Consider the following 115,048-nt stretch of genomic DNA (forward strand, 5'->3'; position numbering starts at 1 on the left):
CGTGGCCATAACCGGCAGGTCGTGTTTGCCGAGGACGCTGATTTCGAGCGTTACCTGGCCGACTTGCGCGAGTTGAAGGATGTCTTCGGGGTCAAGGTCTATGCGTATTGCCTGATGACCAACCATGGACAGGAAAAGGGGACAGATTTATTTTTCCTACTCTAATTTTTCATAAAGGGTAGGGCCGTCGGATTTAGAGAGCCGTAGAGGGAGCAGCCATGCCCAGGGTCGGGCGCGTCTTATTGCCAAATTATCCACATCACATTGTTCAGCGTGGCCATAACCGGCAGGTCGTGTTTGCCGAGGACGCTGATTTCGAGCGTTACCTGGCCGACTTGCGCGAGTTGAAGGATGTCTTCGGGGTCAAGGTCTATGCGTATTGCCTGATGACCAACCATGTGCACCTGCTGTTGGCCCCGGATGACTCGCTGGCAGGGCTCAGCCAATTGATGAAGACCTTGGCGGCCCGCGCAACGCGCTACCGCAATCGTTTGGAAGGCCGTTCCGGCACTCTGTGGGAAAGCCGCTTCAAGTCGAGCATCGTGCAGTCCGATGCCTACTTGCTGGCCTGCAGTCGTTACATCGAACTGAACCCGGTGCGGGCGTGCATGGTGGCGGAGACAGCAGATTATCCCTGGTCCAGTTATGCCCTGCGCGTTGGGAGCGCACCTGAGCAGAACTGGTTGGACGACGACCCGTGTTTCAAAGCGCTCGGCGCTACGGATGAAGAACGGCGCCGCCGGTATGCCGAGTTCGTCAGGCAAGCAGTGCCCGCCGAGGAACTGAACCTGATTCGAGAGGCCATTCAACGCGGCCAACTGACGGGGAACAACCGCTTCGTGGATGAGGTTGAGCGTATTGCGGGCGTACGGATTGAACGGCGCAAGCAGGGGCGACCGAAATTAGAGTAGGGAAAATAAATCTGTCCCCTTTTTCGTCCCTTCCTGCTCAAACTGTTCCATATTGAGGTCGTTATGAATTTGCAAAAAGGTTCTGGTGCAGAATTCATGCTTAGCTTGAACTCGCGAGAGTTAGAATTGGTTCTTTCATGTCTTCGGGAGTCTTTCGCTCTAATTGGCCGGCAAGAGTATTTGTTAAGGACAGGGGTCCCTATGGACGAGGCGTTGACGATAACGAAGGAGTTGACGGCGGTTATGGAGCGCGAGGGTTTAGGACTCTAAGGTGCAAAAGGAGTTGCGTCATTCGGTGAGATTAAGACCGTACTTGAGTCTGCTCAGGCTCCTTATAAAGGCAGTACTGTAATCGGTCACGCGCTGTCTAAGCATGCTGGTAGAAATCCAGATATTTGGGGTAAAACTACAGGCTCAATGAATACGTGGAACGATCAGGCGAGAGAAAAGGGGACAGATTTGAATGGCACTTACTTAGGGCTAACTGATTGATTAGAAAAAGGAAGGCTGCTCCTGGTCTACGGTGATAGTTGCGAACACACACCGAGCCCAAGGAGCAGCCCACATGAATCCTAGGTGCCAAACCATCGTTCATCAACAGCAGCGCATCCGCCGGCAAGCGTCAAATACCGATGCCTACGCCTTCTTCAATCTGCTGACCGGCCCCGAGTTGTTCGACTGCGTCGAGTCCTTGCTGCCGGATCATCGCGAGCGTCTGTTCCCGCCGACGGAGACGCTGTCGATGTTCATGGCGCAGGCCCTAAGCGCGGATCGCTCCTGCCAGAAGGCCGTCAATGACTTGGCCATCAAGCAACTGCTCGGTGGCTTGAAACCCTGCAGCACCCACACCGGTGGCTACTGTCGAGCGCGTCAGCGGCTTCCCATGGGGATGGTGTCCACTCTGGTCCGCACGACCGGCCGCCTGATCAGCACCTATGCGGCCCAGACCTGGCAATGGATGGGCCGGCCCGTGCGGCTTGTGGATGGGACAACAGTCGCGATGCCCGATACGGCCGCCAACCAGGCGGCCTATCCGCAATCGCGTGGGCAGAAAGCGGGACTGGGGTTTCCGATTTGTCGGCTGGTGGGCATTGTCTGCCTGTCCAGTGGTGCGGTGCTGGACGCGGCGCTGGGGCGTTTTCGAGGCAAGGGGGGCGATGAGCAGACCCTGCTGCGGTCGATGCTCGATACCTTGAATGCCGGCGATGTCCTGGTGGGCGATGCCTACTACGCAACCTATTTTCTGCTGTGCGAATTGCAACGCCGCGGTATCGATGGGGTGTTCGAGCAATATGACGCGCGCCGACGCAGTACCGACTTTCGACGGGGCAAGCGCCTGGGGACGCGGGATCACCTGATTGCCTTGGAAAAGCCCCGCAAACGTCCGGCGTGGATGAGCGTTGCGTATTACGAGCAAGTACCTGACCGGCTGGAAGTTCGGGAATTGAAAGCGGGGGACAAGATTCTGGTCACGACCCTGCGCTGCACCGGCCAAACTCCAAAGGCCGCCTTGAAGACCCTGTTCAGAAGCCGCTGGCACGTCGAGTTGGATCTGCGCAATCTCAAGGCCACGATGGGGCTCGAGATGCTGAGCTGCAAAACCCCGGCAATGGCCATCAAGGAGCTCTGGGTGTATCTGCTGGCACACAACCTGATCCGCTTGATCATGGCGCAATCGGCCTCCTTGGCCGACTGCCTGCCGCGCGAGCTGAGCTTCAAGCACAGCCTTCAGCTCTGGCTGGCGTGGAGGCCATTTGCTGAGGCGATGAGCCAATCCGAAAACCTGAATGGCCTCTTGCTCCTGGTCGCTCAGCAACGCGTCGGCAACCGTGCCGGACGGGTAGAACCACGCGCGCTCAAACGAAGGCCGAAACCCTATCCCTTACTGACCCGCACACGCCACTCGGCTCGCGCCGAAATACAACGAAGCGGTCATCCCAAAAGGGCTAAGTAAGTGCCATTCAAATCTGTCCCCTTTTTGAAAGAAAGGAAAGCAGTGGATTAGATAAAGAACTCATATAGAGCAGGTTGACTAATGTTCGATTTCATTAAGCTATCAATTTCCTTTCTGCATCTTTGTGTTTTGGATGTTGTCTGGGATGGCGATAGTTTGATTGTTTCCGGGCGGGATTGGAGGTTTGTCACCAGTAGTGCGTGGAGGGTTTCTAGAAATAATGATTTGCTATTTGCGTGCTGGGATGATGATGCGGATAAGCTTATAGGGGGGTTTTTGGGGCTTTCGATTGTTGGTTTATCATGGATTAATGACAAACAACCTATTGATCCGTCTATTCTATTTTCTGATGGAAGAAGGCTTGATGTCTTTTGTGCCTCGTCTATAGAGCCTTGGGTGCTAAATCTGCCAGATGGAAATATTTATATCGGGAACTCATAGAGGAAAAGCAGCAGAAAAGCAGAGAAAAGGGCAAGGAGAAAAGGGGGCGGAGAAAAGGGAGAAAAGGGGATAGATTTATTTTTCTCTAATTTGTTGGGATGAAGATGAAAATATTGCTTGTGGTTGGTTTTTTTTTGGTGTTTTTTTTAGTTACCGCATTTGCTGCGGCCCCTACAACAATGGGGGACGTCAGCATTGATGAGTATTATGAGAGGTCACAACGGTCAATGGAGGATGCCCTGGCTCTAGCCAATAAGGTCTTTGAGATGGAGAGGGGGCAAGAGGGGCAGGATGGCGATGCGTACAAGATGTATTTTGCAGATGTCCAGGCTTTGACTGAGAGTGTTCGCTATAACTTGAGAATGGCCGCTGAAGGTGGGCATCCGGTGGCGCCATACTTGCTGGCAAATATTTTAGTCGAGGAGAGGATCACAGATCCTGAAAAACGGAAAGCTAGGGATGGTGAGGTTTGTCGTCTGTATCAGGTTAGTGCAGATAGGAAATTACTGGCAGGCGCCCTGGCGCTCTTCAATAGGTGCAATGAATCGTTTCTACGATTTCAGGCTGAGGGTCCTGAAATTCAGAAAATGATTGAGGATCTGGAAAATTCCTTGGAAGTTAATGACCCAAGCAAGGACTATTATCCATTGCCTTCCAAACAATCTATTTGTTTTAGGGAGGACAAAATCCCTGATTTGGCAGCCCTGGACTCTTTTTCAAAAGTCATGGCGGCTGTAGCTCCTGCCATGCTGACGTACGAACAATTCAAAGCGGATGCTTATTATCTACTTGCAATGATGCCCGGCGGTAATAATAGATCCGATATCCTTGAAAAAATAGAAAGGGTGAATTTTGCAAAGTCCTTGGGTTGCAATGATGAATTCAAATTACAGCAGGCGTTTGAGAAAGATCTAAGCACGGCGCAATAGGGGAAAGCCCCGATTATTTAGAGGACGGAAAAGGGGATAAATTAATTTTTCCTACTCTAAATTTATAGCCGATCCGATCTGTCGAGAGGATCAATCTGATTCAAGACAATCCCGAGTGGTCAGGTAATGGTCTTCATGGAGGGAGCAGCCATGCCCAGGGTCGGGCGAACCTTATTGCCAAATTATCCACATTACATTGTTCAGCGTGGCCATAACCGGCAGGTCGTGTTTGCCGAAGACGCTAATTTCGAGCGCTACCTGGCCGACTTGCGCGAGTTGAAGGATGCCTTTGGAGTCAAGGTCTATGCGTACTGCCTGATGACCAACCATGTGCACCTGCTGTTGGCGCCGGATGATTCCCTGGGCGGACTCAGCCAGTTGATGAAGACCTTGGCGGCCCGCGCAACGCGCTACCGCAATCGACTGGAAGGCCGTTCCGGCACCCTGTGGGAAAGCCGTTTCAAGTCGAGCATCGTGCCGTCCGATGCCTGCTTGCTGGCCTGTAGTCGTTATATCGAACCGAACCCGGTGCGGGCGTGCAGGGTGAGGATAGCTTCGTCGGTGAACCATTCATCCAATTGCTGGCACTCCGGGTGGCCGAACCGGATCAATGCATTGTGGAGGCCGGCTTCGTTGATGGCGGCGATGGATTCTTCGCTGCCGGTGGCGTAGCAGCGGCGGATGCGGCGGGTTTCTGGGGTTTGAGGCGGCGCGGCAGGGCCAGCCGATGGTAGAGGCCGAGCAGGCGGGCGAAGTCGTAGGCGGAAAACCGGGGCTGGTTGTCGATCATCACCCCGCGCAGTGGGCGGTTGTGGCGATGGAATAAGGTGGGGATGTATGCGTCATGCATGGTGGTTCTCCGCTTGTGGGCTGGCTTTCCCTCCATCGTCGTCAAACCCGGTCGCGGGACTGACCGCGACCGGGGTACGTCAGGGCGCGGGGGGCGCGAATGTGCGGTATGTCCCATCCAGCGGTCCGGTGTTCGCCACACCCCCGTCGGGCAGTCGGCGGGCCGATTGTCCCTTCCTTTCAATAAGACGGCCGGATCGACGGCCAGAAGTGTGCTGGGAGACTGAGTGATGAACTTGCCATGTCTCGTCTGGGCGGACCTTCGTACCAACAAGGCGGCGCCCAGCCCGGTAGGGGAGCTGGACGCGCAATTCCAGATCTGGCGTGTGGTTGAACGGGCCGCCATTGCACAGAGCATCGATCAAGCCGCACCGCTGTTGTCGTGCTTCGAGTACGACTATCCCGACGTACCTTCCTTGCAGGCCCTGCGTGCCACCAAGCAGGCCTACCCGTCCCTGCCCATCCTGATGCTCACCCTCCAGCACTCGGAAGCCCTGGCCGTATGGGCATTTCGCACCCGCGTCTGGGACTTCCTGGTCAAGCCGGTGACGCCCGAGGAGCTTTGCTCGCGGATCACGACGCTCCTGGGCGTCCTGCCGCTGCAGCAGGCGCCTCGGGAGATTGCCATGCCAGCGCCTTATATCCCGCTGGAGAGCCGGGTCAGCGCGCCGGGCCATTCGTTCGGGGTGACGCAACTCGCCCTGAACTACATGGAACGGCACTATTCCGAGCCGATGAGGCTGCAGGACGTCGCGGGCTCCTGCCAGATGGGCATCTACGAGTTCAGCCGGACCTTCAAGCGTGCCTTCGGCCTGACCTTTCGCGATTACCTCTGCCGATACCGGCTCGAGCGCGCCCTGGAGCTGCTGATCAACCCGCGCGTCACGGTTACCGAGGTCGCTTGCGCCGTGGGCCTTCCGAATGTCTCGCACTTCACCCGGACCTTTCGTCGGCATGTGGGCATCACCCCCTCGCAGTTCCGCTGCACCACCGGTCCGCAACAGATGCACAACGCGTTGCAAGAGCTGCACAACGGCGATCCCGCTCGGCCAATAGAATGAACAATTGGTCTGCCGATGGCAGAACCAGGCTCCCGCCAACGGCGGAGACGACAGCAGCACAGACCGGGTGCTTTTCCGGCCGCGCCATCCAGAGAGAACGCACAAAGAATCCAAGCAGGTGTCTTTCGGCACGCATTGGGCGAGGGCCGCGGGCGGTTCGCGGCGACACTCAGGAAGAACGACTTCGCCCCTCTCCTTGATCCGGAGGCAAGCCATGTTCACTCAATGGTTAAAGGTCTACTCCGTTCCATTCGCCATCAGCATCGTCGGTGCAGGGCTCTACGCTACCCCGGCGCATGCCGGTGTCTGTGAGTTGGCCGACGCCGGCAGGGATACCGGCTGGTCGATCACCTTCGACGACACCCAGGTCAGCAATTGCGTATTCACCGGCAACCCCGGCGATGGGCGCAACAAGGGCACGCTGGACCTGACGTTGACCTTTGCCGACGCTAGGCCCATCGCCATTCAATTCGTCCAGGAGGCGGCGGCAGCCGTAGACAGTTTCGGCCTGCGCATCACGTGGAACCTGACCCTGAATAACCAGTTCGATTTGCTCAGGGGTATTCGGGGCCGGGCATTCGATGACAACCCGGTGTTGGATGACAAGGACAACGAGTTCGTCGCGGATATACACCCCGGCTTTGCGCACTTCCACCAGGATGGCACCTTCAATGCCGGGCCCTTCGTAGGGGCGCCGGACTGTGATTGCGAATCCGATCGTGACTTCAGGGTCAGGGGGCCGGAGCCAGGGGCCTTTGCCGCTGGCACGACCGGCACGGTATCCGGCCTAGGCGTCCACCAGATCGAGGAAACGGGGCAGCGGAGGAGCTTCACGGTCAATGTCGAGCCTTTGCGTGCAGTACCGGACCAGCCGCCGCAGCAACCGGCACAACAACCGCCGCAGCCGTAACCAGGCGGGTGATTGAAGCCCATCCCGTCCCGGAGCCGCTGACAGGAGCAGCCGCTCCGGCGTGGTCCCTGATCAGCGCCCTTGCCGGCCCGGCCGACAAGGGCGTTGTTCTTCAGGGATGCGGCTTCTGGCTCAGCCGGCGGGGCAGGGCGTCCGTTACATCAGGGGCTTACTGTTGCCCGAGCCGGGCCTGACCCCGACGCAATCCTTGGCCAGCCCGCTCGGCGCTTCCATCAACGCCACGTTGGTCACGCAGCGGAGCCAGATGCCCGCCAATTGCCCGGCCAGCGCCATCATCATTGGGTCTTGCCCATTCCGCCGCACACCGGAAAGACGGTTTATCCAGTCTTTTCAGCCAGGATTTGACGAACTTTTCAGATTTCCGCAGTCATATCCCTACTTTTCGAGCAACTCGACCGTTCAAGTTTTGACCGGGGCGGAGGTCTATGAATTTCGCTGCACGCAAGGCCGAGGATCGGCCATTCGATTGGGCCGGCCTGGGCTGGCTCTTCCTCTATTTCTGGTATTTCTCGGGTGTGACCCAGCTGCTGATCCAGGTCACCGGCACCAGCGGTTTCACCGGGTTTCGCCAGGCTTTCCTGCTCAGTGGCCTGTGGCTGATTCCGGTCCTGCTGTTCCCGCAGCGCAGCCGTGGCATCGCCGCCGTCGTCGGTGGGCTGCTCTGGCTGGCCTCGTTGCCGGCATTCGGCTACTTCCTGGTCTACGGCCAGGAGTTTTCCCAGAGCGTCATCTTCATCATGTTCGAGTCGAACGTGGCGGAGGGTTCGGAATACCTGGCGCAGTATTTTGCCTGGTGGATGGTGCCGGCCTTCCTCGGCTACGCCCTGGGCGCGGTGCTGCTCTGGACGCGCGTACGGCCGGTCCATCTGCCCCGGCGCCAGGCGCTGGTGGCGAGCCTGGCGCTGCTAGTGGCGCTGGTGGGTTATCCGGCGGTGAAGCAGGGCCTGGGCAACGACAGCTTCGAGGCCGCCCGCGACAGCTTCGAGAAGCGCATGGAACCGGCAGTGCCCTGGCAGTTGTTGGTGGGTTACCGGCAGTACCGTCAGCAGCTGACGGAAATGCACGAGCTGCTGGAGGGCAACGCCCGCATCGCGCCGCTGGCCAACCTCAAGGATGCCAACGCCGGGTTGCCGGCGACTCTGGTGCTGGTGATTGGCGAGTCCACCAACCGCCAGCGCATGAGCCTCTATGGCTACCCGCGCCAGACCACGCCCAACCTCGACCGCATCCGTGACCAGTTGGACGTCTTCGACAACGTCATCACCCCGCGCCCGTACACCATCGAGGCGCTGCAGCAGGTGCTGACATTCGCCGACGAGCAGAATCCCGATCTCTACCTGACCAAGCCCTCGCTGCTGAACATGATGAAGCAGGCCGGTTACAAGACCTACTGGATCACCAACCAGCAGACACTCACCAAGCGCAACACCATGCTCACCACCTTCTCCAAGCAGGCGGATGAGCAGTTCTACCTGAACAACAATCGCAACCAGAATGCCCGCCAGTACGACGATGACGTGCTGCCGCCCTTCGAGCGGGTGCTGGCCGACCCGGCGCCGCGCAAGTTCATCGTGGTGCACCTGCTGGGCACCCACATGAGTTACCAGTACCGCTACCCGCCGGCGTACGACCATTTCACCGATCGCCAGGGCGTGCCCGCCACTGTCACCGACGACCAGTTGTCCACCTACAACAGCTACGACAATGCCGTACTGTTCAATGACCATGTGGTGTCCAGCCTGATCGAGCGCTTCTCCGGCAGCGGCGCCAATGGTTTCCTGCTCTACCTGTCCGACCACGGTGAAGCGGTGTTCGACCCGGAGCACCCGCAGGTGCTGGGCCGTAACGAGGCGGCGCCCACCGCGCCGATGTACACCATCCCCTTCATGCTCTGGCGCTCGCCGCAATGGCGCGCCGGGCACCCGCTGGAACTCGGCGCCAGCCTGGGCCGGCCCTACAGCAGTGCCAGCTTCGTTCACACCTGGGCGGACCTGGCCGGAGTCAGCTTCGATGAATTCGATCCGAGCCGCAGCCTGGTCAATGCTGCCTTCCAGCCGCGCCCGCTGCTGATCGGCAACCCTTACAAGCCCAAGGCATTGATCGACTTCAGCCTGATCAAGCCCAAGGCCAGGAGCCGTGACATGGACGTGGTCAGCGGCGAGTCCGCGCCCGACAAGCGCCCGCAGGGCTGACCCGCGCCCGCCTGCGCCTGGGGATGCCCATGGCGCAGGTCCGGCTCTCCAATCCCTGCCGTCATCCCCGGTGTCCGTCGGTGGATTGGGATGCTGTACGAATTGTCCTTAGCGCGCCGCGCCTGGTTGAAGCCGCGACACGGTCATGCTGTGGTCCTCCCTTGATCGCCGCATGCCACCAATGGTTGCGGCCTGCCTCAACGCAGGAGGACTGCATGAAACTGGGAGAGATTCGCCGGACCATCCTCGAGCCGGCATTGGCCATGCTGCCTCCGGGCCTGGGGGGCGCCAGGGCCGAGGTGATGCTGCTGGCCATCGGCCTGCAGGAGAGTGGTTTCAAGCATCGACGGCCCGCCATCGGACCTGAGCGTGGCTACTGGCGCTTCGACCCCGATGACGACAATGTAGGCGCCGTGCTGCGGCACCCGGCTACCGCCGCCCTGGCGGTGGCGGTCTGCGATGAGCAGCAGGTGCCACCCATCGAGGAGCGGGTGTTCACCGCCCTGGAGCATGACGACCTGCTGTCAGCTGTCTTCGTCAGGCTGCGCCTGCACATCGAAGGCGAGCGGCTGCCGCCGGTGGGGGACGTGGGGGACGCCTGGAGCCTCTATTGTCGCGCCTGGCGGCCCGCGGAGCTGATCCGGCGGAAATGGGACCGCAGTTACGCACGGGCCATGGATGCTCTGAGCGCGCCGCCCTGATTCGGGGCTGGGCTGGGCCGTGGTGGTGATTTCGAGTTGACCGGCGGGGCGTTTTTGTCTGTAGTTCGCCTGCCCGAAAGCCCCCGATCCCCTCTGCAAGGACCCACCATGGCCGGAGCCAGCCTGCTGACCCTGATCGACGATATCGCCACCCTGCTCGATGACGTCTCGGTAATGACCAAAGTCGCCGCGAAGAAGACCGCGGGTGTGCTGGGTGACGACCTGGCGTTGAACGCCCAGCAGGTCAGCGGCGTGCGTGCCGAGCGCGAATTGCCGGTGGTCTGGGCGGTGGCCAAGGGCTCCCTGGTGAACAAGGCCATCCTGGTGCCCGCGGCCCTGCTGATCAGCGCCCTCGCGCCCTGGGCGGTGATCCCGCTGCTGATGCTGGGCGGCGCCTTCCTCTGCTTCGAAGGTTTCGAGAAGCTGGCGCACAAGTGGCTGCACAGCCACGAGGAAGACGAACAGGCCCATGCCGCCCTGGCCGATGCCGTGGCCAACCCGGACGTGGACCTGGTGGCCATGGAGAAGGACAAGATCAAGGGCGCCATCCGCACCGACTTCATCCTCTCCGCCGAGATCATCGTCATTACCCTCGGCACGGTTTCCGATGCCGCGTTCGGTAAGCAGGTGACCGTGCTCGTGGGCATCGCCCTGATCATGACGGTGGGCGTGTACGGCCTGGTGGCCGGCATCGTCAAGCTGGACGACCTGGGCTTCTACCTGGTGCGCCAGGCCAGTTCGGCGGCCCAGGCCGTAGGCCGCGCCATCCTCGCCGCCGCGCCCTGGATGATGAAGGGCCTGTCGGTGCTGGGCACCGCTGCCATGTTCCTGGTGGGCGGCAGCATCATCCTCCACGGCATCCCGGCGGCCCACCACCTGCTGGAGCCAGTGCTGGCCGCTTCCGGCGGTTTCTCCTGGCTGGTGCAGATACTGGTCGACGGCCTGGCGGGTATCCTCTCCGGCGCGCTGGTGCTGGCGGGGGTGAGCCTGGTGAAGAAGGTGATTTCCGCCGTCAGGGGCTGAGCCTGGAGGGCGATACCCATCGGTGCCTTGCGCGGCCTCGCTGGTGGATAGAAAAGCGCTATCCACCCTACATGGCTACGGGGCACGGGCGGGGCCGCCTGGCGCGAGGGTCGGCCGTAGGGTGCGCCGTGCGCACCAATTCAGGTGGTCAGGCGGAAACCTGACCCAGCCTTGGACCATGTCTGGTGCGCACAGCGCACCCTACCGTTTTGCACATCGCTCGACAGGGCTCAGCGGCTGATCGGCTTGAACGCGCAGTAGCCTGGGCGCGGGCCGATGCGCGGGTGATTGCGGCAGGTCTCCGGGCGCTTGTCGTAGACGGTGCACAGACGGCTCTTGCGGTCGAGGAAGTAGCAGTCGTTGTTGCCCATGCGGGTCAGGGTGAAGATCCCCGACTTCTGGTTGAAGCGCTCCACCACGCCATCTTTCATCAGTCGCTTGGCGATGTTCTTCGGCGGCTCGCCGCGCTCGAACTCGGCTACCAGCTCCAGGCGGATCAGGTCGCTCAGACGCACTTCGACCGGCATGGTGCAGCAACTGGAGACGCAGGCGTGGCACATGGTCTTTTCGTATTTGATCCAGGTGTCCGTCCGGTCGAGGTCGGCACCGACGATCATCATGGTCTTCATGGTCGGCGAGCAGGGTAGGGAATTGGGGCGGGCATCATAGCGATGTCGGTGAAAAAGTGAACAGTTTCCCGTCGGGGAGTGTGAAATTTCCCATCGTCCCGTCACATATTCTCGGATCTCGTGCTGAGCTGTAAGAAGTTTCTGTGTCTGTGGGCCAGCCGGCATTCGTCTCTATTGGGCCGGTACCTTGCTCCTGTAAATTCTGGCCGGCGCTCAATCATCCGGGATGACACTGCATGCAATGGATTTTCATGCTGGTTGGCCTGGCCTTCGGGGCCGCAATCGATGAAGGCGTCGTCGGGGCGTTGCTCGGCGGCCTGATGGGCCTGGGGCTGGGCCAGGCCATTCGCCTCCAGGCTCTGGCACGGGAGAACGCCGAGTTGCGCAAGGCGCTGGACGGTTTCGCCGCTCGTTTCGACAAGGGCACCCGGGCCATCCACGAGCGCCTGCTCAAGGTGGAGCAGGGCGGGGCGCAGCCGGCTGCTGAAGCGCCCCCGCCCCCACCTCCACCCGTTGCCGAGTCGGTGGCGCCGACGGCCGAACCCGAAGCCGTGCCGGAGAGCGATGCCGAGCTAGTCTGGGAGCTGCCGGCCGAGGTGGCGGAGGAGCCCATCGCCGCGGCCGAGGCGAAGCCCGCGCCGGCCGCTGCCGCCAGCGACGCTGCCTGGGGCCAGGAAGCCCGGCGCGAGGCACCCCGCCAGGCCCCGCCGAAGCCGCCGAGGCCCCGTGAACCCTCCCTGCTCGAACGTGGTTTCGCCGCAGCCCGCAACTGGCTGTTCGGTGGCAATACCGTGCTGCGCGTCGGCGTGGTGCTGCTGTTCCTCGGCCTGGCCTTCCTGCTGCGCTACGCCACCGAAGGCATGGTGGTGCCGATTGAGCTGCGCTACGCCGGGGTGGCCCTTGCCGCCATCGCATTGCTCGGCCTCGGCTGGTGGCTGCGCCGGCGCAACCCCGGCTACGGATTGATGCTCCAGGGCGCTGGCATCGCCGTGCTCTACCTGACAGTGTTCGCCGCCATGCGCCTGCACCCGCTGCTGGACCCGAAGATGGCCTTCGCCCTGTTGGTCGCGGTGACCTTGTTCTCCGCCATCCTCGCGGTGGCCCAGGACGCGCTGGGCCTGGCCGCCGCCGCTGCCCTGGGCGGTTTCGCCGCGCCCATCCTGACCTCCAGCGGCAGCGGCGACCATGTGGCGCTGTTCAGCTATTTCGCCCTGCTCAATACCGGCATCTTCGCCATCGCCTGGTTCAAGGCCTGGCGCCTGCTCAACCTGATCGGCTTCATCGGTACCTTCGGTATCGGCTTCGCCTGGGGCCTGCGTTCCTACCGGCCTGAACTGTTCGCCAGCACCGAGCCCTTCCTGGTGCTGTTCTTCCTGATGTATGTCGGCATCGGCCTGCTCTTCGCCCGCAGCAAGCTGGCCGAGGCGGGGGACGCGCCGCAAGAGCGTGACGAGCTGTTGCGCTGGTCGGCGCGCCAGGCCGACATGGTAGACGGCACCGTGCTGTTCGGTCCGCCCATCATCGGTTTCGGCCTGCAGGTGGCGCTGGTCCGCCATATCGAGTTCGGCGCCGCCTTCAGCGCCCTGGCCCTGGGGCTGTTCTACCTGCTGTTGGCCCGCACCCTGGCCGGACGTACCGCCGGTCGCGCGCTGTTGCTGGTGGAAACCTGCCTGGCCCTGGGAGTGGTGTTCGGCAGCCTGGCCATCCCGCTGGGGCTGGATGCGCGCTGGACCTCCGCCGCCTGGGCGGTGGAAGGCGCGGGCATCTACTGGCTCGGCCTGCGCCAGGGACGTCCGTTGGCGCGGGCATTCGCCCTGCTGCTGCAGTTCGGCGCGGCAGTGGCCTTTCTCGGCGGGCTGCGCACGGCAAGCGATACCTTGCTGGACGGTTCGTTCCTGGGCGCCCTGATGCTTGGCATGGCGCTGCTGTTCAGCTACTGGCAACTGCGCCGGGCCCCGGCCGATGCCGCCAGTGCGCTGGAACAGCGCGGAAAGCCGCTGCTGGCCGCTGGCGGCCTGGCCTTCCTCTACCTGATGGCGCCATTGCTTTTCGACGCCGAAGGTACGGCCATCACCTGGGCCGTGGCCGGCCTTGCGACCCTCTTCGTCGGGCTGCGCCTGCAGTCCCGCGCGTTCCTGTTCAGCGCCTTCGCGGTGCAACTGCTGGGCGGTGCGGTCTTCCTGCTCGACCTGGATGGCTCCGGCCTGGGCAGCGGCGCCGTACCGGGTTGGCGTGGCCTGTTGGTGGCCTCGCTGATCGGTCTGGCGTTGATCGCCGGGATGCTGCTGGCTGCCCGTGACCCGTTGGCGCGCAGCGACGCACGCCTGTTGCGCGGGCTGTCCTTCGTGCTGCTGGCGGGCCTGGCCTTCGTCAACCTGGCGGTACTCTTCGTGCTGCCCTGGCGTACCGCCGGCGCCGTCTGGGCCGGCAGCGGACTGCTGATCCTCTGGCTCAGCCTGCAGCTGCAGCAGCGGGCGGGCTTCTACTTCGGTCTGTTCCTGCAACTGCTGGCGGGCATGAGTTTCCTCGCGGTGAGCCCGCTGCTGCTGGGCGAGCCGAGTGGCGAAGGCCTGCGCCCGCTGGCCCATGCCGGTTTCTGGACCCCGGCGGTGCTGGCCCTGGCGGCCTTCGTCGGGGCCTGGCGTCTGCAACGGGTGGCGCGTGGCGAGGCGGCGATGGGCGGGCTCAGCCTCGTGCATCTGGCGCAACTGCTGCTGGCCTGGAGTGCGGGCTGGTGGGCCCTGGCCTGGCTGGCGGAAATCGGCCGCTTCGCGGCACCGGGGCAAGAGGTGCCCCTGGCCCTCTTGCTCGCCGCCGCCAGCGTCGCCTTCGCTACCTGGCTGGCCGGGCGCGAACAGTGGCGTGCCCTGGCGCTGCTTTGTCTGTCGCTGGCGCCGGCCGGCGTGCTGGCGCTGGCCGTTGCCTGGCAGCCGCGCTATCACCCGGCGGCGGATTTCGGCTGGGGTGGATGGGGCGCGCTGTTCGTCGTGCACCTGCTGGCCCTGCGGCGGCTCGATGGCCTGCTGCCGGCGGGGACGCGCAGCGCCGCCCATGTGCTGGGCTGCTGGTTGCTGCTCGGCGTGCTGGCCCTGGAACTGCGCTACCTGCTGATGCTGCTGTCCGAGCAGTACAACGCCTGGCGCTGGCTGGGCTGGGCGCTGCTGCCGAGCGCCTGGCTGTTGCTGGTGGCGCTGCGGCCGGGCCTGCCCTGGCCGGTGGCAGCCTACCCACGGGAATACCGTCTCTGGGCCTCCCTGCCGCTGGCGCTGCTGATGCTTGCCTGGTTCTGGATCGCCAACGCCTGGAGCGACGGCGCCGCCGAACCGCTGCCCTACCTGCCGTTGTTCAACCCCCTGGAGCTGGGCCTGCTGTTCGCCCTGCTCGGTGTCTGCCTCTGGCTGCGGGATTGCCTGCCGCAATTCGGCCTGGCCGTGCAGCCGGCCTGGTTGACCACGGCGGTGGCGGGCGTCTCGCTGTTCGCCCTGGCCACCGCTGCGGTGTTCCGTTGCGCCCACCACTGGGGCGGCGTGCCCTATCAGCTGGAGGCGCAGCTGGAGTCCATGCAGGTGCAGGCGGGGTTGTCCATCGTCTGGACCAGCATCGCCCTCGGCCTGATGGTCGGCGGCCACCTGCGCGCCCGTCGCGAACTCTGGCTGGTGGGGGCGGCGCTGATCGCGCTGGTGGTGGCCAAGCTGTTCTTCGTCGAGCTGGGCAACCGCGGCGGCCTGGAGCGCATCGTGTCTTTCATCGGCGTCGGCGTGCTGCTGCTGGTCGTCGGCTATTTCGCGCCACTGCCGCCCAGGCGCGCTGAACCTGAAGAGGAGCGGGTCAACGCATGATCGATCTGTCTTGTCTGCGCCGCCCCGGCCTGGCCCTGCTGGCGGGCCTGGGGCTGCTCTGCCAACCCCTGCTGGCCGCTGAGCAGCCGGAGGATTTCGCCACCCGGGTCGAACTGCGCCTGGAAGGCGAGGGGCCCTGGTACCGGCTGGAGCTGCCCATGGCCCTGCACTTCGCGGCGCGCCACGCCGACCTGCGCGACCTGCGAGTGTTCAACGCCGAAGGCGAAACCCTGGCCTACGCCCTGACCCGCAGCAGCAGCGGCGAACGCCGCGCCCGCCACGAGCATGTGCTGCGCGGCTTCCCGCTGCGTGGCCCGGCCCAGGACGCCGCCGGCGTACCCAGCGTGCGGGTGGAACGCAGCACCACCGGTACCGTGGTGCAGGTGGTGCCGAATAGCCCGGTTTCAGCCGGCGAGCAGTTGCGCGGCTGGCTGCTGGACGCCAGCGCCGTCGAGGCGCCGCTGGAAAAGCTGAGCCTGGAGTGGAATGGCGGAGACGGCTTCCAGCACTTCCGCATCGAGGCCAGCGACGACCTGCAGCACTGGGAGTCCTGGGGTGACGGGCAGGTGGCCCGGCTGTCCTACGCCGACCAGCGCATCGACCAGCGCGAGGTCAGCCTGCCGGGGCGCAAGGCGCGTTACCTGCGCCTGCTCTGGCAGAGCCCGCAACAGGCACCGGAACTGAGTGTGATCAAGGTGGAAAGCGCCAGTCGCGAGAGCCTGCCGGCGGCGATGGCCTGGTCGGCGCCGCTGGAGCCGGTCAACGCGAAGGACGGCCAGTACCTCTGGGAGCTGCCGCTGGGCCTGCCGATCGAACGCCTGCACATCGCCGTCGAGCGCCCGGGGAGCCTGCTGCCGGTGCAGGTGGAGGGGCGCCGGGATGGTGCGCCGCAGTGGCAGCCGCTGGCCACCGGCCTGCTCTATCGGCTGCCGCAGGACGGCAAGGAGGTGGCCCGGGAAGAGCTGGACCTGCCGGGCTGGATGGCGGTCAAGCAACTGCGCCTGAACGTGGATCAGCGCGCCGGCGGCTTCGGCCAGCAGGTGCCGCGCCTGGAGGTCGGCATGCACGCCACCCAGGTGGTCTTTCTCGCGCGTGGCAATCCGCCTTTCACCCTCGCCCTCGGCAATGCCTCGGCCAGTCGCGCGGAGCTGCCCCTGGCCACGCTGGTGCCCGGCTACGACAGCGCCCGCCTGGAGAAGATCGGCCGCGCCGAAGCGCTAGCGGTGCCGCCGCAGGTTGGCGTACAAGCGGTGCAGCGGGAGACTGCCGAACGGATTCTGTGGAAGCGTGTCGGGCTCTGGGCGGTGCTGCTGCTGGGCGTCGGCCTGCTGGGGGTGATGGCCTTCAGCCTGCTGCGCCGGCCGGCGACCCGTTCCTGAGGCCCAGGTCGTCGCTTCAAGGCGGCGGTGATGGCTTTTTGATGTATCTTTGGTCTTTCTTTTTTCGGGGGCCCGTACGGCCTCCGTTCAGGTCAGGACGGCCAGTGCCCAGCCCTCAGCAGTTCCTTGCAAGCCTGCCCAACTGTCTTCCCACGCTCCCCGGAGCGCGGCGATGAACGCCTGCCTGGCCAGCGGCTGGAGCCTGAACGCTCCGGTGGCCCTGACCCTGGTGGTCGGCCTGGGGGTGATCCTCATGGCGCGCTGGGTCAATCGCCAGCGCCACTTCCCCGGCCGCGAGAGCTTCATCGTCCTGCACATGGGCATCTTCTGGTGGCTGGCCGCCGCCGGCCTGGAGCTGGCGGCGCAGGCGCCGCAGTGCAAGGTGTTCTGGGCCGGCATGGCCTGGCCGGGGATCATCGCCGTGCCGACCCTGTGGGCGGTATTCCTCTGGCAGTACGTCAACAGCATCCGCTTACCCCTGAGCCTGCGCGGCTACCTGCTGCTCGGCATAGGCCCGCTGGTGGCCTCCGCCATGGCCCTGAGCAACCCCTGGCACCAGCTGTTCTACGGCCCCGGCACCCAGCCGGTGGACGACAGCCTGGGCGCTGCGATCCGCTACGACCACGGCCCGTTGTTCGACGCCGTGGCCATCTACGTCTACGTCTTCATGATCTTCTGCCTGGCCGTGGTGACCCGTGCGGCCCTGGCCAGCCACGGCGTGCATCGCCGGCATTACCTGGCTTTCGTGCTGGTCACCTGCGTGCCCTGGGGCGCCAACCTCAGCTACGTGGTCTACGGCTGGACGCTGTTCGGCTTCGACCCCACCCCCTTCAGCTTCGCCTTCACCCTGGTGGCCTTCGCCTGCCTGATCCTCGGCGTGCGCCTGTTCGACCTGCTGCCGGTGGCGCGCCACCTGTTGCTGGAGGAATTACCCGACCCGGTGCTGGTGGTCGATCCGCGGCGCCGGGTGATAGACGCCAACCCCGCCGCCCTGGCGCTGGCCGGGCAGTCCGGCGACTGGCAGGGCATGGCGCTGGCCAACTGGCCGGTGTGCGGGGCCGAACTGGAAGCGATGCTGGCCGCCGGCGAGCAGGAGATGTTGCTGATGCCGGCCAGCTCATCGCGTTATTTCGAGGTGCGCTCCCGCGAGATCGAGCGGGTCACCCGCGGCGGTACCGTCATCCTCGGGCAGATGTTCTATTTGCGTGACATCACCGCGCGCCATTGCAGCGAACTCAAGCTGGCCGAAGCCCTGGCGACCAGCGAAGAGCGCCTGCGCACCATCACCCGCCTGCACGAGCAGTTGCAGGAGCAGGCCCTGCGCGACCCGCTGACCGGCCTGTACAACCGCCGTCACCTGGGCGAGCTGTTCAGCCGCGAGATATTGCGCAGCCAGCGCGAGCGCACGCCCATTGCCCTGGCACTGATCGATCTCGATCACTTCAAGCGGCTCAACGACTGCCATGGCCATCTGGTTGGCGACGACGTACTGCGAGCCGTGGCCATCCACCTCACCGGCAACCTGCGTGGCAGCGACGCGGTCTTCCGCATCGGCGGCGAGGAGTTCCTGCTGCTGCTGCCGGGGGCGTCGGGCGACGAAGCCTATTCCCGGCTGCAGGCGCTGTGCCGCGACCTGGCCGCTCGGTCCTTGCCCACCCGTGAGGGGAGCCTGACGGTCACCCTCTCGGCCGGCCTGGCGGTATGGCCGGCCCAGGGGCAGACGCTGGAGGACCTGATGCAGGCTGCCGATGCCGCGCTCTACGAGGCCAAGCGCGGTGGCCGCAACCAGGTGCGGCGGATGCCGGCCTCCGCGGCGACCAATGGCTGAACCCCGGCTCGCCTGTGGCGTCAGATGATTTCGTAAGCCGCGTGGGAATCAGCGGCGAATTTCCTTGCCGCCTTCCATCCCACTGTGAGGCATTGCGAACTTACTCGCGCTAAACTGCGCGCATTTTTCCACCCCTCCGGAGCCATTCCATGTCCCGCGTTACCCTGAGTCGCTACCTGATCGAGCAGACCAGAAGCCACAACACTCCTGCCGATCTGCGCTTCCTCATCGAGGTTGTCGCACGTGCGTGCAAGGAGATCAGCCATGCGGTGTCCAAGGGCGCCCTGGGCGGCGTGCTCGGCAGCATGGGCACCGAGAACGTACAGGGCGAAGTGCAGAAGAAGCTGGACGTGATGTCCAACGAAATCCTGCTGGAAGCCAACGAGTGGGGCGGTCACCTGGCCGGCATGGCGTCGGAGGAGATGGACAACGCCTACCAGATCCCCGGCAAGTACCCCAAGGGTGCCTACCTGCTGGTATTCGACCCGCTGGACGGTTCCTCCAACATCGACGTCAACGTGTCGGTCGGTACCATCTTCTCGGTGCTGCGTTGCCCCGAGCAGTACCTGTCCCAGAACGACAGCCTCAATGAGGAGGCCTTCCTCCAGCCGGGCGCCAAGCAGGTGGCCGCCGGCTACGCCATCTACGGCCCGCAGACCATGCTGCTGCTGACCCTGGGCGACGGCGTGAAGGGCTTCACCCTGGACCGCGAGCTGGGCAGCTTCGTGCTCACCCACGACAACATCCGTGTACCGGAAACCACCGCCGAGTTCGCCATCAACATGTCCAACGAGCGTCACTGGGAGACCCCGGTGAAGCGCTATGTCGGCGAAATGCTGGCCGGCAAGACCGGCCCCCTGGGCAAGAACTACAACATGCGCTGGATCGCCTCCATGGTGGCGGACGTGCACCGTATCCTCACCCGCGGCGGTATCTTCATGTACCCCTGGGACGCCCGTGAGCCGGAGAAGCCCGGCAAGCTGCGCCTGATGTACGAGGCCAACCCGATGTCCTTCATCATCGAGCAGGCCGGCGGCGCCTCCACCGACGGCCGTCAGCGCATCCTCGACATCCAGCCGACTTCCCTGCACCAGCGCGTGCCGGTCTTCCTCGGTTCCAAGGAAGAAGTCGCCCGCGTTACCGGTTACCACCAGGAGTAACCCATGCAGTCCTGGCAGCCGCTGCTCGACTGGTGGTTCGGCCCCGAGGCCTCTGCCAGCCAGACCGCCGCGGCGCGCCAGAGACTGTGGTTCGGCAAGAAGGACAGCCAGGACGCCGAGGCCCGTGAGCGCTTCGGCGAACTGGTGGAGCAGGCCCTGGCCGGCGGGCTCGGCGACTGGGCTGGGCAGCCGGACGGCTGGCTGGCGCTGATCCTGCTCCTGGACCAGCTGCCGCGCATGATCTTCCGCAATTCCCCGCGCGCGTTTGCCGGCGACGCCCGCGCCCAGTCTCTGGTGGCCGAAGGCCTCGCCCGTGGCCTGGAGCGGGACCTTGCACCCATCCGCCAGGTATTCGTCTACCTGGTGCTGGAGCATGCCGAGGACCTGGCCTGCCAGGAGCGCGCGCTGTACCGCTATCGCCTGTTGCTGGATGGCGCCGCCGAAGCCGAGCGCGAGCTGTTCGAGAACTTCCTCGACTTTGGCGAACGCCACCGGGTGGTGATCGCCCGCTTCGGCCGCTTCCCTCATCGCAACGCCATTCTCGGCCGCCCCTCCAGCGCCGAGGAATCCGCCTTTCTGCTGCAGCCGGGTTCGCGCTTCTAGGACCAAAGGAAAAGTCGCCGGGTACTGGCACTTTTGCCGGGGCCGGCGCTCAAATGGGCATCCGTGCGACCGCTATGCCAAGCTTGTCGCGTCCCATCCGCCAAGGAGTGCTTCATGTCCCTGCGTACCCTCGCCCTCTTGTCCTGCTGCCTGGTGCTGGCCGCCTGCAACAAGCTCAACCAGGAGAACTATTCCAAGCTCAAGTCCGGCATGACCAAGGCCGAGGTGGAGATGCTGCTGGGCAACCCCACAGAGTGCGCCGGCGCCGTGGGCTTCACCAGCTGCACCTGGGGCGACGAGAAGACCTTCGTCAGCGTGCAGTACGCCGGCGACAAGGTGCTGATGTTCTCCGGCAAGGGACTCAAGTGATACGTCCAGCCGCGTTGCTGGCGGCCCTGCTGCTGGCTGGCTGCGCCAGTCACGGTGAGGGCCCGGTAGCGCCGCGCACAGTGGCGGCGGTGGACCTGGAACGCTATCAGGGCACCTGGTACGAGCTGGCGCGCATGCCGATGTCCTTCCAGCGTGGCTGCGCCCAGTCCGAGGCGCACTACAGCCTGCAGGGCGACGGTAGCCTCGGTGTGTTGAACCGCTGCCTTACGCTGGAGGGGCACTGGAAGGAAGTCCGGGGCAAGGCCGTCCCCCAGGTGCAAGGCCGTAACGACAAGCTCTGGCTGAGTTTCGACACCTGGTTTTCGCGGCTGCTGCCCGGTGTCGCCAGTGGAGAATACTGGGTGCTCTACCTGGACGAGGGCTACCGCACCGCGCTGGTCGGCAACCCCAATCGCAAGTACCTCTGGCTGCTGTCGCGCACGCCCGTGGTGTCGGAGAAGAGCCGCGAGCGGTTGCTGGAGGCGGCCGAAGGGCAGGGCTATGACACTGACTTGCTGATCTGGCGTACGCCGGACAGCGCCCTCACCCCCAGCCCCTCTCCCTGAAAAGGAGAGGGGTGACTCGCGCCTGAAGGAGCGTGTCCGGCCGGTAATTCGGAGTGGTGCCGGGCTCCAGATGAAGGCGTGGCACCGGCAAGCGCCCCTCGCCCTTCAGGGAGAGGGGAGCGGGGGTCACGCCAGTACCTTTCTCAGCACTCCCGCAAACTCCTTCGCCGTCGCCTCCTCGGCGGCATGCCGTCCATCCCGCACCACCCAATTGCCACCCACCATCACATCGCGCACCTGGCGGTCGCCGCCGGCGAACAGCCAGCGGTTGAGCAGGGCGTCACCTTCGGCGGTGGCGAGATAGGGGTCGTTGCCGTCCAGCACGATCCAGTCGGCGCGCTTGCCGACTTCCAGGGCGCCTACCGGCTGGCCGAGTGCCTGGGCGCCGCCGGCCAGGGCGGCGTCGAACAGGGTACGGCCCACCTGCGGCTGGTCGGCGCGGTAGAGGCGGTTGCGGCGCTGGTCGCGCAGGCGCTGGCCGTATTCCAGCCAGCGCAGCTCTTCCACCACGCTCACCGAGACATGGCTGTCGGAACCGATGCCCAGGCGGCCGCCCCGGGCGAGGAAGTCCACCGCCGGGAAGATGCCGTCGCCCAGATTGGCCTCGGTGGTCAGGCAGAGTCCGGCCACGGCGCGGCTTTCGGCCATGGCCGCCACTTCGTCGGGTTCGGCGTGGGTGGCATGGACCAGGCACCAGCGCTCATCCACCGGGGCGTTTTCGTAGAGCCATTGCAGCGGGCGGCGGCCGCTCCAGGCCAGGCAGTCATCCACTTCCTTCTGCTGCTCGGCGATATGGATATGGATGGGCCGGGCGCCCTGCTCGGCGCCGAGCACCGCGGACAATTGTTCGGGGGTGACCGCGCGCAGGGAGTGGAAGCACAGGCCCAGTTGTTGGTTGGGCTGGCGGGCGATCTCGCCGCGCAGGCGTTCCTGCAGGGCCAGGTAGCTGTCGGTGCTGTGGATGAAACGCCGTTGCCCGTCGTTGGGTGCCTGGCCGCCGAAGCCGGCGTGGCTGTAGAGCACCGGCAGCAAGGTCAGGCCGATGCCGGCATCGCGGGCGGCCTGGCTGACCCGCAGGGACAGCTCGGCCGGGTCGGCGTAGCGGCGGCCATCGGCGTCGTGGTGCACGTAGTGGAACTCGGCGACGCCGGTGTAACCGGCCTTGAGCATTTCGATATAGAGCTGGCGGGCGATGACTTCCACCTGCTCCGGATCGAGCCGGCCCACCAGGCGGTACATCAGGTCGCGCCAGGTCCAGAAGCTGTCGTTGGGGTTGCCCGCCACTTCCGCCAGACCCGCCATGGCGCGCTGGAAGGCGTGGGAGTGCAGGTTCGGCATACCCGCCAGCACCGGGCCCTGGAGGCGTTCGGCGCCGTCCGCGCCGGCATCGGCCCGGACCTCTTCGAGCAGGCCGTTGATTGATACTTCGAAGCGGACGTTGCGCGCCCAGCCTTGCGGCAGCAGGGCGCGTTCGGCGAAGAAAGCGGACATGGCGAGGGACCCCGGGATGGGTGGTTTTATTTGTATATACATATACAGACGTTTGCGTGTAACGTAAACTCACGTCAGTCGCGCACTTGTCTGGAATTGTCGAATCCGGTACATGCCGGGAGCGGGCACCCCGTTCCGGGCTTCGCCTGTCCAGCCCACGCCGACAAGGAGATACCCGTGTCCATTTCGCCCACAGCACCATCCTCGCTGGCCGCCCAGATGGGGGAAGCCCCCGCGCCGCTCTATGCCCGCGTCAAGCAGATGATCAGCCAGCAGATCCAGAGCGGGGCCTGGCCGCCGCATTACCGCGTGCCGTCGGAAAGCGAACTGGTCAACGAGCTGGGCTTCAGCCGCATGACCATCAACCGCGCCCTGCGCGAGCTGACCGCCGAGGGGCTGCTGGTGCGCATGCAGGGCGTGGGCACCTTCGTCGCCGAGCCCAAGGGCCAGTCGGCGCTATTCGAAGTGCACAACATTGCCGAGGAGATCGCCCAGCGCGGTCACCGCCATCATTGCGTGGTGGTCAGTCTGGTGGATGAAGTGGCCGGCCCCGAGCGCGCCATGGCGCTGGACCTGCGCGAAGGTCAGCGGGTCTTCCATTCGCGCATCGTGCATTTCGAGAACGATGTGCCGGTGCAGATCGAGGACCGCTTCGTGAACCCGGCCGTCGCCCCCGATTATCTGAAGCAGGATTTCACCCGCCAGACGCCTTACGCCTACCTGTCCCAGGTGGCGCCGCTGACCGAGGGCGAGCATGTGGTCGAAGCCATCCTGGCCGATGCCGAGGAATGCAAGCTGCTGCAGATCGAGCGCGGCGAGCCCTGCCTGTTGATCCGCCGGCGCACCTGGTCCGGGCGCAATACCGTGACCAGCGCGCGCCTCCTCTATCCCGGTTCCCGCTACCGCCTCGAAGGACGTTTCGGTTCATGACCCAATCCCGCCTGCTGCGTGCCGCCGACTACCCCCGCATGCCGTGGAAGAACGGCGCCGGTTCCACCCAGGAAATCGCCCGCGACGCCGGCGACGGCCTGGATGGCTTCGGCTGGCGCCTGTCCATCGCCGATGTCGGCCAATCAGGCGGCTTCTCCGCCTTCACCGGCTACCAGCGGGTGATTACCGTGCTGGAAGGCGCCGGCATGCGCCTGGAAGTGGACGGCCAGCGCTCGCGCGACCTCCGTGCCCTGGATGCCTTCGCCTTCGATGGCGGCAGTGCCGTGCACTGCGACCTGATCGACGGCGCGATCCGCGATTTCAACCTCATCTACTCACCGCAGCGCTACGCCGCGCGCCTGCAATGGCTGCGGGTCGACGGCGAGCTCAAGCTCTTCTCCGCCGCCAGCACCCTGCTGCTGTTCGCCGCCGAGGGCGGGGTGAGCCTAGGCTTCGATGGCCAGCGTTCCGACGTGCTGGGACGCCATGACTGCCTGCACCTGGAAATGCCCGGCACCCTCACCGAGGTGAAGCTGAGCGGGAGCGGTGCCGCCTGCTGCCTGATCGAGCTGACGCCGCGCTGATTGATGGTTGGGCTTGGCCTGGTGCAGCCCAGCCTGCGGCCCATGCGGGCCGTTTCTTTTGCAGGGGCGAATTCATTCGCCAAGGGCGGCGCAGCTGCCCCGGAAGGACCTGAAGGGCAAACCTTCGGTCTGCTTGGCGAATGAATTCGCCCCTACAGGTTTCAAGCCTACCAATGCTCCAGCAGGCACGATGGCGCCACAGGGTCTACACCTAACCCTGTCGCCCGCCACGCCTACCGGAGCCTTCCATGCCCCGCCACAGCGTCCTTGCCGCCATCGTCCTGTCCCTGTCCCTGTCCCTGTCCCTGCTCCTGCCCGCCTCGCTGGAAGCCGAAGCCGCCGAATGCCCTTATCCCAAGCCTGTGGTGCTGGCCGGGTTGAACTGGGAAAGCGGCATGTTCACCACTGAAGTGCTGCGTGTCCTGCTGGAGAAAGGCTACGGCTGCAAGACTGACGTGCTGCCGGGTAACACCCTGACCATGGAGAACGCCCTGCGGCAGAACGATATCCAGGTGATCGCCGAGCAGTGGGCCGGGCGCAGCGAGCTGTGGCGCAAGGCCGAGGCGGCTGGCGAAGTGTTCGCCGTCGGCGAGCCGGTGAAAGGCGCCACCGAAGGCTGGTGGGTGCCGGATTACCTGGTGAAGGGCGAGGGCGCGCCCGCCGCCGGTTTGCGTTCGGTCAGCGACCTGCCGCGCTTCAAGGCGCTGTTCAAGGACCCGGAATCGCCCGACAAGGGGCGCTTCTACAACTGCCCCACGGGCTGGACCTGCGAAGGGGTCAACAGCCAGAAGCTCAAGGCCTACGGTCTGGAAGACAGCTACGTGAACTTCCGCACCGGCACCGGGCCGGCGCTGGATGCGGCGATCAGCTCGGCGATCCGCCAGCGCCAGCCGATCCTCTTCTACTACTGGTCGCCCACACCGCTGATGGGCCGTTACCAACTGGTGCAGCTGGAGGAGCCCCCTTTCGACCAGAAGGCCTGGGAAACCCTGATCGATCCGAGCAACCCCAAGCCCATCGGCACCCGCTCGCTGCCGGCGAAGATCGCCATCGGCGTCTCCCGTGACCTGCGCGAGAAGGCTCCGCCGCTGGTGCAGGCCTTCGAGAAGCTGGAGATTCCCCTGCCGCTGTTCAACGGCATCCTCGCGCGCATGGCCGAGGAGCACGCCGAGGCCGCGCCCATGGCCGATGCCTTCTATCGCCAGCATCGGGATATCTGGGCGCAGTGGGTGCCGGCGGAGGTGGCCCTGCGCATCGATGCGTCACTGAAATGACTGTTACCTAAGGCCCCACTTCGAAGCGTGACTGCTTCGAAAATGGGCGTTTTCACCATGCGGTAACAGTTTTTCGGCGCCTGCCTGTCGTACTTGTCTATACATCTTCATTGGCTGCGGCCCTTGTGCCGCAAGGCTTCCAGCTGTCCCACGCGAATGCGGAAAGACATTTGGCCCCTTGCTTGCATATGCTTGTATGTACAAGCTTATATGTGTGTAGATGTGCACCGCCTTTCCCGCGCAGTCAGACAGTGACACTGCCCACCGCTACCACCCTATGAGGAGCCAGGCATGACCAAATTCCGTGACACCGAAATCCGCGCCCCGCGTGGCAACAAGCTGAACGCCAAGAGCTGGCTGACCGAAGCGCCGCTGCGCATGTTGATGAACAACCTCGACCCCGAGGTGGCGGAGAACCCGAAGGAACTGGTGGTGTACGGCGGCATCGGCCGTGCCGCGCGCAACTGGGAGTGCTACGACAAGCTCGTCGAGACCCTGAAGGACCTGAATGACGACGAAACCCTGCTGGTGCAGTCCGGCAAGCCGGTCGGCGTGTTCAAGACCCACGCCAACGCCCCGCGCGTGCTGATCGCCAACTCCAACCTGGTGCCGCACTGGGCCACCTGGGAGCACTTCAACGAACTGGACGCCAAGGGCCTGGCCATGTACGGCCAGATGACCGCCGGCAGCTGGATCTACATCGGCAGCCAGGGCATCGTCCAGGGCACCTATGAAACCTTCGTCGAAGCCGGTCGCCAGCACTACAACGGCAACCTCACCGGCCGCTGGGTGCTCACCGCCGGCCTCGGCGGCATGGGCGGCGCCCAGCCGCTGGCCGCCACCCTGGCCGGCGCCTGCTCGCTGAACATCGAGTGCCAGCAGACCAGCATCGACTTCCGCCTGCGCAGCCGCTACGTCGACGAGCAGGCCACCGACCTGGACGACGCCCTGGCGCGCATTGCCCAATACACCGCCGAGGGCAAGGCCATCTCCGTCGCCCTGCTCGGCAACGCCGCCGAGATCCTGCCGGAACTGGTGCGCCGTGGCGTGCGCCCGGACATGGTCACCGACCAGACCAGCGCCCACGACCCGCTGAACGGCTACCTGCCGATCGGCTGGACCTGGGAGCAGTACCGCGACCGCGCGCAGACCGAGCCGGCCGCCGTGGTGAAAGCCGCCAAGCAGTCCATGGCCGTGCACGTGCAGGCCATGCTGGACTTCCAGAAGATGGGCGTGCCGACCTTCGACTACGGCAACAACATCCGCCAGATGGCCAAGGAAGAGGGCGTGGCCAACGCCTTCGACTTCCCCGGCTTCGTCCCGGCCTACATCCGCCCGCTGTTCTGCCGCGGCATCGGTCCGTTCCGCTGGGCCGCGCTGTCCGGTGACCCGCAGGACATCTACAAGACCGACGCCAAGGTCAAGGAACTGATCCCGGACGACGCCCACCTGCACCGCTGGCTGGACATGGCCCGCGAGCGCATCAGCTTCCAGGGCCTGCCGGCGCGTATCTGCTGGGTCGGCCTGGGCCTGCGCGCCAAGCTCGGCCTGGCGTTCAACGAGATGGTCCGCTCCGGCGAGCTGTCCGCGCCGATCGTGATCGGCCGCGACCACCTGGACTCCGGCTCGGTGTCCAGCCCGAACCGCGAAACCGAGTCCATGCAGGATGGTTCCGACGCCGTCTCCGACTGGCCGCTGCTCAACGCCCTGCTGAACACCGCCAGCGGCGCCACCTGGGTCTCGCTGCACCACGGCGGCGGCGTGGGCATGGGCTTCTCCCAGCACTCCGGGATGGTGATCGTCTGCGACGGCACTGACGAAGCGGCGGCGCGTATCGCCCGCGTGCTGACCAACGACCCGGGCACTGGCGTCATGCGCCACGCCGATGCCGGTTACCAGATCGCCATCGACTGCGCCAAGGAACAAGGCCTGAACCTGCCGATGATCACCGGCAAGCGCTGAGTTCCGGGCCCATGCGCACGCGCTGTCTCAGTCCCCTGGGCGGTGCGTTGCGCACGGGCCTTGAGCCCGCGAGGGAGGCGCCACAAGGCGCCATGCAGGCACGACAGTTCTCGAATCTGCACCAGGACAACAACAAGAGCATCGTCACAACAGCCCTAGCGGAGAACCGTTGAATGACTCAGTCCCACGAGCCATCGGCCAAACCCCTGATCGAGCGTCGCTCGATCGACTACATTCCCGAGGCCGAGCGTCACGGCCGCCTCTATAGCCAGTTCACCCTCTGGATGGGGGCCAACCTGCAGATCACCGCCATCGTCACCGGTGCCCTGGCCGTGGTGCTGGGCGGTGACGTGTTCTGGTCGTTGATCGGCCTGTTCATCGGCCAACTGTTCGGCGGCGCGGTGATGGCCCTGCACGCGGCCCAGGGGCCGAAGCTCGGCCTGCCGCAGATGATTTCCAGCCGGGTGCAATTCGGCGTCTACGGCGCGGCCATCCCGATCGTCCTGGTGTGTCTGATGTACCTCGGCTTCACCGCCACCGGCACCGTGCTTTCCGGCCAGGCCATCGGCCAGCTGATCGGCGTCAGCGACAGCGTCGGTATCCTGATCTTCGCTGCGGTGATCGTCCTGTCCGCGGTGTCCGGCTACCGGGTGATCCACTACATCGGCCGCATCGCCAGCGTGCTCGGCATCATCGCCTTCATCTACCTGTTCAGCCGCGTGATGACCCTGGCCGACGTCGGCGAGCTGCTGCAGAACCGCCATTTCAGCTGGTCCAGCTTCCTGCTCGCGGTGTCCCTGGCCGCGTCCTGGCAGATCGCCTACGGGCCCTACGTGGCTGACTATTCGCGCTACCTGCCGAGCGGAACCTCGGCGGTGAAGACTTTCCTCGCCGCCGGCCTGGGCTCGGTGATCGGCGCCCAGGTCGCCATGGTGCTCGGGGTGTTCGTCGCGGCCATGGCCAACGGCCAGTTCGCCGGCCATGAAGTGGCCTACGTCGTCGGCCTGGGCAGCACTGGCGCCGTGGCCGCCCTGCTGTACTTCAGCATCGCCTTCGGCAAGGTGACCATCTCCACCCTGAACTCCTATGGCAGCTTCATGTGCATCGCCACCATCATCAGCGGCTTCCGTGGCCACATCGAGGTGTCGCGCACCCAGCGCCTGCTGTTCGTGCTGGGCATCGTCGGCGCCTCCACGCTGGTGGCGCTGCTCGGCCAGCATTCCTTCCTGGCCGCGTTCAAGTCCTTCATCCTGTTCCTGCTGACCTTCTTCACCCCCTGGAGCGCGGTGAACCTGGTGGACTACTACTTCGTCACCCGGGAGCGCTACGACGTGCCGGCGCTGTCCAATCCCGATGGCCGCTACGGCCGCTGGAACGTCCCGGGGATCACCGTCTACGCCATCGGCGTGCTGGTACAGCTGCCCTTCATTTCCACCAAGCTCTACACCGGCCCGCTGGTGGAGGCGCTCGGCGGTGTGGATATCTCGTGGATCATCGGCCTGGTGGTGCCCGGCGTCCTCTACTACGTAGTGGCGCGCCGCAGCAAGCGCCCGGTGCCGGAGCGCATGGTGCTGCCGGCGGATTCGATCAGCATTGACAAGGCCGCCAACGGCGTCTGAGTCCAGACTTTTACCAAGGGACGTGGCGCAAGGCGCCGCGTCCGACCTGCAACGAAGCCGCCAGTGGATGGCGGTGGACTAGGAGAAATTCGATGAACCTGCACCTCAAACCCGGCCACCTGACCCTGGCCGACCTGCGCAAGGCCTACCAGCAGCCCCTGCAACTGACTCTGGACGCCAGCGCCGGCAAGGCGATCGACGCCAGCGTCGCCTGCGTCGAAGGCATCATCGCCGAGGGCCGCACCGCCTACGGCATCAACACCGGCTTCGGCCTGCTGGCCTCGACCCGCATCGCCCCGGCCGACCTGGAAAAGCTGCAGCGCTCGCTGGTGCTGTCCCACGCCGCCGGTGTCGGCGAGGCGCTGGACGACGCCATGGTGCGCCTGATCATGCTGCTCAAGGTGAACAGCCTGGCCCGTGGTTTCTCCGGCATTCGTCGCAAGGTGATCGATGCGCTGATCACCCTGATCAACGCCGAGGTCTATCCGCACATTCCGCTGAAGGGCTCGGTGGGCGCCTCCGGCGACCTGGCGCCCCTGGCGCACATGTCCCTGCTGCTGCTCGGCGAGAGCAAGGCCCGTTACAAGGGTGAGTGGCTGCCCGCCACCGAGGCCCTGGCCGTCGCCGGCCTGGAGCCCCTGACCCTGGCCGCCAAGGAGGGCCTGGCCCTGCTCAACGGCACCCAGGTGTCCACCGCCTACGCCCTGCGCGGCCTGTTCGAGGCCGAAGACCTGTATGCCGCCGCCAGCGTCTGCGGTGCCCTCAGCGTCGAGGCCATGCTCGGTTCCCGCGCGCCCTTCGATGCGCGCATCCACGCCGCCCGTGGCCAGCGCGGCCAGATCGACGCCGCTGCCGCCTACCGTGACCTGCTCACCGCCAGCAGCGAGATCGCCCAGTCCCACGAGAAGTGCGACAAGGTGCAGGACCCGTACTCCCTGCGCTGCCAGCCCCAGGTCATGGGTGCCTGCCTGACCCAGCTGCGCCAGGCCGCAGAAGTGCTGGAAATCGAATCCAACGCCGTTTCCGACAACCCCCTGGTGTTCGCTGAGCAAGGCGATGTGATCTCCGGCGGCAACTTCCACGCCGAGCCGGTGGCCATGGCCGCCGACAACATCGCCCTGGCCATCGCCGAAATCGGCTCGCTGTCCGAGCGCCGCATCTCCCTGATGATGGACATGCACATGTCCCAGCTGCCGCCCTTCCTGGTAGAGAACGGTGGGGTCAACTCCGGCTTCATGATCGCCCAGGTCACCGCAGCCGCCCTGGCCAGCGACAACAAGGCCCTGGCCCACCCGGCCAGCGTCGACAGCCTGCCCACCTCGGCCAACCAGGAAGACCACGTGTCCATGGCGCCGAACGCCGGCAAGCGCCTCTGGGCCATGGCCGACAACGTGCGCGGCATCCTCGCCATCGAATGGCTGGGCGCCTGCCAGGGCCTGGATTTCCGCGAAGGCCTGAAGAGCTCGCCGAAGCTGGAAGAGGCCCGCGGTCTGCTGCGTGCCCAGGTGCCGTACTACCAGGAAGACCGCTTCTTCGCCCCGGACATCGAGACCGCCAGCGCCCTGCTGGCCAGCGGCTGCCTGAACGGCCTGGTGCCGGCGAAGCTGCTGCCAAGCCTTTGAGCCTGAAGTAGGGAGATGGGAGGCACGCGCACAACGCGTGCCCCGGGTCAGGATGACCGCAGTGCAACTGCATGAGGTCACCGGGACGATCACGAGTCGTGCCGGTCGTTCAAAACAACAATCGCCAGTTACTGGCACCGGGAGCCGGCACAACCGGCTTCTGCCGATTAACGAACTGCCTTAACCCTTACCAAGTTTCAGGAGCGTCGGAACATGCAATTCAAGAAGCGAGTGTTGGGCCTGATGTGTGCGGCGGGCCTGCTGGCTGGGGCGACTTCCGCCCAGGCGGCGGGCTGGTGTGAATCCGGCAAGGCGGTGAAGTTCGCCGGGCTCAACTGGGAAAGCGGCATGTTGATCACCGACCTGCTGCAGTTCGTGCTGAAGAATGGCTACGGTTGCGAAACCGACAGCTTGCCGGGCAACTCCATCACCATGGAGCAGGCCCTGGGCAACAACGACATCCAGATTTTCGCCGAGGAGTGGATCGGCCGCAGCGACGCCTGGAACAAGGCCGCCGCCGCCGGCAAGGTGGTGGGCGTGGGGGCGCCGATCGTCGGTGCCACCGAAGGTTGGTACGTGCCGCGCTACGTGATCGAGGGCGACGCCAAGCGCGGTATCGAGGCCAAGGCGCCGCAACTCAAGGCGATCGCCGACCTCGGCCAGTACGCCGAGCTGTTCCGCGACCCGGAGGAGCCGGGCAAGGGCCGTTTCTACAACTGCCCGGCCGGCTGGACCTGCGAGCTGGACAACAGCGAGATGCTCAAGAGCTACGGCCTGGAAGAGAAGTTCACCAACTTCCGTCCCGGCACCGGCCCGGCCCTGGATGCGGCCGTGCTGTCGAGCTATCGCCGTGGCGAGCCTATCCTTTTCTATTACTGGTCGCCGACGCCGCTGATGGGCCAGGCCGACCTGGTCAAGCTGGAGGAGAAGGCCGGCGTGGACAAGAGCGTGACCATCCAGGTTGGCCTGTCCAAGGCCTTCCATGACGAGGCCCCCGAGCTGGTGGCGGTGCTGACCAAGGTGAACGTGCCGATCGACCTGCTGAACCAGAACCTGGCGAAGATGGCCAAGGAGAAGATGGACTCGGCGGATCTCGCCAAGGTCTTCCTCAAGGAGCACCCGGATGTGTGGCACGCCTGGGTCAGCGAGGACGCGGCGAAGAAGATTCACGCCGCCCTCTGAGGTCGCGGGCCAACACTGATCCCGGCCTTCTCCCAGGGTGGAGAAGGCCCCCCACATGACCGGAGCGAGCTATGTTCCCCGAACGCTTCACCTTCTCCATCGCTGATTGGGTCAATGGCTGGGTCGACAGCCTGGTGACCAACTACGGCGATGTATTTCGCCACATCTCCGACACCCTGCTCTGGGCCATCGTCTACCTGGAAGGCATCCTCCGCGCCACGCCCTGGTGGCTGGTGCTGATCGTGGTCGCCGGGATTTCCTGGCACGCCACCCGCCGTATCCTGCCGACGGTGGTGATCACCGGCCTGCTGTTCCTGGTGGGCGCCGTGGGGCTCTGGGACAAGCTGATGCAGACCGTCGCGCTGATGCTGGTGGCCACCTTCATCTCGGTGCTGATCGGCATTCCCCTGGGCATCCTCGCCGCCCGCAGCGACCGCCTCCGGGCCGTGCTGATGCCGCTGCTGGACATCATGCAGACCATGCCCAGCTTCGTGTACCTGATCCCGGTGCTGATGCTGTTCGGCCTGGGCAAGGTGCCGGCCATCTTCGCCACCGTGATCTACGCCGCGCCGCCGCTGATCCGCCTGACCGACCTGGGGATTCGCCAGGTTGACGGTGAAGTCATGGAAGCGATCAACGCCTTCGGCGCCAACCGCTGGCAGCAGCTGTTCGGCGTGCAGTTGCCGCTGGCCCTGCCGAGCATCATGGCGGGGATCAACCAGACCACCATGATGGCCCTGTCGATGGTGGTGATCGCCTCCATGATCGGCGCCCGTGGCCTTGGCGAGGACGTACTGGTGGGCATCCAGACCCTCAACGTCGGCAAGGGCCTCGAAGCGGGCCTGGCCATCGTCATCCTGGCCGTGGTCTTCGACCGCATCACCCAGGCTTACGGCCGTTCGCGGCACGCAGCCAGCAAATGAGTGGCGAGAACATGAGCAAGATTGTCGTCAAGAATGTATTCAAGATCTTCGGCCAGCGCGCCGACGAGGCCCTGGCGCTGATCCAGCAGGGCAAGAGCAAGGCCGACGTGCTGTCCAACACCGGTTGCGTGGTCGGGGTCAACGACCTGTCGCTGTCCATCGGCGCAGGGGAGATCTTCGTGATCATGGGCCTTTCCGGTTCCGGCAAGTCCACCCTGGTGCGCCACTTCAACCGCCTGATCGACCCCACCAGCGGGCAAATACTGGTCGATGGCGAGGACATCCTGCAGTACGACCTGGAAGAGCTACGCCAATTCCGCCGCAAGAAGATCAGCATGGTGTTCCAGAGCTTCGGCCTGCTGCCGCACAAGAACGTGCTGGACAACGTCGCCTATGGCCTCAAGGTACGCGGCGAAACCAAGGATTACTGCCTGGAGCGCGCCCAGCACTGGATCACCACCGTGGGCCTGAAAGGCTACGAGAAGTCCTACCCGCACCAGCTTTCCGGCGGCATGCGCCAGCGGGTCGGTCTGGCCCGGGCGTTGGCCTCGGACACCGACATCATCCTCATGGACGAAGCCTTCAGCGCCCTCGACCCGCTGATCCGCGCCGATATGCAGGAACAATTGCTGGAACTGCAGAAGACTCTGCAGAAGACCATCGTCTTTATCACCCATGACCTGGACGAGGCGGTACGCATCGGCAACCGCATCGCCATCCTCAAGGACGGCCAGCTGATCCAGGTCGGCACGCCGAAGGAAATCCTCCACCAGCCGGCGGACGACTACGTCGACCGCTTCGTCCAGCGCCGCGTGGCCAACCTGTAAGGAAATAGCGGATGTCCGTACCCGAGAAAGTCCTGCTGGGCGATTCGCCGCTGACCTGGCGCCAGGTGGTGGCGGTGGCCCGTCACGGCGCCCGCCTGGAGTTGACCCCGGCGGCCTGGGCGCGCATCGACAACGCCCGTGGCATCGTCGAGCGCATCGTCGAGCGGGGCGAGCGCGCCTATGGCATCAGTACCGGCCTCGGTGCCCTGAGCGAAGTGGTGCTGGACGCCGAGCAGTTCGCTGCGCTGTCGCGCAACACTCTGCTCAGCCACGCCTGCGGCGTTGGCCCGGTGCTGGCCGATGAACAGACCCGCGCCATCATCTGCTGTGCCATCGCCAACTACAGCCATGGCCGCTCCGGCCTGCAGCGGCAGGTGGTGGAAGGACTGCTGGCGCTGCTGGAGCGCGGTATCACCCCTCGCGTGCCATCCCAGGGCTCGGTGGGCTACCTGACCCACATGGCCCATGTCGGCATCACCCTGCTCGGCGTCGGCGAGGTCAGCTATCGCGGCCGCGTGGTGCCCGCCGCCGAGGCCCTGGCAGCCGAAGGCCTGGAACCGGTGCGCCTGGGTGCCAAGGACGGGCTCTGCCTGGTCAACGGCCTGCCCTGCATGACGGGCCTGACCTGCCTCGCGTTGGACGACGCCGAGCGCCTGATGCGTTGGGCGGACGTGATCGGCGCCATGAGCTTCGAGGCCCTGGGTGGGCAGATCGCCGCCTTCGACCCGGCGATCATCGCCCTCAAGCCGCACCCCGGCATGCAGGTGGTGGGCGCCAACCTGCTGTCCCTGCTGGCCGGTAGCGAGGTGGTCGCCGCCAGCCGCGGCATCCGCACCCAGGATGCCCTGAGCATCCGCTCCATCCCGCAGGTTCACGGCGCCTGCCGCGACCAGCTGGCTCACGCCGCGCGTCAGGTCGATACCGAGCTGGCCTCGGCCAACGACAACCCGCTGCTGCTGGGCACCCCGGACGACTACAGGGTGGTGTCCCAGGCCAACCCCCATGGCGAGTCGGTGGCCATGGCCGCAGACCTGTTGGTCATCGCCGTCGCCGAACTGGGCGGCATCGCCGAACGGCGCCTGGATCGCCTGGTCAACCCGCTGGTAAGCCGCCTGCCGGCCTTCCTGGTGAGCCAGCCCGGGGTCAATTCGGGGATGATGATCGCCCAGTACGTCGCCGCTGCCCTGGTCGGCGAGAACCGCCAACTGGCGCAGCCGGCCGTGGTGGACAACTTCGTGACCTCCGGCCTGCAGGAGGACCACCTGAGCATGGGCACCAGCGCGGCCCTCAAGCTGGGGCGGGCGGTGGAGAACTGCCGCCGCATCCTTGCCATCGAATACCTGCTGGCCGCCCAGGCCTTCGAATTCCACAAGCCCAGGAGCTTTGGGGCGGGTACCGGGGCTGCCTGGGAAACCCTGCGCGAGCAGGTCCCGGCCTATGACCAGGATCGCTGGCTAGCTCCGGACATCACCCGCGCCGCCGAACTGCTGCGGGACCGTACTGCGCTGGAGGGGATTGCCGCGCGCATTGGAGGATTGCAATGAAACACCTCTGGCATAACTGCCATGCCGCCACCATGCAGGGTGGCAAGTACTCGATCATCGAAGACGCGGTGCTGGTCACCTATGCTGGCCGCATCGAGTGGATCGGCCCGCGCGAGGCGCTGCCGTCCATTCCCTATGACGTCGAGGTCGACCTCGAAGGCGCCTGGCTCACCCCGGGGCTGGTCGATTGCCATACCCACCTGGTGTTCGGCGGCGACCGCAGCCGCGAGTTCGAACAGCGCCTGGAGGGCGTCAGCTACGCCGAGATCGCCGCCCAGGGCGGTGGTATCGCCAGCACCGTGCGCGCCACCCGCGAGGCCAGTGAGGACGAATTGCTGGAGAGCGCCACCCGCCGCGCCCGCCAATTGCTGCGCGACGGCGTCACCACCCTGGAAGTGAAGTCCGGCTACGGTCTGGATCTCGCCAGCGAACGCAAGATGCTGCGGGTCGCCCGGCGCCTGGGCGAGACCCTGCCGATCACGGTGCGCGCCACCTGCCTGGCGGCCCACGCCCTGCCGCCGGAGTACGCCGGCCGCGCCGACGACTACATCGCGCTCATCTGTGACAGCATCCTGCCGGCCCTGGCCAGCGAGGGACTGGTGGACGCGGTGGATGCCTTCTGCGAGCACCTGGCCTTCTCCCCCGAGCAAGTGGAGCGGGTATTCAAGGTGGCGAGGGAGCTGGGCCTGCCGGTGAAGCTGCATGCCGAGCAGCTCTCCTCCCTGCATGGCTCCAGCCTGGCCGCGCGCTACCAGGCGCTGTCGGCAGACCATCTGGAATACATGACCGAGGACGACGCCATCGCCATGGCCGCCGCCGGCACGGTCGCCGTGCTGCTGCCGGGTGCCTTCTACCTGCTGCGCGAGACCCAGCTGCCGCCCATCGAGGCGCTGCGCAAGCATGGCGTGGCCATGGCGGTGTCCACCGACCTCAACCCCGGCACTTCGCCTGCGCTGTCGCTGCGCATGATGCTGAACATGGCCTGCACCTCCTTCCGCCTGACCCCGGAAGAGGCGCTGGCCGGTGCCACCCTGCACGCCGCCAAGGCCCTGGGCCTGGCCGACAGCCATGGCAGCCTGGAAGTGGGCAAGGTGGCCGACTTCGTCGCCTGGGACATCCAGCGCCCGGCGGAGCTTGCCTACTGGCTGGGCGGCGACCTGCCCAAACGGGTGATTCGACACGGACAGGAGATCGACTGTGGATAACGTTCTGAGCTTCAGCCGCGGCAAGCTGCCGCTGCTGATCAGCATGCCGCACCCCGGCACCCGCCTGACCCCGGCGGTGGAAGCGGGCATGGTGGAGGCCGGCTGGGACCTCACCGATACCGACTGGCACATCCCGCGCCTCTACGACTTCGCCACGGACCTCGGCGCAAGCACCTTGGCCGCGCAGTATTCGCGCTACGTCATCGACCTGAATCGCCCGGCCGATGACAAGCCGCTCTACGCCACCGCCACCACGGGCCTCTACCCGGCCACCCTGTTCGACGGCGAGCCGCTCTATCGCGAGGGCGAGGAGCCGCCGGCGGCGGAGCGGGCGCGTTACCTGGCGGACATCTGGACGCCCTATCACCGGACCATCAATAACGAGCTGGCGCGGATGAAGGAGGAATTCGGCTATGCGCTGCTGTTCGACGCCCATTCCATCCGCTCCTTCATTCCGCGCCTGTTCGACGGCCGCCTGCCGGATTTCAACCTCGGCACCAACGCCGGTGCCAGCTGCGATCCGAGCCTGGCCGAGGCCCTGGTAGCGGTCTGCGCCAAGTCGACGGACTACAGCCATGTGCTCAATGGCCGCTTCAAGGGTGGCCATATCACCCGCCACTACGGCCAGCCGGACCAGCATATCCATGCCGTGCAGCTGGAGCTGGCGCAGTGCACCTACATGGATGAGCAACTGCCATTCGACTACCGCGAAGACCTGGCCGTGCCGACCCAGGCGGTCCTGCGCCGCTTGTTGCAGGCGATGCTGGAGTGGGGGCGCCAGCGTTACGGCAAGTGACTCTCGCTGTGAGGCAGCGGGTGCGGTCGGAGGTCAGAGCCCGCGCAGGAACTCCACCAGCAGTGCATTGACCTCCGCTGCGCGCTCCTGCTGCACCCAGTGGCCGGCGCCATCGAGCAGGTGGCAGCCCCGCAGTTGCGGCACGGTGCGCGGGAGGGCCTCGACCAGTTGGGGGATGCTCGGGAAACCCAGTACCGAGTCGCGGCTGCCGGCGACGAACAGGGCAGGCTGCCGGATCCGGCAGTCGCGCCAGGGAGCCATCAGCTCGCAGGAGAGTTTGAAGGTGCGGTACCAGTTCAGTCCGCCGCGAAAGCCGGTGCGGGTGAATTCGTCCGTGTAGTAGGCGATGTCCGCCTCGGTAAGCCAGGAGGGCAGTGCCGCGGGTTCCTGCATCGTGCCCAGGAAGCCCAGGCCAGGCGTGATCCGGCCGAACGCCGGCTCGCCTTGCCAGTCGCCGGAGCCGCAATGGAGGATTTTCCGGATGGATGAGCCGACGTCCCGCTCCAGTTCCGCTTCCGCCACACCCGGCGTCTGGAAGTACTGAACGTAGAAGTCGTCGATGCCCCAGGCTTCCAGGGCGCTCAGGGCATCCGTCGGGTCGGGCGGCGAGAAGGGTACGCTCATGCCGACCACCGCCCGGAACAGGTCGGGCCGCACCAGGGCGGCGTTCCAGGCCACCACGGCGCCCCAGTCATGGCCGACGATCACCGCCTGACTTTCCCCCAGGGCGTGGACCAGTTCCACCATGTCGCCGATCAGGTGCAGCCGGGTATAGGCCTCCACCGCCTGGGGCGCATCCGTGCCGCCATAACCCCGCATATCCGGGGCCGCCACGCGAAAGCCCGCGTCTGCCAGCGCACCCAGTTGGTGCCGCCAGGAGTACCAGAGCTCCGGAAAGCCATGGCAGAGCAGCACCAGGGGGCCTTCGCCCTGGAGCGCCACCCGCATCTGCAGGCCATTCATGACCAGGGTGTTCAGCTGCAAGTCGCGCACGATGTCGGCCTGCCGTCAGGCGATCCCGGCCATCAGCGCCGGCAGGCGTTCCGCCGCCCGTTGCCTGGCGCTGGCCAGTTCCTTGAGCAGTGCCTGGCGCTCCGTATCTTCCGGGCGGAGGTCGCGGATCATGGTGGTCAGCAGGTACAGGCGGGACCGGCCCAGCCACTGGCTGAGCTCCACGTTGTCACGCCAGCGCCGCACGTTCGCCAGGTAGATCGCCCAGATCCTCAGCCAGTCCTCCGGGACCTTGGGTATGGGAACCGGACGGCAGTAACCGTTCTTCTCGTCGCCATCGTCCAGGTGGCACTCGAGAAAGGCGATCAGGGCCGCGGAAAACACCGGCTGGTTGTTGCTGATCAGGGTCAGGTTGATCCTGTTGCCGTCGAACGCCGGCATCGCCTGCCACCCGGCAAGGCCGTCGGCGCTGCAGTCCACGAATAGTGCGCCGGCTGGCACCTCGACACTTCCCTGGTCGAGCAGGACCTTCCCGGCTTCGATCGCCCGCACACGGCCCAGCCGGACCTTGTGGCCGATGTCGCGCAGGGCGTGGAGTTCGGCCCGGGTGACAGTGGCGCCGCGATAGGCCGTCGGGGTGATGGATGGATCGATGCGCAGCAATTGGCCCGATCCTTCGAGTCGCTCGAACAGCTCCGCAAGCGAGCGGGCGGCGGCGATGGCCGAGTACTGCGCCGTGAAGCCGCGGATGCTCTGCTCGAAAAACTCGAGGCCGGGCTGCAGGGTGGCGCGATCCAGCAGCCAGGGGTCATTGGGGATGATCCAGTGGATCGACGCCGGCGCCACGCCGTTCTGCAGCAGCCACAGGCAGGTATCGATGGCGGTCTTGCCGGCCCCCACCACGACATAGGCCGGCCGAGGCTGGCGATTTCGCGGCAGTTCGTTCGGCGGCAGGCAGGTCACCCCAGGGGCGACCTGGTATTTCGGAGGATGAGTGGACGGCACCTGGGTCTGGCCGTGGGTGCCATCCACCAGCTTGCGCTTCACCCGCACCTGCCGCTCTTCGCCGCTGAGCAGGGATACGAAGCGATGGTCGGACGCGCGGTCGCCGGTGTAGTCGCACATGGGGAAGTAGCGCACGCGAGCCGATGGCAGGAATCGCTGGTGCATCACCTGCTCGTAGTAACTGAGGATTTCCGCACCGGAGGCCAGCTCGTACAGACCTTCGCCCAGCGCGGAGCCGTCTTTCCTGCCGCTGCCCAGTTCGCGGGAGTTCACCCCGTAGCAGGCGGACGGCTGGTGAAGGCGCACGAAGGAATAGGCATCGTTCCAGTGGCCGCCGGGTTGCCCATGCCGATCCACCATCAGCACAGTGGCGGTGTCGGACTCGCTGAGCAGGGTGTCGACGAAGGCCATTGCCGAAGCGCCGGCGCCAATCACCAGATAGTCGGTTTCCAGCAGGTCTGGGTCCATGGCGACCGTCCTCGCGAAGCTGAAAGGCCCAACTCCACAAGGCTAGCGCCGCGGGCCCGGCGCACCAGAACAAGAACTTATTGCCTCGATAGCCAACGGCTCTATAGCCGGAACGCTTCAGGCCGCAAAGGCAAGGGGCGTCTACCGCTGCAACCCGAGATGGCGGATCACCACCACCTCGGCCGCCACCCGAGCCCAGACGTCATCCAGCAGTTCAGCCGGGTAGAAGGGCAGGGCGGCCAGTTCGTCGCGGCCGACCCAGGCCAGTTCGCGGATTTCGAACTCGTCCCCGCCCAGGCCGTTCAGGTTGGCCAGGCTGAGCTCGCCACGCCAGGCGTCGATCCGATAGAACAGCTCCATGTGGAAACGGCCCATGGCCGGCTCGGCGAACTCGCGGACGTAGACCAGGGGGCCGACCTCCACGTCCAGCCCGGTCTCTTCCATGAACTCGCGACGCACCGTGTCGCGGGTCGACTCGTCGCTCTGCGACTCGAAGCCGCCGCCCGGCGGAATCCAGTAGGTGTCGTCGCCCACCACATGCTTGACCAGCAGGATGCGCCCGTCCCGCACCAGGAGGCCGGCGGCGCGGATGCGGTGAATCAGCGGCGCGATCATTGCCAGTCCAGCCTTGCGAGCTTCCACTCGCCATCGTCCAGCCACCACTCCAGTTTCACGCCATAGTGGCGGGCGCTGTCGGGGATCAGGCCCTCGGCGCCGGCGAGGGCGACCTGGGCCTCGGTGTAGCCTTTCTCCCGGTAGGTCGGGTCCAGCCGGCTGGCCTTGGCCAGGGCGAGCACGCTGACGTTCTTGTGGCGCATGAACAGCAGGGTCATGGTGCGCCGCGCCCAGTCGCGGTCGTTCTGCCGCTGGGCGACGAACTGCGGATGCAACTGCTCCAGCACGGCGCTGGTCCGCTTCGCTTCGAGGTTGTCCTGCAATCGCTGCACCGCCGCATCCAGCTCCGCAGCCGGGTCGCTTCGGCCACAACCGGCTAGCATTGCCAGAACGCAGAGCGTCGGCAGCGCGAACTTCCCGAGTAGCATGCTGAACTCCTTTTTCCTCGTTATGATGCCCGGCAGATTAGAAGGCCGGGCTCGTCCAGGGGTCGACCTTTCGTACAGTTTAGGGAGCCCAGCATGCAGACTTTGTATCCGGAGATAAAACCCCATGCCCGGCATGAGCTGGCGGTGGACGCGCCGCACGTGCTCTACGTGGATGAAAGCGGCACGCCAGACGGCCTGCCGGTGGTGTTCATCCACGGCGGCCCAGGGGCCGGCTGCGATGCCATGAGTCGGCGCTTCTTCGACCCCAACCTGTACCGTATCGTCACCTTCGACCAGCGCGGCTGTGGCCGCTCCACACCCCACGCGAGCCTGGAAAAGAACACCACCTGGGACCTGGTGGCCGACCTCGAGCGCATCCGCGAGCACCTGGGGATCGAGAAGTGGGTGCTGTTCGGCGGCTCCTGGGGCTCCACCCTGTCCCTGGCTTACGCCCAGACCCATCCCGAGCGGGTGCTCGGCCTGATCCTCAGGGGCATCTTCCTGTGCCGTCCGCAAGACTTCCACTGGTTCTACCAGGAAGGCTGCAGCCGCATGTTCCCGGACTACTGGGCGGACTACCTGGCGCCCATCCCGGCGGAGGAGCACGGCAACCTGATGCAGGCCTACCACAAGCGCCTGACCGGGCCGGACCAGATCGCCCAGATGCACGCCGCCAAGGCCTGGTCCACCTGGGAAGGCCGCACCGCCACCCTGCGCCCCAGCGCGCCGGTGGTGGAGCGCTTCAGCGAGCCGATGCGTGCCTTGTCCATCGCCCGCATCGAGTGCCACTACTTCGTCAACAACGCCTTCCTCGAGCCCGACCAGTTGCTCCGCGACATGCCGCGCGTCGCCCACCTCCCGGGCGTCATCGTGCATGGCCGCTACGACGCCATCTGTCCGCTGGACAACGCCTGGGCGCTGCACAAGGCCTGGCCCAACAGCGAGTTGCAGATCGTCCGTGACGCCGGCCACGCCGCCTCCGAGGCCGGCATCACCGACGCCCTGGTCCGCGCGACCAACCAGATGGCCCGTCGTCTGCTGGACATGCCGCCGGAAGAGGACGCCTGATGAAGGCACTGCTGCAGCGGGTCAGCGCGGCCCGCGTCGAGGTGGACGGCGAAGTGGTCGGCGCCATCGACCAGGGCCTGCTGGTGCTGGTGGGGGTAGAGCCCCAGGACACCGAGGCCAGCGCCGACAAGCTGTTGCACAAGCTGGTCAACTACCGGGTCTTCGCCGATGCCGAGGGCAAGATGAACCTGTCCCTGGGCGCGGTCGGCGGTGGCCTGCTGCTGGTCTCCCAGTTCACCCTGGCTGCCGACACCAACAGCGGCCTGCGCCCGAGCTTCTCCACGGCGGCTCCGCCGGCCCGGGGCGAGGCGCTGTTCGACTACCTGGTACGCCAGGCCCGCCTCAAGCACCCGCAAGTGGCCACCGGCCGCTTCGGCGCCAACATGCAGGTGCACCTGGTCAACGACGGGCCGGTCACCTTCCTGCTCGAAAGCTGAACTGCCCGATATCTGCCTTTTTACGACTCGCCATCCAGGAAGATGACGGTTAGCATGCGCGCCATGCCCCGTCATCCGTGGGCTTGAAGAAGAACAACGAGCTGCCCCATTAGGAGAAAGAATGAAAAAGTTTCTCGCGTCACTGCTGTTCTCGGCCTGCGCCCTGACCGGGCTGGCCCACGCCGGTATGGTCGATGACGCCGTCAAGCGCGGCACCCTGCGCGTCGGCATGGACCCGACCTACATGCCCTTCGAGATGACCAACAAGCGCGGCGAGATCATCGGTTTCGAAGTGGACGTGCTGAAGGCCATGGCCAAGTCCATGGGCGTCAAGCTGGAACTGGTGTCCACCAGCTACGACGGCATCATCCCGGCGCTGCTGACCGACAAGTTCGACATGATCGGCTCCGGCATGACCCTGACCCAGGAGCGCAACCTGCGCATCAACTTCTCCGAGCCCTTCATCGTGGTCGGCCAGACCCTGCTGGTCCGCAAGGAGCTGCAAGGCGAGATCAAGTCCTACAAGGACCTGAACGATGCCAAGTACCGCATCACCTCGAAGATCGGCACCACCGGCGAAATGGTCGCCAAGAAGCTGATCGCCAAGGCCCAGTACCACGGCTTCGACAACGAGCAGGAAGCGGTGATGGACGTGGTCAACGGCAAGGCCGATGCCTTCATCTACGACGCACCCTACAACGTGGTGGCGGTGAACAAGGCCGGTGCCGGCAAGCTGGTGTTCCTGGAGCAGCCCTTCACCTACGAGCCCCTGGCCTTCGGCCTGAAGAAGGGCGACTACGACAGCCTCAACTGGATCAACAACTACCTGCACCAGATCAAGCAGGACGGCAGCTACGATCGCATCCACGCCAAGTGGTTCAAGAAGACCGACTGGCTGAAAGAGATGGAATAAGCCCGGCGGCCCCCAAGGCCCATGCTGGCTTCGACAGGCCCGGCCCACAAGGCCGGGCCTGCCTTTTGTCCCCCGCCATGAGCGAGATTTCCCGTGACTAGAAAACATCGCCGCACCTGGCCCTGGCACATCCTGACCGGTCTGATCCTGGTCATGATTGGCTGGGGCCTCTGGTACTCCACTTCGCTGATTTCCTATGAATGGCGCTGGAACCGTGTGCCCCAGTACTTCGCGTACCAGGCCGAGGAAGGCCAGCGCGCCGCCGACTACGGCACCGTCACCGCCATTGCCGATGCCGGCGACAGGGCCCGCGTGACGCTGACCGCCGAGGGCGGTGCGGAGCAAGTGCTGGAAGTGGCCCGTGACAGCCTCCAGGTGAGCCAGGGCGACGATGTTTCCGAGGGCGACCTGGTCGGTGTCACCCGCCACTGGACCGCCGGCCCGCTGCTCTGGGGCCTCTGGACGACCCTGTGGATATCCCTGGCGTCCGGCGCCGTGGGCCTGGTGATCGGCCTGTTCACCGGCCTCTGCCGCCTGTCGAGCAATTCCACCCTGCGCGACCTGTCCACCGTCTATGTCGAACTGGTGCGCGGCACGCCGTTGCTCGTGCAGATCTTCATCTTCTACTTCTTCATCGGCACGGTGCTGGACCTCTCCCGCGAGTTCGCCGGGGTGGCGGCGCTGGCGCTGTTCACCGGCGCCTACGTGGGCGAGATTGTCCGCGCCGGCGTGCAGTCCGTTGCCCGTGGCCAGAACGAGGCGGCGCGCTCCCTGGGCCTGACCGCCGGCCAGTCCATGCGCCACGTGATCCTGCCCCAGGCCTTCAAGCGCGTGCTGCCGCCGCTGGCCGGGCAGTTCATCAGCCTGGTCAAGGACACCTCGCTGGTCTCGGTGATCGCCATCACCGAACTGACCAAGAGCGGACGCGAAGCGATCACCACCTCCTTCTCCACCTTCGAGATCTGGTTCTGCGTCGCCGCGCTCTACCTCGTCATCAACCTGCCGCTGTCGCAAATCGCCAGCCGTCTGGAGCGGAGGCTCGGGAAAAGTGATTGAAGTCCGTAACCTGGTGAAAGTCTTCGAAGCCCGCGGCCATGAAGTGCGCGCCGTGGATAACGTCACGACTTCGGTCAAGCGTGGTGAAGTGGTGGTGGTGATCGGCCCGTCGGGCTCCGGCAAGTCCACCTTCCTGCGCTGCCTGAACGGCCTGGAGGAGCTGGATTCGGGCTCGGTGAGCATCGACGGCGTCGACCTCGCCGACCCGAAGACCGACGTGAACGCCTACCGCCGCGAGGTGGGCATGGTGTTCCAGCACTTCAACCTGTTCCCGCACATGACGGTGCTGGAGAACCTGTGCCTGGCGCAGAAGATCGTGCGCAAGCGCGGCAAGGCCGAGCGCGAGGCCAAGGCCCAGGCGCTGCTGGCCAAGGTCGGTATCGCGCAGAAGGCCAACGAGTACCCCTCGCGCCTCTCCGGTGGCCAGCAGCAGCGCGTGGCCATCGCCCGCGCCCTGTGCATGGAGCCCAAGGTGATGCTGTTCGACGAGCCCACTTCGGCGCTGGACCCGGAAATGGTGGGCGAGGTGCTGGATGTGATGAAGCAGCTGGCCCAGGAAGGCATGACCATGGTCTGCGTGACCCACGAGATGGGTTTTGCCCGCGAAGTGGCCGACCGGGTGCTGTTCTTCGACCACGGCAAGCTGCTGGAAGACGCGCCCCCCACGCAGTTCTTCGCCCAGCCCCAGGACCCGCGCGCGCAGAGCTTCCTGCGGCAGGTGCTCTGATCGGGATTCTTTGGGCCGCTTCGCGGCCCTTGGCGAATGAATTCGCCCCTACAGGTCGGAGGTGGGCTGGGAGTCACCCCTCTCCCTTCAGGGAGGTGGGCTGGGGGTGAGGGCGGTTGAGCGCCGGCTCGGACTATCCTGCCGGCCTTCTTTATGGGTATCGCTCCGCTCCACCCATCCTACGGGGTTTTTCACGGATGAATTTTCCGGTCAATGCAGCGGCCTGGCCTGCTGCAGTTCGTTCTCCTCCAGCCAGTCCTGGGCCAGCTCGCGCAGACGGGCGGCCTCGAAGGCGTGCCAGGCTTCCAGCAGCACGGGATATTCCATCAGCACATGGCGGAACGTACGCGCCGGTTTGCGCCCCGCCAGGGCCTGTTCCAGGGCAGCGTAGGCATGGGGATGGACCACTTCGACGAGGAATTCCTGCATCAGCGCAAGCTCATCGCCCTGGCCCAGGGGCTCCACCAGCAGGAAGCGCTCGGGCTCCTCGCGCAGCAGGGTCTCCAGTTCGGGGTCGGCGTCTTCTTCGGGGATCAGCAGCACCTTGCCGCTGAGCAGGTCCAGGTAGTGGTCGAGCCCTTCGGTATTGAGGGCGAAGGCGATCTGGTCGAGGTCGATGGTCAGCGGGCGCATGGGGAGTCTCGATGACTAAGGATGCTGCCAGCCTACGCCAGCCTTTCGCTTCAGAACAGCCGGGCGAGCAGGGCCGTGACCGCCGTTTCAACGCGCAGGATGCGTTCGCCCAGTTGCACCGGGTGCAGGCCGGCTTCCCGTAGCTTTTCCACTTCGTAAGGAATCCAGCCGCCTTCCGGGCCGATGGCCAGGGTGATCGGTTCAGCTACCGCGCGGGGGCAGGGCGGGTGATCGCCGGGGTGGCCCACCAGGCCCAGGGTGCCGGTGGCGATCTGCGGCAGGCGGTCCTCGACGAAGTGTTTGAAGCGCTTCTCGATGACCACCTCGGGCAGCACGGTGTCCCGTGCCTGTTCCAGGCCCAGGATCAACTGTTCGCGGATGGCCGCGTGCTCGAGGAAGGGGGTCTGCCAGAAGCTCTTTTCCACCCGGTAGCTGTTCAGCAGCACCAGGCGCGGCACGCCCATGGCGGCGACCGTCTGCAGCACGCGACGGAGCATTTTCGGTCGTGGCAGGGCGAGCAGCAGGGTGATGGGCAGCTTGGCCGGCGGCGGCTGGTCGAAACTGACCTCCAGCTCGGCGCTATCGGCTTCCAGGCTCAGCAGGCGGCCTTGTCCCATGAGCCCACCGAGGCGGCCGACCCGCAGGCTGTCGCCTGCCTTGGCGCGGTGGACTTCATGCAGGTGCTTCAGGCGCCGGCCTTCCAGGCGCGCCCGGTCCGCCGCGACGAAGTCGGCGTCTTCGAGAAGGAGCAGGTTCACGGGCGGGTGGCGGGCGGCTGGTCGCCGGGTTCGTCGGGATTGTCGTCCGGGTGCTCGCCACGCTTGCGGATCAGGCCGCCACAGAACACGCCGACCTCGAACAGCAGCCACATGGGCACGGCCAGCAGGGTCTGGGAGAAGATGTCCGGCGGGGTCAGGACCATGCCCACGACGAAGCAGCCGATGACCACGTAGGGGCGGATACGCTTGAGGTACTCGACGTCCACCACGCCTATCCAGATCAGCAGCACCACGGCCACGGGGATCTCGAAGGCTACGCCGAAGGCGAAGAACAGCGTCATCACGAAGTCGAGGTAGCTGCTGATGTCGGTCATCATCGCCACCCCTTCGGGGGTTACGCTGGCGAAGAAGTGGAAGATCAGCGGGAACACCAGGAAGTAGGCGAAGGCCATGCCGCCGTAGAACAGCACGATGCTCGACACCAGCAGCGGCAGGGCGATGCGCTTCTCGTGCTTGTACAGGCCGGGGGCGATGAAGCCCCAGACCTGGTGCAGGATCACCGGCATGGCGAGGAACAGCGCCACCACCATGGTCAGCTTGAACGGGGTGAGGAAGGGCGAGGCCACGTCGGTGGCGATCATGGTGGCGCCTTCCGGCAGGTACTGGCGCAGCGGCGCCGAGACCAGGGTGTAGATCTTCTGGGCGAAGTAGAACAGGCCGGCGAAGATCACGAAGATCGCCGCCACGCAGCGCAACAGGCGCGTACGCAGTTCGGTGAGGTGCGAGACCAGGGGCATTTCCTGGTCCTGTTCCGGTTTCTGGTCGCTCATGGGATGCGGGACGGCTGTTGCGGTTCGACGGGGGCCTGGGGCGACGCGGGGGCTGCCGGGTTGCTCGCCGCGGGGGCGGGCGACTGGGCCGCTGCGGGCTGCTGCCCGGGCTGGGTGGCCTGGCTGGGCGCATCGGTGGCCGGCGCGCTCGCAGCGGAGGCTGGTGCCACGGCGGGCGGCGCCATCGGCGCGCTTTCAGGCGCGGGCGCGGGCGTTTCGGCAGCCGGAGGCACGATGCTCTCCTTGATCTGCTTTTCCAGCGCCATGATGTGTTCGTTATGCAACTGGCGACGGATCTCGTCGGCGCCTATTTCGCGCTCGACCTCGGTCTTGATCGCATTGAAGCTGCGCTTGAGGCGGCCGATCCACAGGCCGGCGGTGCGCGCCGCGCCAGGCAGCCGCTCGGGCCCGAGCACCAGCAGTGCAATCAGGCCGATCAGCAGCAGTTCACCGAAGCTGATACCGAACATGGGGCATCAGTCCTTGCGGGTCACCGGGTCCTGCACTTTCTGCGCCTGGCCCTCGATGGTCTGGGTCTGGTTCAGGGGGGTGGCGCCGGGCTGCTGGGCGCTGTTCTGCTCGGGGGCCTTGTCGTTGCCTTCCTCGGTGTTCATGGCCTTGCGGAAGCCCTTGATGGCGTCGCCGACGTCGGAGCCGAGGGTTTTCAGGCGCTTGGTGCCGAAGACCAGCACGACGACGATGAGAATGACCAGCCAGTGTTTCCAGTCGAAGATGCCCATGGTGTGTTCCTCTTGATTGTCTTTGTCAGGCGGAGGGCTGGCGGGCGGCCTTCTCGGCGTGCCCGGACAGGCCGAAACGACGGTCCAGTTCATCGAGCACGGCCTGCGGGTGCTGGCCGAGCGCGGCGAGCATGACCAGGCTGTGGAACCAGAGGTCGGCGGTTTCGTAGATCAGGTCGCTGGCATCGCCGCTGGTGGCGGCGTCCTTGGCGGCAAGGATGGTTTCCACCGCCTCTTCGCCGACCTTCTCCAGGATCTTGTTCAGGCCCTTGTGGTACAGGCTGGCGACGTAGGAGCTGTCGGGCGCGGCATTCTTGCGCTCCTCCAGCACCTCGGCCAGGCGGGCGAGGGTATCACTCATGGCTGTGTCCTGCGGCATAAATGGCGTGCGGGTCCTTGAGCACGGGATCGACGGTCTTCCAGCCGCCGTCTTCGAAGACGCGGTAGAAGCAGCTTTCGCGTCCAGTATGGCAGGCGATGCCGCCCAACTGTTCGACCTGCAGGATGACGACGTCGGCGTCGCAGTCCAGGCGCAGTTCGTGGAGGCGCTGCACGTGGCCGGACTCCTCGCCCTTGCGCCACAGCTTGCCACGGGAGCGTGACCAGTAGATGGCGCGGTTCTCGGCGACGGTGAGGGCAAGGGCTTCGCGGTTCATCCAGGCCATCATCAGCACCCGGCCCGTCTTGTGGTCCTGGGCGATCGCCGGCACCAGGCCTTCGGCATTCCAGTTGATCTCTTCCAGCCAGTCTTTCATCGTCTCTTCCACAGCGGGGCTGGCAATTTACGGCCAGCGCTCAGATCGAAATAGTGTGCCAGCGAGACTCCAGGCTGGCTATCGGCGCAACACCAGATAGAGACCACCGGCCAGCATCAGCCAGCTCGGCCAGGTTTCGGCGGTGGGCGCCAGGCCCTGGGTGGCGGCACCGGCGACCAGCAGGGCGCCGAGCAGACGCGCAGGCCACTGGCTTTCGGCCCGTTGCTCGGCTTGCTGCGGGACGACGGCGGGTTGCGCCAGGCGTTCCAGGGTGTCGCGGGCTATCTGCGACAGATGCGGCACCTGCTCGGCCTGTTGCTGCAGGTTGCGCAGTAGTTGCAGGGGGCTGACGCGCTCGCGCATCCAGCGCTCGAGGAAGGGCTGGGCGGTGCTCCAGAGGTCCAGGTCGGGGTAGAGCTGGCGGCCGAGGCCTTCGATGTTCAGCAGGGTCTTCTGCAGCAGCACCAGTTGCGGCTGGACTTCCATGTTGAAGCGGCGTGCGGTCTGGAACAGGCGCAGCAGCAGCTGGCCGAAGGAAATGTCCTTCAGCGGCTTCTCGAAGATGGGCTCGCAGACGGTGCGGATGGCCGCTTCGAAGTCGTTGACCTTGGTTTCCGGCGGCACCCAGCCCGAATCGATGTGCAGCTGCGCCACGCGACGGTAGTCGCGCTTGAAGAAGGCGATCAGGTTGCGCGCCAGGTAGTCCTGGTCCTCGGGGGTGAGGCTGCCGATGATGCCGCAGTCGATGGCGATGTACTGCGGGTTCCAGGGCTGGCGGGTGGCGACGAAGATGTTGCCCGGGTGCATGTCGGCATGGAAGAAGCTGTCGCGGAACACCTGGGTGAAGAAGATCTCCACGCCGCGCTCGGCCAGCAGTTTCATGTCGGTGCGCTGGTCGGCGAGGGTGGTCAGGTCGGTCACCGGGATGCCGTAGATGCGCTCCATCACCAGCACCTTGGGGCGGCACCAGTCCCAGTAGACCTGGGGCACGTAGAGCAGCGGCGAACCGTCGAAATTGCGCTTGAGCTGGCTGGCGTTGGCCGCCTCGCGCAGCAGGTCGAGTTCGTCGTAGATGGTCTTCTCGTAGTCGTCCACCACCTCCACCGGGCGCAGGCGGCGGGCGTCGGCGGATACGCGCTCGGCCAGGCGGGCGAGGGTGAACAGCCAGGCCAGATCCTGGCGGATGATCGGCCGCAGGTTGGGGCGGATCACCTTGACCACCACTTCCTCGCCGGTCTTCAGCTGGGCGGCGTGCACCTGGGCCACCGAGGCCGAGGCGAGCGGTTCGACGTCGAAACGGGCGAAGACCTCGCTGACCTTGGCGCCGAGCTGTTCCTCGATGCGCGCCACGGCCTTCTCCGGGGCGAAGGGCGGTACCCGGTCCTGCAGGCGCGCGAGCTCGTCGGCGATGTCCGGCGGCATCAGGTCCCGACGGGTGGAGAGCAGTTGGCCGAACTTGATGAAGATCGGCCCCAGGTCGACCAGGGCCAGGCGCAGGCGCTCGCCGCGGGACAGGGTCAGTTCCCGGCGCGGCAGCCAGCGCCAGGGCAGTGCGTAGCTCAGCGCACGCAGCCACCAGGGCAGCGGCAGCTCGAGCAGCAGGTCATCGAGGCGGTAGCGGATGACGACCTGCTGGATGCGCAGCAGGCGGCGGGCGGCGAGCAGCTTCATGCGTTGGGCTTGATTCTCGGTTTCAGGCGCTCGACGCGGGCCTCGAGGCGATCGAGGGCGAGCTTGAGGCGGTCCAGTTCGGCGAAGCGCGCGTCGGCTTCACGGCGGCCCACCAGGGTGCGCGACTCTTCGGACAGGTAGTCGGCGAGGTTCTGCCGCAGGCTGTCCAGGCCTTGCCCGGCCCAGCCGGCACGGCTGCGCAGGTGGCCAGCGAGCAGGTGGGTGCCCACCGGGCCGAGCCAGCGCGACAGTTCGTACTCCCAGTCCAGCTCGAGGTCCTGGAGGATGGCGGCCAGCTCCAGCAACACGGCGCTGTCGCCTTCCAGGGTGACTTCCGGGCTGTGCAGCACGGCGGACTTCTCCCGCGTGGTGGCCAGTTTCAGCAGGCTGCTGGGCGGCGCGCTCAGGCGGCAGTCGGCGGTAGCGGACCAGTGGGCGGAAAGCTTCAGGCCATCTCCGCCGGGGAGCAGGAACAGGGTCAGCGCCGGGTTCTGGCAGTCGACTTCGATGACCCTGCCTTCCAGGGCCGCCATGCGCGGCAGCGCAGTGCTGTCCAGGGACAGCACCCGGTTGAGACCGAACTCGATGCCGGCGAGCAGCGCCTGGGTCAGCATCAGGGCTTGATGCCGCGGTGCAGGGCGACGATGCCGCCGGTCATGTTGTGGTAGGTGACGCGCTCGAATCCGGCCGCGGCCATCATCGCCTTGAGCGTCTCCTGGTCCGGGTGCATGCGGATCGACTCGGCCAGGTAGCGGTAGCTCTCGGAATCGTTGGTGATCAGTTTGCCCATCAGCGGCAGCAGGCTGAAGGAGTAGGCGTCATAGGCCTTGGACAGCAGGCCGCTGGTGGGTTTGGAGAACTCCAGCACCAGCAGGCGACCACCCGGCTTGAGCACACGCAGCATGGAGCGCAGGGCGTCTTCCTTGTGGGTGACGTTGCGCAGGCCGAAGGCGATGGTGACCACGTCGAAGTGGTTGTCGGGGAAGGGCAGCTTCTCGGCGTCGGCCTGAACGAAGCTGACGTTGCCGGCAACGCCGCTATCCAGCAGCTTGTCGCGACCGACCTTGAGCATGGAGGCGTTGATGTCCGCCAGCACCACTTCGCCGGTCACGCCCACCAGGCGCGAGAACTGGCGGGTGAGATCGCCGGTGCCGCCAGCGATATCCAGCACCCGGTTGCCCGGACGCACGCCGGACAGCTCGATGGTAAAGCGCTTCCACAAGCGGTGGACGCCGCCGGACATCAGGTCGTTCATCAGGTCGTACTTGGCCGCTACCGAGTGGAATACCTCGGCGACCTTGTCGGCCTTCTGGCTCTCGGGGACCTGCTGGTAACCGAAGTGGGTCGTGGGTTCGGCGTCGTTGCCTTTGCGCGGGTCGTTCATGTCGCTGCCACCGGAATTGAATGGCGGCCATTCTAATGCCGGCGCCCGGCTTTGTCTTGGCGGCGGAGGGCGCGGGGTGCGACCAGCGCCCGCGGGGGCTGGTATATTCGCGCGACCAAAGGTCGCAGCAGGAGCAGTCCATCCATGTCCCGTATCCATGTCGAACGTTCGCACGCCCTGAGCCACGAAGCTGTGCGTGAGAAGGCCGAGAAGCTGGCCGAGCGCCTGGCGCGCGAGTACGACGTGCGCTACCAGTGGCGCGGCGACACCCTGGAATTCAGGCGCAGCGGTGCCGATGGCCAGATCGAGGTGGGCGCCGACAAGGTGCGCGTGGAGGTCAAGCTGGGCCTGCTGCTGTCGGCCATGGGCGGCATGATCAAGCGCGAGATCGAGAAGGCACTGGACGAGTACCTGGTGTGATTCGGGGCCAGGCTCGCCGGGAATGATACCTGTGTAGGTTGGCGCTGAGCTTGCGAAGCCCAACATTTCCGATGCGCCTGCCCTTGTTGGGCCTCGCTGCGCTCGGCACCAACCTACGGTCCGAGCGTGACCGCCCCATCGCTAGTATGCCGTTTCTAATTTTCCTCGCTACCTTGCGCTTAAGCCCTGAAAAAGGGCGAGTCATTTACCCTTCCGCGTGAGGTGCATCATGGCCAAGGCAGTCGTCAAGAAGAAAGTCGAGAAAGTAGAAAGCAAGTCCACCGTCATCGCTGACGTCAAACTCTATGCCCGCAAGATCTGGCTGGCAGGCCTGGGCGCCTACGCCAAGGCCGGCGCCGAGGGCGTCGACTACTTCAAGGAGCTGGTGAAGGCTGGCGAAGGCGTCGAGAAGCAGGGCAAGAAGCTGGTGGATGAGCAGGTCGAGGCCGCCAACACCCAGTTCGACAGCGTGAAGAGCAGCGTCACTGGCGTGAAGGAAAAGGTCGAGCTGCAAATCGACAAGATCGAGAAGGCCTTCGACAACCGTGTGGCCAGCGCCCTGAACCGCATCGGTATTCCCTCCCGGCAGGATGTTGAGGCACTCTCTGCTAAGCTTGATGAGCTGAGCGCGTTGCTCGAGCACGTCGCGCGAACCAAATAAGGAGAGCAGGATGGCTGGCAAGAAGAAAACCGATAAAGACACCAACTCCTGGATCGGCGAGATCGAGAAATACTCGCGCCAGATCTGGCTGGCTGGCTTGGGGGCCTACTCGAAGATCAGCAACGACGGCTCCAAGCTGTTCGACACGCTGGTGAAGGATGGCGAGAAGGCCGAGAAGCAGGCCAAGACCGAAGTGGACAAGCAGGTCGAGGCGGTCAAGTCGCGAGTCGACTCCCGTGTCGGCTCGGCCAAGTCCAAGGTCGAAGAGGTCAAGGGCAAGGCGATCGGCAAGTGGGGCGAGCTGGAAGAGGCGTTCGACAAACGCCTGAACAGCGCCATTTCCCGTCTCGGCGTGCCCAGCCGCAGTGAAGTGAAGGACCTGCAAGGCAAGGTCGATTCCCTGACCAAGCAGATCGAGAAACTCACCGGTGTATCGGCCAAGTCGGTCAAGCCTGCGGCCAAGGCTGCCGCCAAACCGGCTGCCAAGGCCGCTGCGAAGCCAGCTGCGAAACCCGCCGCCAAGGTTGCGGCTGCCAAGCCGGCGGCCAAGGCTGCTGCTGCCAAGCCCGCCGCTGCGAAAGCGGCCGCGAAGCCGGCTGCCAAGCCCGCTGCGAAAGCTGCTGCGAAACCGGCTGCCAAGCCTCCCGCTGCTGCCAAGCCCGCTGCGAAGGCCGCCGCCAAACCGGCCGCCAAGCCCGCTGCAGCGAAGCCTGCTGCCGAAGCCAAACCGGCGGCTGCGAAACCCGCCGCTGCGAAGAAACCTGCAGCGAAAAAGCCCGCCGCACCCAAGGCCGCCAAGCCCGCTGCACCGGCTGCGAGCTCGGCTCCGGCAGCCACTCCGGCCGCCAGTGCCGCTCCGGCTCCGAGCGTTGCGCCGGCCGCACCGGCCGCTTCGGCCCCGGCTGCGACACCGGTTACGCCGCCGTCCAGCCAGTCCTGAGCTGTATCGGTATGACCCAGACGCCCGGCTTTGCCGGGCGTTTGCATTTCAGGCGTCCCGATAACGCCTGGCCAAACTCTCCGCAGCATGCCGGGAGCTGGGGCGCAGGTGCGGCGCGACCAGCATCATCACCTGATAGACGACCAGGCGGATTTCGCCGCCGCTGCCCAGCACCCGCTGGTAGTCGAGGGAGAACAGCAGGGTCAGGGTGATCTGCTCCACCAGTTGGCCGAGGGATTCGGTATCGCTGACCAGCTGGCGCTCGGTCTTGAGCCGGGCCAGCAGGGCGGCCAGGGTGCGCTTGAGGTGATTGAGCCATTGGCGTATGCCGCGGGCCAGCTTCGGCAGGCGCCCGGCGAGGTTCGACAGGTCCTGGAAGAGGAAGCGGTACTGGGCCAGGCGCTCGACGATCAGGTGCAGGAACAGCCAGTAGTCTTCGGCATCCAGTCGCGCCTCGGCCGGCGGGTCGAGCAGGGGTGCGAGTTCTTCCTGGAAGCGCTCGAACAGCACCATCACCAGCGGCTCCTTGCCGTGGAAGTGGTAGTAGAGATTGCCGGGGCTGATGCCCAGCTCAGTGGCGATCTCCAGCGTAGTGACGTTGGGTTCGCCATTGCGATTGAACAGCTCGAGGGCGCATTCGAGGATGCGGTCGCGGGTCTTCATCCAGGTGTCTTGTCAGGCATTGCGTAGCAGGTCGGAAAGCCGGTCGGGACCTTGCCCGACCGGCTCGTGGAGGTTTCAGCGCACGTGCACATAGGTTCCAGGCGCGGCTTCCATCGGCGGATAGTCCTGGTTGCCCAGGGCCATGATGGTTTCCCGCTGCTCGCCGGAACGCTCCTGGACCCAGCCCAGCCACTGCGACCACCAGCTGCCTTGCACATGCTTGGCATCGTAGTACCAGGCACGCGGGTCGGAACTGAGCTTGGCGTTCTCGTAGTAGTTGGCCTTGGGGTTGCCCGGCGGGTTGAGGATGCTCTGGATATGCCCGCTGTTGGACAGCACGAAGCGGCTGTCGCCACCCAGCAGCAGGGCGGAGCGGTAGACGGCGTCCCAGGGCGTGATGTGGTCGTTGATGCCGGCCACGCTGAAGCTGTCCACCGTGACCTTCTGCAGGTCGATGGGGGTGCCGCAGATTTCCAGGCCGCCGCTGCGGCTCAACGGGTTGTGCTTGAAGAAGTCCAGCATGTCGCCGTGCAGCGCGGCGGGCAGGCGGGTGTTGTCGTTGTTCCAGTAGAGGATGTCGAAGGCCGGGGGCTCGCGGCCGAGCAGGTAGTTGTTGACGAAGTAGTTCCACACCAGGTCGTTGGGGCGCATCCAGGCGAAGACCTTGGCCATGGCCTTGCCTTCCAGCACACCGGCCTGGTAGGAGCGGCGCTTGGCGGCCTCCAGGGTCTGCTCGTCGGCGAACAGCGCGGCGGGGCTGTCCACCTGGCTGTCGAGGAGGCTGACCAGGTAGGTGGCGCTGCTGACCTTGCGTAGCTGCCGGCGCGCCTGCAGGTGGCCCTGCAGTGCGGCGTTGGTGAGGCCCCCGGCGCAGGCGCCGACCAGGTTGACTTCCTTGCTGCCGGTGATGGCGCGGCAGACCTCGAAGGCTTCCTCCAGGGCCTGCACGTAGGTGGAGAGGCCCCACTCGCGGTGGCGCGCATCGGGGTTGCGCCAACTCACCATGAACACCTGCAGGCCGCCTTTCAGCGCGTACTGGACGAAGCTCTTGTCCTGGCTGAGGTCGAATATGTAGTACTTGTTGATCTGCGGCGGCACCACCAGCAGCGGGCGCAGGTACTGCTTCTCGCTCATCGGCTTGTACTGGATCAGCTCCAGCAGCTCGTTGCGGAAGACCACTGCACCGGGGGTGGTGGCCAGGTTGCGGCCGATCTCGAAGGCGTGCTTGCTGACCTGGCTGGGCATGCCGTCGTTGTGCAGCAGGTCGTCCACCAGGTGGCCGAGGCCCTTGATCAGGCTCAGCCCGCCGGTGTTGAACAGTTCCTTCACCGCCAGCGGGTTGAGCAGGCTGTTGGTGGGGGAGAGGGCGTCGCTCAGCTGGGCCAGGACGAAGCGCGCGCGGGCGCGGTCATCGTCGCTGAGGTCGCTCTCGTCGATCCAGGCACTGAGCTGCCGCTGCCAGGCGAGGTAGACCTGCAGGCCACGGCGATAGAAGGGGTTGTGTTGCCAGGAGGGGTCGGCGAAGCGGCTGTCCTGCGGGTTGGGCTGGTGCAGGGTATCGCCCAGCAGGACGCGGCCGACCTGCCCGCTGAAGGCGATCATGTGTCGCGCACTGTGCACGGGGTGCCGCAGTCCTTGCAGCGCCAGGTTGCGTACCGTGGACAACAGATCCTTGCCGCGCAATCCGACGATGGCGCTTTGCGCGTTCATGAAGGCCGCAGGTGTCGGCAAGGTGCCCGGGATTTGTTTTTCTCGCATGGGGGCAACGCTCCGTATTCGGTCCGTGGTTCAGGAGGTCTACAGCAAGGGTTGTACCATCAGGAGCCCGAAGTGCATTCCAGACTATCGCGGGCAAAATTCAAGTTGATGACAGCGCGCACCGGTCTGGTTCGGGCGCTATACCGTCGCCCCACATGGGAGCGGCCTCCGTTCAGCCACTGCGCAGCGGTACCGCCTGGGGGTGGATCACTGCGCGTTGGCGCTCCTCGGCGAGGAATTTCATGATGATCGGCGCCACGGTTTCGGCGCGGGTCACGAGAAACAGGTGACCGTCGTCGATCACATGAAGTTCCGCGTTTGGAATGCGCCAGGCCAACAGGCGCATGTTCACCAGTGGAATGATCGGGTCGTCGTCGCCGGCCAGCACCAGGGTTGGCTGGCGAATGCGGTGCAGCCAGTGGATGCTGGTCCAGCCGAGGCCGGCGAAGAGTTGCCAGTAATAGCCCAGTTTGCCGGAGGAGCGCACTTTGGCGGCGTGGGCCATGGCCAGGCTCGGGTCGCGACGGAAGGCGCCACCGTAGATGTCCGGGGCTATGTGGACACCGTAGGACGGCTGGATGTAGCGCCGCGGACTGGCCATGCGCCAGAGCACCTTGGGCTTGCCGGGCACCATGACGGCGCCGGCCGAGGTGGCGGCGAGGATCAGCTTCTTGCAGCGCTCGGGGTAATCGTGGGCGAACTGCTGGGCCAGGGCGCCGCCCCAGGACACGCCGATGGCGCTGACCTGGCCGTAGTCCAGATAGTCCAGCATGCGCGCCGCCATCTTGGCCAGGCTGCAGAAGCGGTAGGGCATGCTCGGGGTCGAGGAACCGCCGACGCCGGGCACATCGAAGGCGATCACCTCCAGGTCCGGGTCCAGCGCCTGGATGAAGGGGAACACCAGTTCGAGGTTGGCGCCGATGCCATTGAAGATCAGCAACGGCGTCATGTGTGACTGGCCGGGGCGGACGGCGGTACGGATGGTCTGGCCGTCCAGCTCGATGGTTCTGAACACGAATGGTAGCGGCATGCGCAGGGCCCTATTGATGATAAAGCCGGCGGAAGCCATCCACGGCTTCCACCGAATCCGCCAGGCTGTGCCTGGCCGCCGCCGGCAATCGCCGACGGCGCGCAGGGCACATCCCGGTGCCAGGGGCAGTGGTGCGCAGGGCGCAGTCTCTCATCGCTCGTGCACGTAAGTGCCGGGCGACGCTTCACCGGCCGGGAAGGCCTTGTTGCCCAGGGTGAAGCTGGCTTTCTTGGTCTTGCCGGAACGCTCGCCGATCCACTGCTGCCAGTGCAGCCACCAGGAGTCGGCGTGCTTGGTGGCGTTCTCCAGCCAGACCTTGGGGTCTGCCGGCATGTCGCTGCTGGTGGAGAAGCGCGCCTTGGGGTTGCCTGGCGGGTTGAGAATGCTCTGGATGTGGCCGCTGTTGGACAGCACGAACTCGCACTTGCCGCCGAGCAGCCGCGCCGAGCGGTAGCAGGCTTCCCAGGGGGTGATGTGGTCAGTGGTGCCAGCCACGCAGTAGAAGTCGGTGGTGACCTGCTTGAGGTCGATGGGCGTACCGCAGACTTCCAGTGCGTTGGGGCGGGTCAGCGGGTTGGTCTTGAACATCTCCACCAGTTCGCCGTGCAGCGCTGCGGGCAGGCGCGTGGTGTCGTTGTTCCAGTAGAGGATGTCGAAGGCCGGCGGCTCGTTGCCCAGCAGGTAGTTGTTGACCCAGTAGTTCCAGATGAGGTCGTTCGGGCGCATCCAGGCGAAGACCTTGGCCATGTCCTTGCCCTCCAGCACGCCGGCCTGGTAGGAGCGGCGCTTGGCGGCTTCCAGGGTCTGCTCGTCGGCAAACAGGGCGACCTGGGTATCGAGGTTGAAGTCGAGGACGCTGACCATCTGGGTGAAGGCGTTGACCTTGTGCTCGCCGATGGCCTGGTAGTGGCCGAGCAGGGCGACCGTGGTGATGCCGCCGGAGCAGGCGCCGAGGATGTTGAGGTCCTTGGCGCCGGTGATCTTCAGGATGACGTCGATGGCTTCCTTGAGGGCGTCGATGTAGGTGGAAAGGCCCCACTCGCGCTGCGCCTTGGTCGGGTTGCGCCAGCTGACGATGAAGGTCTGCAGGCTGTTGCGCAGGCAGAAGCGCGCCAGGCTCTTCTCCGGCGACAGGTCGAAGACATAGAACTTGTTGATCTGCGGCGGCACCACCAGCAGCGGGCGCTCGTGCACGCTCTCGGTAATGGGCTTGAACTGGATCAGCTCCAGCACGTCATTGCGGAACACCACCGCGCCTTCGGTGGTGGCGAGGTTCTTGCCGACCTCGAAGGCAGACGAGTTCACCTGACTGGGCATGCCGCCGTTGTTCACCAGGTCCTTGGCCAGGTGGGAGAGGCCATCCAGCAGGCTCTTGCCGCCGGTCTCGAAGAAGCGCTTGACCGCCGCCGGGTTGGCCATGGTGTTGGTGGGCGCCATGGCTTCGGTCATCAGGTTGACGACGAAGTGGCCGCGGCTGGTGTCCTGTTCCGAGAGGTTGCTCTCTTCGACCCACTTGTGCAGCTCCTTGCGCCAGGCCAGGTAGGTCTGCAGGTAGCGCTTGTACAGGGGGTTCTGGCTCCAGGCCGGGTCATTGAAGCGGCGGTCGTCGGATTCTGGCTGCAGAGCGGACTTGCCGAGCAGTACGTCCTTCAGTTCAAGGCTGAAATGAGCGACGTGCTTTGCACTGTGGAAAGGTTGCTTGATGGCTTGCAACAGCACCATCCGCGCTGAAGACAGCAGGTCCTTGCCGCGGATCCCTATCACCGGATTGAGGTTGAGGGTGTTGTCCGAAGCTTGGTACTGCAGGTCTTCATTGTTCTTGTTGCTCATCTACGACGCTCCATTGTCCTGAGTCGAACAGCGCCCTGGCACAACAGCGCGCTGACTCGCTCGGGTTACCGGGAAGGCGAAGCGAACTTCGCGTATTTCTCTGTATCTGGCGATGCCAAATGCATGGAACCTGCCAGAACTTGGTTACTCGAGTTTGTCAGTTTGCGCAAGTTGGTCGCAGAGAGTTCGCTGCAGCGGGAGTATGTCGCGAGGGTTTAGAAAAATCGCCCTAACCTTGGGCGGTGCGGGCCGGCATGGGGCGCGGCCCGCACTTTTTCAGAGCATCAGCTTGACCACCGATTCGTCGGGGTCGCGGGAGCGACCGGCGGTCGCCAGCTCCTGCAGATAGTCGTTCCACAGCTCTTCCTGACGTGTGGCGAGCTGATAGAGGTAGTCCCAGGTGAACAGGCCGCTGTCGTGGCCGTCATCGAAGGTCAATTTCAGGGCATAGTTGCCGGCGGGTTCGAGCTGGGTCAGGCCGACCCTGAGCTTGCCGTACTGGAGGATGGGCTTGCCATGGCCCTGCACCTCCGCGGAGGGGGAATGCACGCGCAGGAATTCGGCACTGAGGCTGTAGCGCTCATCCGGGCCGTATTCCAGCTCCAGGGTCCTGGAAGCCTTGTGCAGTTTGATGGCGGTGGGAATGCGCATGGGTAGCTCCAAGCCACAAGCCTCAAGCTACAAGTCGAAGCAGGAGTGCTTGCAGCTTGTAGCTTGCAGCTTAGGGCTGTTCTTAAAGGATATAGCGCGACAGGTCTTCGTCCTGTGCCAGCTCGCCGAGGTGGCCGTTGACGTAGGCGGCATCGATGCGGATCGGCGTCTCGTCATGCTGCGCGGCCAGGTCACCGGCGCTGAAGGAGACTTCCTCCAGCAGGCGCTCCAGCAGTGTGTGCAGGCGACGGGCACCGATGTTCTCGGTCTTCTCGTTGACCTGCCAGGCGATCTCGGCCAGGCGCTTGATGCCGTCCGGCGCGAACTCGATGTTCAGGCCCTCGACCTTCAGCAGCGCGGTGTACTGCTCGGTCAGCGAAGCGTGCGGCTCGGTGAGGATGCGCTCGAAATCCTCCGGGGAGAGGGCCTTGAGCTCGACGCGGATCGGCAGGCGGCCCTGCAGTTCCGGCACCAGGTCGCTGGGCTTGGACAGGTGGAAGGCGCCGGAAGCGATGAACAGGATGTGGTCGGTCTTCACCATGCCCAGCTTGGTGTTCACGGTGCAGCCTTCGATCAGCGGCAGCAGGTCGCGCTGCACGCCCTCGCGGGAGACATCGGCGCCACCGACGTTGCCGCGCTTGGCCACCTTGTCGATCTCGTCGATGAAGACGATGCCGTTCTGCTCCACCGCTTCCAGGGCGGCGGCTTTCAACTCTTCCTCGTTGACCAGGCGCGCGGCTTCCTCGTCGCGCACCAGTTTCATGGCTTCCTTGACCTTCAGCTTGCGGGCCTTGCGCTTGCCCTTGCCGAGATTGGAGAACAGGTTCTGCAGCTGGTTGGTCATCTCCTCCATGCCGGGCGGGGCCATGATTTCCACGCCGGCCGGGGATTCGGCCACTTCGATGTCGATTTCCTTGTCATCCAGCTGGCCCTCGCGCAGGCGCTTGCGGAACAGCTGGCGGGTGTTGGAGTCCTCGCGCGGCGGCTCGTCGCCGAAGCCGGTGCGGGCCGGGGGCAGCAGGGCGTCGAGGATGCGCTCTTCAGCGGCGTCCTCGGCGCGGTAGCGCACCTTGTGCATCTCCTGCTCGCGCATCATCTTCACGGCGGCGTCGGCCAGGTCGCGGATGATGGATTCGACGTCACGGCCGACATAGCCCACTTCGGTGAACTTGGTGGCTTCGACCTTGATGAAGGGCGCGTTGGCCAGCTTGGCCAGACGACGGGCGATCTCGGTCTTGCCGACGCCGGTCGGGCCGATCATCAGGATGTTCTTCGGCGTCACCTCGGCGCGCAGCTCGGCCGGCAGTTGCATGCGCCGCCAGCGGTTGCGCAGGGCGATGGCGACGGCGCGCTTGGCGTCGTCCTGGCCAACGATGTGGCGATTGAGTTCGTGGACGATTTCGCGGGGCGTCATGGACATGAAAATTGCTCCAATGCGGGACGGCGGCCTCACTCGGCGCTGTCCAGCTCCTCGATGGTCAGGTTCTGGTTGGTGAACACGCAGATGGAGCCGGCGATGTTCAGGGCGGTCTCGGCCACTTCACGGGCGGACAGCTCGGTGTGTTGCAGCAGCGCCATGGCCGCGGCCTGGGCAAAACCGCCGCCGGAGCCCATGGCGATCAGGCCGTGCTCGGGTTCGACCACGTCGCCGTTGCCGGTGATGATCAGCGAGGCGTCCTTGTTGGCCACCGCCAGCATGGCTTCCAGGCGGCTCAGGGAACGATCGGTACGCCAGTCCTTGGCCAGCTCGACGGCGGCGCGGACGAGATGGCCCTGGTGTTTTTCCAGCTGGCCTTCGAAACGTTCGAACAGGGTGAAGGCGTCTGCGGTGGCGCCGGCGAAACCGGCCAGGACCTGGCCGTGGTAAAGGCGGCGGACCTTGCGGGCGTTGCTCTTCATGACGGTATTGCCGAGGGAAACCTGGCCGTCGCCGCCCATGACGACTTTGCCATTGCGGCGGACTGAAACGATGGTGGTCAAGGGGAGAGTCTCCACGCAGCGGGGCGGAATGCCCGAATGAAGACTCAGATGGGGGGCCGTGCCCGGCTTTTCAACCGGGCACGGTGATTAGCAGCTCAACGGCTCTGCCGCTGCTGCAACAGCAGGTTGCTGAAGCCGCTGCCGGCCAGCTGCTTCTGCGCCGAGGCGAGTTGCTCGCGGTTGGCGAAGGGGCCGACCAGCACGCGATACCAGGTTTCTTCGCGGACGGTGCCGGATTCCACCTGGACGTTCTGTCCGAGCAGGATGATCTGCGCACGCACGCGGTCGGCGTCGTCGCGCTTGCGGAAGGAACCGGCCTGGAGGAAGAACTGGTTGGTGACCGGCGCCTTGGCCACCACCGGCGGCGGAGGCGGTGTCTCACCATTGAGGGCGGCTTGCGCCCGCGCGGCGTCGATCTTCGCGGCTTCCTCCGGGGTGACCGGCTTCTGCTGCGGGGGCGTGGGCGGGGGCGCCTTGGGCACCGCTTCGGGCGGCACTATGACTTCCGATTCCGGCAGCAGGGTGTAGAAGTCGTACTTCGGCTTCACCGGCTCCTGGGAGGGCGTTGTTGGCTTGGCCTGGGTCGGGGCCTTGCCTGCGCTGCCTGCCTCATTGCCGGCCTTGCCGCTGCCGGTGCCGCCGGCGGTGCCGGCCGCAGCCTGCTCGGGTTTGGCGCGGCGGACTTCGTCACGGCCGGGCTCGAGCTTGTTCAGGAACATCACGAAGCCACCGATGACCAGACCGATGGCCAGCCAGACCCAGCCGGGCACCGGTTTCTTGGCCGGCGCCTGGTAGCGGCTGGCCCCGCGCTTGGGTGCAGGTTTCTTTTTCGCCATAGTCCGTTACATGCGTTCCAGGGTTTGCAGGCCGAGCAGTTCCAGGCCTTGCTTGAGGGTGCGGCCGGTCAGCGCGGCGAGGCGCAGGCGGCTTTGTTGGGTCGCCGGGTCCTCGGCGGTGAGGATCGGGCAGTTCTCGTAGAAGCTGGAGAAAAGGCCGGCCAGGTCGTAGAGGTAGGCGCAGAGGATATGCGGCACGCCCTTTTCGGCGACGTTGCCCAGGGTGTCGGCGAATTGCGCCAGTTTGGCGGCCAGGGCCTGCTCCTGCTCGGCGGCGAGGATGATCTGGCCATCCACTTCGCTGTAGTCCTTGCCCAGTTTGCGGAACACGCTGGCCACGCGGGTGTAGGCGTAGAGCAGGTAGGGCGCGGTGTTGCCCTCGAAGCTCAGCATCAGTTCGAAGTTGAAGCTGTAGTCGCTGGTGCGGTGCTTGGACAGGTCGGCGTACTTCACCGCGCCGATGCCCACGGCGCGGGCGATCTGGCGCAGCTCGGCCTCGTCCAACTCGGGGTTCTTGGCCTTGACCAGATCAAAGGCACGCTGTTCGGCTTCGTCCAGCAGGTCGATCAGTTTCACGGTGCCGCCGTCGCGGGTCTTGAACGGGCGGCCGTCGGCGCCGTTCATGGTGCCAAAGCCCATGTGCTCCATCTCGAAGGTGGCGGGCACGAAGCCGGCCAGGCGGGCGCAGGCGAAGACCATCTGGAAGTGCAGGGCCTGGCGCTGGTCGACGAAGTAAAGCGCGCGATCGGCCTTGAGCACGCCGCTGCGGTAGCGGGTGGCGGCCAGGTCGGTGGTGGCGTAGAGGTAGCCGCCACCGGCCTTCTGCACGATCAGCGGCAGGGGGTTGCCTTCGGCATTCTTGAACTCGTCCATGAACACGCAGAGGGCGCCGTCGCTCTCGGTGAGCAGGCCCTTGGCGCGCAGGTCCGCGACCACCTGGGGCAGGTCGTCGTTGTAGGCGCTTTCGCCCTTCACATCGGCCATGGTCAGCTTCACGCCCAGACGGTCGTAGACGGCCTGGCAGTGGCTCAGGGAAATGTCGTTGAAGCGGGTCCACAGGCTCAGGCAGTCGGGATCGCCGGCTTGCAGCTTGACCACCAGCTCGCGGGCGCGGTCGGCGAATTCGCTGGATTCGTCGAAGCGCTTCTTCGCGGCGCGGTAGAAGGATTCCAGGTCGGACAGTTCGGCGTCGCTGCCCACCGGTCGCTCCTGCATGTAGGCCAGCAGCATGCCGAACTGGGTGCCCCAGTCGCCCACGTGGTTCTGGCGGATCACGGTGTCGCCGAGAAACTCGAGGACCCGCGCCACGCCGTCGCCGATGATGGTGGAGCGCAGGTGGCCGACGTGCATTTCCTTGGCCAGGTTCGGCGCCGACAGGTCGACGACCACGCGCTGCTGCGGGCCGTTCTTGCGCACGCCGAGGTGAGCGTCGGCCAGCGCGGCTTCCAGGCGCAGGGCCAGGGCCTGGGTGTTCTGGAAGAAGTTGAGGAAGCCGGGGCCGGCGATTTCCACCTTGGCGACCTGATCGTCCTGGGGCAGGGCTGCGATCAGTTTCTCGGCCAGGTCACGCGGCTTCATGCCGGCGGGTTTGGCCAGCATCATGGCGATGTTGCTGGCGAAATCGCCGTGGCTCTTGTCCTTGGTGTTTTCCACCTGGATAGCCGGGCTGAGGCCCTCGGGCAGCACGCCCTCGCTGGCGAGACGGGTCAGGGCTTGCTGGATCAGCTGGCGAATGGTGTCTTTCATCTTCTGCTCTTCCGGCCGCCCCCAAGAGGGCTGGCGCTGGTTGAAAACTGTGCATTATCGGCGGCCTGCGGCTGCAGCTTCAAGTTTTAAGCGGCGAGCTGCAAGGGCAAAGTTGGTGATATCGGCCGGGTGGTCCGCGCTAGAACAGGTCGATGGGGTCGACATCCAGCGACCAGCGCACCGCGCGGCCTCCGGGCAACTGCTCCAGGGCCTGGCTCCAGGGCGTCAGCAGGCGGTGCAGCGGAGCGCGGGCGCCGGCCTGCAGCAACAACTGCGCGCGGTAGCGGCCGGCGCGACGTTCCATGGGCGCGGGCACCGGACCCAGCAGCTCGACACCGTTGACGCCCATTTCGGCCAATTGCTGCTCGGCTTCGGCGCAGGCGCTGTCGAGGAAATCCTCCGCCTGGCCCGGCTTGTGGGCCTCGGCGCGCAGCAGGGCGAGGTGGGCGAAGGGCGGCAGGCCGGCGGCGCGGCGCTCGGAGAGGGCCTGTTCGGCGAAGGCGAAGTAGCCCTGTTCGGTGAGCTGCACCAGCAGCGGATGCTCGGCCAGGTGGGTCTGGATGATCACCCGGCCCGGTTCCTCGGCGCGCCCGGCCCGGCCGGCGACCTGGACGATCAGCTGGGCCATGCGCTCGCTGGCACGGAAGTCGGCGGAGAACAGGCCGCCGTCGGCATCGAGGATGGCCACCAGGGTGACCTTCGGGAAGTGGTGCCCTTTGGCGAGCATCTGGGTGCCCACCAGGATGCAGGGTTCGCCACGCTGGATGGTGGCGAACAGTTTGTCCATGGCGTCCTTGCGCGAGGTGCTGTCGCGGTCGATGCGCAGCACCGGGGTCTTTGGAAAGAGGATCGCCAGGCGCTCTTCGGCGCGCTCGGTGCCGGCGCCCACGGGACGCAGGTCGACCCGTCCGCAATCGGGGCAGCAGGCCGGCTGGCGCTGGGTGTGGCCGCAATGATGGCAGCGCAGTTCGTTGTAGCGCTGGTGCAGGGTCATGCGCGCGTCGCAGCGCGGGCACTGGCTGATCCAGCCGCAGTCGTGGCACAACAGGGTCGGTGCGAAACCGCGGCGGTTGAGGAATACCAGCACCTGCTGGCCGGCGGCCAGGGTCTGGGCGATGGCCTGCTGCAGCGGCATGGATATGCCGGAGTCCAGCGGCAGGCTTTTCACGTCCAGCCGCAGGAAGCGCGGTTGCCTGGCGCCGCCGGCCCGCTGGGTCAGGCGGAGCAGGCCATAGCGGCCGGCGTGGGCGTTCTGCAGGCTTTCCAGGGAGGGTGTGGCCGAACCCAGCAGGATCGGGATGTTCTCCTGGCGGGCGCGCACCAGGGCCAGGTCGCGGGCGTGGTAGCGCAGACCTTCCTGCTGCTTATAGGAAGCGTCGTGCTCCTCGTCGATGATGATCAGGCCGGGATTCTTCAGTGGGGTGAAGAGTGCCGAACGGGTGCCGATGACGATGTCCGCTTCGCCATCGCGTGCTGCCAACCAGGCGTCCAGGCGCTCGCGGTCATTGACCGCCGAGTGCAGCAGGGCGATCCGCGCATTGAAGCGGCGAGAGAAGCGCTCCAGGGTCTGTGGCCCGAGGTTGATCTCCGGGATCAGCACCAGGGCCTGCTTGCCGGCTTCCAGGGTCTGGCGGATCAGCTGCAGGTAGACCTCGGTCTTGCCGCTGCCAGTGACGCCGGCCAGGAGCAGGGCATTGAAACCGCCGAAGGACGCGTGCACCGCATCGAAGGCGGCGCGCTGTTCCGGGTTCAGCGGTAGCTCCGGCTGGGCCAGCAGCGGGCCGTGGCGATTGCTGGATACGTGGCGGCGCACTTCGACCCGGGCCAGGCCTTTCTCCAGGAGGATGTCGAGGCTGTCCTTGTTCAATTGCAACTGGCCGAGGAGCTGGTGGGGCACGCCATGGGGATGCTGCGCCAGGGTGGCCAGGGCCTGGCGCTGGCGCGGGGCGCGGGCCAGGCGCGGGTCGTCGAGGCTGGCGCCAGGAACGGCGTGCCAGAAACGCTCTTGCCGCGCTTCTGCCTGCTCGCCCTGGCGCAGCAACACCGGCAGCGCCCAGCTCAGGGTGTCGCCCAGGCTGTGTTGGTAGTACTGGGCTGTCCACAGGCACAGCTTGAATAGCGCGGGCGGCAGCAATGGGCGGTTATCCAGCAGCTCCAGGGCGGGCTTGAGCTTGTCCGCCGGCACCTCGCTGCGGTCGGCCAGTTCCACCAGCACGCCGATGATCTCGCGGCGGCCGAAGGGTACCCGCAGGCGCACCCCGGGCTGCAGCGCGGCGAGGGGCGCGCCAGCCGGCGCGCGGTAGTCGAACAGGCGGCGCAGGGGCGAGGGCAGGGCGAGGCGCAGGATGGGGGCGTCGGGCACGCTGGCGATCCCTTCGGAAAAGGCGCGATCTTAACATGCCGCCGTGCGACAGCCGGCGCGGCCAGCGGGTTGCATCGCCCCATCACTCTGGTATCATCCGCCGCCTGTTTCCGTGCGGTACTCGACATAGGGTCGGGTGGCGGCACGCCAGACCTGAGGATCATGCAATGAAACCGGAAATCCATCCCGAATACGTCGCGATCGAAGCTACCTGCAGCTGCGGCAACGTCATCAAGACCCGCTCCACCATCGGCAAGAACATCAGCCTCGACGTGTGCTCCGAGTGCCACCCGTTCTACACCGGCAAGCAGAAGGTCCTGGACACCGGCGGCCGTATCGATCGCTTCAAGCAGCGTTTCGGCGTGTTCGGCTCCAAGTAAGAGCCCGAACAGCCCGGGAAGGCCGAGTGGCCAAGTCCCCGCTGACGAAAAAGGCGCCTCTAGCAGGCGCCTTTTTCTTTTTTCTGGGCCTGAGTTTCTCCCTTCAGGCCGCCTGCCCGGTTCCGGGCAAGCTTCCTACTTTCAAAGTCCGGCAGGTCGTCGACGGCGACACGTTGCGCCTGGTCGATGGCCGAAGTGTTCGCCTGATCGGTCTGAATGCGCCCGAGCTTGCGCGCAAGGGGCGGCCGGCAGAACCCTACGCCGAGGCGGCGCGTCAGCGCCTCCAGCAATTGGTGCAGTCCAGTGGAGGGCGTGTGGGGCTGCGACCCGGACGCGAGCCGAAGGACAGATACGGCCGCAGCCTGGCGCATCTCTATGACGATCGCGGGCGAAATCTGGAAGAGCGCCTGCTTGCCGACGGCCTGGGTTTTCGCGTTGTCATCGCGCCCAACGCTGCGTTGGGCGATTGCCATGCTGCCGCCGAGCGCGAGGCCCGTCGGGCTGGTCGTGGCCTTTGGCGCAGGCCGCCCCAGCAAGCGCCCTGGCAGTTGCGTCAGTCCGGTTTCGCGCTGGTGCAGGGGCGGGTGGCCCGGGTCGAGCGCAACCGCGGCGGGCTCTGGTTGCAGCTGGATGGGCCGCTGGTGCTGCGGGTCGAACCGAAGCGGCTGCGCCAGTTCGATGTCGCGCTCCTGGAGCGTCTGGTGGGCCAGCGGCTGGAGGTTCGGGGCTGGGTGATTGACCGCGCGCAAGGGCGCGGCGTAAATACTGGGAAATCCCGCTGGATGCTTCCGTTGACCCATCCCGCAATGCTCGAGGTGCTTCGATGAAATGGCCCGCGCTCAGTCTGGCGCTGCTGCTGGCTCCTTCCCTCCTGGCCGGTTGTGCGGTCAATCCAGCCACCGGCCGCACCAACTTCGTGATGATGAGCGAAAAGCAGGAGCTCGATCTTGGCCGTCGCTACAACCAGGAGATCGCCAAGCAGAATCCGCGCTACGCCGACGAGAAGCTCCAGGCCTATGTCCAGCAGGTGGGGCAGCGGATCGCCAGTCATAGCCACCGCAACAACATTCCCTATCAATTCACTGTGGTGGATTCGCCGGACATCAATGCCTTCGCCCTGCCGGGCGGCTACATCTATATCCACCGCGGCCTGCTGGCCTACTTGAATTCGGAGGCCGAGCTCGCCGCTGTGCTTGGGCACGAAGTGGGGCATGTCACCGCGCGCCACAGCGTGCAGCAGCAGAGTCAGTCCACCGCGTGGAACGTCCTTGGGCAGGCGGTGGCCATCGGCACCGGCGTCGGCGCTGCCGGAGACCTGACCAATGTGCTGGGGACCGCCTTCGTGCGCGGCTATGGGCGCGACATGGAGTTGGAGGCCGATGGCCTGGGCGCCCAGTACCTGGAGCGCAGCGGCTACGATCCGCAGGCCATGATCGAGGTGGTCAAGGTGCTGAAGAACCAGGAAGACTTCGCCCGCGACCAGGCTCGGCGCAAGGGGCAGGCGGAGCCGCCGTCGGGTTATCACGGCCTGTTCGACACCCACCCGGACAATGACCAGCGCCTGCAGCAGGTGGTCGGTCCGGCCAAGGCACTGGCCGGCGGCAATCAGGTGGTCAATCGGGAGGCCTTCCTCAAGCAGTTGGAGGGGCTGCCCTTTGGCGATTCAGCGGAAACCGGGGTGCGCCGCGGCCAGGATTTCTACCACGCGGGGCTGGATTTCACCCTGCATTTCCCGGATGGCTGGGGCCTGGTCAACCGCCCCGATGCGGTGATCACCCATAGCGCCGACCAGCAGGCCTTCGTCGCCATGAGCCTGGACGGGCGCAAGCCCGACCTGGCTCCGGCCGATTATCTGCGGAAGAAGGCCGGCGGGCAGCGCCTCTCCATGGAGGAGTCGCTGCAACAGGCCGGCCTGCAGGGTGCCACCGCGGTGCTGCCGGGAAATCCGGCGCGGCGCGTGGCGGTGATCTACAAGGACGACAAGGCCTATCTCTTCGTTGGGGCGATCCGCAATCGTGCGTCCCTGGAAACCCAGGACAATAATTTCCTGGCGGTGATCAGAAGCTTTCGGCCCATGAAGAAGGAAGAGCTGGCCCTGGCCCAGCCGCTGCGCCTGCATCTGATCCAGGCGAAGCCCGGCCAGACCGTCGCCAGTCTGGTGCGGGAGAGCAAGTTGCCGGGGTCCGAATCTGACTTGGAAAATCGTATCCGATTACTGAATAATTTGTATCCAATCGGTGAGCCAAAGCCAGGGGATTGGCTTAAAGTCGTACGTTAGAGGGGTTGACGCCGGGTGACTGAACGGTCTTGTTAGCCCCCCGCATCTTGCGTATGCTCGCCCGTCACGTCTGTCACAAGCAAAAGCGGAAATGCCAAAATGTCTGATCTGAAAACGGCCGCTCTCGAATACCATGCCCAACCCCGCCCCGGGAAACTCAGCGTCGAGCTGACCAAGCCGACCGCCACCGCCCGCGACCTGTCGCTGGCCTACAGCCCGGGCGTCGCCGAGCCGGTACGCGAAATCGCGCGTGATCCTGAGCTGGCCTTCAAGTACACCGGCAAGGGCAACCTGGTAGCAGTCATTTCCGATGGCACCGCGATCCTCGGCCTGGGTAACCTCGGCCCGCTGGCCTCCAAGCCGGTAATGGAAGGCAAGGGCGTGCTGTTCAAGCGCTTCGCCGGCATCGACGTGTTCGACATCGAAGTCGATGCCGAAAGCCCTCAGGCCTTCATCGACACCGTCAAGCGCATTTCCATCACCTTCGGCGGCATCAACCTTGAAGACATCAAGGCGCCCGAATGCTTCGAGATCGAGCGCACCCTGATCGAGCAGTGCGATATCCCGGTATTCCACGATGACCAGCACGGTACCGCCATCGTGACCGCCGCCGGCATGCTCAATGCGCTGGAAATCGCTGGCAAGACCCTGGCCGAAGCCAGGATCGTCTGCCTCGGCGCCGGCGCTGCCGCCATCTCCTGCATGAAACTGCTGGTGAGCATGGGTGCCAAGGTCGAGAACATCTTCATGATCGACCGCAAGGGCGTGATCCACGCCGGCCGTGACGACCTGAACCAGTACAAGGCGGTATTCGCCCACGAGACCGACAAGCGCACCCTGTCCGAAGCCCTGGATGGCGCGGACGTGTTCGTCGGCCTGTCCGGTGCCAACCTGCTGAGCCCGGAAGACCTCAAGCGCATGGCGGCCAACCCGATCGTCTTCGCCTGCTCGAACCCGGACCCGGAAATCAAGCCGGAGCTGGCCCACGAGACCCGCAACGACGTGATCATGGCCACCGGTCGTTCCGACTACCCGAACCAGGTCAACAACGTGCTGGGCTTCCCCTTCATCTTCCGCGGTGCCCTGGACGTGCGCGCCACCCGCATCAACGAAGAGATGAAGATCGCCGCGGCCAACGCTCTGCGCGACCTGGCCAAGCTGCCGGTGCCGAAGGACGTCTGCGACGCCTACGGCGTGGCATCCCTGGAGTTCGGCCGCGAGTACATCATTCCGAAGCCGATGGACAAGCGCCTGATCACCGTCGTATCCGATGCCGTGGCCAAGGCCGCCATCGAGTCCGGCGTGGCGACCCTGCCTTATCCGAAACACTATCCGCTGAAGTCGGTGGACGACGTGTTCAACGGCTAAGCCGAGACCCAACAAAAAGCCCCGCAATCGCGGGGCTTTTTGTTGGGTGCCAGTTGCTCAGAACAGGTCGATGGGCGCGGCCTCGTCGGCTGGCAGCGGGCTGCCGGGGACGGCCAGTCCGGGCTCGAATTCGCTCATGGGCGGCGGCGTGTCTTCGCTCTTGAACAGTTCGAAGAAGGCATCCGGCGTACCCGGACTGGCCGCCCGACCGCTGAGCGGGTCGATGCGCAGGGTCAGCAGGCCGGCGGGCTCCGGCTGGACATGGGCCGGCTTGTCCTTCAAGGCAGCGCTCATGTAGTTCATCCAGATCGGCAGTGCCACGGTTCCGCCGTATTCGTGGCGGCCCAGGCTTTCCGGCTGGTCGAAGCCGACCCAGACCGTGGTGACGTAGTCGGCGTTGTAGCCGGAGAACCAGCTGTCCTTGGACTCGTTGGTGGTCCCGGTCTTGCCGGCGATGTCGCTGCGGCCCATGGACATGGCGCGGCGGCCGGTGCCGCGCTTGATCACATCCTGCAGCATGCTGTTGAGGATGTAGGTGGTGCGCGGGTCGAGGATGCGCTCGGCGACGGCAGGGGATTGCCCATGGGGCGCTGCGGCATCGGCTGAGGCGAGCAGGGTATCCGGCGCTGCGCTGGCCTGCGCGACCTCGTTGGGGTGGGTCTCGCCCTGGGGGACTCGCGGCGGGTTGGCGGAGAACAGGATCTTGCCGTCACGGCTCTCGATGCGCTCGATCAGGTAGGGCTGCACCTTGTAGCCGCCGTTGGCGAAGGTGCTCCAGCCGCCGGCGATCTCCAGCGGAGTCAGGTTGGCGGTGCCCAGGGCCAGGGACAGGTTGCGTGGCAGGTCGTCCTTGTTGAAGCCGAAGCGGCTGACGTAGTTCAGTGCGTAGTCGATACCGATGGCCTGGAGCACGCGGATCGACACCAGGTTGCGCGATTTGTACAGGGCTTCCCGCAGGCGGATCGGGCCGAGGAAGGTGTTGTTGTCGTTCTTCGGTCGCCAGGCTTCTTCCATGCCGGCTTCCTGGAAGACGATAGGGGCGTCGTTGACCAGGCTGGCGGCAGTGAAGCCGTTGTCCAGGGCGGCGGCATAAAGGAAGGGCTTGAAGCTGGAGCCCGGTTGGCGCTTGGCCTGGGCGGCGCGGTTGTAGTTGCTCTGCTCGAAGGAGAATCCGCCCACCAGGGCACGGATCGCACCATCGTTCGGATCCAGGGAGACCAGGGCGCTCTGCGCGGCCGGGAGCTGGACGAAGCGCAGGCTGCCATCGGCCTGGCGCTGCACGCGGACCAGGTCGCCGACCTGGGCGACGTCGGCGGGCCGCTGTGGGCGTGGGCCGAGGCTGTTGGTATTGAGGAAGGGGCGGGCCCATTTCATGCTGTCCCAGCTCACGGCTTCTTCCTGGCCGCTGCGGGTCAGGACCAGGATGCCGCTCTTCTCGACCTGGGTGACGATGGCCGGTTCCAGGCCGCCCAGGGATTTCTGCTTGGCCAGTTCCTGCAGCCAGGTTTCCTTGGTCATCCCGGGCAGGCGCGTTTCCGGGCCGCGGTAGCCGTGGCGCTCGTCGTAGCCGATCAGCCCCTCGCGCAGGGCGCTGTTGGCCACTTCCTGAAGGTCGCTGGGCACGGTGGTGGTCACGCGGAAGCCTTCGGTGTAGGCGTCGCTGCCGTAGCGGCCGACCATTTCGGCGCGGGCCATCTCGGCGATATAGGGAGCGGCCAGCTCCGGGGTGGGGACGTGGTAGCTGGCGTCGATCGGTTCGTTGACGGCCTGCTGGTAGCGGGCTTCGTCGATGCGGCCCAGCTTGTACATGCGGCCGAGGATCCAGTCGCGGCGCTCCTTGCTGCGGGTCGGGTTGACCAGCGGGTTGAAGCGCGAGGGCGCCTTGGGCAGGCCGGCGATCATGGCCATCTGCGCCAGGCTGATCTCGCGGATGGACTTGCCGTAGTAGACCTGGGCGGCGGCCTCGATACCGTAAGCGCGGTTACCGAGGTAGATCTTGTTCACATAAAGTTCAAGAATCTCGTCTTTGCTGAGTTCCCGTTCAATTTGCAGGGCCAGCAATATTTCATTGATCTTGCGGGAGAAACTTCTTTCGCTGGTGAGGAAGTAGTTCTTCGCCACCTGCATGGTGATGGTGCTACCGCCTGTCTGGATGTGCCCGGTCTTCAATAATTGCGTGGCAGCGCGCATCAGGCTGGTCACGTCGACGCCATAATGGTTGGCGAAATTGTCGTCCTCGGCGGCCAGCAGTGCCTGGATGAAGTCCGGCGGGATGTCGGCGAAACGCACGGGCGAGCGGCGCATCTCGCCGAACTCGGCAATCAGCTTGCCATCACTGCTGTAGACGCGCAGGGGGATCTGCAGCTGGATCCGGCGCAGCGAATCGACCGACGGAAGGCTGGGGCTAAGATAGAGGTAGGCACCGCTGAAACTGAGCAACAGGCCACAGAAAACGGCGACGAAAGACCACCCGAAGAACTTCAACAGACGCATCAAGGCTTGTGGATTTCCAGGCAAAAGAATGAGTTAAACGGAAGACAATGATAAAAGGCAAAAACCGATCACATTATAAGCGTTTTTTTTCCGGGGGAGCCATTTGCGCTTCTGTCAAGACTGCTATTTAATGTGAAAAAACATAAATCGTCCGTAAGTCTCGGACGCTGATAGGAAATCGGTCGTGCTAGGGCTCTTCAATAAGAAAGCGAATTCGCTGTTGGGGATCGACATCAGCTCGACCTCAGTCAAGCTCCTTGAATTGAGTCGCTCGGGAAGCCGCTTCAAGGTGGAGTCCTACGCGGTCGAGCCTCTCCCGCCCAACGCGGTGGTCGAGAAGAACATCGCCGAGCTGGAAGGCGTGGGGCAGGCGCTTTCCAGGGTGGTCACCAAGGCGCGAACCGGGGCCAAGGCCGCCGCCGTTGCGGTGGCCGGTTCGGCGGTCATCACCAAGACCATAGAGATGGAAGCCGGTCTCTCCGATGACGAGATGGAGAACCAGCTGAAAATCGAGGCCGACCAGTACATTCCTTACCCGCTGGAAGAAGTGGCCATCGACTTCGAGGTTCAAGGTCCGTCCGTGCGTAACCCGGAGCGGGTCGATGTGCTGCTGGCCGCTTGTCGGAAGGAAAACGTCGAGGTGCGCGAGGCCGCCCTGGCCCTGGCCGGGCTCAATGCCAAGGTGGTCGACGTCGAAGCCTATGCCCTGGAGCGCGCGTATTCGCTGCTTTCGGCCCAGTTGGGGGAGGCGCACGATGAGCTCACCGTTGCGGTCGTCGACATCGGCGCGACCATGACCACCCTCAGCGTGCTGCACAACGGCCGCACCATCTATACCCGCGAACAACTGTTCGGCGGTCGCCAGTTGACCGAGGAGATCCAGCGCCGCTACGGTCTCTCCGTCGAAGAAGCTGGCCTTGCGAAGAAGCAGGGTGGTCTTCCGGATGACTACGACAGCGAGGTTCTGCAACCGTTCAAGGATGCGGTCGTTCAGCAGGTATCCCGTTCGCTGCAGTTCTTCTTCGCCGCGGGCCAGTTCAACGATGTCGACTACATCCTGCTGGCGGGTGGCACCGCGTCCCTTCCTGACCTGGATCGCCTGATCCAGCAGAAGATCGGCACGCCGACCCTGGTCGCCAATCCCTTCGCCGACATGGCGCTGAGCAGCAAGGTCAACGCCGGTGCGCTGGCCAGTGATGCACCTGCACTGATGATTGCCTGCGGCCTGGCGATGAGGAGTTTCGACTGATGGCACGCATCAACCTACTCCCTTGGCGCGAGCAGCTGCGAGAGGAGCGCAAGCAGCGCTTCCTGGTGGCGCTGGGCGCCGTCCTGGCGCTGGGGGCCGTCACGGTGTTCCTCGGTGACCAGTACCTGAAGAGCGCCATCGAGAACCAGCAGGCGCGCAATGATTTCGTGCGTAAGGAAATCGCTGTCCTGGATGCCCGGATCAAGGAGATCAGCGAGCTGAAGACCCGCCGCCAGCAGTTGCTGGAGCGGATGAAGATCATCCAGGACCTGCAGGGCAACCGCCCGATCATCGGTCGCGTGTTCGACCAATTGGTGCGGACCCTGCCGGACGGTGTCTTCTTCACCGGGCTAAAGATGAGCGGAAAGAACATCGCCATCATCGGTGCCGCCGAGTCCAACAACCGCGTGTCCAACCTGATGCGCAACCTGGATGCCTCCGAGTGGCTGATGGCGCCCAATCTGACGGAGGTCAAGGCGGTCACCGCCGGTGCCATCGATCAGGCCAACGTCTTCCAGCTCACTGTGCAACAGACCCAGCCTGGTTCCGAGGAACAGGTCGGCAAGCCAGGTGCTGCAAATAGTGCCGCCGCCAACCAAGGAGCCGCGAAATGAGTTTCTCCGACTCCCTCGAAAGCCTGCGCAAGATCGACCTGGCGGATCTGGATTTCAATAACCTTGGTTCCTGGCCCATTGCGGTCAAGGTCATCAGCTGCATCCTGCTGTTGGTGGTGGTTCTGGCGCTGGGCTACAACTTCCACCTGAAGGATCTCGAAGCGCAGCTGGATTCCCAGCGCGCCGAAGAAGAGACGTTGAAGCAGCAGTTTTCCACCAAGGCCTTCCAGGCCGCCAACCTGGAGGCCTACAAGGAGCAGATGAAGGAGATGGAAACCTCCTTCGGCGCCTTGCTGCGCCAGTTGCCCAGCGACACAGAGGTTCCCGGGCTGCTGGAGGACATCACCCGCACCGGCCTGGGCAGCGGCCTGGAGTTCGAGGAGATCAAACTGCTCCCCGAGGTCACCCAGCAGTTCTACATCGAGCTGCCGATCCAGATCTCGGTAGTGGGCGGGTATCATGACCTGGCCACCTTCGTCAGCGGCGTGGCCAGTCTGCCGCGGATCGTCACCCTGCATGACTTCGAGATCAAGCCGGTCTCCGAGGACAGTGCCTCCAAGCTGCATATGTCGATCCTGGCCAAGACCTATCGCTACAACGACAAGGGACTGCAGAAATGAGTAGTGCTCGCGCCCGATTGGCGTTCTGTGCCCTGATCCTGGCCAGCCTCTCCGGTTGCGGTGTCGGCGACGACTTCAGCGACCTGCAGGCCTACATGGACGAGGTGCGTGCCCGTCCCAAGGGGGCCATCGAGCCTCTGCCGAAATTCCAGCCCTACGAGGCCTTCACCTACAGTGCTGCGGCATTGCGCAGCCCCTTCCAGCCACCGGTCAAGATCGACCTGGCCCAGCAGCAGAAGGGTTCCAAGGACATCCATCCGGACGAAACGCGGGTCAAGCAGTTCCTCGAGGGCTTCAATATCGAGTCCTTCGAGATGGTGGGCACCTTGTCCAACACCGCGGGGACCTTCGCCCTGATCAGTGGTGCAGGAGGGGTGCACCGGGTCAAGGTGGGCGATTACCTGGGACGCAACCATGGCCGCATCGTCGCGATCGACGAAGCCCGCGTCGATGTGGTTGAGATCGTCCCGGACGGGGAAGGCGGATGGCTGGAGCGTCCGCGTAGTCTCGCGCTCAAGGAGCGCTCTTGAGGGCGAGGTCAACCGATGAAGAATAACTACCGGTCTGCACAACGGAACCAGATGATGAAAACCTCGCTATCGCGCCTTGGTATCACGCTATTGGCCGCCCTGCTGTCGCCCGCGTTGCTGGCTGCGAACCTGCAGGCACTGGATGTCGCGGCCCTGCCGGGTGACCGGGTCGAGCTCAAACTGGGGTTCGACGAGCCGGTGGCGGCGCCGCGTGGCTACACCATCGAGCAGCCGGCGCGTATCGCCCTGGACCTGCCGGGCGTGACCAACAAGCTCGGCAGCAAGAACCGCGAACTGGGGGTGGGCAATGCCCGCAGCCTGACCGTGGTCGAAGCCAAGGATCGCACCCGACTGATCATCAACCTGTCCACCCTGGTGCCTTACAGCACCCGTGTGGATGGTCGTAACCTCTATGTCCTGGTGGGCGATGCCGCTTCCGCAGCGGCCGCGCCTCGCCCCGTTTCCACCGCGCCGGCCCCGGTGGCCGCTCCCCTGGCCGCTGCGCAACCGGTCAAGAGCTATTCCCGCGCCAGTCGTGCGATCGAGAACATCGACTTCCAGCGTGGCGAGCAGGGGGAGGGCAATGTGGTCATCACCCTGTCCGATCCCAGCGTCAGTCCGGACATCCAGGAGCAGGGCGGCAAGATTCGCCTGGACTTCTCCAAGACCCAGCTGCCCGAACCCCTGCGCGTGCGCCTGGACGTGAAGGACTTCGCGACGCCGGTGCAGTTCGTCAGTGCCGCGGGCACCGGCAGCAATGCCAGCATCAGCATCGAGCCTACCGGCTTCTACGACTACCTGGCCTACCAGACCGACAACAAGCTGACCGTGAGCGTCAAGCCGCTGTCCCAGGATGACGTCGAGAAACGCAAGACCGAGCGTTTCGCCTATTCCGGCGAGAAGCTGTCGCTGAACTTCCAGGACATCGACGTGCGCTCGGTGCTGCAGCTGATCGCCGACTTCACCGATCTCAACCTGGTCGCTTCGGACACCGTGGAAGGCAACATCACCCTGCGCCTGCAGAATGTGCCCTGGGACCAGGCGCTGGACCTGGTGCTGAAGACCAAGGGCCTGGACAAGCGCAAGGTGGGTAACGTGCTGCTGGTCGCTCCGGCCGACGAGATCGCCGCCCGCGAGCGCCAGGAGCTGGAATCCCAGAAGCAACTGGCCGAGCTGGCACCCCTGCGCCGCGAGCTGATCCAGGTGAACTACGCCAAGGCGTCGGATATCGCCAAGCTGTTCCAGTCCGTCACCAGCGGTGAGCCGAATGCCGCCGGTGCCGACGAGCGCGGCTCGATCACGGTCGACGACCGCACCAACAGCATCATTGCCTACCAGACCCAGGACAAGCTGGACGAGCTGCGTCGCATCGTCACCCAGCTGGATATCCCGGTGCGCCAAGTGATGATCGAGGCGCGCATCGTCGAAGCCAACGTCGACTACGACAAGGCGCTGGGCGTCCGCTGGGGCGGGGCCGTCACCAACGGCAACTTCGCCCTGTTCGGCAAGGACGGCAATATCGGCATCGGCGACGACGAGGGTGCCAGCTGCGGTCCCTTCGCTGGCAACTGTACCCTGCCGGTCACCGACAACGATTCGCCCACCCCCTTCGTCGACCTTGGGGCTGCCAACGCCACCTCCGGCCTGGGCATCGGCTTCGTCTCCAACCACGCGATTCTCGACCTTCAGCTTTCGGCCATGGAAAAGAGCGGCAACGGCGAGATCGTTTCGCAGCCCAAGGTGGTCACTGCCGACAAGGAAACCGCGAAGATCCTCAAGGGCTCCGAGATTCCTTACCAGGAAGCCAGCTCCAGCGGTGCCACCAGCACCTCCTTCAAGGAAGCGGCGCTGTCCCTGGAAGTGACTCCGCAGATTACGCCGGACAACCGCATCATCATGGAGGTCAAGGTGACCAAGGATGCGCCGGACTTCGCCAATGCCCTGAACGGCGTGCCGCCGATCAACAAGAACGAGGTCAATGCCAAGGTCCTGGTCAATGATGGGGAGACCATCGTCATCGGTGGCGTCTTCTCCAACACCCAGATCAAGGCGGTCGACAAGGTGCCTTTCCTCGGCGATCTGCCGTTCCTTGGTCGGATATTCCGTCGTGACGTGGTCCAGGACAAGAAATCCGAGCTGTTGGTATTCCTCACTCCGCGTATCATGAACAGCCAGGCCATTGCTGTGAGTCGTTGATTGCGGTGCGAAATCTGATATTGATCGGCCCGATGGGGGCAGGAAAAAGCACCATCGGGCGTTTACTTGCCAAAGAGCTACGTCTTCCTTTCAAGGACTCCGATAAGGAAATCGAACAGCGTACCGGGGCGGACATCCCGTGGATCTTCGACGTCGAGGGGGAGCAGGGGTTTCGAGATCGCGAACAGGCGATGATCGAGGAGCTCTGCGGGCACGACGGCGTCGTCCTGGCCACGGGCGGAGGCGCGGTGCTGCGCCCGGCCAATCGCCAGGCGCTGCGCGGTGGCGGCCGGGTCGTCTATCTGCACACGTCGGTGGATCAACAGATAGAGCGCACCTCCCGCGACCGCAATCGGCCACTGTTGCGTTCGGCCAACCCGGGCCAGGTCCTGCGCGATCTGATGGCGATTCGCGATCCGCTGTATCGCGAGATTGCCGACATCATCATCGAGACGGACGAGCGGCCGCCGCGCATGGTGGTGCAAGAGATACTGGCGCGCCTGCAGAAACTTCCGCCCCGTTAAAGCGCGGGCGGAACTGCGCTATCCTTTAGCCCTTTTTATGTCGGGGGCCCCATGCGGACACTTCAGGTCGATCTTGGCGAGCGTAGCTATCCCATCCATATTGGCTCGGGTCTGCTGTCGCAGCCCGAACTCTTCAAGCCGCACATCGCCGGTCGGCAGGTGGCCATCGTCACCAACGAGACCGTGGCGCCCCTCTACCTCGAGCAGCTGACCCGTACCCTCCAGGGCTACTCCGTGCTTCCCGTGGTGCTGCCGGATGGCGAAGCCCACAAGAACTGGGAAACCCTGCAGCTGATCTTCGACGCCTTGCTGGGCGCCCGCCACGACCGCCGGACCACCGTCATCGCCCTGGGTGGCGGCGTGATCGGCGACATGGCCGGCTTCGCCGCGGCCTGCTACCAGCGTGGGGTGGACTTCATCCAGGTGCCCACCACCCTGCTGTCCCAGGTCGACTCCTCGGTCGGCGGCAAGACCGGGATCAATCATCCCCTGGGCAAGAACATGGTGGGCGCCTTCTACCAGCCCAAGGCAGTGATCATCGATACCGACAGCCTGCGCACCTTGCCGGAGCGTGAGCTGTCCGCCGGCCTGGCCGAGGTGATCAAGTACGGCCTGATCTGCGACGAACCCTTCCTGCCCTGGCTGGTCGAGAAGATGCCGGCCCTGCGCGGCCTCGACGCCGGCGCGCTGACCGAAGCCATCGAGCGCTCCTGTGCCGCCAAGGCGCGAGTGGTCGGGGTGGACGAGCGTGAGTCCGGGCTGCGCGCCATCCTCAACCTGGGCCACACCTTCGGCCATGCCATCGAGACCCAGCAGGGTTATGGTGCCTGGCTGCATGGCGAGGCGGTGTCGGCGGGCACCGTCATGGCCCTGGAGATGTCCAGCCGGCTTGGCTGGATTTCCACCGACGAGCGCGACGCGGCGATCCACCTGCTGCGCAGCGCCGGCTTGCCGGTTGTCCCGCCGGCGGACATGACGCCGGAACATTTCCTCCAGCACATGGCCGTAGACAAGAAAGTGCTCGATGGCCAATTGCGTCTGGTGCTGCTGCGCCGGATCGGGGAAGCCGTCGTGACCGCCGATTACCCGCGCGATGTGCTGGAGGCCACCCTGGCCGCCGACTACCGCACCCTGGCCGACCCGCTTGGAGAGTAAAGGATTCCCATGAGCAGCCTGCACGCCGACGAGGCCTATCTCGGCCACTACCAGTTCACTCACGACCCATTCGCGGCCCGCGTGCCCGGGTTCAAGTTCTTTCCCGCCCAACGCAAGCCGGTGCTCGGCCAACTGCACCACCTGGCGCGCTACAGCCAGCTGATGCTGGTGGTGAGCGGCCGCCATGGCAGTGGCAAGACCTTGCTGCGCCAGGCACTGGTGGCCAGCACCAACAAGCAGGCGGTGCAGAGTCTGGTGGTTTCGGCGCGCAGTTCGGTGGAGGCCGGCGGCCTCCTGCGCCAGATCGCCCAAGGACTGAGCGTCGCCCAGGCCGACCCGCGCTCCATCCTCGCCCAGATCGGCCAGCTGGCCCTGACGGGCCAGGAGGTCTACCTGCTGGTGGATGATGCGGAGGAGCTGGATGATGCATCGCTCGAGCATCTGCTGGCCCTGGCCGAAGGCAATGTCGAAGCGCGTCCCCACGTTTTCCTGTTTGGCGAGGACGCCCTGCTGGCCCGCCTCGATGCGCTGGTCGAGGGTGAAGAGCGTTTCCATGTCATCGAGCTGCAGCCTTACAGCCCGGAAGAGACCCGCGAGTACCTCGCCCAGCGCCTCGAGGGTGCCGGTCGTGGGATCGAATTGCTCAGTGATGGTCAGGTAGACGAAATCCACCTGCAATCCGGCGGTTGGCCGGGTTCGATCAATCAGGTGGCGCGCGACTTGCTGATCGAAGCCATGCTCGCCCAGCGTGGTGCCGTTCGTAAGGCCAGCCCCGGCTTCAGCCTGCCGAAGAAGCACCTGCTGGCCCTCGCAGTGGTCGGTGTTGGCGTGATCGCAGCCTGGATGATGCAGGGGCGCAACGAAGGGAGCGCTGAAAGCACCCCGGCTACGGCCGAGGCTCCGGCGGGCCAGGCTGAGGCCCAAGGGGATCCTGGCTCGCCTGCCGTCGAATTCGCTGGCTCCTCGCAGCCGCTGCCCCTGCCGCTGGTCGGCGAGGCCCAGCCGGTGATCCGTGAACCCTTGGCCCAGGCCGCGGGCCAGGGCGAGGCGGAAGATGGGCCCGCGCCCGAGGGCGCGGCAAGCGTGCCGCCCACCGTTACCAGCATCGCGCCGCCCCAGGGCGTCCCGGCTGGCCCTGCGCCCACCGCGCCCGTTGAGCCGATCGCCTCGGCGAAGCCGCTGCCGCAGCCGGTGCAGCCCATTGCGGCAGCCCCTGCCGCTGCGACGGCGCCGGTCGCGGCACCGAAGCCGGCGGCACCTGCTCCCGCTCCGGCCCCCGCCGTCAAACCGGCCCCCGCGCCGACCCAGGCCGCGGCCAAGCCTGCGCCTGCGCCGGTCGCCAAGCCGGTGGCCAAGCCCGTACAGGCATCGGCGCCTGCTGCTGGCGGCTCCGCCGGTAACGGCTGGTACCGCACTCAATCCGCCGGCCACTTCGCCCTGCAGGTCCTGGGGACCAGTTCGGAGAACAGCGCCAAGGCCTTCGTGCAGCAGAACGGCGGCCAGTACCGCTACTTCAAGAAGCAGCACCAGGGCAAGGCGCTCTTCGTGGTGACCTACGGTAACTTCGCCAGCCGGGAGGCCGCCCTGGCTGCGGTCAAGACCTTGCCGGCCAAGGTCCAGGCTGGTAAACCCTGGCCCAAGACTTTCGCCAGCATCCAGCAGGAGATGGCTCGCTAGTTCTTCGCGAGCCTGATCCCCCGCCTTCTGACCAGGTGGTCGCTAGCACGACCTCCTGGTTCAATCATTCATTTTTGCGACATCGACTTTCACTAGTTGGCCACTAAAATTTGTGGTCGACCAAAGGGCTATGTACAATGACCTCCCTTTGCCCTACGCAAAAGCTGGCGACAAGTCCGGCGCGTATGGTAAGGAGTTGAATTACAAAGCAATTCTGCCTTTTTCTTAAGGCAACCCTGGTGAGAGTTCCCCTATGAAAGCAGGTCTGTACCATCCTGATGAGTTCAAGGATAACTGCGGTTTCGGCTTGATCGCCCATATGCAGGGCGAGGCGAGCCACCATCTCTTGAAGACCGCCATCGAAGCCCTGACCTGCATGACCCACCGCGGCGGCATCAACGCCGACGGCAAGACCGGTGACGGTTGTGGTCTGTTGATCCAGAAGCCTGACCTTTTCCTGCGTGCCGTGGCCAAGGAGACCTTCGCGGTCGAGCTGCCTGCCCAGTACGCCGTCGGCATGGTCTTCTTCAACCAGGACCCGGTTCGCGCCGAAGCGGCTCGCGAGAACATGAATCGCGAGATCCTCGCTGCCGGCCTGCAACTGATCGGCTGGCGCAAGGTCCCGGTGGACACCAGCGTCCTCGGCCGCCTGGCCCTGGAGCGACTGCCGCAGATCGAGCAGGTGTTCATCGGCGGTGAAGGCCTTGGCGACCAGGAAATGGCGGTCAAGCTGTTCAGTGCCCGTCGCCGCTCCTCCGTGGCCAACGCCGCGGATGCCGACCATTACATCTGCAGCTTCTCCAACAAGACCATCATCTACAAAGGCCTGATGATGCCGGCCGACCTGCAGCAGTTCTACCCGGACCTGGGTGACGAACGCCTGCAGACCGCCATCTGCGTGTTCCACCAGCGCTTCTCCACCAACACCCTGCCGAAGTGGCCGCTGGCGCAGCCGTTCCGCTTCCTCGCCCACAACGGCGAGATCAATACCATCACCGGCAACCGCAACTGGGCGGTGGCCCGTCGCACCAAGTTCGCCAACGAGCAGCTGCCCGACATCGACGAGCTGGGCCCGCTGGTCAACCGCGTGGGTTCCGACTCCTCGAGCATGGACAACATGCTGGAGCTGATGGTCACCGGCGGCATCGATCTGTTCCGCGGCGTGCGCATGATCATCCCGCCGGCCTGGCAGAACATGGAAACCATGGATGCCGACCTGCGCGCCTTCTACGAATACAACTCCATGCACATGGAGCCCTGGGACGGCCCTGCCGGCGTCGTGCTGACCGACGGTCGCTATGCCGCCTGCCTGCTCGACCGTAACGGCCTGCGCCCGGCCCGCTGGGTCACCACCAGGAACGGCTACATCACCCTCGCCTCGGAAATCGGCGTGTGGGGCTACAAGCCCGAGGACGTGATCGCCAAGGGCCGCGTCGGCCCGGGCCAGATCCTCGCGGTGGACACCGAGACTGGCCAGGTCCTCAATACGGCGGACATCGACAACCGCCTGAAGTCGCGTCACCCCTACAAGCAGTGGCTGCGCCAGAGCGCCGTGCGCATCCAGGCCAAGCTGGACGACGACCACGGCGTGGCCAGCTACGACAGCGACCAGCTCAAGCAGTACATGAAGATGTTCCAGGTCACCTTCGAGGAGCGTGACCAGGTCCTGCGCCCGCTGGCCGAACAGGGCCAGGAAGCGGTCGGCTCCATGGGTGACGACACCCCCATGGCCGTGCTGTCCCAGCGCATTCGCTCACCGTTCGACTACTTCCGCCAGCAGTTCGCGCAGGTGACCAACCCGCCGATCGACCCGCTGCGCGAAGCCATCGTGATGTCCCTGGAAATCTGCCTGGGCGCCGAGCGCAACATCTTCGCCGAGTCGCCCGAGCACGCCACCCGCGTGATCCTCAGCAGCCCGGTGATCTCCCCGGCCAAGTGGCGTGCGCTGATGAGCCTGGACCGCCCGGGCTTCGAGCGGCACATCATCGATCTGAACTACGACGAGAGCCTCGGCCTCGAAGCGGCTGTGCGCAACTTCGCCGACCAGGCCGAGGAAGCCGTGCGCGCCGGGAAGTCCCTGTTGGTGCTGACCGACCGCCACATCGCCCCGGGCAAGCTGCCGGCCCACGCCTCCCTGGCCGTCGGCGCCGTGCACCACCGCCTGGTGGAGCAGGGCCTGCGTTGCGACTGCAACATCCTGGTGGAAACCGCCACCGCCCGCGACCCGCACCATTTCGCCGTGCTGGTGGGCTTCGGCGCCTCCGCCGTGTACCCCTTCCTCGCCTACGAAGTGCTGGCCGACCTGATCCGTACCGGCGAAGTGCTGGGTGACCTCTACGAAGTCTTCAAGCACTACCGCAAGGGCATCTCCAAGGGCCTCTTGAAGATCCTCTCGAAGATGGGGATCTCCACCATCGCCTCCTACCGCGGCGCCCAGCTGTTCGAAGCCGTGGGTCTGTCCGGCGAGGTGGTGGACCTCAGCTTCCGTGGCGTCGCCAGTCGTATCCAGGGCGCGCGCTTCGTCGACATCGAGTCCGAGCAGAAGCTGCTGGCCTTCGAGGCCTGGAACAACCGCAAGCCGATCCAACAGGGCGGCCTGCTGAAGTTCGTCTACGGCGGTGAGTACCACGCCTACAACCCGGATGTCGTGAGCACCCTGCAAGTCGCCGTGCAGCAGGGCAGCTACGAGAAGTACAAGGAATACAGCGCCCTGGTGGACCAGCGCCCGGTCTCCATGATCCGCGACCTGCTGAAGGTCAAGGAATCCGGCCAGTCGCTGTCCCTGGACGAGATCGAGCCGGTCCAGGACATCCTCAAGCGCTTCGACTCCGCAGGCATCTCCCTGGGCGCCCTGTCGCCCGAGGCCCACGAGGCCATCGCCGAAGCGATGAACCGCCTGGGTGCGCGCTCCAACTCCGGCGAGGGCGGTGAAGACCCGGCCCGCTACGGCACCGTGCGCAGCTCCAAGATCAAGCAGGTGGCCACCGGCCGCTTCGGCGTCACCCCGGAATACCTGGTCAACGCCGAAGTGCTGCAGATCAAGGTGGCCCAGGGCGCCAAGCCCGGCGAAGGCGGCCAACTGCCTGGCGGCAAGGTCAACGGTCTGATCGCCCGCCTGCGCTACGCGGTACCCGGCGTGACCCTGATCTCGCCGCCGCCGCACCATGACATCTACTCCATCGAAGACCTGGCCCAGCTGATCTACGACCTCAAGCAGGTCAACCCGCAGGCCCTGGTCTCGGTGAAGCTGGTGGCCGAGCCGGGCGTCGGTACCATCGCCGCTGGCGTGGCCAAGGCCTACGCCGACCTGATCACCATCTCCGGCTATGACGGCGGCACCGGGGCGTCCCCGCTGACGTCCATCAAGTACGCCGGCAGCCCGTGGGAACTGGGCCTCTCCGAGGCGCACCAGACCCTGCGCGGCAACGACCTGCGCGGCAAGGTGCGGGTGCAGACCGACGGCGGCCTGAAGACCGGTCTCGACGTGATCAAGGCGGCCATCCTCGGCGCCGAGAGCTTCGGCTTCGGCACCGCGCCCATGATCGCCCTGGGCTGCAAGTACCTGCGCATCTGCCACCTGAACAACTGCGCCACCGGCGTCGCCACCCAGAACGACAAGCTGCGCAAGGACCACTTCATCGGCACCGTCGAAATGGTGATGAACTTCTTCACCTACATCGCCGAGGAAACCCGCGAATGGCTGGCCAGGGTCGGCGTGCGCAGCCTGGGCGAGCTGATCGGCCGTACCGATCTGCTGGAAATCCTGCCGGGCGACACCGCCAAGCAGGCCAACCTGGACCTGACCCCGCTGCTGGGCAGCGACCTGATCCCGGCCGACAAGCCGCAGTTCTGCGAAGTCGAGAAGAACCCGCCCTTCGATCCGGGCCTCCTGGCCGAGAAGATGTGGGACATCGCCAAGGCAGCGGTGGAAAACAAGACCGGCGGCTGCTACGACCTCGAGATCGGCAACTGCGACCGCTCCATCGGCGCGCGGGTTTCCGGTGAGATCGCCCGCCGTCACGGCAACCAGGGCATGAAGGACAAACCGGTTACCTTCCGCTTCCGCGGCACCGCCGGCCAGAGCTTCGGCGTGTGGAACGCCGGTGGCCTGCACCTGTACCTGGAAGGCGACGCCAACGACTACGTGGGCAAGGGCATGACCGGCGGCAAGCTGGTGATCACCCCGCCCAAGGGCAGCCCGTTCAAGAGCCAGGAGTCGGCCATCGTCGGCAACACCTGCCTGTACGGCGCCACCGGCGGCAAGCTGTTCGCCGCAGGTACCGCGGGCGAGCGCTTCGCGGTGCGTAACTCCGGCGCCCACGCCGTGGTGGAAGGCACTGGCGATCACTGCTGCGAATACATGACCGGCGGTTTCGTGTGCGTGCTTGGCAAGACCGGCTATAACTTCGGCTCGGGCATGACCGGCGGCTTCGCCTACGTGCTCGACCAGGACAACAGCTTCGTTGACCGGGTCAACCACGAACTGGTGGAAATCCAGCGCATCAGCAACGAGGCCATGGAGGCCTACCGCAGCCACCTGCACGGCGTGCTGGTGGAGTACGTCAAGGAGACTTCCAGCGACTGGGGTGCTCACCTGCTGGAAAACCTGGACGATTACCTGCGCAAGTTCTGGCTGGTCAAGCCGAAGGCCGCGAGCCTCGCCTCGCTGCTCTCCAGCACCCGTGCCAACCCGCAATGACAACAGCGCCTGAAGTGGTTTGATGAGGTTTTTTTAATGACTGAACGTCTGAACAACGACTTCCAGTTCATCGAGGTCGGGCGCAAGGATCCGAAGAAGAAACTGCTGCGCCAGCGCAAGAAGGAATTCGTCGAGATCCATGACCTGTTCAAGCCGCAACAAGCGGCTGACCAGGCTCACCGCTGCCTCGGCTGCGGCAACCCCTATTGCGAGTGGAAGTGCCCGGTGCACAACTTCATTCCGAACTGGCTGAAGCTGGTCTCGGAAGGCAACATCCTGGCCGCCGCCGAACTGTCGCACCAGACCAACACCCTGCCGGAAGTCTGCGGCCGGGTGTGCCCGCAGGACCGCCTCTGCGAAGGCGCCTGCACCCTGAACGACGGCTTCGGCGCGGTGACCATCGGCTCGGTGGAGAAGTACATCACCGACACCGCCTTCGCCATGGGCTGGCGCCCGGACATGTCCAAGGTCAAGCCCACCGGCAAGCGCGTCGCCGTGATCGGTGCAGGTCCGGCGGGCCTGGGCTGTGCCGATGTGCTGGTGCGCAATGGCGTGACCCCGGTGGTGTTCGACAAGAACCCGGAAATCGGCGGCCTGCTGACCTTCGGCATCCCCGAGTTCAAGCTCGAAAAACACGTACTGAGCCGTCGCCGCGAAGTCTTCACCGGCATGGGCATCGAGTTCCGCCTGAACACCGAAGTGGGCAAGGACGTGACCATGGACCAGCTGCTCGAGGAATTCGATGCAGTCTTCATGGGCATGGGCACCTACACCTACATGAAGGGCGGTTTCCCGGGCGAGGACCTGCCGGGCGTGCATGACGCGCTGGACTTCCTGATCGCCAACGTCAATCGCAACCTCGGCTTCGAGAAGTCCGCCGAGGACTTTGTCGACATGAAGGGCAAGCGCGTAGTGGTGCTGGGTGGTGGCGACACCGCCATGGACTGCAACCGCACCTCGATTCGCCAGGGCGCCAAGGCCGTGACCTGTGCCTACCGCCGTGACGAAGAGAACATGCCGGGTTCGCGCAAAGAGGTGAAGAACGCCAAGGAAGAGGGCGTGAAGTTCCTCTTCAACCGCCAGCCCATCGCCATCGTCGGCGAGGACAAGGTGGAAGGCGTGAAGGTGGTCGAGACCCGTCTCGGCGAGCCGGACGCCCGTGGCCGTCGCAGCCCCGAGCCGATCCCGGGCTCCGAGGAAATCATCCCGGCGGAAGCCGTGCTGATCGCCTTCGGCTTCCGTCCGAGCCCGGCCCCCTGGTTCGAGCAGTTCGACATCAGCATCGATAACCAGGGTCGCGTGGTGGCGCCCGCCCAGTCGCAGTTCAAGCACCAGACCAGCAACCCGAAAGTGTTCGCCGGTGGCGACATGGTCCGGGGTTCCGACCTGGTGGTAACGGCGATCTTCGAAGGCCGTACCGCCGCCGAAGGCATCCTGGACTACCTGGGCGTCTGATCGGCGCACCTGCGCCGGCCACATCGCCGGCGCGTCGCGGCATTTCGTCGCGATGAACAAAAGGCACGGCACCCGCCGTGCCTTTTGCATTGGGCTCTGCGAAAATGCCCTCACTTTTTTGCTGGAATCCTGCCATGACCGCTCTGAAGAACGACCGCTTCCTCCGCGCGCTGCTGAAGCAGCCAGTCGACGTCACCCCTGTCTGGATGATGCGCCAGGCCGGTCGCTACCTGCCGGAGTACCGCGCTACCCGCGCCAAGGCCGGCGACTTCATGAGCCTGTGCATGAACCCCCAGTTGGCCTGCGAAGTCACCCTGCAGCCGCTGGATCGCTACCCGCAACTGGACGCGGCCATCCTCTTCTCCGACATCCTCACCATCCCCGATGCCATGGGCCAGGGCCTGTTCTTCGAGGCCGGCGAAGGCCCGCGCTTCAGGAAAGTGGTCAGCAGCCAGGCCGATATCGACGCCCTGCCGATCCCCGATGCGGACAAGGACCTGGGCTACGTGATGGACGCCGTGCGCACCATCCGCCGCGAGCTGAACGGCCGCGTGCCGCTGATCGGCTTCTCCGGCAGCCCCTGGACCCTGGCCACCTACATGGTCGAGGGCGGCTCCAGCCGCGACTTCCGCAAGTCCAAGGCGATGCTCTACGACAACCCCCAGGCCATGCATGCCCTGCTGGACAAGCTGGCCCAGGCGGTCACCGCCTACCTCAACGGCCAGATCAGGGCTGGCGCCCAGGCGGTGCAGATCTTCGATTCCTGGGGTGGTGCGCTATCCGCGGCGGCCTACCAGGAATTCTCGCTGGCCTACATGAAGAAGATCGTCGACGGCCTGATCCGCGAACACGACGGCCGCCGCGTGCCGGTGATCCTGTTCACCAAGGGCGGTGGTCTCTGGCTGGAGTCCATGGCCGAAACCGGCGCCGAGGCGCTGGGCCTGGACTGGACCTGTGACATCGGCAGTGCCCGCGCCCGCGTCGGTGACAAGGTCGCCCTGCAGGGCAACATGGACCCGTCGGTGCTCTACGCCAACCCGGCGGCCATCCGCGCCGAGGTCGGTCGTATCCTCGCGGCCTACGGCCAGGGCTCGGGCCAGGTGTTCAATCTTGGCCACGGCATCACCCCGGAGGTCGACCCGGCCCACGCCGGCGCCTTCTTCGAGGCGGTGCACGAATTGTCGGCACAGTACCACTGAGGGATATCCGCGACGGACCCGTTCGCGTAGCCCAACGAAAAAGCCCCGCCAATGGCGGGGCTTTTTCATTTCAGGGCCGGGGCTCAGGCTGCATCGGCGGCGTAGCCGACGGCACGCTGGGCCTTGCGGCGCTGGGAGATCAGCAGGCCGGAGCAGACGACCACGATGGTCAGCAGGGCGGTGGCGACCACCTCCATGCGGTGGTCCGGACGAACCAGCATGATCACCAGGGTCGCGGCGATGAACAGGATCACCGCCCAGGTCAGCCAGGGGAACAGCCACATCTTCAGGGTCAGCTGATGGCCCTGGGCGAGCAGCTTCTTGCGCATGCGCAGTTGGGAAATGGCGATCACCAGGTACACCAGCAGGGCAATGGCGCCTGAGCTTGCCAGCAGGAAGTTGAACACTTCGGCCGGGGCCAGGTAGTTGGCGAAGGTGCACAGGAAGGCCATGGCGGTGGACAGCAGCACGGCGTAGATCGGGGTGCGGCTGGCGCTGGTCACCTGGGCGATGCGCGGGGCGTCACCACGCTTGCTCAGCGAATACATCATGCGCGAGGCGGTATAGAGCGCCGAGTTCAGGCAGCTGGTAACCGAGACCAGGACGATGATGTCGACGATCAGCTTGGCGTAGGGGATGTGCAGGTGCTCCAGCACGGTCTGGTAGGAGCCCATGCTTACCAGGCGCGGATCGTTCCACGGTACCAGGCAGACCACGATCAGGATCGACAGCAGGTAGAACAGCGCGATGCGCCAGATCACCGAGTTGGTGGCGCGGGTGATCTGCTGGGCCGGGTCCTTGGATTCGGTGGCGGCGATGGTGACGATTTCCGAGCCCATGAAGGAGAACATGGTGGTCAGCAGGGCAGCGAGCACGGCGCCCCAGCCTTTCGGAATGAAGCCGTCCTCGGCGTACAGGTGGCTGACACCGCCGGCTTCGGGGTTCAGGGAGACGCCGAATATGGCGGCGCAACCGAGCACCAGGAAGGCGATGATCGAACCTACCTTGATCAGCGCGAGCCAGAACTCGAACTCGCCGTAGTTCTTCACGCTGAACAGGTTGGTCACGGTCAGGGCCGCGGTGATGACGAAGGCCAGGATCCAGATCGGGGCGTCGGGGAACCAGGCGTGGATGATGGCCGCGGCCGCGTTGGCCTCCAGCGGGATCACCAGGACCCAGAACCACCAATACAGCCAGCCGATGGTGAAGCCGGCCCAGTGGCCGATGGCACGGTCGGCATAGGTGGAGAAGGAGCCGCTATCGGGTTGCGCCACGGCCATTTCGGCCAGCATGCGCATGACCAGGACCACCAGCAGGCCAGCGACCAGATAGGAAACCAGCACGCCTGGGCCGGCTTCGGCGATGGCGTGGCCTGAGCCGACGAACAGGCCCGCACCAATGGCGCCGGCGATCGAGAGCATGGTGACGTGGCGGTTTTTCAGGCCCTGAGCGAGCCCGGAAGGAGTACTACTCATGCATTACCTACAGCGAATTACAGCGGATGAGAGAGGGGGTGCGTCCTGCGGAGCCGAAGCTGTTTGGAGAATTCAACGTCTTGTTGCGGATTTTTAACGCAAAACCCGCGCCACAGTTTGTTACGACTTTAGTCGTAGTGGTCACTGTGCTGGGGAGAAACGCTACGGACCCCGTCAGTGTGGTGCTGGTGATCGATAGGTTTTTGTCAGCTGGCGACCTGCATGTGTCGCCATCAGACAAGGGCTAGAGATTATGTGTGGAAAATACTCATTTCCATTTGATATCGGAGGTTTGATCGGTTTCGGTAACACTTCTGCCCGTGACAGATGTGGTGCGGCCGATGCTCCGCCGTCAGCCGCTGCCTATGACCGGACGACAAAGTTTCCACAGCGAGAACCCAGGTCATCGGTATCGCTCGCGGTTGGCATGTCCTGCGCATAGAATCCAGGCGTACCCAATGGCACCAGGAGGGCGGTTCATGCGGCGCGTGGTTTTCAATCAGAAGGGCGGTGTGGGCAAATCCAGCATTGCCTGCAACCTGGCGGCGGTGAGCGCATCGCAGGGGTACCGCACCCTGCTGATCGACCTCGATGCCCAGGCCAACTCCACCCATTACCTCACGGGCCTGACTGGCGACGACATCCCCATGGGCATCGCCGATTTCTTCAAGCAGACCCTCTCGGCGACCGCCTTTCGCAAGGGCAAGGTGGATATCTACGAAACGCCGTACGACAACCTGCATGTGGTGACCGCCACGGCGGAGCTGGCCGACCTGCAGCCCAAGCTGGAGGCCAAGCACAAGATCAACAAGCTGCGCAAATTGCTGGATGAGCTGAGCGAGGACTACGAGCGGATCTACCTGGATACGCCGCCGGCCCTGAATTTCTATACGGTTTCCGCTCTGATCGCGGCTGATCGCTGCCTGATCCCCTTCGACTGCGACAGTTTTTCCCGCAATGCCCTGTATGGCCTGCTGGCGGAAATCGAGGAGCTGAAGGAGGACCACAACGAAGACCTGGAAGTGGAGGGTATCGTGGTCAACCAGTTCCAGCCGCGCGCCTCGCTGCCCCAGTTACTGCTGGATGAGTTGCTGGAAGAAGGTCTGCCGGTGCTGCCGGTGAACCTGATGATGTCGGTGAAGATGCGCGAGTCGCACCAGGCCTGCAAACCGCTGATCTATCTGGATCGCAGCCACAAGCTGACCCAGCAGTTCGTCGAGCTGCACGATCTGCTCGAAGAAGCCTGAGCGGCAAGAGCGAAGCTGGAAGCAAGAGCTGTCGGCGCGCCCGCACACTAGCTTCCAGCCTATTTCACCAGCAGCAGGTCGCAGGGCGGGTTCTGCAGGTAGCGCAGTGCCAGGCTGCCCAGCAGGGCCTGGGAAATCAGGCTGCGGCCATGGCTGCCGAGGGCCAGCAGCTGCGGTTGTTGTGCCGCGATGGCTTCGTCCAGGGACCTTGGCAGGGCGCCACGCACCACCTCCAGTTCAACCGCGGGTGCCTGGCCGGCGAGGTTCGCCAGCTCGTCTTCCAGCAGTTTGGCCAATAGCTCTTTCTGGGTAGCCAGGAAGTCGGTCGAGTTGCCGTTTTTCGACAGCAGCCGGCTACCCAGTTCCATCACGTTCAACGCAACCAAACGGGCATCGTGGGGCAGCAGGGTGCAGGCCTTGCGTAGCGCGTCGCAGGCGCAGAGGGAGAAATCCAGTGCCACGGCGGCCTTCTGGTAGGGCTGCGCCGCCTGTTCATCCGCCACCAGCAGCAGGGCCGCGTCCAGCTGACGTGCAACGCGCTCCAGAGTGGTGCCGATGAACAGCTCCGGCGCGTTGTGGTGGTGCCGGCCGATCACCAGCAGGTCGGCCTGGCTGTCGTTCATTTCTTCGAGAATCTGCTGGGCCGGGCGGCCCTTGCGCAGCAGCACCTGGCACCCTTCCACGCCCAGTTGCCCCAGGCGTTCGGCGAAGTGCTGCTGGGCGGCGTCGCGCAGGTTGCCCTGGACGGTATTGGGCAGGTGGTCTTCGAGCACATGCAGCAGGGATATCCGCGCGCCGTGCTGGCGAGCGAGTTGGCTGGCACGCTGCAGGGCGAGATCCGCCTCGCGGCTGAGGTCATGGGCGACCAGGATATGTCCGAACATGGTGTGGGCCTCCTCTGAGGCCCTTACTCTGCGGCTATTCGCCACGCGACGGCTTGATCCAGGACAAGGCCGCTCAATGTGCCCGCAGTTGGTAGAGCCCGCGGCTTTCGGCCACCACTTCGCCGTCGGCGTCGAGCAATTGCAGTTCCAGCAGGTAGTCGGACTTGCCGCAGGTCTCGGCCTCCCGCCGGATGCGCGCGAGCTCGCTCTGGTCCAGATGGGCATCCACCGTGATGTCGCCTTTGGCCGGCCGGCGGAAGCGCAGGTTCATTTCCTTGATCACGGGGTAAAAGCGCCGGGCGTCGAAGCTGGTGAGGAACAGCGCGCCGCCGGGCATCTCGGCGAGGGTGAACAGGGCCCCGGCGTAGAGGGTGCCGATATGGTTCTGGTTGCCTTCCATGGGCATGCGCAGCCGCACATGGCCGGGTTCCAGGATCTCGGCCCTGAGGCCGCTGCGTTTGACGAAGGCGATCTGTTCCTCGGTCAGCTGGCGGACCAGCTCGATGGGCATGGACATGGCAGGCTCCGGCGCGGGGGAATGGCCAGAGCCTAGCGGGGCTGGCGCGGGCGGCAATGACCGCGACGGCCAGCGGCGCTGACCGAAACGCTCAGGACCCAGGGGGGAGCAATCCGTGGCTTTCGAGCCAGGTCAGCAATTGCGCAAGCGGTAGCGCGCCGCTCTGACGGGCGACTTCCCGACCCTCCTTGAACAGGATCAGCGTGGGGATGGAGCGGATGCCCAGTTGGCCGGCCAATTGACGGTTGGCCTCGCTGTCCAGCTTGCCGAGGCGGCAGCGGCCCTGGAGCTGGCTGGCGGCCTGCTGGTAGGTGGGGGCGAAGGACTTGCAGGGGCCGCACCAGTCGGCCCAGACGTCCACCAGCAGCGGCAGGTCGCCGCGCAATTGCTTGGCGAAGCTGGCTTCGTCGAGATCGAAGGGGGCGGCAGGCAGCACGGCAGCCTTGCAGTGGCCACAACGTGGCGAGTCGCCCAGGCGGGCAGCGGGGATGCGGTTCAACCCGGCACAGTGGGCGCAGGGAATCATCAGCGGGTCGGTCATGGTGAGGCTCCAGTGGCGGATACCGCCTATCTGGAGTCGCACCGGGCCGATATCAACCCGCGAGGGACGCTCAGCGCAGGCTGATGTAGATGTTGTAGGTGCTGATCAGGGTGATCAGGGTGCCGACGATGACCAGCAGGGTGCGCGGCGACAGCTTCTTGCACAGCAGGGCGGCGAAGGGCGCGGCGAACAGGCCGCCGAAGACCAGGCCAGCGACCATTTTCCAGGTATCCGGCTGGCCGGCCAGGAGAATGAAGGAGGTGGCGCTGGAAATGGTCAGGAAGAACTCGGCGAAATTCACCGAGCCGATGGTGGTGCGCGGGTCGCTGCCCGAGCCGATCAGGCTGCTGGTGACCACCGGGCCCCAGCCGCCACCGCCGGCGGCATCGACGAAACCGCCGAACAGGGCCAGCTTGGCGACGTGGTTGGGCGCGCGGCGCTTGATCACGTGACGGTAGGCCTTGCTCAGGATGTACAGGCCCATCAGCAGCAGGTAGGCGGAGATGAACGGCTTGAGCGCTGCCCCATCGAACTGGGTGACCAGCACCGCGCCGAGGACGGCGCCGATGATGCCCGGCAGCAGCAGGCGCAGGAACAGCGACTTGTTGACGTTGCCCAGCTTCACATGGGAAATGCCCGACAGGCCGGTGGTGAAGACTTCGGCGATGTGCACGCTGGCACTGGCCGCGGCAGGCGTGGCGCCGGCGCTGAGGAGGAAGGTGGTGGCCGTGATGCCATAGGCCATGCCCAGGGCGCCGTCGATGACCTGGGCGAAGAAGCCCACCGCCACGGCGCTCCAGAAGCCCCTGCTGGTCAGGGCGTTTTCGATGATTTCGAGTCCGCTGCCGCCGCCGTTGTCATAGAACAGGCGCCAGGCGAGGAAGCCCAGCAGGCCGACCAGAATCGCAACCGCAACCCACATGGCCGCTCGCAGGACGGGGTGGTCGTCCGGATGCGAGACGAAATCTTCGACTGGCGGGATCCTCAGCGCTTCGTGTTCGGTATTGAGCGAACTCTGGCTAAGGTCGAGATTGCGAATCTTCATGCGGGCACAGCGCCTGACAGTGGGTGGTAGAACAGGCTGGAATAAGCAGGGGGCCGAAGATAATGTGCTTTGCTTAGAGAGTCTAAGAAGATTTCCGTAGGTTTATATTCCATTTGGTGCTGTTTGCCGGCGTATGACAGTGGGAATCGGCTTCGGCGTCTGTACGCCTTGGTTGCAGGACAACTGTATTCCCGACCCGCGGCCGGCTCGGGCTAGGCTGGAGGCTTTCCAGGTAAGAGGTGGCGACGATGAAGACGCTGGGCGTATTGGGCGGGATGAGCTGGGAATCCACCGTCACCTATTACCAATTGCTCAACCGGGGCGTGCGCGAACGCCTGGGTGGGTTGCACTCGGCACCGCTGTTGCTGCATTCGGTGGACTTCGCGCAGATTGCCGCGCAGCAGAAGGCCGGCGAGTGGGCCTCCGCCGGCCAGGTGCTGGCGGAGGCCGCGCGTGGCCTGGAGGGCGCTGGTGCGACGGCCCTGCTGCTGGCCACCAACACCATGCACAAGGTGGCGGCAGCCATCGAGGAGGCTGTGGATATCCCGCTTCTGCATATAGGCGATGCCGTTGGCCGGGCGCTGCAGGAGCGGGGTATCGAGCGCGTGGCGCTGCTCGGCACCCGCTTCACCATGCAGGAGGCCTTCTATCGCGAGCGCCTGGAGCAGCGTTACGGCATCCAGGTGCTGTTGCCCGCGGCCGAAGCCATGGCGGAGATCGACCGGGTGATCTTCCAGGAACTCTGTCTTGGCCGCTTCCTGCCCGGCGCCCGGAGCTTCTACCTCGACCAGCTGGCGCTGCTGAAAGCCCAGGGTAGCCAGGCTGCCATCCTCGGCTGCACCGAGATCGGTCTGCTGCTGGATGGCTGCGACTCGCCGTTGCCGCTGGTGGACAGCACCGAGCGGCATGTGGCGATGGGGTTGGAGTGGATGCTGGGGGTGTAGGGGCGAATTTATTGGTTATGTCTGCGTTAGCTGTTGCTAGAACGTTCTGAGCCAAGCTGATTATCGAGTGGGTTGCGAGTCCCTGTTTCGCCCTCCCGGGCGACTCTCTTTGGCAGTCGTCGGAATGCCGCACCACCCAAAGGAAGCAAAAGGCTTGCCCCTGCATCCGGCCCCGGCTTCGCCGGGGTGACCAGCCTTCGGCTGTTACTGCGTTTCCCTCGCTCCATCGTTGCTCCGGGGGCCCCGCACGCCTCTCGCGGCATCCATGCCGCTCGTCCCCCTGCGCAACGACTCCGCTCGGCCTCCTGACGGGGCGGAGTCGCTGCCCCACCGCTTCTGCGCAAGTTCAAGCTCTGATCAGGCATCAGGTTTGCCGCGTGCGGTCAGGCGCGAGTCACCCCTCTCCCTTTGGGAGAGGGGCCGGGGGTGAGGGATGTGTCAGGCTAGCGCGAATGTCTGAAAGCCCCGTGCCAGCAGGTACCATTCAGCTCTGCAACAGCTAACGCAGACATAGCCAATTCATTCGCACAGCAGGCCAAAGGTCTGCCCTGAGGAATCCCCCGGGGCCGCTCCGCGGCCCTTGGCGAATGAATTCGCCCCTACAGGCAATAGCGCTGTCGATCAGGACGAACAGCTGATCTCCAGGTGCTTGCCCCATTCCGGCGGGCGTTCTGCGAAGCGCTCCATGCCCGGTTGCTCATCGAAGGGGCGGGACAGCACGGCATGCAGTTGGCGCACTTCGGCGTAGTCGCCCTGCTGGGCCGCCTCGATGGCGCGCTGGGCCAGGTAGTTGCGCAGGATGTACTTGGGGTTCACCGCGTGCATCCGTGTACGGCGCGCTTCCTGGTCGCTGCCGTCGATGGCGGCGCGGGCCTGGTAGTCGGCACCCCAGGCGTCGAAGCCGGCCAGGTCGACGAAGTCTTCCCGCAACTTGTGCAGCGCCTGCTCGGGTGACTCTTCGCCCAGGCGGCGGAAGAACTGGCTGTAGTCCACGGCGCTGCCCTGCATCAGCTGCAGCAGGCGCTGCACCAGGGCCTCGTCCGACTCGGCGGCCGAGGTGAAGCCCAGGCGGCGGCGCATCAGGTCCAGGTAATGGGCCTGGTAGAGCGGCAGGAAGAGATTGAGGGTTTCCCGCAATTGTTCCACTTCGACGAATGGCGTCAGCGCCTGGGCCAGGGCCGCGAGGTTCCAGTGGGCGATGGGCACCTGGTTGCTGAAGCTGTAGCGGCCGCTGTCGTCTGAATGATTGCAGATGTGGTTGGCGTCGAAGTCGTCGAGGAAGGCATAGGGGCCGTAGTCGAAGGTGATGCCGAGGATGGACATGTTGTCGGTGTTCATCACCCCATGGCAGAACCCGTAGGCCTGCCAGAGGGCGATCAGCTCGGCATTGCGCTCCAGCACCTCGCGGAAGAAGGCGGCCCAGGGGTTCTCCTGCTCCAGGCACTGCGGGAAATGGCACTCGAAGACATGCCGGCCCAGGGCTTCGAGCTGCTCGTGCTGACGCGTGTAATAGAAATACTCGAAGTGGCCGAAGCGCACGTGGCTGGGAGACAGGCGCAGGAGCATGGCGCCCGATTCGCGGGTTTCCCGATAGACGGGCGTCGACGAACCGGTCACGCAGAGCGCACGGCTGGTGGGGATGCCCAGGGCCTGCAGGTGCTCGCTGGCGAGGAATTCGCGGATCGAGCTGCGCAATACCGCGCGGCCATCGCCCATGCGCGAGTAGGGGGTTTGTCCCGCGCCCTTGAGGTGCAGGTCCCAGTGTTCGCCGGCGTCGTTGAGCACCTCGCCCAGCAGCAGCCCGCGGCCGTCGCCCAGGCGCGGGTTGTAGACGCCGAACTGATGCCCGGAATAGACCATCGCCCGGGGTTCGGCCTCGGCCCAGAGCTTGTGCCCGGAGAACACCTCGGCGAAGAGCTGGGTCTCGGCCTCGGCCGGGTCGAGGTCGAGCAGGGCCATGGCGGCCGGGCTGGCCACCACCAGGCGCGGTTCGGCGATGGGCTCCGGCAGCACCTCGGTGGAGAAGGCGTCGCCCAGGCGGGCGAAGCGATTGTCGAACTGCAATTGGTCGAGTGTCTTCATGGGCTCAGCTTGTCACGCTACCGATGGCGCTGGAAGTGCAGGGACGGTTCGGCTCATCTGACTTCCGGCGCGGGCGCCTTGTCCTTGACCGGCGGTGTGTCGGCTTCGGCCGCGGCTTCGAGGTGCGGCTCGACCTTGCGGCTGAGGGTGACGTCCATCTTCGGCACGCTGGAGATGTTGATCTCGTGCTCCTGGAACAATTGGTCGATGCGCCGGTTCAGCTCGTCGGTCGCCAGGCCGCGATCGCCCAGCTCGCGCACGTAGACCTTGAGCTCGTGTTCCAGGGTGCTGGCGCCGTAGGTTTTCAGCTGAACCGTCGGCGGCGGGTCGCGCAGCACGCGGGTGTTTTCCTGGGTGGCCTGCAGCAGCAGCTTGCGCACCTGCTCCAGGTCGGCACCGCGGTTGACGTTGTAGGTCAGCACGATGCGGGTGACGGTGTCGGTCAGGGTCCAGTTGATCAACTGGCTGGTGAGGAAGGTCTGGTTCGGCACTATCACTTCCTTGCGGTCGCTGTCCGTGATGTGCGTGGCGCGGATGCGGATCCGGTTCACCGTGCCGGTTACCGTGCCGATGGTCACCAGGTCGCCGATGCGCACGGGGCGCTCGAACAGCAGGATCAGGCCGGAGATGAAGTTGGCGAAGATCGCCTGCATGCCGAAACCGATACCGACGGACAGCGCCGCCACCAGCCATTGCAGCTTGTCCCAGCTGACGCCAAGGGTGGACAGCGCGGTGACGAAACCGAGGCCGGCGATGGCGTAGGAGAGCAGCGTGGTGGTGGCGTAGGCGCTACCCTGGGCCAGTTTCAGCCGCGACAGCACCAGCACCTCCAGCAGACCCGGGAGGTTACGCGCGAGCGCGGTGGTGATGCCGGCGATGATCAGCGCGCCGAGCACGTCCAGGAGGCTGATGGGCACCTGGGCGGCGGCATCGCCGGTACCGCTGGCGTACTGGTAGAGGGTGACCTGGTCGAGGTAGGCGAAGACGCTGATCAGGTCCGCCCAGACCAGGTACAGGCAGGCGGTGAAGACGCCCAGCAGCGCCAGGCGGATCAGGCGCAGGGATTGCTGGTTGACCTGTTCGATGTCCAGGGTCGGCTCTTCCACCGCCACTTCCTCGCCTTCGGCGTTCTCCTTGGTCTGCGCCTGGCGCTTGGCGAGCACGCGGTGGTAGGCCAGGCGCCGTGCGGCCACGCCCAGGCCGCGGACGAACGCGGCCTCGACCAGCAGCAACAGGATCAGCAGGTAGAGGGTGGTGATCAGGCGGTCGGTGAGCTTGAGCGAGGTGTAGTAGTAACCGAAGCCCACGGCGACGATAAAGGCCAGCGGCAGCAGGGTGAAGGCGACGCCGATGAGCAGGCGGAAGGGCGAGGTCTGCTCGCGCATCGGTTCGGCCAGCAGGAGGTTGCTCAGTACCAGGGTCATCAGGACGTAGCAGCTGAGGACCACGATCACGCCGATGACGTCGTCGGCGAGCGCCGCCGGCTGGTGCTCGGCCACTGTGACAATGGCCACCAGGGCCATGACGACGCCGCCGAGGCGGCGGACCTGGCTGCGCAGGAAGGCCACTTGCGGGCGGTCCCAGTGGAAATGCAGCTCGGCGATGCCGCCGGGGGCGAGTACGCGGTAGAGGGTGTAGAACACCATCCACGCCTGCGCCATTTCCATCAGCGCGGCACCCAGGGTGGCGTTCTGGCCACGGGCGTCGATCTGCAGGGCAAAGCCGCCGAGGGCGAGGAACAGGCTTACCGGCAGGGCCAGCAGCACGGTGAGCAACAGCGCCAGCGGGGTGTGCAGCTGGCTGTCGCGCTTGAAGTGGCCGACGTCCAGGTTGATATCGTTGAGCTTGGCGTAGAGGTAGCGGCGTTTCCAGAGGAGGGCGCCGATCACCAGCAGCAGCGGGAGGAACAGCCAGGGGCGGTCCAGCAGACCTTCGCCCAGCTCGCGCACACCTGCGCCCCAGGGCATTTCCAGCAACTGGCGCTCCAGCAGGTGCGGTGCGCTCTTCAGCCAGTTGAGGTCCAGCGGCTTGTTGCTGGGAATCCAGAACATCTGCTCGTCGAGGGTGTTGCGCAGGGCATGGGAGGTTTCCTGCAGCTGCTTCTGGTTGAGCTGCAGGGTGATGGATTCGTTGAGCAGGGTGTTCAGCTCACGGCTCAGGCGATCCAGCAGTTCAGCACGGGTGCTGATCAGGTCCATCAGGGTGGTACGCAGTTCCGGCGTCACCTGAGTCGGCGGTTGCAGGGCCAGCAGGCTGTCGACGTAGCCCTGGGGATTGCTCAGCTGGTCGCGCTGCTGGTTGAGTTCGAACTGGTAGAGGCGGATATCGGCAATTTCGTCGGCCAGGTTCTTGTCCAGGTCCAGTTGGGGCAGGGCCTGTTTCTGCTGGTAGAGGATCTTGGCCAGCAGCAGGCTGCCCTTGAGCACGCTGATCTGTTCTTCCAGGGCCTGATCGGCCTGGCTGAGATTGTCCAACTGCTGGCGGGTCTGCAGATTCTGCCGGGTCAGCTCGTTGAGGCGGTCGGTAGCGCGCAGCAGGTAGTCGGACATCTTCAGGTTGGTGGCGCTCTCCTTCGCCACCAGGCTGTCCGGCGTGCCCTTGTCGGCCTCGCGGGAGAGTTCGGCCACGGTTTGCTCCGAACTTTCCCGACGCATCTCGTTGATCAGCGACTGCAGGTCCAGGGTTTCCTGCTCCAGGCGGCGGATACGCTCCACCAGCAAGTCGCGGCGGGCGTTGCCCAGGTCCTGCAGCAGGCTGTTGCCGGCCAGTTCCTCGCGGCGCAGCTCGGTCTGGGCGGCGAGGGCGGCCTGCTCGGCCCCGAGCAGGGCGCGCTGGTCTTCACCGATAGCCTTGCCCGCGTCCTTGCCGGTCTTGAGGATGCTGTTGATCTGCTGGGTGCGGGTCTGGTTGCTGCTGATCTCGGCCTGGGCCCGCTCCGGGCGGGTCTGCGAGGTGATGATCAGGCTGTTGGCGTCCGCCAGGGACTTCTGCAGGTTGGCCAGTTCATTGCTGCGCTGCTCCAGCAGTTGCTCCAGCTGGGGCAGTTCGGTCTTGCCATGGCGCTCCTTGGCCGATACCGGCTGGCTGCCCTTGAGGCGCGTCAGTTCGCGCTGGGCCTCGCCGACCAGCTTGGGGGCGTCGTTCAGCTGCCGTTTGAGGGAGACGAGGGCCTGCTGGCTCTCTTCCTGGCTGGCGAGGAAGGCCTTGGTCTGCTCCTCGACCGAGGGCTTGGCCGCAGCTTCGCCTTCGGCGGGCTTGGCGTCGGCCGGCGCGGCGGCCGGCTTGGGTGCGACGACGCCGGGGGTGGGGGCAGCCTGCAAGTAGGCCGGGGACAGGCAGAGGCCCAGCAGGGCAGCGGCGAAAAGGGTGCGCAAGGAAGCAGTCATCGCGATCGGGCAGCTCGGGTTCAAATGCGGCTAATGATATGCCAGGGCGGCCGTTGCGGGGCTGCCCGGCACGAGCGGTTGTGATTTCGGTTCGCGCATGGGCGAACCCGCGGTTTCCATGGCGGCGGCCTGATGGTTAGGGAAGGCCGTCCTAGACGGGTTCCTTAGAGGAACAAGCCCGGACGGCTCTGACCTTCGGGGAATTTGACGCCCACCTTGCGTACCTTGTTCCCCTCCATCAGAGCAACGGTCCAGGTCAGGCCGTTCCACTCCACCTGGTCGCCCACCACCGGCTCGCCGCCGATTTCATGGGCGATGAAGCGGCCCAGGGCTTGCCGGCCGTCCAGCTCGCCGAGCTTGAGGCCGTAGAGCGAAGCCACTGCCGCGAGCTGGGCATCCCCTTCCAGCACGAAGTCGCCGAAGAAGCGCAGGTCCAGGCCACGCTGCGGCGCCTGGCTGAACAGCTTGCCGAGTCCCGGCAGGTCATGTTCGTGGCCGACCACGCAGAGAATGTCGCCGGCCTCGAGGGTGGTGCTGCCCGAGGGGTGCAGCAGTTCCTTGCCGCGGAACAGCGCCGCGATGCGGGTGCCTTCGGGCATCTTCAGCTCTCGCAGGGCGGCGCCGATGCACCATTTTTCGGCCCCCAGGCGGTAGACGAACAGCTCCCACTCGCTGGTGGGGTGCACCTCCAGGCCGGCGCGGGAGATGGGGGCGGGCTCCGGCGGTACCGTCACCCGCAGCAGCTTGGCTGCCCAGGGCAGGCTGGTGCCTTGCAGCACCAGGGATACCAGCACGATGAAGAACGCCACATTGAAGAACAGCTGGGCATTGGGCAGCCCGGCCATCAGCGGGAACACCGCAAGGATGATGGGCACCGCGCCGCGCAGGCCGACCCAGGCGATGAAGGCCTTCTCGCGGCCGTGGAAGGCGCGGAACGGTGCCAGGCCGAGGAAGATCGACAGCGGCCGGGCGAGGACGATCATCCACAGGGCCAGGCCGAGCGCCGGGAGGATGATCGGGAACAGCTCGTGGGGCGTCACCAGCAGGCCGAGGACCAGGAACATGCCGATCTGCGCCAGCCAGGTGAGGCCGTCGAGCATGTGCAGGATGCCGTGGCGCGAGCGGATCGGCCGGTTGCCGAGGAACAGGCCGAACAGGTAGACGGCCAGGATGCCGCTGCCATGCACGGCGTTGGTCACGGCGAACACCAGCAGGCCGCCGGCCACCACCAGCAGAGGATAGAGGCCGTTGGCCAGGGTCAGGCGGTTGACCAGTTGCAGCATCAGCCAGCCGCCGGCGAAGCCCAGCACGGTTCCCACGCCGAACTGCTGGATGATGTGGACGACGAAGCTCCAGCTGAATCCGCTCTGGCCGGTGGCGAGCATCTCGATCAGGGTCACCGTGAGGAACACCGCCATCGGATCGTTGCTGCCCGACTCGATTTCCAGGGTGGCGCTGACCCGTTCGTTGAGCCCGCGTCCGCCGAGCAGGCTGAATACCGCGGCGGCGTCGGTGGAGCCGACGATGGCGCCGATCAGCAGGCCTTCCAAGGTGCTGAGATTGAACAGCCAGGCCGCAGCGACGCCGGTCAGCCCCGCGGTGACCAGTACGCCGATGGTGGCCAGGGACAGCGAGGGCCAGAGGGCCACGCGGAAGGTGGCCGCGCGGGTTCGCAGGCCGCCGTCGAGGAGGATGATGGCCAGCGCCAGGTTGCCCACCAGGTAGGCCTGGGAATAGTTGTTGAAGACGATGCCGCCGGGGCCGTCGTTGCCGGCGAGCATGCCGACCACGAGGAATACCACGAGGATGGGGACGCCGAAGCGTGATCCGAAGGCGCTGACCAGGATACTCATGCCTACCAGCACCGCGCCGATCAGGAACAGGCTATTGACGGTGGTGGCATCCACTGGTGGCTCCTTGCATGTCAGGGGGGAGGGACTGCGGCATGCAGGGGGCGCATGCCGAGGAATTCTAACCTGCCGATGGCGAGGCCCTGCAAGATTTCATGCAGGGTTCTTGCCAGGGGAGGGAAGGCGATTGGAGGGGCGAATCGACGATGGGTTCCCCGGGGTGCTCCAGGGGAGACTGGTGTGCGTTGGCACCTGGCGACGCGCCCATAAAAAAGCCCCGCATGTGCGCGGGGCGTGAAGACCCTGAAAAGGGATCAGAACCAGTTGTCCTGCATCTCCAGGCAGGTGCCGTCGCGGGCTTCAAGCAGGGCCAGCTCATGGTGGCAGCCGGGCACCTCCCAGGTGAGGAAGTAGCGCGCCGCCTGCAGTTTGCCCCGGTAGAAGTCGGCATCCGCCGCATTGCCGCGGGCCAGGCCCTGTTCGGCGCGGATGGCCTGTTCCAGCCAGCGCCAGCCGATCACCGCATGGCCGAAGACCTTCAGGTACAGCGCCGAATTGGCCAGGGCCTCGTTGACCTTGCCCTGCATCAGGTCGCCGAGCAGGCCCAGAGTGACACTGGAAAGGCGCGCCATCAGCTGTTCCAGGGGGTGACGCAGGGTATTCAGCGATTCGTATTCGCTGGCGCGCTGGCAGCACGCGTTGATCAGGCGGGTCAGCTGCTTGAGGCCTGAGCCCTGGTTCTGTGCCAGCTTGCGGCCCAGCAGGTCGAGGGATTGGATGCCGTGGGTGCCTTCGTGGATGGGGTTCAGGCGGTTGTCGCGGTAGTACTGCTCCACCGGGTATTCGCGGGTATAGCCATGGCCGCCGAGGATCTGGATCGCCAGTTCGTTGGCCTTGAGGCAGAACTCCGAAGGCCAGGATTTGACGATGGGGGTGAGCAGGTCCAGCAGTTCGTGGGCCTGCTGGCGCTCGTCTTCGGTGGCCAGGGTCTGGGTGTCATCGAACAGGCGGGCGGCGTACAGGCCGAGGTCGAAGGCGCCTTCCACGTAGGCCTTCTGGGTCAGCAGCATGCGCCGCACGTCGGCGTGCTGGATGATCGAGACCTGGGGCGCGGTCGGGTCCTTGCCATCGGGCAGGCGGCCCTGCGGACGCTCGCGGGCGTACTCCAGGGAATAGAGGTAGCCGGCGTAGCCGAGCATCACCGCGCCCATGCCGACGCCGATGCGCGCCTCGTTCATCATCTGGAACATGTAGGACAGGCCCGCGTGGGGCTTGCCTACCAGATAGCCGACACAGTCGCCGTTATCGCCGAAGTTCAGTGCGGTGGAGGTTGTGCCGCGGTAGCCCATCTTATGGAACAGGCCGGCCAGGATCACGTCGTTGCGTTTGCCGAGGGAGCCGTCGTCGTTGACCAGGAACTTGGGCACGATGAACAGCGAGATGCCCTTAACCCCGGGTGGGGCATCCGGCAGCTTGGCCAGGACCATGTGCACGATGTTCTCCGACAGCGGGTGGTCGCCGCCGGAGATGAAAATCTTGTTGCCCTTGATGCGGTAGGTGCCGTCGGCGGCGGGTTCGGCGCGGGTGCGGATATCCGACAGGGACGAACCGGCATGGGGCTCGGTGAGGGCCATGGTGCCGAAGAAGCGGCCTTCGATCATCGGCTGGAGGAAGCGCTGTTTTTGTTCCTCGCTGCCGAAGCTTTCGATCAGGTTGGCCGCGCCCATGGTCAGGAAGGGGTAGGCTGAGCTGCCGACGTTGGCCGCCTGGAAGTGGGCGAAGCAGGCCTGGGACAGCAGGGTGGGCAGCTGCATGCCGCCCTGTTCGAAGCTGCGGGTGGCATTAAGGAAGCCGGCTTCGAGGAAGGCGTCGACGGCGGGCTTCACTTCCGGGATCAGGGTGGCGGCGCCATCCACGTATTCCGGCTCGTGCTCGTCGCCCTTGCGGTTGTGCGGGGCGAAGAACTTCTCGGCGATGCTGCGGGCGGTGCCCAGGGCGGCGTCAAAGGTTTCGCGGTTGTGGTCGGCGAAACGCTCGCGCTGGGTCAGGGCTTCGGCGTCCAGCACTTCGTAGAGTTCGAAGGCCAGGTTGCGGGAACTGAGCAGGGTCTCGGACATGGTGGCTCTCCGGTGGGATCAGCCGAGTCTAGAGAGGTGAATGGAAGGCGCCTAGCAACATCCACGGTCGTGATAAAGGGGGTGAAGCCGTGGTGAGCCATCGACTGGTAGAATGCGCGCCTTGCGAGGACTCCCCATGAACTACCGTCACGCCTTTCACGCCGGCAACCACGCCGACGTGCTCAAACACTTCACCCTGGCCCGCCTGATCGCCCTGCTGTCACGCAAGGAGGCGCCTTTCGCCTACCTGGACAGCCATGCCGGCGTTGGCCTTTACGACCTGCTGGGCGATCAGGCCAGCCGCACCGACGAGTGGCGCGAAGGCATCGGCCGCCTGTGGGACCTGCCGGACCTGCCGGCGCCCATGACCGACTACCTGAAGGTGATCCGCGAGCTGAACCCGGATGGCAGCCTGCGCTATTACCCCGGCTCGCCGGAGGTGGCGCGGCGCCTGACCCGTCCCCAGGACCGCCTGCAACTGAACGAGAAACACCCGGAAGATGGTCTGCTGTTGAAGGACAACATGGCTGGCGACCGTCGAGTGGCGGTGCACCTTGGGGAAGGCTGGCACTTGGCGCGGGCTCTGCTGCCGGTGGCGGAGAAGCGCGCGCTGATGCTGATCGACCCACCCTTCGAGAAGGCCGACGAGCTGGAACGCTGCGTCACGGCGCTGAAGGAAGCCATCGGTCGCATGCGCCAGACGGTGGTCGCTATCTGGTACCCGATCAAGGACCAGCGCCAGCTCAAGCGCTTCTACCAGGGTTTGCAGGCCAGTGGCGCGCCCAAGATGCTGCGTGTGGAATTGCGCGTGCACGCGGCCGACAACGCTGACTCCGGGCTGAACGGCTCCGGCCTGGCCATCGCCAACCCGCCGTGGGGCATCGAAGACGAGCTGCGCCAGGTCCTGCCCTGGCTGGCCGAGCGCCTGGCGCAGAGCAAGGGTGGCTGGCAGCTGGACTGGCTGATCGAAGACGCCAAACCGTAGGACGGGGCGGGCGGCGTTCCGCGAGCGTAGCGATATGTCCTGCCACGCCGGGTTCGACCCATCCCGCCTCGCTGCGCTCCGTCAGGCCGGCAGGCAGACCCCGGTGCCACCCAGGCCGCAGTAGCCGCCGGGATTCTTCGCCAGGTACTGCTGGTGATAGGCCTCGGCGTAATAGAAGGCAGGCGCTTCGCGGATTTCGGTGGTGATGGCGCCGAAGCCGGCCTTTTCCAGTTCGGCCTGGAAGCGTTCCTGGCTGGCAAGGGCGGCGGCCAGCTGGACCTGGTCGCAGCAGTAGATGGCCGAGCGGTACTGGGTACCGACGTCGTTGCCCTGGCGCATACCCTGGGTCGGGTTGTGCGCTTCCCAGAACACTTTCAGCAGCTCGTCGAAGCTGGTCTGCTGCGGATCGAATACCACCAGCACCACTTCGCTGTGGCCGGTCAGGCCAGAGCAGACTTCGTCGTAGGTGGGGTTCGGCGTGAAGCCGCCGGCGTAGCCCACGGCAGTGGTCCAGACCCCCGGCTGCTGCCAGAAGCGCCGTTCGGCGCCCCAGAAACAACCCAGGCCGAACTGCGCCAACTGCAGGCCAGCGGGGAAGGGCCCCTGCAGCGGGCGGCCGTTGACGTAATGGCTGTCGGGCACCGGCATGGGCGCCTCGCGGCCGGGCACGGCCTGGGCGGCGCTGGGCAGCTCGATTTTGTGGGCGAGTATTTGCGAACGCAGGACCATCAGCCTTCTCCTCAGGATTGCGGTGATCTCCGATGTTACCCCGATTGCGCAGGCGTTTTTCAACGGCTGTTCAGGCACCTTTGCGGCGGGGGTAGCGGCCGAGGTTCTCGAGCAGGTGTTTGCCGGAAATCGGTTTGTCGAACAGGTAGCCCTGGCCCACATCGCAGTGCTGGCGGCGCAGGAACCCGAGTTGGGCGGCGGTTTCGATGCCTTCGGCGACCACCTTCAGTTTGAGCTTGTGAGCCATGGCGATCACTGCGGAGGTGATCTCCTTGTCGTCCTGGCTGTCAGGGATGTCCTTGATGAAGCTGCGATCGATCTTGATCACGTCGATGGGAAACTTCTTCAGGTAGCTGAGCGACGAATAACCGGTGCCAAAATCGTCCATGGCAAGGGTCAGGCCCAAGCTTTTCAGGCGATTGAGTTGGTGGCGGGTATCGTCAGTGGCTTCCAGCAGCAGGCCTTCGGTGAGCTCCAGTTCCAGGCGTTTCGGTGGCAATTGCTCTTCACCGAGGATGGCGGCGATGGAGCCCACCAGGTCCGGGTCGCTGAACTGCTTGGGTGACAGGTTGATCGCCACCTGCAGGTCGCCCAACCCGGCGGCGGCGAGGCGTTTGCTCATGCGGCAGGCCTCGCGTATCACCCATTTCCCGATGGGGATGATCATCCCGGTCTCTTCCGCCACGCTGATGAACTGGTCCGGGCTGATCATGCCCTTTTCCGGGTGGTGCCAGCGTAGCAGTGCCTCCATGCCCAGCAGTTGGCCGCTCTTGAGGCACAGCTTGGGCTGGTAGAAGACTTCCAGTTCGTTCTGCGCCAGGGCCCGACGCAGGTTGTTCTCGACGAACAGCTTGTAGCTGGCTTCGGCGTTCAGCGCCTCGGTGAAGAGCTGCAGCTGGTGTTTGCCGTTGGCCTTTGCCTTGTGCAGGGCCAGGCCCGCGTGCTTCATCAGGGTTTGCGGGTCGCGCCCATGCTGGGGGGCGCAGGCCAGCCCGAGGGAGCCGGTGACGCTGATCAGCTGGTTGTCGACGAACAGTGGCTTGTCCAGGGTCTGGAGGATCTGGGCGGCAATGTGTTGGCCGCTGTCCAGGTCGGCGCCGTCGAGCAGCACGGCGAATTCGTTGCTGGCGAAGCGCGCCAGGATGCCATTGGGGCTGAGGCTGTTGCGCAGGCGCCGGGCCAGGCTCACCAGCAGCTTGTCGCCGGTCTGGTGGCCGAGGCTGTCATTGATCCGCTTGAAGTTGTCGATGTCCACCAGCAGCAGGCAGAGCGGGCTGTCGCGGTCGCTGTGGAAGCGCTCTTCCAGGGTGCGGATGAAGTAGGGGCGATTGCCCAGGCCGGTGAGGTTGTCGGTGTAAGCGAGCTTTTCGATGCGCTGCTGGGCCAGCTTGCTCTGGGTGACGTCCTCGTAGATGCCGATGTAGTGGGTGAGTTCGCCGTCCTCGCCGAACACCTTGGAGATCGACAGCTGGCCCCAGTAGGGCTCGAGGTTCTTGCGGCGACTGCGGAATTCGCCCTGCCAACTGTTGCAGGCGGCCAGGCCCGCGCTGGTGTCGAAGAGCAGCTCGCTGAGATTCTCCAGGGCCGGCAGGTCCGACAGGCGGCGGCCATGCACCTCGTCGGCGCTGTACTGGGTAATGGCGGTGAAGCTGGGGTTGACGTATTCCACCAGGCCGTCGCGGTCCACGAGCAGGAAGGCACTAACGCTCTGCTCCACGGCACGCTGAAACAGGTGCAGGGCGCTGGTGGCGTGGCGCCGCTGCTGGTTCACCAGGACCTGGGCGAACTGGTCGGCCAGTTCGCCGGCGAAGGCGATCTCGTCAGTCTGCCAGACCCGCGGCGCACCGGTGTGCTCCAGGCAGAGCACGCCCACCACCTCGCCACCGATGCGGATGCTGGCATCGAGCATGGCGGTGATGCCCCGGGGCTTGAGGTAAGCCTTGGCCAGCTCGCTGGTGCGGGGATCGTTCTGGGCATTGTGGGCGTCGATGGCGCGACCGCTGTGCAGGGCCTCCAGGTAGTGCGGGAACTGGCTCATGTCCATGGCGCGCGGGTGTTCGTGGTGATCCTGGTCACGCCGGAACAGACTGACGGCGACCAGTTGTGTACCTTCGAGCAACCAGATGCCGGTGCGTGCCACGTCATAGGCTTCGCAGGCGGCCTGGGTGATGAGCTGTGCAGCTTCCCCCGCCGGATCGCTGGAGGTGTAACGATGCCGCGCCAGGCGCACGATCAGACTCTGCTGGGCGCGGGAACGGATCAAGTGCTGCAGGTGATCGTCCTGGGAGCGCTGGTAGAGCTCCAGGGAGGTGCGCAGCCGGCTGTTCTGGGCTTCCAGGTCGAGGTTCTTCAGGTGTTCCTTGTGCTCGGTCGCCTCGCCCGCCACCAGCAGGTAACCGCGCAGCAGCTGCCGGCCGTGCTGCTGGAAGGATTCGCCCACTTCCTGCATGCGCAGCGGCCCACCGGGGGTGTGAAGGGTGTACTGGATGGAGTAGTGCGGTTGCCCGCTCAGTTGCAGCTGGACTTCATCGTGCAGCCGGTAGCGGCTTTCCGGCTCCATCAGGCTGGCGTAGGGGGAGTCGATCAGGGCGCAGAGGTCGCTGGCGGCAAGGCCGATCCTGCGCTCGCAAGCCGGGTCGAGGAAGAGCATCGCCCAACTGGCCTCGTTGAGCCGTTCGAAACGCATCAGACCCAGCCTCGAGGGGACGGGCAACTGCGTCACTATCTCGGCCACCGTACGGCTGGCGGCATCGGGATGGCTCTTCATCGGGCGCGAGGCTTCCACTTCTCTGGCCGGGAGCAGCTCCGGCCTACTTCAAAGCATCGGGCAAGGGTGCATCATGATGGTGGCACTGGCAAGCGCGCAGCGCGGCGCTTTTCGCGAGCGGGTTCGCAGCCTTCGTGATGAGCGGGAGCAGGACGATTGCGGCCCAGGCGGGCGTCCAAATTCGCCAGGGGAGCGATCTGCGGACAAAAAAAACCCCGCCTCAGGGGGCGGGGTTGAGGTACGAGCGTGGCGTGCTCGTGAATAGCAAGGGTTACAGCAGGATGGTGCGGATATCCGCCAGCAGGTCGGACAGGCGCTTGGTGAAGCGCGCGGCGGCAGCGCCATTGATCACACGGTGATCGTAGGACAGCGACAGCGGCAGCATCAGGCGCGGCTGGAAGGCCTTGCCGTCCCACACCGGCTGCATGGCGGCCTTGGACACGCCAAGGATCGCCACTTCGGGCGCGTTGACGATCGGCGTGAAGCCGGTGCCGCCAATGTGGCCGAGGCTGGAGATGGTGAAGCAGGCACCTTGCATGTCGTCCGCCGAGAGCTTCTTGGTGCGAGCCTTCTCCGCCAGGGCGGCGGCTTCGGCAGCCAGTTGTAGCAGGCTCTTCTGGTCGACGTTCTTGATCACCGGCACCAGCAGGCCGTCCGGGGTGTCCACGGCGAAGCCGATGTGCACGTATTTCTTGCGGATCAGCGCCTTGCCGCTGGGGGCCAGGGAGCTGTTGAAGTCCGGCAGTTCCTTGAGCAGGTAGGCGCAGGCTTTCAGCAGCAGCGGCAGGACGGTCAGCTTGACGCCGGCCTTTTCCGCCACGGCCTTCTGGGCGACGCGGAAGGCTTCCAGCTCGGTGATGTCGGCCGAATCGAACTGGGTCACGTGCGGGACGTTGAGCCAGCTGCGATGCAGGTTGGCGGCGCCGACCTGCATCAGGCGGGTCATGGCCACTTCTTCGATTTCACCGAACTTGCTGAAGTCCACCACCGGGATCGGCGGGATGCCCGCGCCACCGGTAGCGGCCGCGGCGGCAGCCGGGGCCTCCTTGGCCTTCTGCATCATGGCCTTGACGTAGGCCTGCACATCTTCCTTCAGCACGCGGCCGTGGGGGCCGGTGGCCGGTACGGCAGCCAGGTCGACGCCGAACTCGCGGGCCAACTGGCGAACCGCCGGGCCTGCGTGAACCTTGGCGCCAGTGGAGCGCTCTGGTACGCCGGGGCTGCCGGCGGCAGCGGCGGACAGTGCGGCAATGGCCTTGACCTCGGCGGCGGCGACCGGATGGGCGCCTTCGGGCACGCGATGCACCGATTGCTCCGCGGCGGGGGCGGCAGCCGGGGCGGCGCCCGCGACCTTGAGCTTGAGGATCAGGTCGCCGGTGCCGACTTCAGCGTCCAGCTTGACCTCGACGCTCTCCACCACGCCAGCGGCGGGGGAGGGGATCTCCATGGAGGCCTTGTCGGACTCCAGGGTGATCAGGGACTGCTCGGCGGCAACGGTGTCGCCGGCCTTGACCAGCACTTCGATGACCTTGACCTTGCCGTCGGTGCCGATGTCCGGAACCCGGACGTCCTGCACCGAGGCGGCAGCCGAGGGCGCAGGGGCCGCTGCGGGTGCAGCGGCGGGTGCCGGAGCGGCAGCGGGCGCAGCGGCCTGGGCCGCAGCCGGGGCGGCCGGAGCGGCGCCCGCGACGCGCAGCTTGAGGATCAGGTCGCCGGTGCCGACGTCGGCATCCAGCTTGACCTCGACGCTCTCCACCACGCCGGCGGCGGGGGAGGGGATCTCCATGCTGGCCTTGTCGGATTCCAGGGTGATCAGCGACTGCTCGGCGGAAACCGAGTCGCCGGCCTTGACCAGTACTTCGATGACCTTGGCGGTGCCGTCCGAGCCGATATCAGGCACGCGGACTTCCTGCACGCTGGAGCCGGTGGCTGCCGGGGCGGCAGCCGGCGCCGGAGCTGCGGCGGGCTTCTCTTCGGCCTTCGGCGCGGGAGCGGCGGCTGCAGCAGGGGCCGCAGCAGCGGCACCCTCGACGTCCAGTTCCAGCAGTTCGTCGCCTTCCTTCAGGTGATCGCCGAGCTTGACCTTCAGGCTCTTGATCACACCGCCCATGGGGGCGGGGATCTCCATGCTGGCCTTGTCCGATTCCAGGGTCAGCAGGCTCTGGTCCGCCTCGATACGGTCGCCAACCTTGACGAACAGCTCGATTACTTCACCTTCGCCGCTGCCGATGTCGGGTACGCGAATCAGTTTGCTCACAATGCGTCTCCTCAGCAGTCCAGCGGATTGCGTTTTTCAGGGTCGATACCGAACTTGGCGATGGCCTCGGCCACGACCTTGGGTTCGATCTCGCCGCGGTCGGCCAGGGCTTCCAGGGTCGCCAGGACTACCCAGTAACGGTCAACCTCGAAGAAGTGACGCAGTTTCTTGCGGGAGTCGCTGCGGCCGAAGCCGTCGGTGCCGAGGACCTTGTACTCCTTGCTCGGTACCCACTGGCGGATCTGGTCGGCGAACAGCTTCATGTAGTCGGTGGACGCCACGACCGGTCCCTTGCGGCCGGCCAGGCACTGCTCGACGTAGGTCTGCTTGGGCTTCTGCTCCGGGTGCAGGCGGTTGTGACGCTCGACGGCCAGGCCTTCACGGCGCAGTTCGTTGAAGCTGGTAACGCTCCAGACGTCGGCGCCGACGTTGAACTCCTCGCGGAGGATCTTCGCCGCCTCGCGGACTTCGCGCAGGATGGTACCCGAGCCCAGCAGTTGCACGTGATGCGCGGCTTCCTTCTTGTCTTCTTCCAGCAGGTACATGCCCTTGATGATGCCTTCCTCGACGCCCTCCGGCAGCGCGGGCTGCTGGTAGGCTTCGTTCATCACGGTGATGTAGTAGAAGATGTTCTGCTGTTCTTCGGTCATCTGGCGGATGCCTTCACGCACGATCACTGCCAGCTCGTAGCCGTAGGTGGGGTCGTAGGTGCGGCAGTTCGGGATGGTGGCCGCCATGATGTGGCTGTGGCCGTCCTCGTGCTGCAGGCCTTCACCGTTCAGCGTGGTCCGACCGGAGGTGCCGCCGATCAGGAAGCCGCGGGCACGGCTGTCGCCAGCGGCCCAGGCGAGGTCGCCGATACGCTGGAAGCCGAACATCGAATAGAAGATGTAGAACGGCAGCATCGGCTGGTTGTGGTTGCTGTAGGAGGTGCCGGCAGCGATGAAGGACGACATGGCGCCTGCTTCGTTGATGCCTTCTTCGAGGATCTGGCCCTTCTTGTCCTCGCGGTAGAACATCACCTGGTCCTTGTCGACGGGCTCGTAGAGCTGGCCGACCGAGGAGTAGATGCCGAGCTGGCGGAACATGCCTTCCATACCGAAGGTACGGGCTTCGTCCGGAATGATCGGGACGATGCGCTGGCCGAGTTCCTTGTCCTTGACCAGCTGCGCCAGGATGCGCACGAAGGACATGGTGGTGGAGATTTCACGGTCGCCCGAACCGTCGAGGATCGCCTTGAGGGTTTCCAGCGGCGGGGTCGGGATGCTGAAGCTGTTGGCGCGGCGCTGCGGCACGTAACCGCCCAGGGCGGCGCGGCGCTCGTGCAGGTACTTGTGCTCGGCGCTGCCGGGCTCCGGACGGTAGAACGGCAGTTGTTCCAGGTCTTCGTCCTTGACCGGGATGTCGAAGCGGTCGCGGAACTGCTTCAGGCTTTCAACGTCGACTTTCTTGACGTTGTGCGCGATGTTCTTCGCTTCGCCCGCGCCGGTGCCGTAGCCCTTGATGGTCTTGGCCAGGATGACGGTGGGCTGGCCCGTGTGGTTGACCGCCTGGTGGTAGGCCGCATAGACCTTGTAGGGGTCGTGACCGCCACGGTTGAGCTTCCAGATTTCGTCGTCGGAAAGGTCCTTGACCATTTCCTTGAGTTCCGGGCTGTTGAAGAAGTTCTCGCGGACGTACGCGCCGTCCTTGGCCTTGTAGTTCTGGTACTCGCCGTCGACCGCCTCGTCCATGCGGCGCTGCAGGGTGCCGTTGTTGTCCTTGGCGAACAGCGGGTCCCAGAAGCGGCCCCAGACCACCTTGTTGACGTTCCACTGGGCGCCGCGGAAGACGCCTTCCAGTTCCTGGATGATCTTGCCGTTGCCGCGCACCGGGCCGTCCAGGCGCTGCAGGTTGCAGTTGATGACGAAGATCAGGTTGTCCAGCTTCTCGCGGCCGGCCAAGGAGATGGCGCCGAGGGATTCCGGCTCGTCGCACTCGCCGTCGCCCATGAAGCACCAGACCTTCTGCTTGCCGGCGGGGATGAAGCCGCGGCTTTCCAGGTACTTCATGAAACGCGCCTGGTAGATCGCCTGGATCGGACCGAGGCCCATGGACACGGTGGGGAACTGCCAGAAGTCCGGCATCAGCCAGGGGTGCGGGTAGGAGGACAGGCCCTTGCCGTCCACTTCCTGGCGGAAGTTGGTCATCTGCTCTTCGCTGATGCGGCCTTCGAGGAAGGCGCGGGCGTAGATGCCGGGGGAGGCGTGGCCCTGGTAGAAGATCAGGTCGCCGCCGTGTTCGTCGGTGGGGGCCTGGAAGAAATAGTTGAAGCCGATGTCGTAGAGGGTCGCCGAGGACGCGAAGCTGGAGATGTGGCCGCCCAGGTCCGGGTCGTGCAGGTTGGTGCGCATCACCATGGCCAGGGCGTTCCAGCGCACCATGGAGCGGATGCGGCGTTCCATGAACAGGTCGCCAGGCATGCGCGCTTCGTGGGTGACCGGGATGGAGTTGCGATACGGCGTGGTGATGGCGTAGGGCAGTTGGGTGCCGCTGCGGGTGGCCAGCTCACCCATGCGGGTCAGCAGGTAGTGCGCGCGGTCTTCGCCTTCTTTGTCGAGTACGGACTCCAGGGCGTCCAGCCATTCCTGGGTTTCGACGGTATCGAGGTCTTGCATGGCTTGCTCCAGGGCGGAAAGGCTTCCAGAATCGGATGCCAGTGGTCACGGCCGGCCTTATGGGGCGGCCGCGGCGAAATTCTTGTTACCGGGGGTAGAGCCGGGCTCGTGTAGTTTTACTACAAATCGACGAAGGTTTCAGCACTCTGGATACAATCTTTCGTAGTAAAACTACAGGCTGCGCGGCGCAGTCGGCTGGAAGCCCTGAGTTAGAGCTGTCTGCCGCCGCTGCGCCAGCCATGGGCCCAGCCTCGGCCCGCAGCCCAGAAAGGATAGACCATGAGCCTGCCGCCGCTGGCCGCCCTGCCGGCCAACCTCCAGTCCAGCGCCGATAAGGCGCTGTCCGCCTTCCGCGCTACCCTCGCCGAAAAGATCCAGGACTTCGCCGCTTGGCCCGACGAACGGCAGGGGACCTTTGCCCGTGTCACCGCCGCCAGCGATTTCGTCGCCGAACAGGCCCGGCGCGACCCAGCCATGCTGCTGGCGCTGGCCGATTCCGGTGAGCTGGAACGTAGTCTGGCGCCCGG

Annotated in this window: 96 protein-coding genes and 2 pseudogenes (1 of these 98 cut by a window edge); 57 read left to right on the forward strand and 41 right to left on the reverse strand. The window is 65.3% G+C overall.

The window, feature by feature from the left end; genetic code table 11:
* The 8 genes and pseudogenes from ACFW0H_RS07680 to ACFW0H_RS07715 all read left to right on the forward strand — a co-directional run.
* Positions 1–126, forward strand: a pseudogene (locus tag ACFW0H_RS07680) (transposase); the annotation flags it as partial.
* 92 nt (positions 127–218) lie between these two features.
* Entirely contained in the window at positions 219–911 is a 693-nt protein-coding gene (locus tag ACFW0H_RS07685; RefSeq protein WP_422913305.1) for a transposase, read from the forward strand.
* A 565-nt stretch (positions 912–1,476) separates the two neighbouring features.
* Positions 1,477–2,865 (forward strand): IS4 family transposase, encoded by a 1,389-nt coding sequence (locus ACFW0H_RS07690; RefSeq protein ID WP_422913306.1) that lies wholly within the window; start codon positions 1,477–1,479, stop codon positions 2,863–2,865.
* Positions 2,866–2,946: 81 nt separating this feature from the next.
* The gene (locus ACFW0H_RS07695; RefSeq protein WP_422913307.1) at positions 2,947–3,306 is read left to right on the forward strand and encodes a hypothetical protein; all 360 of its coding nucleotides are present in this window, start codon (positions 2,947–2,949) and stop codon (positions 3,304–3,306) included.
* Positions 3,307–3,410: 104 nt separating this feature from the next.
* The gene (locus ACFW0H_RS07700; protein ID WP_422913308.1) at positions 3,411–4,235 is read left to right on the forward strand and encodes a hypothetical protein; all 825 of its coding nucleotides are present in this window, start codon (positions 3,411–3,413) and stop codon (positions 4,233–4,235) included.
* 150 nt (positions 4,236–4,385) lie between these two features.
* Positions 4,386–4,782: pseudogene (locus tag ACFW0H_RS07705) on the forward strand (transposase); the annotation flags it as partial.
* Positions 4,783–5,314: 532 nt separating this feature from the next.
* The gene (locus tag ACFW0H_RS07710) at positions 5,315–6,145 is read left to right on the forward strand and encodes a helix-turn-helix transcriptional regulator (protein WP_422913309.1); all 831 of its coding nucleotides are present in this window, start codon (positions 5,315–5,317) and stop codon (positions 6,143–6,145) included.
* A gap of 214 nt (positions 6,146–6,359) precedes the next feature.
* Positions 6,360–7,055, forward strand: a complete 696-nt coding sequence (locus ACFW0H_RS07715) for a hypothetical protein (protein WP_422913310.1) — start codon at positions 6,360–6,362, stop codon at positions 7,053–7,055.
* A gap of 156 nt (positions 7,056–7,211) precedes the next feature.
* Here ACFW0H_RS07715 and ACFW0H_RS07720 read toward each other — a convergent pair whose 3' ends face one another.
* The gene (locus ACFW0H_RS07720) at positions 7,212–7,352 is read right to left on the reverse strand and encodes a hypothetical protein (protein ID WP_422913311.1); all 141 of its coding nucleotides are present in this window, start codon (positions 7,350–7,352) and stop codon (positions 7,212–7,214) included.
* Positions 7,353–7,501: 149 nt separating this feature from the next.
* On the opposite strand from ACFW0H_RS07720, the gene cptA reads away from it, so the two are divergent.
* The 3 genes from cptA to ACFW0H_RS07735 all read left to right on the forward strand — a co-directional run bounded on the left by cptA (position 7,502) and on the right by ACFW0H_RS07735 (position 10,992).
* Entirely contained in the window at positions 7,502–9,268 is a 1,767-nt protein-coding gene (cptA, locus tag ACFW0H_RS07725) for a phosphoethanolamine transferase CptA (protein WP_422913312.1), read from the forward strand.
* A gap of 215 nt (positions 9,269–9,483) precedes the next feature.
* On the forward strand, positions 9,484–9,969 hold the full coding sequence (locus ACFW0H_RS07730; protein WP_422913313.1) for a hypothetical protein: 486 nt from the start codon (positions 9,484–9,486) through the stop codon (positions 9,967–9,969).
* A 108-nt stretch (positions 9,970–10,077) separates the two neighbouring features.
* Positions 10,078–10,992: a DUF808 domain-containing protein gene (locus tag ACFW0H_RS07735; RefSeq protein ID WP_422913314.1), complete on the forward strand. Its 915-nt coding sequence runs from the start codon at positions 10,078–10,080 to the stop codon at positions 10,990–10,992.
* A gap of 230 nt (positions 10,993–11,222) precedes the next feature.
* On the opposite strand, the gene ACFW0H_RS07740 is transcribed toward ACFW0H_RS07735, so the two are convergent.
* Complete coding sequence (locus ACFW0H_RS07740) at positions 11,223–11,621, reverse strand: YkgJ family cysteine cluster protein (RefSeq protein ID WP_377690957.1); 399 nt, start codon at positions 11,619–11,621, stop codon at positions 11,223–11,225.
* A gap of 236 nt (positions 11,622–11,857) precedes the next feature.
* On the opposite strand from ACFW0H_RS07740, the gene ACFW0H_RS07745 reads away from it, so the two are divergent.
* From ACFW0H_RS07745 to ACFW0H_RS07775, 7 genes are all read left to right on the forward strand, one after another.
* Positions 11,858–15,460, forward strand: coding sequence for a DUF2339 domain-containing protein (locus ACFW0H_RS07745; protein ID WP_422913315.1), 3,603 nt, complete (start codon positions 11,858–11,860; stop codon positions 15,458–15,460).
* The gene (locus ACFW0H_RS07750; protein ID WP_422913316.1) at positions 15,457–16,839 is read left to right on the forward strand and encodes a DUF3999 domain-containing protein; all 1,383 of its coding nucleotides are present in this window, start codon (positions 15,457–15,459) and stop codon (positions 16,837–16,839) included. The genes ACFW0H_RS07745 and ACFW0H_RS07750 overlap by 4 nt, the downstream gene beginning before the upstream one ends.
* A gap of 172 nt (positions 16,840–17,011) precedes the next feature.
* Positions 17,012–18,667 carry a histidine kinase N-terminal 7TM domain-containing diguanylate cyclase gene (locus ACFW0H_RS07755; protein WP_422913317.1) on the forward strand — a complete coding sequence of 552 codons (1,656 nt, stop codon included), beginning with the start codon at positions 17,012–17,014 and terminating at the stop codon, positions 18,665–18,667.
* Between the two features lie 149 nt (positions 18,668–18,816).
* The gene (locus tag ACFW0H_RS07760; protein WP_422913318.1) at positions 18,817–19,827 is read left to right on the forward strand and encodes a class 1 fructose-bisphosphatase; all 1,011 of its coding nucleotides are present in this window, start codon (positions 18,817–18,819) and stop codon (positions 19,825–19,827) included.
* A 3-nt stretch (positions 19,828–19,830) separates the two neighbouring features.
* On the forward strand, positions 19,831–20,430 hold the full coding sequence (locus ACFW0H_RS07765; RefSeq protein ID WP_422913319.1) for a DUF924 family protein: 600 nt from the start codon (positions 19,831–19,833) through the stop codon (positions 20,428–20,430).
* 114 nt (positions 20,431–20,544) lie between these two features.
* Entirely contained in the window at positions 20,545–20,799 is a 255-nt protein-coding gene (gene bamE / locus ACFW0H_RS07770; protein WP_422913320.1) for an outer membrane protein assembly factor BamE domain-containing protein, read from the forward strand.
* Positions 20,799–21,365, forward strand: a complete 567-nt coding sequence (locus ACFW0H_RS07775) for a lipocalin family protein (protein WP_422913576.1) — start codon at positions 20,799–20,801, stop codon at positions 21,363–21,365. The genes bamE and ACFW0H_RS07775 overlap by 1 nt, the downstream gene beginning before the upstream one ends.
* Positions 21,366–21,491: 126 nt before the next feature.
* On the opposite strand, the gene ACFW0H_RS07780 is transcribed toward ACFW0H_RS07775, so the two are convergent.
* A complete protein-coding gene (locus tag ACFW0H_RS07780; RefSeq protein WP_422913321.1) occupies positions 21,492–22,856 on the reverse strand; it encodes a formimidoylglutamate deiminase in 1,365 nt (454 codons plus the stop codon).
* Between the two features lie 219 nt (positions 22,857–23,075).
* On the opposite strand from ACFW0H_RS07780, the gene hutC reads away from it, so the two are divergent.
* The 12 genes from hutC to hutG all read left to right on the forward strand — a co-directional run bounded on the left by hutC (position 23,076) and on the right by hutG (position 37,324).
* A complete protein-coding gene (hutC, locus tag ACFW0H_RS07785; protein WP_422913577.1) occupies positions 23,076–23,786 on the forward strand; it encodes a histidine utilization repressor in 711 nt (236 codons plus the stop codon).
* Positions 23,783–24,370 carry a HutD/Ves family protein gene (locus tag ACFW0H_RS07790; RefSeq protein WP_422913322.1) on the forward strand — a complete coding sequence of 196 codons (588 nt, stop codon included), beginning with the start codon at positions 23,783–23,785 and terminating at the stop codon, positions 24,368–24,370. The genes hutC and ACFW0H_RS07790 overlap by 4 nt, the downstream gene beginning before the upstream one ends.
* Positions 24,371–24,618: 248 nt before the next feature.
* A complete protein-coding gene (locus ACFW0H_RS07795) occupies positions 24,619–25,644 on the forward strand; it encodes an ABC transporter substrate-binding protein (RefSeq protein ID WP_422913323.1) in 1,026 nt (341 codons plus the stop codon).
* Positions 25,645–25,935: 291 nt separating this feature from the next.
* Positions 25,936–27,606, forward strand: a complete 1,671-nt coding sequence (gene hutU / locus ACFW0H_RS07800) for a urocanate hydratase (protein ID WP_422913324.1) — start codon at positions 25,936–25,938, stop codon at positions 27,604–27,606.
* A gap of 173 nt (positions 27,607–27,779) precedes the next feature.
* Complete coding sequence (locus ACFW0H_RS07805; RefSeq protein WP_422913325.1) at positions 27,780–29,225, forward strand: purine-cytosine permease family protein; 1,446 nt, start codon at positions 27,780–27,782, stop codon at positions 29,223–29,225.
* Positions 29,226–29,317: 92 nt separating this feature from the next.
* Complete coding sequence (hutH, locus tag ACFW0H_RS07810; RefSeq protein WP_422913326.1) at positions 29,318–30,847, forward strand: histidine ammonia-lyase; 1,530 nt, start codon at positions 29,318–29,320, stop codon at positions 30,845–30,847.
* Positions 30,848–31,060: 213 nt separating this feature from the next.
* On the forward strand, positions 31,061–32,029 hold the full coding sequence (locus ACFW0H_RS07815; RefSeq protein WP_422913327.1) for an ABC transporter substrate-binding protein: 969 nt from the start codon (positions 31,061–31,063) through the stop codon (positions 32,027–32,029).
* Positions 32,030–32,100: 71 nt separating this feature from the next.
* Positions 32,101–32,952, forward strand: coding sequence for an ABC transporter permease (locus tag ACFW0H_RS07820; RefSeq protein WP_422913328.1), 852 nt, complete (start codon positions 32,101–32,103; stop codon positions 32,950–32,952).
* Positions 32,949–33,779, forward strand: coding sequence for a quaternary amine ABC transporter ATP-binding protein (locus tag ACFW0H_RS07825; protein WP_422913329.1), 831 nt, complete (start codon positions 32,949–32,951; stop codon positions 33,777–33,779). The genes ACFW0H_RS07820 and ACFW0H_RS07825 overlap by 4 nt, the downstream gene beginning before the upstream one ends.
* Before the next feature lie 11 nt (positions 33,780–33,790).
* Positions 33,791–35,323, forward strand: coding sequence for a histidine ammonia-lyase (gene hutH / locus ACFW0H_RS07830; RefSeq protein ID WP_422913330.1), 1,533 nt, complete (start codon positions 33,791–33,793; stop codon positions 35,321–35,323).
* A complete protein-coding gene (gene hutI, locus ACFW0H_RS07835) occupies positions 35,320–36,528 on the forward strand; it encodes an imidazolonepropionase (protein ID WP_422913331.1) in 1,209 nt (402 codons plus the stop codon). The genes hutH (ACFW0H_RS07830) and hutI overlap by 4 nt, the downstream gene beginning before the upstream one ends.
* Positions 36,521–37,324, forward strand: coding sequence for an N-formylglutamate deformylase (hutG, locus tag ACFW0H_RS07840; RefSeq protein WP_422913332.1), 804 nt, complete (start codon positions 36,521–36,523; stop codon positions 37,322–37,324). Before hutI ends, hutG begins: the two co-directional genes overlap by 8 nt.
* Positions 37,325–37,357: 33 nt before the next feature.
* On the opposite strand, the gene ACFW0H_RS07845 is transcribed toward hutG, so the two are convergent.
* The 4 genes from ACFW0H_RS07845 to ACFW0H_RS07860 all read right to left on the reverse strand — a co-directional run bounded on the left by ACFW0H_RS07845 (position 37,358) and on the right by ACFW0H_RS07860 (position 40,791).
* Entirely contained in the window at positions 37,358–38,317 is a 960-nt protein-coding gene (locus tag ACFW0H_RS07845; RefSeq protein ID WP_422913333.1) for an alpha/beta fold hydrolase, read from the reverse strand.
* A 15-nt stretch (positions 38,318–38,332) separates the two neighbouring features.
* Positions 38,333–39,748: an NAD(P)/FAD-dependent oxidoreductase gene (locus tag ACFW0H_RS07850; RefSeq protein ID WP_422913334.1), complete on the reverse strand. Its 1,416-nt coding sequence runs from the start codon at positions 39,746–39,748 to the stop codon at positions 38,333–38,335.
* A gap of 141 nt (positions 39,749–39,889) precedes the next feature.
* Complete coding sequence (locus ACFW0H_RS07855; RefSeq protein WP_422913335.1) at positions 39,890–40,363, reverse strand: NUDIX domain-containing protein; 474 nt, start codon at positions 40,361–40,363, stop codon at positions 39,890–39,892.
* A complete protein-coding gene (locus ACFW0H_RS07860; protein ID WP_422913336.1) occupies positions 40,360–40,791 on the reverse strand; it encodes a hypothetical protein in 432 nt (143 codons plus the stop codon). Before ACFW0H_RS07860 ends, ACFW0H_RS07855 begins: the two co-directional genes overlap by 4 nt.
* A gap of 93 nt (positions 40,792–40,884) precedes the next feature.
* On the opposite strand from ACFW0H_RS07860, the gene pip reads away from it, so the two are divergent.
* The 5 genes from pip (at position 40,885) to ACFW0H_RS07885 (ending at position 44,992) form a co-directional block, all read left to right on the forward strand.
* Positions 40,885–41,859 carry a prolyl aminopeptidase gene (gene pip, locus ACFW0H_RS07865; protein WP_422913337.1) on the forward strand — a complete coding sequence of 325 codons (975 nt, stop codon included), beginning with the start codon at positions 40,885–40,887 and terminating at the stop codon, positions 41,857–41,859.
* Positions 41,859–42,296, forward strand: a complete 438-nt coding sequence (gene dtd, locus ACFW0H_RS07870; protein ID WP_422913338.1) for a D-aminoacyl-tRNA deacylase — start codon at positions 41,859–41,861, stop codon at positions 42,294–42,296. The genes pip and dtd overlap by 1 nt, the downstream gene beginning before the upstream one ends.
* A gap of 121 nt (positions 42,297–42,417) precedes the next feature.
* Positions 42,418–43,209, forward strand: coding sequence for a transporter substrate-binding domain-containing protein (locus ACFW0H_RS07875; protein ID WP_422913339.1), 792 nt, complete (start codon positions 42,418–42,420; stop codon positions 43,207–43,209).
* A gap of 93 nt (positions 43,210–43,302) precedes the next feature.
* Positions 43,303–44,265, forward strand: a complete 963-nt coding sequence (locus ACFW0H_RS07880; protein ID WP_422913340.1) for an amino acid ABC transporter permease — start codon at positions 43,303–43,305, stop codon at positions 44,263–44,265.
* The gene (locus tag ACFW0H_RS07885; RefSeq protein WP_422913341.1) at positions 44,258–44,992 is read left to right on the forward strand and encodes an amino acid ABC transporter ATP-binding protein; all 735 of its coding nucleotides are present in this window, start codon (positions 44,258–44,260) and stop codon (positions 44,990–44,992) included. The genes ACFW0H_RS07880 and ACFW0H_RS07885 overlap by 8 nt, the downstream gene beginning before the upstream one ends.
* A gap of 210 nt (positions 44,993–45,202) precedes the next feature.
* On the opposite strand, the gene ACFW0H_RS07890 is transcribed toward ACFW0H_RS07885, so the two are convergent.
* The 10 genes from ACFW0H_RS07890 to ubiE form a co-directional block, all read right to left on the reverse strand.
* Positions 45,203–45,625 (reverse strand): UPF0158 family protein, encoded by a 423-nt coding sequence (locus ACFW0H_RS07890; RefSeq protein WP_422913342.1) that lies wholly within the window; start codon positions 45,623–45,625, stop codon positions 45,203–45,205.
* Positions 45,626–45,675: 50 nt separating this feature from the next.
* Positions 45,676–46,383: a 16S rRNA (uracil(1498)-N(3))-methyltransferase gene (locus tag ACFW0H_RS07895; protein WP_422913343.1), complete on the reverse strand. Its 708-nt coding sequence runs from the start codon at positions 46,381–46,383 to the stop codon at positions 45,676–45,678.
* Positions 46,380–47,174, reverse strand: a complete 795-nt coding sequence (gene tatC, locus ACFW0H_RS07900; RefSeq protein ID WP_422913344.1) for a twin-arginine translocase subunit TatC — start codon at positions 47,172–47,174, stop codon at positions 46,380–46,382. Before tatC ends, ACFW0H_RS07895 begins: the two co-directional genes overlap by 4 nt.
* On the reverse strand, positions 47,171–47,644 hold the full coding sequence (gene tatB / locus ACFW0H_RS07905) for a Sec-independent protein translocase protein TatB (RefSeq protein ID WP_422913345.1): 474 nt from the start codon (positions 47,642–47,644) through the stop codon (positions 47,171–47,173). Before tatB ends, tatC begins: the two co-directional genes overlap by 4 nt.
* Before the next feature lie 6 nt (positions 47,645–47,650).
* Positions 47,651–47,914, reverse strand: coding sequence for a twin-arginine translocase TatA/TatE family subunit (locus ACFW0H_RS07910; protein ID WP_422913346.1), 264 nt, complete (start codon positions 47,912–47,914; stop codon positions 47,651–47,653).
* A gap of 25 nt (positions 47,915–47,939) precedes the next feature.
* Complete coding sequence (locus ACFW0H_RS07915; protein WP_377690924.1) at positions 47,940–48,275, reverse strand: phosphoribosyl-ATP diphosphatase; 336 nt, start codon at positions 48,273–48,275, stop codon at positions 47,940–47,942.
* Positions 48,268–48,669, reverse strand: coding sequence for a phosphoribosyl-AMP cyclohydrolase (gene hisI, locus ACFW0H_RS07920; protein ID WP_422913347.1), 402 nt, complete (start codon positions 48,667–48,669; stop codon positions 48,268–48,270). Before hisI ends, ACFW0H_RS07915 begins: the two co-directional genes overlap by 8 nt.
* Before the next feature lie 78 nt (positions 48,670–48,747).
* A complete protein-coding gene (ubiB, locus tag ACFW0H_RS07925) occupies positions 48,748–50,340 on the reverse strand; it encodes a ubiquinone biosynthesis regulatory protein kinase UbiB (RefSeq protein WP_422913348.1) in 1,593 nt (530 codons plus the stop codon).
* Entirely contained in the window at positions 50,337–50,954 is a 618-nt protein-coding gene (locus ACFW0H_RS07930; protein ID WP_422913349.1) for a ubiquinone biosynthesis accessory factor UbiJ, read from the reverse strand. Before ACFW0H_RS07930 ends, ubiB begins: the two co-directional genes overlap by 4 nt.
* Positions 50,954–51,724, reverse strand: a complete 771-nt coding sequence (ubiE, locus tag ACFW0H_RS07935; RefSeq protein ID WP_422913350.1) for a bifunctional demethylmenaquinone methyltransferase/2-methoxy-6-polyprenyl-1,4-benzoquinol methylase UbiE — start codon at positions 51,722–51,724, stop codon at positions 50,954–50,956. Before ubiE ends, ACFW0H_RS07930 begins: the two co-directional genes overlap by 1 nt.
* A gap of 144 nt (positions 51,725–51,868) precedes the next feature.
* On the opposite strand from ubiE, the gene ACFW0H_RS07940 reads away from it, so the two are divergent.
* From ACFW0H_RS07940 to ACFW0H_RS07950, 3 genes are all read left to right on the forward strand, one after another.
* On the forward strand, positions 51,869–52,144 hold the full coding sequence (locus tag ACFW0H_RS07940; protein WP_422913351.1) for a polyhydroxyalkanoic acid system family protein: 276 nt from the start codon (positions 51,869–51,871) through the stop codon (positions 52,142–52,144).
* A gap of 229 nt (positions 52,145–52,373) precedes the next feature.
* Positions 52,374–52,805 (forward strand): phasin family protein, encoded by a 432-nt coding sequence (locus ACFW0H_RS07945; protein WP_422913352.1) that lies wholly within the window; start codon positions 52,374–52,376, stop codon positions 52,803–52,805.
* A 10-nt stretch (positions 52,806–52,815) separates the two neighbouring features.
* Positions 52,816–53,745: a phasin family protein gene (locus ACFW0H_RS07950; RefSeq protein WP_422913353.1), complete on the forward strand. Its 930-nt coding sequence runs from the start codon at positions 52,816–52,818 to the stop codon at positions 53,743–53,745.
* A gap of 48 nt (positions 53,746–53,793) precedes the next feature.
* Here the strand turns inward: ACFW0H_RS07950 and ACFW0H_RS07955 are convergent, their stop codons facing one another.
* The 10 genes from ACFW0H_RS07955 to ACFW0H_RS08000 form a co-directional block, all read right to left on the reverse strand.
* A complete protein-coding gene (locus ACFW0H_RS07955) occupies positions 53,794–54,408 on the reverse strand; it encodes a TetR/AcrR family transcriptional regulator (protein ID WP_422913354.1) in 615 nt (204 codons plus the stop codon).
* Between the two features lie 75 nt (positions 54,409–54,483).
* Positions 54,484–56,166, reverse strand: a complete 1,683-nt coding sequence (gene phaC, locus ACFW0H_RS07960; RefSeq protein ID WP_422913355.1) for a class II poly(R)-hydroxyalkanoic acid synthase — start codon at positions 56,164–56,166, stop codon at positions 54,484–54,486.
* 172 nt (positions 56,167–56,338) lie between these two features.
* Positions 56,339–57,196: a poly(3-hydroxyalkanoate) depolymerase gene (gene phaZ, locus ACFW0H_RS07965; RefSeq protein ID WP_422913356.1), complete on the reverse strand. Its 858-nt coding sequence runs from the start codon at positions 57,194–57,196 to the stop codon at positions 56,339–56,341.
* Positions 57,197–57,346: 150 nt separating this feature from the next.
* Positions 57,347–59,026, reverse strand: a complete 1,680-nt coding sequence (phaC, locus tag ACFW0H_RS07970; protein WP_422913357.1) for a class II poly(R)-hydroxyalkanoic acid synthase — start codon at positions 59,024–59,026, stop codon at positions 57,347–57,349.
* A 276-nt stretch (positions 59,027–59,302) separates the two neighbouring features.
* A complete protein-coding gene (locus ACFW0H_RS07975; protein ID WP_422913358.1) occupies positions 59,303–59,677 on the reverse strand; it encodes a gamma-butyrobetaine hydroxylase family protein in 375 nt (124 codons plus the stop codon).
* A gap of 82 nt (positions 59,678–59,759) precedes the next feature.
* Positions 59,760–61,097 (reverse strand): HslU--HslV peptidase ATPase subunit, encoded by a 1,338-nt coding sequence (gene hslU / locus ACFW0H_RS07980; RefSeq protein ID WP_422913359.1) that lies wholly within the window; start codon positions 61,095–61,097, stop codon positions 59,760–59,762.
* A gap of 29 nt (positions 61,098–61,126) precedes the next feature.
* Positions 61,127–61,657: an ATP-dependent protease subunit HslV gene (hslV, locus tag ACFW0H_RS07985; RefSeq protein ID WP_422913360.1), complete on the reverse strand. Its 531-nt coding sequence runs from the start codon at positions 61,655–61,657 to the stop codon at positions 61,127–61,129.
* A gap of 95 nt (positions 61,658–61,752) precedes the next feature.
* A complete protein-coding gene (locus ACFW0H_RS07990) occupies positions 61,753–62,493 on the reverse strand; it encodes an SPOR domain-containing protein (RefSeq protein WP_422913361.1) in 741 nt (246 codons plus the stop codon).
* Positions 62,494–62,499: 6 nt separating this feature from the next.
* Positions 62,500–64,239: an arginine--tRNA ligase gene (gene argS, locus ACFW0H_RS07995; RefSeq protein WP_422913362.1), complete on the reverse strand. Its 1,740-nt coding sequence runs from the start codon at positions 64,237–64,239 to the stop codon at positions 62,500–62,502.
* 139 nt (positions 64,240–64,378) lie between these two features.
* Positions 64,379–66,601 carry a primosomal protein N' gene (locus tag ACFW0H_RS08000; protein ID WP_422913363.1) on the reverse strand — a complete coding sequence of 741 codons (2,223 nt, stop codon included), beginning with the start codon at positions 66,599–66,601 and terminating at the stop codon, positions 64,379–64,381.
* 167 nt (positions 66,602–66,768) lie between these two features.
* Between ACFW0H_RS08000 and rpmE the strand changes: the two genes are divergently transcribed.
* The 4 genes from rpmE to ACFW0H_RS08020 all read left to right on the forward strand — a co-directional run bounded on the left by rpmE (position 66,769) and on the right by ACFW0H_RS08020 (position 70,627).
* Positions 66,769–66,981, forward strand: coding sequence for a 50S ribosomal protein L31 (rpmE, locus tag ACFW0H_RS08005; RefSeq protein WP_422913364.1), 213 nt, complete (start codon positions 66,769–66,771; stop codon positions 66,979–66,981).
* Between the two features lie 26 nt (positions 66,982–67,007).
* Positions 67,008–67,808: a thermonuclease family protein gene (locus ACFW0H_RS08010; RefSeq protein WP_422913365.1), complete on the forward strand. Its 801-nt coding sequence runs from the start codon at positions 67,008–67,010 to the stop codon at positions 67,806–67,808.
* Positions 67,805–69,259: a M48 family metalloprotease gene (locus ACFW0H_RS08015; protein WP_422913366.1), complete on the forward strand. Its 1,455-nt coding sequence runs from the start codon at positions 67,805–67,807 to the stop codon at positions 69,257–69,259. Before ACFW0H_RS08010 ends, ACFW0H_RS08015 begins: the two co-directional genes overlap by 4 nt.
* Positions 69,260–69,358: 99 nt before the next feature.
* Complete coding sequence (locus ACFW0H_RS08020; protein WP_422913367.1) at positions 69,359–70,627, forward strand: malic enzyme-like NAD(P)-binding protein; 1,269 nt, start codon at positions 69,359–69,361, stop codon at positions 70,625–70,627.
* 57 nt (positions 70,628–70,684) lie between these two features.
* On the opposite strand, the gene ACFW0H_RS08025 is transcribed toward ACFW0H_RS08020, so the two are convergent.
* Positions 70,685–73,123, reverse strand: coding sequence for a penicillin-binding protein 1A (locus ACFW0H_RS08025; protein WP_459077291.1), 2,439 nt, complete (start codon positions 73,121–73,123; stop codon positions 70,685–70,687).
* 181 nt (positions 73,124–73,304) lie between these two features.
* On the opposite strand from ACFW0H_RS08025, the gene ACFW0H_RS08030 reads away from it, so the two are divergent.
* From ACFW0H_RS08030 to hemE, 11 genes are all read left to right on the forward strand, one after another.
* Complete coding sequence (locus ACFW0H_RS08030; RefSeq protein ID WP_422913369.1) at positions 73,305–74,369, forward strand: pilus assembly protein PilM; 1,065 nt, start codon at positions 73,305–73,307, stop codon at positions 74,367–74,369.
* Positions 74,369–74,983, forward strand: coding sequence for a type 4a pilus biogenesis protein PilN (gene pilN / locus ACFW0H_RS08035; protein WP_422913370.1), 615 nt, complete (start codon positions 74,369–74,371; stop codon positions 74,981–74,983). The genes ACFW0H_RS08030 and pilN overlap by 1 nt, the downstream gene beginning before the upstream one ends.
* Positions 74,980–75,603 (forward strand): type 4a pilus biogenesis protein PilO, encoded by a 624-nt coding sequence (pilO, locus tag ACFW0H_RS08040; RefSeq protein WP_422913371.1) that lies wholly within the window; start codon positions 74,980–74,982, stop codon positions 75,601–75,603. Before pilN ends, pilO begins: the two co-directional genes overlap by 4 nt.
* Positions 75,600–76,133 (forward strand): type 4a pilus biogenesis lipoprotein PilP, encoded by a 534-nt coding sequence (pilP, locus tag ACFW0H_RS08045; RefSeq protein WP_422913372.1) that lies wholly within the window; start codon positions 75,600–75,602, stop codon positions 76,131–76,133. The genes pilO and pilP overlap by 4 nt, the downstream gene beginning before the upstream one ends.
* A 54-nt stretch (positions 76,134–76,187) precedes the next feature.
* The gene (gene pilQ / locus ACFW0H_RS08050; protein ID WP_422913373.1) at positions 76,188–78,329 is read left to right on the forward strand and encodes a type IV pilus secretin PilQ; all 2,142 of its coding nucleotides are present in this window, start codon (positions 76,188–76,190) and stop codon (positions 78,327–78,329) included.
* A gap of 5 nt (positions 78,330–78,334) precedes the next feature.
* Complete coding sequence (gene aroK, locus ACFW0H_RS08055) at positions 78,335–78,853, forward strand: shikimate kinase AroK (protein ID WP_422913374.1); 519 nt, start codon at positions 78,335–78,337, stop codon at positions 78,851–78,853.
* Between the two features lie 51 nt (positions 78,854–78,904).
* Positions 78,905–80,008: a 3-dehydroquinate synthase gene (aroB, locus tag ACFW0H_RS08060; protein WP_422913375.1), complete on the forward strand. Its 1,104-nt coding sequence runs from the start codon at positions 78,905–78,907 to the stop codon at positions 80,006–80,008.
* A 9-nt stretch (positions 80,009–80,017) separates the two neighbouring features.
* A complete protein-coding gene (locus ACFW0H_RS08065) occupies positions 80,018–81,685 on the forward strand; it encodes an AAA family ATPase (protein WP_422913376.1) in 1,668 nt (555 codons plus the stop codon).
* A 253-nt stretch (positions 81,686–81,938) separates the two neighbouring features.
* The gene (gene gltB, locus ACFW0H_RS08070) at positions 81,939–86,384 is read left to right on the forward strand and encodes a glutamate synthase large subunit (RefSeq protein WP_422913377.1); all 4,446 of its coding nucleotides are present in this window, start codon (positions 81,939–81,941) and stop codon (positions 86,382–86,384) included.
* A gap of 36 nt (positions 86,385–86,420) precedes the next feature.
* Positions 86,421–87,839, forward strand: a complete 1,419-nt coding sequence (locus tag ACFW0H_RS08075; protein WP_422913378.1) for an FAD-dependent oxidoreductase — start codon at positions 86,421–86,423, stop codon at positions 87,837–87,839.
* Between the two features lie 134 nt (positions 87,840–87,973).
* Entirely contained in the window at positions 87,974–89,038 is a 1,065-nt protein-coding gene (gene hemE, locus ACFW0H_RS08080; RefSeq protein WP_422913379.1) for a uroporphyrinogen decarboxylase, read from the forward strand.
* A gap of 83 nt (positions 89,039–89,121) precedes the next feature.
* Here hemE and gabP read toward each other — a convergent pair whose 3' ends face one another.
* Positions 89,122–90,513, reverse strand: a complete 1,392-nt coding sequence (gene gabP / locus ACFW0H_RS08085; RefSeq protein ID WP_422913380.1) for a GABA permease — start codon at positions 90,511–90,513, stop codon at positions 89,122–89,124.
* Between the two features lie 479 nt (positions 90,514–90,992).
* On the opposite strand from gabP, the gene ACFW0H_RS08090 reads away from it, so the two are divergent.
* A complete protein-coding gene (locus tag ACFW0H_RS08090) occupies positions 90,993–91,760 on the forward strand; it encodes a ParA family protein (protein WP_422913381.1) in 768 nt (255 codons plus the stop codon).
* Positions 91,761–91,819: 59 nt separating this feature from the next.
* On the opposite strand, the gene ACFW0H_RS08095 is transcribed toward ACFW0H_RS08090, so the two are convergent.
* From ACFW0H_RS08095 to ACFW0H_RS08110, 4 genes are all read right to left on the reverse strand, one after another.
* Positions 91,820–92,644 carry a universal stress protein gene (locus tag ACFW0H_RS08095; protein ID WP_422913382.1) on the reverse strand — a complete coding sequence of 275 codons (825 nt, stop codon included), beginning with the start codon at positions 92,642–92,644 and terminating at the stop codon, positions 91,820–91,822.
* A gap of 73 nt (positions 92,645–92,717) precedes the next feature.
* Entirely contained in the window at positions 92,718–93,161 is a 444-nt protein-coding gene (locus tag ACFW0H_RS08100) for a PaaI family thioesterase (protein ID WP_422913383.1), read from the reverse strand.
* 91 nt (positions 93,162–93,252) lie between these two features.
* Positions 93,253–93,702, reverse strand: a complete 450-nt coding sequence (gene trxC / locus ACFW0H_RS08105; protein WP_422913384.1) for a thioredoxin TrxC — start codon at positions 93,700–93,702, stop codon at positions 93,253–93,255.
* 70 nt (positions 93,703–93,772) lie between these two features.
* On the reverse strand, positions 93,773–94,747 hold the full coding sequence (locus ACFW0H_RS08110; RefSeq protein ID WP_422913385.1) for a sulfite exporter TauE/SafE family protein: 975 nt from the start codon (positions 94,745–94,747) through the stop codon (positions 93,773–93,775).
* Positions 94,748–94,995: 248 nt separating this feature from the next.
* On the opposite strand from ACFW0H_RS08110, the gene ACFW0H_RS08115 reads away from it, so the two are divergent.
* On the forward strand, positions 94,996–95,691 hold the full coding sequence (locus ACFW0H_RS08115) for an aspartate/glutamate racemase family protein (protein ID WP_422913386.1): 696 nt from the start codon (positions 94,996–94,998) through the stop codon (positions 95,689–95,691).
* Between the two features lie 621 nt (positions 95,692–96,312).
* Here the strand turns inward: ACFW0H_RS08115 and selO are convergent.
* The 4 genes from selO to ACFW0H_RS08135 all read right to left on the reverse strand — a co-directional run bounded on the left by selO (position 96,313) and on the right by ACFW0H_RS08135 (position 105,126).
* Positions 96,313–97,773, reverse strand: coding sequence for a protein adenylyltransferase SelO (gene selO / locus ACFW0H_RS08120; protein ID WP_422913387.1), 1,461 nt, complete (start codon positions 97,771–97,773; stop codon positions 96,313–96,315).
* Between the two features lie 53 nt (positions 97,774–97,826).
* A complete protein-coding gene (gene mscK, locus ACFW0H_RS08125; RefSeq protein WP_422913388.1) occupies positions 97,827–101,159 on the reverse strand; it encodes a mechanosensitive channel MscK in 3,333 nt (1,110 codons plus the stop codon).
* Between the two features lie 164 nt (positions 101,160–101,323).
* Complete coding sequence (locus tag ACFW0H_RS08130) at positions 101,324–103,066, reverse strand: potassium/proton antiporter (protein ID WP_422913389.1); 1,743 nt, start codon at positions 103,064–103,066, stop codon at positions 101,324–101,326.
* Positions 103,067–103,323: 257 nt separating this feature from the next.
* Positions 103,324–105,126, reverse strand: a complete 1,803-nt coding sequence (locus ACFW0H_RS08135) for an acyl-CoA dehydrogenase (protein ID WP_422913390.1) — start codon at positions 105,124–105,126, stop codon at positions 103,324–103,326.
* 136 nt (positions 105,127–105,262) lie between these two features.
* Here ACFW0H_RS08135 and ACFW0H_RS08140 point away from each other — a divergent pair, with 136 nt between their 5' ends.
* On the forward strand, positions 105,263–106,111 hold the full coding sequence (locus ACFW0H_RS08140; RefSeq protein ID WP_422913391.1) for a 23S rRNA (adenine(2030)-N(6))-methyltransferase RlmJ: 849 nt from the start codon (positions 105,263–105,265) through the stop codon (positions 106,109–106,111).
* 81 nt (positions 106,112–106,192) lie between these two features.
* On the opposite strand, the gene msrA is transcribed toward ACFW0H_RS08140, so the two are convergent.
* The 4 genes from msrA to aceE all read right to left on the reverse strand — a co-directional run bounded on the left by msrA (position 106,193) and on the right by aceE (position 114,521).
* Positions 106,193–106,840, reverse strand: a complete 648-nt coding sequence (gene msrA / locus ACFW0H_RS08145) for a peptide-methionine (S)-S-oxide reductase MsrA (protein ID WP_422913392.1) — start codon at positions 106,838–106,840, stop codon at positions 106,193–106,195.
* 70 nt (positions 106,841–106,910) lie between these two features.
* Positions 106,911–109,607, reverse strand: coding sequence for a sensor domain-containing protein (locus tag ACFW0H_RS08150; protein ID WP_422913393.1), 2,697 nt, complete (start codon positions 109,605–109,607; stop codon positions 106,911–106,913).
* A gap of 271 nt (positions 109,608–109,878) precedes the next feature.
* Positions 109,879–111,864 carry a dihydrolipoyllysine-residue acetyltransferase gene (aceF, locus tag ACFW0H_RS08155; RefSeq protein WP_422913394.1) on the reverse strand — a complete coding sequence of 662 codons (1,986 nt, stop codon included), beginning with the start codon at positions 111,862–111,864 and terminating at the stop codon, positions 109,879–109,881.
* A gap of 11 nt (positions 111,865–111,875) precedes the next feature.
* A complete protein-coding gene (gene aceE / locus ACFW0H_RS08160) occupies positions 111,876–114,521 on the reverse strand; it encodes a pyruvate dehydrogenase (acetyl-transferring), homodimeric type (protein WP_422913395.1) in 2,646 nt (881 codons plus the stop codon).
* A gap of 279 nt (positions 114,522–114,800) precedes the next feature.
* Between aceE and glnE the strand changes: the two genes are divergently transcribed.
* Positions 114,801–115,048 carry the start of a bifunctional [glutamate--ammonia ligase]-adenylyl-L-tyrosine phosphorylase/[glutamate--ammonia-ligase] adenylyltransferase gene (gene glnE, locus ACFW0H_RS08165; protein ID WP_422913396.1) on the forward strand. It continues 2,686 nt past the right edge of the window, so 248 of the gene's 2,934 nt are visible here — the first part of the coding sequence; the start codon lies at positions 114,801–114,803; its stop codon lies off the right edge, out of view.

It is taken from the genome of Metapseudomonas cellulosilytica, from assembly GCF_049334135.1.
Lineage (GTDB): Bacteria > Pseudomonadota > Gammaproteobacteria > Pseudomonadales > Pseudomonadaceae > Metapseudomonas.

Bases quoted from the DNA above. Each gene is read 5' to 3' on its own strand.
- ACFW0H_RS07685 (WP_422913305.1), top strand. From the start codon at position 219: ATGCCCAGGGTCGGGCGCGTCTTATTGCCAAATTATCCACATCACATT.
- ACFW0H_RS07690 (WP_422913306.1), top strand. From the start codon at position 1,477: ATGAATCCTAGGTGCCAAACCATCGTTCATCAACAGCAGCGCATCCGC.
- ACFW0H_RS07695 (WP_422913307.1), top strand. From the start codon at position 2,947: ATGTTCGATTTCATTAAGCTATCAATTTCCTTTCTGCATCTTTGTGTT.
- ACFW0H_RS07700 (WP_422913308.1), top strand. From the start codon at position 3,411: ATGAAAATATTGCTTGTGGTTGGTTTTTTTTTGGTGTTTTTTTTAGTT.
- ACFW0H_RS07710 (WP_422913309.1), top strand. From the start codon at position 5,315: ATGAACTTGCCATGTCTCGTCTGGGCGGACCTTCGTACCAACAAGGCG.
- ACFW0H_RS07715 (WP_422913310.1), top strand. From the start codon at position 6,360: ATGTTCACTCAATGGTTAAAGGTCTACTCCGTTCCATTCGCCATCAGC.
- ACFW0H_RS07720 (WP_422913311.1), bottom strand. From the start codon at position 7,352: ATGATGGCGCTGGCCGGGCAATTGGCGGGCATCTGGCTCCGCTGCGTG.
- cptA (WP_422913312.1), top strand. From the start codon at position 7,502: ATGAATTTCGCTGCACGCAAGGCCGAGGATCGGCCATTCGATTGGGCC.
- ACFW0H_RS07730 (WP_422913313.1), top strand. From the start codon at position 9,484: ATGAAACTGGGAGAGATTCGCCGGACCATCCTCGAGCCGGCATTGGCC.
- ACFW0H_RS07735 (WP_422913314.1), top strand. From the start codon at position 10,078: ATGGCCGGAGCCAGCCTGCTGACCCTGATCGACGATATCGCCACCCTG.
- ACFW0H_RS07740 (WP_377690957.1), bottom strand. From the start codon at position 11,621: ATGAAGACCATGATGATCGTCGGTGCCGACCTCGACCGGACGGACACC.
- ACFW0H_RS07745 (WP_422913315.1), top strand. From the start codon at position 11,858: ATGCAATGGATTTTCATGCTGGTTGGCCTGGCCTTCGGGGCCGCAATC.
- ACFW0H_RS07750 (WP_422913316.1), top strand. From the start codon at position 15,457: ATGATCGATCTGTCTTGTCTGCGCCGCCCCGGCCTGGCCCTGCTGGCG.
- ACFW0H_RS07755 (WP_422913317.1), top strand. From the start codon at position 17,012: ATGAACGCCTGCCTGGCCAGCGGCTGGAGCCTGAACGCTCCGGTGGCC.
- ACFW0H_RS07760 (WP_422913318.1), top strand. From the start codon at position 18,817: ATGTCCCGCGTTACCCTGAGTCGCTACCTGATCGAGCAGACCAGAAGC.
- ACFW0H_RS07765 (WP_422913319.1), top strand. From the start codon at position 19,831: ATGCAGTCCTGGCAGCCGCTGCTCGACTGGTGGTTCGGCCCCGAGGCC.
- bamE (WP_422913320.1), top strand. From the start codon at position 20,545: ATGTCCCTGCGTACCCTCGCCCTCTTGTCCTGCTGCCTGGTGCTGGCC.
- ACFW0H_RS07780 (WP_422913321.1), bottom strand. From the start codon at position 22,856: ATGTCCGCTTTCTTCGCCGAACGCGCCCTGCTGCCGCAAGGCTGGGCG.
- hutC (WP_422913577.1), top strand. From the start codon at position 23,076: ATGGGGGAAGCCCCCGCGCCGCTCTATGCCCGCGTCAAGCAGATGATC.
- ACFW0H_RS07790 (WP_422913322.1), top strand. From the start codon at position 23,783: ATGACCCAATCCCGCCTGCTGCGTGCCGCCGACTACCCCCGCATGCCG.
- ACFW0H_RS07795 (WP_422913323.1), top strand. From the start codon at position 24,619: ATGCCCCGCCACAGCGTCCTTGCCGCCATCGTCCTGTCCCTGTCCCTG.
- hutU (WP_422913324.1), top strand. From the start codon at position 25,936: ATGACCAAATTCCGTGACACCGAAATCCGCGCCCCGCGTGGCAACAAG.
- ACFW0H_RS07805 (WP_422913325.1), top strand. From the start codon at position 27,780: ATGACTCAGTCCCACGAGCCATCGGCCAAACCCCTGATCGAGCGTCGC.
- hutH (WP_422913326.1), top strand. From the start codon at position 29,318: ATGAACCTGCACCTCAAACCCGGCCACCTGACCCTGGCCGACCTGCGC.
- ACFW0H_RS07815 (WP_422913327.1), top strand. From the start codon at position 31,061: ATGCAATTCAAGAAGCGAGTGTTGGGCCTGATGTGTGCGGCGGGCCTG.
- ACFW0H_RS07820 (WP_422913328.1), top strand. From the start codon at position 32,101: ATGTTCCCCGAACGCTTCACCTTCTCCATCGCTGATTGGGTCAATGGC.
- ACFW0H_RS07825 (WP_422913329.1), top strand. From the start codon at position 32,949: ATGAGTGGCGAGAACATGAGCAAGATTGTCGTCAAGAATGTATTCAAG.
- hutH (WP_422913330.1), top strand. From the start codon at position 33,791: ATGTCCGTACCCGAGAAAGTCCTGCTGGGCGATTCGCCGCTGACCTGG.
- hutI (WP_422913331.1), top strand. From the start codon at position 35,320: ATGAAACACCTCTGGCATAACTGCCATGCCGCCACCATGCAGGGTGGC.
- ACFW0H_RS07850 (WP_422913334.1), bottom strand. From the start codon at position 39,748: ATGGACCCAGACCTGCTGGAAACCGACTATCTGGTGATTGGCGCCGGC.
- ACFW0H_RS07855 (WP_422913335.1), bottom strand. From the start codon at position 40,363: ATGATCGCGCCGCTGATTCACCGCATCCGCGCCGCCGGCCTCCTGGTG.
- ACFW0H_RS07860 (WP_422913336.1), bottom strand. From the start codon at position 40,791: ATGCTACTCGGGAAGTTCGCGCTGCCGACGCTCTGCGTTCTGGCAATG.
- pip (WP_422913337.1), top strand. From the start codon at position 40,885: ATGCAGACTTTGTATCCGGAGATAAAACCCCATGCCCGGCATGAGCTG.
- dtd (WP_422913338.1), top strand. From the start codon at position 41,859: ATGAAGGCACTGCTGCAGCGGGTCAGCGCGGCCCGCGTCGAGGTGGAC.
- ACFW0H_RS07875 (WP_422913339.1), top strand. From the start codon at position 42,418: ATGAAAAAGTTTCTCGCGTCACTGCTGTTCTCGGCCTGCGCCCTGACC.
- ACFW0H_RS07890 (WP_422913342.1), bottom strand. From the start codon at position 45,625: ATGCGCCCGCTGACCATCGACCTCGACCAGATCGCCTTCGCCCTCAAT.
- tatC (WP_422913344.1), bottom strand. From the start codon at position 47,174: ATGAGCGACCAGAAACCGGAACAGGACCAGGAAATGCCCCTGGTCTCG.
- tatB (WP_422913345.1), bottom strand. From the start codon at position 47,644: ATGTTCGGTATCAGCTTCGGTGAACTGCTGCTGATCGGCCTGATTGCA.
- ACFW0H_RS07910 (WP_422913346.1), bottom strand. From the start codon at position 47,914: ATGGGCATCTTCGACTGGAAACACTGGCTGGTCATTCTCATCGTCGTC.
- ACFW0H_RS07915 (WP_377690924.1), bottom strand. From the start codon at position 48,275: ATGAGTGATACCCTCGCCCGCCTGGCCGAGGTGCTGGAGGAGCGCAAG.
- hisI (WP_422913347.1), bottom strand. From the start codon at position 48,669: ATGAAAGACTGGCTGGAAGAGATCAACTGGAATGCCGAAGGCCTGGTG.
- ubiB (WP_422913348.1), bottom strand. From the start codon at position 50,340: ATGAAGCTGCTCGCCGCCCGCCGCCTGCTGCGCATCCAGCAGGTCGTC.
- ACFW0H_RS07930 (WP_422913349.1), bottom strand. From the start codon at position 50,954: ATGCTGACCCAGGCGCTGCTCGCCGGCATCGAGTTCGGTCTCAACCGG.
- ubiE (WP_422913350.1), bottom strand. From the start codon at position 51,724: ATGAACGACCCGCGCAAAGGCAACGACGCCGAACCCACGACCCACTTC.
- ACFW0H_RS07940 (WP_422913351.1), top strand. From the start codon at position 51,869: ATGTCCCGTATCCATGTCGAACGTTCGCACGCCCTGAGCCACGAAGCT.
- ACFW0H_RS07945 (WP_422913352.1), top strand. From the start codon at position 52,374: ATGGCCAAGGCAGTCGTCAAGAAGAAAGTCGAGAAAGTAGAAAGCAAG.
- ACFW0H_RS07950 (WP_422913353.1), top strand. From the start codon at position 52,816: ATGGCTGGCAAGAAGAAAACCGATAAAGACACCAACTCCTGGATCGGC.
- ACFW0H_RS07955 (WP_422913354.1), bottom strand. From the start codon at position 54,408: ATGAAGACCCGCGACCGCATCCTCGAATGCGCCCTCGAGCTGTTCAAT.
- phaC (WP_422913355.1), bottom strand. From the start codon at position 56,166: ATGCGAGAAAAACAAATCCCGGGCACCTTGCCGACACCTGCGGCCTTC.
- phaZ (WP_422913356.1), bottom strand. From the start codon at position 57,196: ATGCCGCTACCATTCGTGTTCAGAACCATCGAGCTGGACGGCCAGACC.
- phaC (WP_422913357.1), bottom strand. From the start codon at position 59,026: ATGAGCAACAAGAACAATGAAGACCTGCAGTACCAAGCTTCGGACAAC.
- ACFW0H_RS07975 (WP_422913358.1), bottom strand. From the start codon at position 59,677: ATGCGCATTCCCACCGCCATCAAACTGCACAAGGCTTCCAGGACCCTG.
- hslU (WP_422913359.1), bottom strand. From the start codon at position 61,097: ATGTCCATGACGCCCCGCGAAATCGTCCACGAACTCAATCGCCACATC.
- ACFW0H_RS07990 (WP_422913361.1), bottom strand. From the start codon at position 62,493: ATGGCGAAAAAGAAACCTGCACCCAAGCGCGGGGCCAGCCGCTACCAG.
- argS (WP_422913362.1), bottom strand. From the start codon at position 64,239: ATGAAAGACACCATTCGCCAGCTGATCCAGCAAGCCCTGACCCGTCTC.
- rpmE (WP_422913364.1), top strand. From the start codon at position 66,769: ATGAAACCGGAAATCCATCCCGAATACGTCGCGATCGAAGCTACCTGC.
- ACFW0H_RS08015 (WP_422913366.1), top strand. From the start codon at position 67,805: ATGAAATGGCCCGCGCTCAGTCTGGCGCTGCTGCTGGCTCCTTCCCTC.
- ACFW0H_RS08020 (WP_422913367.1), top strand. From the start codon at position 69,359: ATGTCTGATCTGAAAACGGCCGCTCTCGAATACCATGCCCAACCCCGC.
- pilN (WP_422913370.1), top strand. From the start codon at position 74,369: ATGGCACGCATCAACCTACTCCCTTGGCGCGAGCAGCTGCGAGAGGAG.
- pilO (WP_422913371.1), top strand. From the start codon at position 74,980: ATGAGTTTCTCCGACTCCCTCGAAAGCCTGCGCAAGATCGACCTGGCG.
- pilP (WP_422913372.1), top strand. From the start codon at position 75,600: ATGAGTAGTGCTCGCGCCCGATTGGCGTTCTGTGCCCTGATCCTGGCC.
- pilQ (WP_422913373.1), top strand. From the start codon at position 76,188: ATGAAAACCTCGCTATCGCGCCTTGGTATCACGCTATTGGCCGCCCTG.
- aroB (WP_422913375.1), top strand. From the start codon at position 78,905: ATGCGGACACTTCAGGTCGATCTTGGCGAGCGTAGCTATCCCATCCAT.
- ACFW0H_RS08065 (WP_422913376.1), top strand. From the start codon at position 80,018: ATGAGCAGCCTGCACGCCGACGAGGCCTATCTCGGCCACTACCAGTTC.
- gltB (WP_422913377.1), top strand. From the start codon at position 81,939: ATGAAAGCAGGTCTGTACCATCCTGATGAGTTCAAGGATAACTGCGGT.
- ACFW0H_RS08075 (WP_422913378.1), top strand. From the start codon at position 86,421: ATGACTGAACGTCTGAACAACGACTTCCAGTTCATCGAGGTCGGGCGC.
- hemE (WP_422913379.1), top strand. From the start codon at position 87,974: ATGACCGCTCTGAAGAACGACCGCTTCCTCCGCGCGCTGCTGAAGCAG.
- gabP (WP_422913380.1), bottom strand. From the start codon at position 90,513: ATGAGTAGTACTCCTTCCGGGCTCGCTCAGGGCCTGAAAAACCGCCAC.
- ACFW0H_RS08090 (WP_422913381.1), top strand. From the start codon at position 90,993: ATGCGGCGCGTGGTTTTCAATCAGAAGGGCGGTGTGGGCAAATCCAGC.
- ACFW0H_RS08095 (WP_422913382.1), bottom strand. From the start codon at position 92,644: ATGTTCGGACATATCCTGGTCGCCCATGACCTCAGCCGCGAGGCGGAT.
- ACFW0H_RS08100 (WP_422913383.1), bottom strand. From the start codon at position 93,161: ATGTCCATGCCCATCGAGCTGGTCCGCCAGCTGACCGAGGAACAGATC.
- trxC (WP_422913384.1), bottom strand. From the start codon at position 93,702: ATGACCGACCCGCTGATGATTCCCTGCGCCCACTGTGCCGGGTTGAAC.
- ACFW0H_RS08110 (WP_422913385.1), bottom strand. From the start codon at position 94,747: ATGAAGATTCGCAATCTCGACCTTAGCCAGAGTTCGCTCAATACCGAA.
- ACFW0H_RS08115 (WP_422913386.1), top strand. From the start codon at position 94,996: ATGAAGACGCTGGGCGTATTGGGCGGGATGAGCTGGGAATCCACCGTC.
- selO (WP_422913387.1), bottom strand. From the start codon at position 97,773: ATGAAGACACTCGACCAATTGCAGTTCGACAATCGCTTCGCCCGCCTG.
- mscK (WP_422913388.1), bottom strand. From the start codon at position 101,159: ATGACTGCTTCCTTGCGCACCCTTTTCGCCGCTGCCCTGCTGGGCCTC.
- ACFW0H_RS08135 (WP_422913390.1), bottom strand. From the start codon at position 105,126: ATGTCCGAGACCCTGCTCAGTTCCCGCAACCTGGCCTTCGAACTCTAC.
- ACFW0H_RS08140 (WP_422913391.1), top strand. From the start codon at position 105,263: ATGAACTACCGTCACGCCTTTCACGCCGGCAACCACGCCGACGTGCTC.
- msrA (WP_422913392.1), bottom strand. From the start codon at position 106,840: ATGGTCCTGCGTTCGCAAATACTCGCCCACAAAATCGAGCTGCCCAGC.
- ACFW0H_RS08150 (WP_422913393.1), bottom strand. From the start codon at position 109,607: ATGAAGAGCCATCCCGATGCCGCCAGCCGTACGGTGGCCGAGATAGTG.
- aceE (WP_422913395.1), bottom strand. From the start codon at position 114,521: ATGCAAGACCTCGATACCGTCGAAACCCAGGAATGGCTGGACGCCCTG.